Below are 115343 nucleotides of genomic sequence, written 5' to 3' on the forward strand. Positions count from 1 at the left end.
CCCGATCGTGCCCGAGGCGCCGATGACCAGGGCGTGGAATGGGTGGGGCAGGCTGTTCATCATGGTGGATGCTCCGTTGTCGACCGCGCGTTATCGCGCGTTATGGCGCGTTATTGCGCGTTGAAAGGGCGCCATGAACCGCCGCGCCGGGACGACCATTCTGCCGCATCCTGTCTCCACCGAACGACCCGATACGGGCGGGTGCTGTAAGATTTGCGATCGCCTTCCACCCATTTGCAGGAGTACACAAAATCCTACGTCTGTTGATCAGAGCGGTGATCCGCATGCCAAGGTTATCGCTCGCCGCCGCATTGCTCGTGCTGGCAGCGCTGGCCGGCACGATGACTTATACGGGTTTTCTTGTCATCGGCGTCCTGGCTGACTATCTCGGCATTGGCAGGGTCATGACCGGGCTGCTCCTGGGCGTCGTCTTTGCCAGGTTTCCCGCGATTCGCAACGGGAAAATGCGCATGGCCGGCCTGTTGCCGAAACCTGTGCGCCGGCCAGTCATGGTCGGCTTGCTTGCGCTTTGCCTGTCGACCCTCGTGTGGCGGGGCGAATACGTGCCCGCGCTCTTCACCGGTTTTACCACGGCTTTTCTGCTCGCATATCCCTGGATATGGCGGGCCATCTCCGGCCGGGTGTTGTCGTTTCTCCCGAAATTCATGTCTGGCCAACGTCCTTCCGGGGACACCGGTGGCACGGTGGTCGATGTGGAAATGCGGGAAAGGAAAGATTGAGGGTTGTCCATGTGGCTGCGGCAGGGCCATGCAACCCGAAAATCGACCGGGTTTCCCGACCGGGATGCCGGAAACAGGAACGCCACCCGAAGGTGGCGTTTTACTTTACTGCCTGAGCGTGGGGGCCTGCGCTTCGCTTCCCCCTTTCTCCACCATGGCAAGGGTGCGCTGCAAGCTGCTGCGTTGCCGGTCGTCCTTGGCCGATGACAGTAGGTTTCGCAGGATCGCGATATGCGCTGTCTGTTGTGCCTGCGCCGCAGGCACCGCGATGTCCGGCTTCACGCCGACTTTTTGCCAGCTGGTCCTGGTAACCGGATTGATCGTCCGTGCAACGGGGATGCCGACCACGATCCCTCGCCCCACGCTGTAGGGTGTTACGGGATTTGCGCCGCCCCCGGTCGTTTCGCCCACCAGTATTCCGCGTTTTTGCGTCTGAAAATCATAGGCGCATTCCTCCCCGCCGGAAAACGTCCCGGCCGAGGTCAGCACGTACACCGGCTTGTCGTAACGCTGCGTGATCGCCGCCAGCGTCCAGTACTGCCTGGTCGTATCGGATGGGCGATCATAGATGTCGTTGAGGTGGCGCTCGTCCCCGAGCGGGAAGAAATGGCTCATCAGGTAAGCCACGCTGGCAGGACGGCCGGCGCTGTTATGGCGCAGGTCCAGGATCAGCGCATCCGTTCCTGCGACCAGCGACATCGCCGCCGTGTATGCCGGGCCGACGAATTCGGTGGGCCCGAACCCGCGCAGTTCGATATAACCGACATTGCCTGGAAGGCGTTCGATCTTCTTGATACCGTGGCCCTCCCGTATCATGTTATCGCGCTGTTCGCTCATCTCCGCACTGCTCGGCACATCGTTGCTGCCGCCACGCTCGCGGAAACGTTCATCGTGCATCGCCAGGAAATGCTGGTCATCGCTGAGTTCACGTAGATCCTTCGACAGCGCCGCAGTGAACGCCTGTGCGGTCGTGGCGGCGGCATAGCCTCCTTCGGCATTTTTTTCGACAATCGAATTGGCGACGCGCTCGCCCACCTCCGGCAGGATGTAGTTCGACTTTATTTTCGCTGCCAGGGTCTGCACGACCGCACTGCGCTCGGCCTCGTTCAGGGGAGAATGCTCTGCCGCCAGTGCGGGAAGCGAAAACAGGGTACCGAGTACTACGCCCGCGATAACTTTTCTCTTGCTTGCCATGCCAACCTCCAGGTTTGTCTACTAATTGATTAGTAGTTGTGGGAAAAAAAATGCGCAACCATGCGCTTGCCGCCGGCGCAGCCGAAGCTTCATGCAAGTCCGGTTCGGCGCTTTCCTTCGTGTTCAAGCGCCGCGTCCTCTCATCTGCCGGATGCCCGTTCCGGCGTGCCCGTGTGCATGGCGGACATGGCAGCCACCCAGGATCGCACCTGTCCATCGACCGGCCTGGCGACCCCGTCTTCCCGATACAGCTCGAGCCGGTGGCCGTCGCGGTCGATGGCCAGGCGATAGTAGCGCTGCGCGTCGAACAGGTAACTGGCGCTGAATTCACGGTAGTGCCCGGACGCGAGGGGGCCTCGCATGGATTCACGTACCTGCATGTTGATCAGCAGGGCATGCGGCAGGCGAACCGTAGCCGCCAGCATGCAGCACAGGCAGGCGGCAATCAAAAGGAGCCCGGCGGCGCCGCGATGACGCGCACAGGCCCGTTCGTGCCGGGCCTGCACCAGATGGGCTACCCGCAGCCGCAAGGCACCGCCCTGCGCGGCAAGCGCCAGGCCCACCGATGGGAAGCGCGGCCGCTCCCGCTGCAGGCTGGCCAGCGCCTCGGCGAGCACAAGCGGATCGCCGCATACCTGGGCCGCAAGCGCATCGCAGGCCAGCTCGCGTTCCTCGCGCACGCGCCGGCTCAGCCACCACATCGCCGGGTGATAGAACAGCAAGCTTTCCACGCAGTGCTGCACGAGGTTCCAGATCCAGTCGAGACGGCGCACATGGGCCAATTCGTGCGCCAGCAGCGCGGCCAGCTGGTCCGTCGGCAGGCTGGCCAGCAGGCGCGTGGGAAGCCAGATGACGGGGCGCAGCACATATGCGGTAAACGGGGTGGCAATCTGGCTGCCGGCACGGACCGTCACCCTGCGCGCGATGCCGGACGCGGCGCGCAACTGTTCGATGCGCAAAGCCCACTCATCGGGCAAGACAGCGGGGGCGGAACTGTCGATGTTACGCAAGAATAGCCAGCCGCCCCAGCGCAGCGCCAGCATTACCGCAACGCCCGCCAGCCACATGAAAGTCATGGCCGGCAGTATCCAGTCAGTCCAGGACGGCACCGCGCCCATGTCCACAGTGCTTGCCAATCCCGGCACGTCGAAGCCCGGGCTGCCGCCACCCGTTGGCGCGGGCCATTGCCGGAGGTACCCGACAGCGGTCAACAGCGGAGCAGCGCACATCGCCAGCATCCAGGCCAGCCCGACTGAATGGCGCTGCCATGCCGCGCCGTGCCGCAGCAGCATGAAGCTGACCGCTGCGAAGAGGCCGAGTACCGCCACTTCCCACAGCGAGTGCAGCAGCGCGAAGGCGATGGCGGTAATGATCTGGTGGTGGTGGGTAATCATGCCGGGCCCGGGCGGCTCATTTCATGCGCCGCTGTTTTGCGTCGGCGATCAGTTTGCCGATGGCGTCGAGTTCCTCATCGCTCGCCGTGTCCGTATCGATGGCACGCTGCACCAGCTTGTAGGCTGAGCCGGAAAATGCATTGCGCAGGAAGTTTTTCAGCATCGACGTCTCGACCAATGGTTCCGAATACAGCGCGAAATAACGGTGGCTGCGCTCGGATTCATCGCGTCCGACCAATGCCTTCTCGGCCATGATCGTCAGCATCTTCAGCACTGTCGTGTACGCGGTGTCTTTTACCTGCAGGAGTTCGTCGTGCACCTCGCGCACCGTGGCGGGCTCACCCCGCCGCCACAGGATGCGCAGGATCGCCAGTTCGCCTTCGGTGGGTTGTGGTTCGTTCATCTGGTTCCTCTACTAATGTCTTAGTACTATAGGTTTAGGATAATCTCCTGTCAATGGATATGTTTCTTTCATCAATCGCGTTCGAATGGGACCTGCGCAGCGTCGCGCTGCGGCAAGCAGTAGCCGCCAGTATCCTTGGCAGGCTGCGATCCTCGGCTACGCCGATCACTGCGCGGTTGGCGTAAGCCCATGGGGAGAGGGGCAGCTGATCAGTTCCTGGCAGCGGCGGCGCATGGAGATCCCGAGCGCCGGGCCAACCCGACAGCTGCCAGGGAGAATGTAGAGGTAGACCGGAATCGGCCGGAAAGCAGGCTATCGATCCGGAAACAAAAAACGCCACCCGAAGGTGGCGTTTTGCGTTACTGCTGAATTCTTGGTCGCCCGGGGCGGAATCGAATCACCGACACAAGGATTTTCAATCCTCTGCCTGGCCTTCAATGATAGAAATACGGGGCCAGCACCGCGACTTCAGTAATATTATCGACCGGTAATCCGTTGCGCTCGGCGACCTGCCGGATTGCCTCAGGCGTTGGCGCATCGTAGATGCAGAACGTGTGGGTTTTATCGGTACTCACGTAGGAATGGACCCAGGTAACGCCTTGCTCGCTGTTGGTCTGGACCACTTTGCTCAAGGCGTCTGCGCCAGCGGCGTTGACGGGTATGTTGAGACCATCGGGGAAACTGCGTTCAACCATATAGCGCGGCATATCTGTCTCCTTGCTGTTATGAAGGACTGGCGATGACACCTTTGAGACTGCCCGGATAAAGTAGCGTAAAACCAAACGCAGGGCAATCGCTTTGCGGTGCAATGCCGTATAAGATGGTCGAACGTTCAGTAACGCAAAACGCCACCCGAAGGTGGCGTTTTGCGTTACTGCTGAATTCTTGGTGGCCCGGGGCGGAATCGAACCACCGACACAAGGATTTTCAATCCTCTGCTCTACCAACTGAGCTACCAGGCCAAGAGGCCGCATTATAGCAGCTCAATGCAGAGTTGCAATAGTCTTTTCTAAGTCGCGTCCCAAACAGATGGAACCGGTGCGCTGGAAGCGAATGCGCGGATCGCCAATCCGCAAGGAACCGCGCCAGTGTGGAATTGAAGCGCCAGCCCGCGCGCCCCGTCGGCGGGCGAAAGTTATAATGGCACAATGAACACGCCATCCTCTTCCAAGCACCATGTGCAGACGGCGGTCTGCATCGTCGGCAACGGCGCGATCGCCAAGGCGGCCGCGCTGGCCTTCGCCCAGGCCGGGCAGAGCGTCACCCTGCTCGGCCCACCCGCCGCGGCGAAGCCGGATGGGCTCGAGCCCAGCTGGGACGTGCGGGTGTATGCGCTGAACCACACGGCGCACGAGCTGCTGTCGAACCTGAAGGTCTGGGGCGCGATGGACCAGGTGCGCATCGCCCCGGTGGACGGCATGATCATCAAGGGCGACGGCGAACAGCCCGGCCACCTCAATTTCGACGCGTATGGCGCTCATGCGGACACGCTGGCCTGGATCGTCGAAGACCGCAACCTGAACGAGGCGCTCGATGCGGCGCTGCGCTTCGCCCGCGACGTGCATGTCGTGAGCGGCCGGGCGGTGGCGCTGAAGTGCGACGAGGACCACGCCACCGTGCAACTGGCCGATGGCAGCGCCGTCAAGTCGTCGCTGGTGGTGGGCGCGGATGGCGCCCAGTCGTGGGTGCGCGGCCAGTGCGACATCGGCCTCGATTACAAGCCGTATGGCCAGCAGGGCGTGGTCGCCAACTTCGAGACGGAGCTGCCGCACCACGGTGCCGCGTTCCAGTGGTTTACGTGCGACCGCGGCATCGTGGCCCTGCTGCCGCTGCCGGGCAACCGCGTGTCGCTGGTCTGGTCCGCGCCGGACAACCTGGCCGACCAGCTGTGCGCCGAAGGGGCGCAGGCGCTGGCCGACCGGCTGGCCGAATTCGCCGCCGACAAGCTGGGCAAGCTGACACCCGTGCTGCCGGAATCGGTGCGCGCCTTCCCCCTGTCGCTGGTGCGGCCGCATTCGCTCGTTTCGCAACGCGTGGCATTGATCGGCGACGCTGCCCACGTGGTGCATCCGCTGGCCGGCCATGGCATGAACCTGGGTTTCGGCGATGTACGCGACCTGGTGGACGCTGTCACGGAGCGCGAAGAGCACCGCTCGATCGGCGACGAGCGCGTGCTCGCCCGCTATGCCCGCGCGCGCAAGGAAGACGTGCTGCTGATGCAGGCCGCCACCGACGGCTTGCAGCGCTTGTTCGGCGCCAACCTCGAACCCGTGCGCGCGGTGCGCAATTTCGGGCTAAACTTGCTGGACAAATTGCCTTTCGTCAAGCGTTCGCTCATGTCGCACGCGCTGGGCCGGCACTGATCTTACCCGGACGGCGCGGCGATCCCACGCCGTCTCCCTGTTCCACCCGGAGAGTTTATGAAGTTCATGAAAACCGGCCTCGTGCTGGCATCGGCGCTGCTGATGTCGTGCGCGGGCGCCGACAACGGTGTCGAAGCCACCATCCGCAAGAACGTCGAGCCGAAGCTTGGCCCCAACATCAAGATCGATTCCATCCAGGCCACGCCGTATTCCGGCCTCTACGAGATCCGCATCGGCAACGAGATCCGCTACACGGACAAGACCGGTACCTACCTGTTCGCCGGCCATATCTTCAACCTGAAGACCAGGGAAGACGTGACCCAGGCGCGCATCGACGAAGTCAACCGCATCAAATTCTCCGACCTGCCGCTGGAACTGGCGCTGAAGACGGTGAAAGGCAACGGCAAGCGCGTGGTCGCCCTCTTCGAAGACCCGAACTGCGGCTACTGCAAGAAATTCCGCCGCGAGACGCTGTCCAGGGTCGACAACATCACCGTCTACACGTTCATGTACAACATCCTGTCGGCCGATTCCACGGCGAAGTCGCGCAACATCTGGTGCGCGGCGGACCGCAACCGCGCCTGGGACGACTGGATGCTGAACAACAAGCAGGCACCCGAAGCGCCGGCCGGCTGCACCGCGCCGAACGACAAGGTGCTGGCGCTGGGGAACAAGCTGGGCCTGGAAGGCACGCCGGCGATCTTCTTCACCGATGGCAGCCGCGTGCCGGGCGCCATCGACGCCGCGGCGCTGGAAGCGAAGTTCGCCTCGCTCAAGTAACACAGTTGCCTTGCACGATCTTCACCGGACCGGCGCGCCCTCGAAGCGCGCCGCTTTCATTATAAAAAGCCGCAAAACTAGGAGTACTCCATGGTCACCCTGAACATCAACGGGCGCGACACGCAGGTCGACGCCGATCCGTCGACGCCGATCCTGTGGGCGCTGCGCGACAACCTGAACATGACCGGCACGAAATTCGGCTGTGGCGCGGCGCTGTGCGGCGCCTGCACCGTGCACCTGGGCGGCCAGCCGATCCGCTCGTGCGTGACGCCGATTTCCGCCGCGGTGGGCCAGAAGGTCACCACGATCGAAGCCATGGAACACGACAAGGTGGGCAAGGCCGTGCAGGACGCCTGGGTGAAGCACGACGTGCCGCAATGCGGTTACTGCCAGAGCGGGCAGGTGATGAGCGCCGCCGCGCTGCTGAAGACGAACAAGGCGCCGACCGACGCCGACATCGATGGCGCCATGGCCGGCAATATCTGCCGCTGCGGCACTTACCAGCGCATCCGCCTCGCCATCAAGGATGCGGCGAAAACCCTCGCCTAAGGAGATCACATGCGTAAACAATGGCTTATTGGGAATGGTGACGGGCAAGACCTGGCAGCGCTGGTTGCCGGCAAGGCCGAGGGTATTTCCCCGACCTCGCGCCGCGGCTTCATGAAGGCGGCCGGCGCCGGCCTGGTGCTCGGCTTCACGTTCACGGGCGGCGGGCGGATGGCCCGCGCGGCGGAACCGAAGCCGTCGCAGCAGCCCAACGCGTTCCTGCGCATCGCGCCGGACAACACGATCACCGTGCAGGTAAACCGCCTGGAATTCGGCCAGGGCGTGCAGACCGCGCTGCCGATGCTGATCGCCGAGGAACTCGATGCCGACTGGTCGCAGATCCGCGGCGTGCTGGCGCCTGCCGGCGAAGCCTACAAGGATCCGGTAATGGGCATCCAGATCACCGGCGGATCCGGTTCCGTGGCCCACTCGTGGGTGCAGTACCGCGAGATCGGCGCGAAGGCGCGCGCGATGCTGGTGGCGGCGGCGGCCGAACAGTGGAAGGTGCCGGTCAACCAGGTGAAGGCGGCGAAGGGCCAGCTCACCGGTCCGGGCGGCAAGAAGGCGACTTATGGCCAGATGGCCGAGGCGGCGATGAAGCAGCCGGTGCCGGAACACGTGGTGCTGAAGAACGTCGAGAAATTCCGCTTCATCGGCAAGCCGATGCCGCGGCTGGACGCGCGGGCGAAATCGAACGGCAGCCAGCAGTTCGGCATGGACTTCAAGCCGGCCGGCACCAAAGTGGCGGTGGTGGCGCGGCCGCCGGTATTCGGCGCGAAGGTGAAGAAATTCGATGCCGCGGCGGCGAAGAAAATCAAGGGCGTGATCGCCGTGCTGCCGGTCGACGTGGACCGTGGCGGCAGCGGCGCGGCCGTCATCGCGGAAGGTTACTGGCAGGCGAAGCTGGGCCGCGACGCGCTGGCGATCGAATGGGACACGGCCGGCGTGGAGAAGGTCAGTACCGACGAACAGTTCACGGCTTTCCGCGCATTGGCGGCGAAACCCGGCACGGTGGCGAAGCAGGGCGATACGTCCAAACTGGCTGCCGCGCCGAAGAAGATCTCGGCCGTCTATGAATTCCCGTACCTGGCGCATGCGCCGATGGAACCGCTGAACTGCGTGGTCGACCTGAAGCGCGACAGTTGCACGATCTGGGCCGGCAGCCAGTTCCAGATGATGGACCAGGCCGCGGCCGCGAAAACGGCGGGCCTGAAAACGGAGCAGGTGACCCTGCACACGATGATGGCGGGCGGCGGTTTCGGCCGGCGCGCCACGCCCGGTTCCGACTATATCGTGGAAGCCGTGAATGTCGCGAAGGCTTACGCGAAAGCCGGCAAGGGCGGCCCCGTGAAAGTGATCTGGAGCCGGGAGGATGACATCAAGGGCGGCTATTACCGCCCGTCGCACGTGCATCGCGCCGAGCTGGGGCTCGATGCCGGCGGCAATATCGTGGGCTGGAATCATGTGATCGTCGGCCAGTCGATCATCAGCGGCACGGCGTTCGAGCCCTTCATGGTGAAGAACGGCGTGGATGCCACGATGGTCGAAGGCATGGGCGAGCCCTACAAGGTGCCGATGCAGCTGTCCGTCCACAACGCGCAGGCCAACGTGCCCGTGCTGTGGTGGCGCTCGGTGGGCGCGACGCATACCGCGTTCGTGATGGAAACGCTGATCGACGAGGCGGCCGTGGCGGCCGGCATGGATCCGGTGGCGTACCGCAGGAAGCTGATTCCGGAAGAGCACAAGCGCCATCACCTGGCGCTCGAACTCGCCGTCGGCAAATCCGGCTACGGCACGGTGAAGCTGCCGGAAGGGCAGGCTTACGGCGTGGCCGTGCATGAATCGTTCGGCACCGTGGTGGCCTACGTGGTCACGGCGTCGGTGGAGAACGGCACGCCGAAGCTGCACAAGGTGACGGCGGCGGTACACTGCAACCAGCCGGTCAATCCGCTCACCATCGAGGCGCAGGTGCAGGGCGCCGTGCTGATGGCCGTGGGCACCACCTTGCCGGGCGCCGCCATCACGCTCAAGGATGGTATCGTGGAACAGGGCCAGCTCAGCGACTACACGGTGGCGCGCATGACGGACATGCCCCAGGTCGAAGTGCACATCGTGCCGTCGACCGAACCGCCGAGCGGCATGGGCGAACCGGGCTTGCCGCCGCTGGCGCCGGCGTTCGCGAACGCCGTGTTCCGTGTCACGGGCAAGCGGCTGCGCAAGCTGCCGTTCGACCTGGCCTCGGCGGCCGCGCCGCAAGTGGCGTAAGCGCATGGCCGACGCCGCCGCGCGGTTGCCGCTCGCCGGCATCCTGCTTGCCGCCGGCCGCGGCCGGCGCTTCGACCCGCTGGGGCAGCGCAACAAGCTGCTGCAGCCGATCGGCGGCGTGCCGGTCGTGGTGCACAGTGCGCGGCACCTGCTGGCCGTGCTGCCGCGCGTGGTGGCCGTGGTGCGCGAGGGCGACGAAGCCACGGCCGCGCAACTGGCGGCACTCGGCTGTGAAGTGACCGCTTGCGCCGAGGCGGACAGCGGCATGGCCGCGTCGCTCGTCCACGGGCTTCGGCACGCGCTGGATGCATCCGGCTGGGTGGTGGCGCTGGGCGACATGCCCCGCGTGCGGCCGGCCACCATCGCCGCCCTGGCAGGCGCGGTGGCACAGGGTGCCGATATCGCGGTGCCGGTGTACCGGACCGCGTCAGGCACGGAGCGCGGCAACCCGGTGGCCTTCAGCCGCCGGCACTTGCCGCAACTGCTCGCGCTGTCCGGAGACCGGGGTGCGCGCGGGATCGTAAGGGATAATATCGTCAACGAAGTGGCGGTGGATGACCCGGGCATCCTGCTCGACATCGATACTCCGCCCGACCTCATGCAATGAAAAACAAAACGTCGATCAAAGAAAAAACGCCGGTCAGGAAAGCCAAGGCGCCGCGTGCCGCGGCGCCCGCCGTGGCCTATGCCATCGTCCCAAAGGATCTCTCCGCTCACCTGTTCCAGGTAACGCTGACCGTGCAGGAGCCTTCTCCCGAGGGCCAGTTGCTGGCATTGCCGGCCTGGATTCCGGGCAGCTACATGATCCGCGAGTTCGCCCGCAACATCGTGCAGATCCGCGCCGAGGCCGATGGCCAGCCCGTCGCCCTGGCGAAACTGGACAAGCATTCGTGGCAGGCGCCGCCTGTCGAGGGAGCGCTGACCGTGCAGTACGACGTGTATGCATGGGACCTTTCCGTGCGTGCCGCGCACCTGGACCAGACCCACGGCTTCTTCAACGGCACCAGCGTGTTCCTGCGCGTGGCCGGGCAGGAGCATGTTCCCCACGTGGTCGACATCGTGCGTCCGGCGGAAGACGCCGCCCGTACCTGGCGCGTGGCCACCGCACTGCCGGAGCTGAAGGCCAGGCGCTACGGCTTCGGCACCTATGTGGCGGCCGATTACGATGAGCTGATCGACAGCCCCGTCGAGATGGGCGATTTCGCGCTGGCCACGTTCACGGCGCACGGCGTGCCGCACGACGTGGTCATCACCGGCCGCGTGCCGAACCTGGACATGGCGCGGCTGTGCGCCGACCTGAAGGCGATCTGCGAAACCCAGATCGCCTTCTTCGAGCCCAGGACCAGGAAAGCGCCAATGGACCGCTACGTATTCATGACGCTGGCCGTCGGCGACGGCTACGGCGGCCTGGAACACCGCGCTTCGACGGCGCTGATCTGCGCGCGCGCCGACCTGCCGACCACGGCTGCCCTGGGCCGGGAGAGAAGCGAGGGCTACATCAAGTTCCTCGGCCTGTGCAGCCACGAATACTTCCACACCTGGAACGTGAAGCGCATCAAGCCGGCCGTGTTCGCGCCCTACGACCTGCAGGTGGAAAACTACACGCCGCTCCTGTGGCTGTTCGAAGGCTTCACCAGCTACTACGACGACCTGTTCCTGGTGCGCTCCGGCATGATCAGCGAGGCCACGTATTTCAAGATGCTGGGCAAGACCGTGGGCAGCGTGCTGCGCAGCGCCGGCCGTACGAAGCAGAGCGTGGCCGAATCCAGCTTCGATGCCTGGAGCAAGTACTACCGGCAAGACGAGAACGCACCGAATGCCATCGTCAGCTATTACGCCAAGGGTTCGCTGGTGGGGCTGGGCCTGGACCTGACGATCCGCCAGAAGTCGGGCGGCAAGCGTTCGCTGGACGACATCATGCTGGCGCTGTGGCAGCGCTACGGCCGCGACTTCTACCCCGACGGCCGCCGCGGCGTGACGCCGGCCGAGGTGGAAGCGCTGTTCGACGAGATCAGCGGCATGCGGCTGAAGAGCTATTTCGAGAAATATATCCGCGGCACCGAGGACGTGCCGCTGGCGAAGCTGCTGGCGCCGTTCGGCGTGAAGTACACGGACGAGCGCAAGCCGGCCAAGCCCAGCCTGGATGCCAACATCGGCCGCGAGGGCGCCGATGCGAAACTGTCCGCCGTCCACGAGGGCGGTGCCGCGCACCGTGCCGGCCTGTCGGCGGGCGACCTGCTGGTGGCCATCGACGGCCTGCGCGTCACGGGCAATCCGTCCAACCTGGAGTCGCTGCTGTCCCGTTACCGTGTCGGCGACACGGTGCAGGTGCATGCGTTCCGCCGCGATGAACTGATGACGTTCGCGGTGCAGCTCCAGGGCGACCGCGTGCCGGGTATCGGGCTGGCGATCGATACGGCGCGCAAGAGCGCGGTATCGCGCCCGACATCGCCGCGCTGACGTGAAGTTGCTGGATCCCTTCAGCGTCGTGCTGATGGCGGCGCTGATGTGCGCCGTGATGAGCGCGGTGCTGTTCGGCGCCCGCCGCGGTTTTCCCGCCGAGGTGCGCGGCCTTACCCACTGGGGCGCCGCGCTGGCGGTGCAGGTGTTCTCCGCCTTCTGCTTTGCCTTGCGCGGCACGCTGCCCGATGTGCTCGTGCTGCCGGTGGCGAACGTGCTGTTCGTGTTCGGTAACGGCTTGTGCGTGATCGGCCTGCGGCGCTTCTACGGCCTCGCACCGGGTTGGCCGATGCTGGGCGGAGCGTGCGGCTTCGCGCTGGTGGGCATGCTGTACTACCTGCTGGCCGAGCCGGACTACGCGGCGCGGGTGGCCTGGATGAGCGTGCCCATCACGCTGATCAGCGGAGCGCAGCTCGTGCTCGTGCTGGGCCACGGCCGGCGCAAGCTTGCCACGCTGTTCTTCGGGTCACTGATCGCGGTGAATACCGTGCTGGTCACCGTGCGCGGCGTGGTCGCGCTGACGCACGGCACGGCGCTGGTGGACGTCACCCGGCCCGGCATCTTCCAGGGCTTCTACCTTGCCGTGACCGCATTGCAGCCGGCATTGCTGGCGGTCGGCTTCCTGATGGTGGCCTACGAGCGGCTGCGCCTCATCCTCGAACGCCGTTCGGCGAGCGATCCGCTGACGGGAGTGCTGAACCGGCGCGGTTTCGGCGATGCTTATGCGCGCGAGGTTGCCCGCATGGCGCGCATGCGGCAGCATGCCCGCACCCTGGCCCTGCTGTCGGTTGACCTGGATCATTTCAAGAGGATCAACGACCGCTTCGGCCACGCCGAAGGCGACCGGGTGCTCGTTAGCGTGGCGCAGATGGTCGGCTCGGCATTGCGCGAATCCGACGTGCTGGCCCGCTTCGGCGGCGAGGAATTCATCGTGCTGCTGCCCGATACGGATGGCAAGCGCGCGATCGGCGCGGCCCAGCGCGTGCAGCGGCAGCTGCGCGAAGCACATGCCGGCGAGCTGCCTTCCTGCACCGCCAGCATCGGCGTAGCGGTGCAGACTGATCCGGAAGAACCGCTGGATGCGCTGCTGTGCCGGGCCGACGAGGCGCTGTATCGCGCCAAGGAAAACGGGCGGAACCGGATCGAGACGTGGCAAGCGGCCGCTTGAGTGAGTCGCAGAAGGCCCGGCGCGTATCGAGCGTGACGGTTCGGGCCGGTAGCCGCTGGCAGCCGAACACCGGTGTCTGACACCATTTTCCTTGGAAATGGTGTCAGACACCGGTTCTCATCAGCCGGTGGCTCCGGCATGCACCGCCACGGAGGAGGGAGCTCAGGCGAACAGCCGGCTCAGCTCCGTGCCCGGATCTTCGGCACGCATGAAGGCTTCGCCCACGAGGAAGGCATGCACGTTGGCCTCGCGCATGCGCCGTACGTCGGCCCCGTTCAGGATGCCGGATTCGGTGACCACCATCCGCTCGGCTGGAATCCGGTCGAGCAGGTCGATGGTGTTATCCAGCGACACTTCGAACGTGCGCAGGTTGCGGTTGTTGATGCCGATGAGGTTGGTCTTCAGTTTCAGCGCGGCGGCCAGTTCGTCGCCGTCGTGCGATTCCACCAGCACGTCCATGCCCAGTTCGTGGGCGCACGCTTCCATCTCCGCCATCAGGCCGTGATCGAGGCCGGCCACGATCAGCAGGATGCAGTCGGCGCCCATCGCGCGCGCTTCATAGACCTGGTAGAGGTCGACCAGGAAATCCTTGCGGATCACCGGCAGCGCGCAGGCGGCGCGGGCCTGCTTCAGGTAGTCGACGGAGCCCTGGAAGAACTGCTCGTCCGTCAGCACCGACAGGCAGGCGGCGCCACCAGCGGCATAGCTTTGCGCGATCGCCGCGGGCTGGAAATCGGCGCGCAGCACGCCTTTCGATGGCGATGCCTTCTTCACTTCGGCGATCACGCCAGCCTGGCCGGCGGCGATCTTCCTGCGCAGGCTCGCCTCGAACCCGCGGATCGCGGCGCGCGACTCGCGGTCGGCTTCCACTTCCTCGCGCAGGCTGGCGAGGCTGCGGTACTTCTTGGCCGCGGCCACTTCGTCGGCCTTGACGGCCAGGATCTTGTTCAGGATATCGGACATGTTTGTATTCTTAGTGACGGTCGGCGAGGGCGAGGCGGGCGCCCAGTGCAAGGAACAGGCCGCCGGTAATACGGTTCAGCCACAGCGCCACGCGCGGCTTGACCTTCAGCTTCGAACTCGCGAAGGCGGTAAACAGCGCCAGGCCGTTACACCACAGCATGCCGTTGAAATTGAAGATGCAGCCCAGGATGATGAAGGCCAGCGGCTTGTTCGGTGCATCGGCATCGATGAACTGGGGCACGAAGGCCAGGAAGAACAGCGCCACCTTCGGGTTCAGCACGTTGGTGAGGAAGCCCTGGGCGAAAATACGCCAGTTGCTTGCGTGCTTCCCACCCAACGACGTAACCCTGGGGTCAGACCCGTCGGGTCTGACCCCGGCTTCTGCCGTTGGGGTTAGTTTGGCCCGCAGCATGCCGATGCCGCACCATACGATGTATGCCGCGCCGATCCACTTCACCACCGTGAACGCCGTGGCGGAAGTGGCCAGCAATGCCGACAGGCCGAGTGCCGCGGCCAGCACGTGCACCATCGTGCCGGCGCCGATGCCGAGCGAGGCGGCGACGCCGGCGCGCCATCCCTGCGTGGCACTGCGCGCCATGATCAGCAGGGAATCGGGGCCGGGCATGATGTTCAGCAGCAGCCCGGAAACGATGAACAGCGTCAAGTCGTGGATGCCGAACATGGTGCGCCTCAGTGGTCGGCGCCGAGCGCCTGGGTGACTTCGACGAACTGGTGCAGCTTGGCCAGCGCGGCGCCCGAGTCGATCGCCTGGCGCGCCTTGATCAGGCCCACCTCGATCGATGGCGCAATCCCGGCCGCATACAGCGCGGTGCCGGCATTGAGCGCGACGATGTCGGTGGCGGCGCCGGTTTCCCCGGACAGCACGCCCAGTACCTTGGCCTTCGATTCGGCGGCGTTGGCCACCTTCAGGTTGCGGCTGGCGACCATCTGCAGGCCGAAATCTTCCGGATGGATTTCATATTCGCGGATTTCGCCGTCGACCAGTTCGCCGACCAGCGTGCCGGCGCCCAGCGAGACTTCATCCATGTTGTCGCGGCCATAGACCACGATCGCGTGTTCGGCGCCGAGGCGCTGCAGCACGCGCACCTGGATGCCGACGAGGTCGGGGTGGAACACGCCCATCAGGATATTGGGCGCACCGGCCGGATTGGTGAGCGGGCCCAGGATGTTGAAGATCGAGCGCACGCCCAGTTCGCGGCGCACCGGGGCGACGTGCTTCATCGCCGCGTGGTGGTTCGGCGCGAACATGAAGCCGATGCCGGTCTGCGCGATCGATTGCGCGATCTGTTCCGGCTTCAGGTTGATGTTGGCGCCCAGCGATTCGATCAGGTCCGCGCTGCCGGACGAGGAGGACACGCTGCGCCCACCATGCTTGGCGATGCGCGCGCCGGCCGCGGCGGCCACGAACATGGCGGCGCTGCTGATGTTGAACGTGTGCGCGCCATCGCCGCCGGTGCCCACGATGTCGAGCAGGTTGGTGGTGTCCGCCATCGGCACCTTGGTGGAAAACTCGCGCATCACCTGCGCCGCGGCGGTGATCTCGCCGATGGTTTCCTTCTTCACGCGCAGGCCCATGGTCAGCGCGGCCACCATCACGGGCGACATTTCGCCGCTCATGATCTGGCGGAACAGGTGCAGCATTTCGTCGTGGAAGATCTCGCGGTGTTCGATGCAGCGGATCAGGGCTTCCTGGTGGGTGATCGGCATGGTCATTCCTTTGCGCTCGACGAGGTGCGATCGAGGAAGTTCTTCAGCATGGCGTGGCCATGTTCGGAGAGGATCGATTCGGGATGGAACTGCACGCCTTCGATGTCGAATTCCTTGTGGCGCACGCCCATGATTTCGCCATCGTCCGTCCATGCCGTCACTTCCAGGCAGGCCGGCAGCGAGGCGCGTTCGATCGCCAGCGAGTGATAGCGGATCACCGTGAAGGGGCTCGGCAGGTCCTTGAACACGCCGACGGCCGTGTGGGCGATCGGCGAAGTCTTGCCGTGCATGACTTCCTTGGCGCGGATGATCTTGCCGCCGAACGCTTCGCCGATGGCCTGGTGGCCGAGGCACACGCCGAGGATCGGTTTTTTGCCGGCAAAGTGCTTCAGCACCTCGACCGAGATACCGGCCTGCGCCGGATCCTTCGGGCCAGGCGAGATGCAGATGCGGTCCGGGTTCATGGCTTCGATCTCTTCGATCGTGATTTCGTCGTTGCGGTGGACGCGCACGTCTTCACCGAGTTCGCCGAAGTACTGCACGATGTTGTAGGTGAAGGAATCGTAATTGTCGATCATCAGCAGCATGTCAGAACTCCCCATCCAGGCCATCTTGCACTTGTTCGGCGGCGCGCAGCACGGCGCGCGCCTTGTTCTCTGTTTCCAGCCATTCCATCTCGGGCACCGAGTCGGCGACGATGCCCGCGGCGGCCTGCACGTACAGCATGCCATCCTTGATCACGCCGGTGCGGATCGCGATCGCCACGTCCATTTCGCCGCCGAACGACAGGTAGCCGCAGGCGCCGCCGTAGATGCCGCGCTTGGAGATTTCCAGTTCGTCGATCACTTCCATCGCGCGCACCTTCGGCGCGCCGGTCAGCGTGCCGGCCGGGAAGGTGGCGCGCAGCACGTCCAGGTTCGACATGCCGGACTTCAGCCTGCCCTCCACGTTCGAGACGATGTGCTGCACATGCGAATACTTTTCGATCACCATCTTGTCCGTGACCTTCACGCTGCCGATCTCGGAAATGCGGCCCAGGTCGTTGCGGGCCAGGTCGATCAGCATCACGTGCTCGGCGATTTCCTTCGGATCGGCCAGCAGTTCCTCGGCCAGCTGCGCATCCTTTTCCGGCGTGGCGCCGCGCGGGCGGGTACCGGCGATCGGGCGCAGCGTGACTTTTTTCTCGCCATCCGGGAGCGTTTCGTTCCGCACCAGGATTTCCGGCGACGCGCCGACGATCTGCATGTCGCCGAAGTTATAGAAGTACATGTACGGCGACGGGTTCAGCGAACGCAGCGCGCGGTACAGCGTGAGCGGCGAATCCACGTAGGGCTTGCGGATGCGCTGGCCGATCTGCACCTGCATCAGGTCGCCGGCCATCACGTATTCCTTCGCCTTGGCCACGGCGGCCAGGTACGATTCCTTGTCGAAGTCGCGGATCGCCTCGGTGCGCACCGACGACGACGTGACAGGCGCATCGACACCGCGGCGCAGCAGCGCCTTCAGTTCCTTCAGCCGCACGCGCGCCTTCGAGAACGATTCCGGCTGCGTGGTATCGGCATACACGATCAGGTACAGCTTGCCGGAGAGATTGTCGATGACGGCCAGTTCCTCGGTCACCATCAGCTGGATGTCGGGCAGGCCCAGGTCGTCCTTCTGCGCGTTGTTGGCCAGCTTCTTCTCGATGAAGCGTACGGTGTCGTAGCCGAAGTAGCCGGCCAGGCCGCCGACGAAGCGGGGCATGCCGGGGCGCAGCGCGACCTTGAAGCGGGCCTGGTACTGCTCGATGAATTCGAGAGGATTGCCATCGAAGGTTTCGACGACTTCGCCGCCCTTGACGATCTCGGTACGGCTGCCGGTGGTGCGCAGCAGCGTCTTCGCCGGCAGGCCGATGAACGAGTAGCGGCCGAAGCGCTCGCCACCGACCACGGACTCCAGCAGGAAGGTGTTCTTGCCGTTGTTCTGGCTCTGCGCCAGCTTCAGGTACAGCGACAGCGGCGTTTCCAGGTCGGCGAATGCTTCCGCGATCAGGGGGATACGGTTGTAGCCTTGCGTGGCCAGCGATTTGAATTCGAGTTCGGTCATGGTTCTCTCCAACCCGCCACGCGAACCCATTTTGGGTGTGGTGGTGGCGGTGAGGTTCAAAAAACCTGCCGGGAGAGAGCGAAAAGGTGGGTAGTCGCGCGAAGTCTCCGACGGCAGCAATCAACGTGGCTTAGTTTGCCCAGGATTGCCAGCGTCGCCACAGCCAGGCCTCGATCGATCCCTGGTGAGTAACGTTGTGTCTTTTGTTGAGAAACATCGTTTGACGAGCGTTCGGTTTTAAGTTGCAGCCGATTGATCTGGCTGATCAATTCGGCTGTTATTGAGTTGGCTGGTTGTGCGCGTTGATTAACTGTGCAGCATGCAGCAGCGTTTCCACTATACCATCCGAATCCGTCTCGTGTATAGACTCCCCGTGGTTATAACCATAAGGCACGGTCAGCACCGGGCAACCGGCCGCGCGGGCCGCCTGCGCATCGTTCGACGAGTCGCCGATCGCCACCACCTGGTGCGGTGGCAGGCCGAAGTATTCGCAGGCTTTCACCAGCGGCAGCGGATCGGGCTTTTTCTTCTCGAACGAGTCGCCGCCGTAGATCACCTCGAAATAGCCGTCGAGTTCCTTCAGCTTCAGCAGCGGCAAGGCGAACGCGAGCGGCTTGTTGGTCACGCAGGCGAGGCGGATGCCGGCATCCTTCAGCTCCGTCAGGCCGGCGGCCACGTCCGGGTACAGCGTGCTGTGGTGGCCGTTGATGGCCAGGTAGTGCCGCTGGTACGCATCCATCGCCGCGGCGAAGTGCTGTTCGACGGCGGCGTCGTCATGATCGAGCGACAGCACGCTGCGGATCAGGTTTTCCGAGCCCTTGCCGACCATGTTCTTGATCTGCTCGGCCGTGATGGCTTCCAGGCCCAGCTCCTCGCGCATGCGGTTGATGGCCACGTGGAAGTCCGGCACGGTGTCGAGCATCGTGCCGTCCAGGTCGATGATGGCGGCGCGCACGCCGGCCAGGGGGTGGACTGCCGCCGTCATGCTCATACCGTCGCCAGCTGGGTGCGCATTGCGTCGATGACCGCCTTGTAGTCCGGCTGGCCGAAGATCGCCGAGCCGGCCACGAACGTGTCCGCACCGGCTTTCGCCGCGGCGGCGATATTGTCGATCTTGATGCCGCCATCGACTTCGAGCAGGATGTCGCGGCCCGATTCGTCGATCAGGCGGCGCGCCTCTTCGATCTTCTTCAGTGCCTGCGGAATGAAGGACTGGCCGCCGAAGCCCGGGTTCACGGACATGATCAGGATCATGTCCACCTTGTCCATCACGTGTTCCAGGTAGGACAGCGGCGTGGCCGGGTTGAACACCAGGCCGGCCTTGCAGCCGTGGTCGCGGATCAGCTGCAGCGAACGGTCGATGTGCTCGGAAGCTTCCGGGTGGAAGGTAATGATGTTCGCGCCGGCCTTGGCGAAGTCCGGGATGATGCGATCGACCGGCTTGACCATCAGGTGTACGTCGATCGGTACCTGTACATGCGGGCGGATCGCCTGGCAGACCAGCGGGCCGATCGTGAGGTTCGGCACATAGTGATTGTCCATCACGTCGAAGTGGATGATGTCGGCGCCGGCGGCAACGACGTTCTTCACTTCCTCGCCCAGGCGGGCGAAGTCGGCGGACAGGATGCTGGGGGCGATGCGGAAAGTTGTCATGACAGGGGCTGGCAAAAGGGAATAGGCAAAAAATCAGCCGCTATTTTACGCTGCCGCCCCGTATTCTGCGGAGTGCACCTTGCATGTGTGCGGGATTTGCGGTGCAATGTGAAACTATATTAGTGAAACGCTACATTTGAATTTTCGGCATGTTTGCCGAGCAACAAAGGAATCCCCGATGGCCCAATATGAATTCGCCGTGTCGGTCAGGACGCAGTTCCTGCCCGAGCAGTCCGACCCCGAACGCACCAACTTCGTGTTTACCTACTCGATCACGATCAAGAACACCGGGACGGTCGCGGCGCAGCTGATCTCGCGCCACTGGATCATCACCGACGCCAATAACCACAAGCAGGAAGTGCGCGGCCTTGGCGTGGTGGGTCACCAGCCGCTGCTGCAGCCGGGCGAACAGTTCGAATACACGAGCGGCACGGCGCTGCAGACGCCGCAGGGCTCGATGGTCGGCGAGTATTTCTGCGTGGCCGAGGATGGCCACCAGTTCGAAGTGAAGATTCCGGAGTTCGTGCTGTCGCTTCCGCATACGCTGCATTGAACCGGGTGCATTGAACCGGCGGCACTGATCTACAATCGCATCATTCAGGCTGGTCCGGCCGCCTGGCCGGCGGCGTCTTTTTCTTGCCGGGCATCGTCCACCAGACGATGAACACCAGCAGGAACAGCGCGACCAATGCCTCGACCATCAGAATCCACATATCGCCTCCATGTTTTTCGTACCCCGTAGTCTACCCCGTAACATCCAGGCGCTGAGCTGCATCGCCGTATCGGCAGTCGTGCTCGCCGGTTGCGCAGTGCAGCCCCCGCAGCAGCAGGCTCCGGTGCCCCAGCCGGCACCTCAGCCGGTACCGCAGCCGGTACCTCAGCCGGTACCTCAGCCGGAGCCGGCCCAGCCGCCAGCACAGCCTGCCAAGACCGCCTTCGTGCCCGGCACGTTCGCCGACCTGCCGGGCTGGTCGCGCGACGACCTCCGCGCGGCCTGGCCCGCCTTCCAGTCGTCGTGCTCCGTGATCGGCAAGCGCGCGGACTGGAAGGAAGCGTGCTCGATCGCGCGTACCGTCAACGCCGGCGATGGGCGCGCCGTGCGGCTGTTCTTTGAAACCTTCCTGGTGCCGCACCGCGTGATCGCACCGGATGGATCGGACAGCGGCCTGGTCACCGGCTACTACGAGCCCTTGTTGCGTGGTGCCCGCAAGCAGGGCGGTCCGTACCAGACGCCTTTATATAAGGTGCCGGACGATATGCTGACGATCGACCTTGCCGGCGTTTACCCGGAACTGAAGGGCAAGCGGCTGCGCGGCCGGTTGCAGGGCAGGAAAGTGGTGCCCTATGCGAGCCGCGAGGAAATCGCCCGTGCCGATTTCAGCGGCAAGGAATTGCTGTGGGTCGAAGATCCGGTGGAAGCGTTCTTCCTCGAGGTGCAAGGCTCCGGGCGGGTGCAGCTCGACAGCGGGGAAACGGTGCGCGTGGCTTATGCGGACCAGAATGGCCACCCGTATAAATCGATCGGCAAGTGGCTGATCGAGCAGGGCGAACTGACGTCCGAGCAGGCGTCCGCGCAAGGCATCAAGGCGTGGATCGCCGGCCATCCCACGCGCAGGCAGGAACTGTTGAATGTGAATCCCAGCTACGTGTTCTTCAAGGAAGAGAAGCTGCCGGACCCGAACGTGGGGCCGAAGGGATCGCTGGGCGTGCCGCTCACGCCGCAGCGTTCGGTGGCGGTGGATACCACGCAGATTCCTTCCGGTGTGCCGCTGTACCTGTCAACCACGCACGCCGCCAGCGAGATTCCGCTGCAGCGGCTGGTGATGGCGCAGGATACCGGCGGCGCCATCCGCGGCGCGATCCGGGTCGACTTCTTCTTTGGTTTCGGCACCGAGGCGGCCGAGAATGCGGGGCGGATGAAGCAGCGCGGCCAGGTGTGGGTGTTGCTGCCGCGTCCGACCCGCTGAGAGGATCAGCGCAGGACCAGTACCGGCAGCGTGGTGTGCGCCAGCACCTTTTGCGTTTCGCTGCCGAGGAACAGCTTGCTCAAGCCCGAGCGGCCGTGCGAGGCCATCAGGATGATGTCACAGTTGTACTTCTCGGCGGCGGCCACGATTTCCTTGTAGGGCGTGTGGGAGCTGACCACGATGCCCTCGAACGGCACGCCGGCGGTGGCGCATGCGATCTCGATCTTGTTGATATGGGCCTTGGCGGTCGCGGCGATCTGGGTTTCAAACACGTCGGCGTCCGGCACGACCGCATTGTCAGTTGCCGGCACGAACGGGAATGGCTGGGCGACGCAAACCGAGACGATGCGCGCGCCATGCACCTGGGCGAAGCGGATCGCGGCTTCGGTGGCTTTCACGGCCAGTTCCGATCCATCGGTCGGTAACAGGATGGTCTTGAACATAACGGTCCCCTTGCAAAGTTGGCAATGCCTCAGTGTAGGGGCGCGGCGGCATCAGGGGCGCACGCTTCGGATCGGATTCGAGGTTGCCGCACCCACCGCGAGCAGCACGCCGCCCACGGCGATACAGTAGAGTGCCGGGCGCACGCCGAGGTGGTCGCCCGCATAGCCGGCCACCAGCGCGCCCAGTGGCGCTACCGCCACCGTCAGGAAGCGCATCGTGGAGATCATCCGCCCCAGCATCTCGTCCGGCGTGACTTTCTGGCGCAACGCCTGGTAGGGGATGAAGAACAGCATGGCCCCCAGGTCGAAGAACAGCATGAGCAGCGCATAGGCCGCCGCGCTGTAGTTCGCGCTGCCGAACAGGTCGCGGGGAATCAGCGGCATCAGCACGAAGCCGAGCGCCATGGATGCCGTGCCGATCACGATCGTGATGCCAGCGCCGAAGCGGCGGTTCAGGGGCCGCAGCAGCAGCGAACTGGCGAACACGCCGATTCCGCCGAACATCTGCGCCGTACCCAGCATGCCGGCGCTCATGCCCAGTTCGCGCGTGGCGAACAGCACGAGCAGCGCCGAATACCCATAGAACAGGACGTGCCAGGCGCCGGCCACCCAGGCCAGCGCGCGCAGCAGCGGCTGGTGCCAGATGAACGAGAAGCCGGCGCGCACGTCGTGCAGCGGGTGGCGCTCGCTGGGCGGCGGCACCGCTTCGCGCATCTTCACGCGCCCGATATTCCATACCGAGATGAAGAACGTGGCCGCGTTGGCGATGATCGCCACCGGTGCCGTCAGCCACTGGATCAGGATGCCGGCGAGGCCGGGTGCCAGCAGTCGCGAAATGCTGTCCGTGCTGGCGAAGCGGGACTGCGCCTCGACCATCCGGTCGCGGCCGACGAGCAGCGTGAGGAAGATCTGTTCCGCGCCCCCGCCGATCACATTGCAGGCGCCCTGGACCGCCGCCACCGCATACAGCCACGGCATGCCCAGCAGGTCGAACCACCATGCCACGGGGATCGACGCCAGCGAGATTCCCTGTGCCGCCTTGCTGCCCAGCAGGATCGGCAGTTTGCGGCTGCGGTCCAGCAGCACGCCGGCAGGCAATGCGAAGATCGCGAACGGTATCGCCTGGCATGCGGTCAGCACGCCCATCTGCGCCGGCGTCGCATGGAGCAGCAAAACGGCGCACAGTGGCAGCGCAAGGGTGCCGACCTGCGAGCCAAAGCTCGTCAGTACCATGCTGGCCCAGTAGCGGCGGAAGTCGGTACTGGACAGGAGCGCATCGCTGCGCCAGCGTTCGGCGATGGAAGAAAAGAAGGGGAGCGGCATCGGTCGGCGGATCATACAACGATTAACAGTGACGGGCCGATGACGCTACAATCGGCCGATCCAACCGTCCCGGAGACAAGCATGCAATATGAAGACCTGATCGTCGAAGTCCATGGCAAGGTGGCCCTGATCCGCCTGAATCGGCCCAAGGCACTGAACGCGCTGAACGACCGCATGATGAACGAGCTGGGCGAGGCGTTCGCCGGCTTCGACAAGGATCCGCAGATCGGCTGCATCGTGCTGACCGGCAGCGAGAAGGCCTTCGCAGCAGGCGCCGACATTCCGGCGATGATCGACTACACCTACCAGGATACCTACCGAGACAACTACATTACCCGCAACTGGGAGCACATCCTCAAGGTTCGCACGCCGGTCATCGGCGCAGTGGCCGGCTATGCCCTGGGTGGCGGCTGCGAACTGGCGATGATGTGCGATTTCGTGATCGCGGCGGATACCGCGAAGTTCGGCCAGCCGGAAATCAAGATCGGCGTCACGCCCGGCGCCGGCGCCACCCAGCGCCTGCCGCGGGCAATTGGCAAGGCAAAGGCGATGGACATGCTGCTGACGGCGCGCACCATCGATGCGGCGGAAGCCGAGCGCACCGGATTGGTGTCGCGCGTGGTCCCGGCGGACAAGCTGATCGAGGAGGCGCTGGCCGCAGCGGGGACGATCGCCGCGATGCCGCTGTCGGTCGCCATGCAGATCAAGGAAGCCGTCAACGTCGCCTATGAAGTACCGCTGACGGAAGGGGTGCGCTATGAACGCCGGATGTTCCACGCCGCGTTCGGTACGCCGGCCCAGCGCGAAGGCATGCATGCCTTCCTCGAAAAGCGCTTGCCAAACTTCGACGGGCTTTGATATAGTTCTGTCCCTCGCAGCAACGCAGCTGTCACGAAAGTGAAACAAGCAAGTTGATGTGAGTGGATGAGAAGCTTGACGAATCGCACGAAACACCCGATAATCTCGCTTCTCTGCTGCTGACAAACACAACGATTTGTCAAGGGTTGATCCCGATAAGCGGCACCGCTGAAAAGCGAAGAATTCTTTAACAATCAACAGTCGATAAGTGTGGGCGTTTGATGTGATGTGCCCAGGACTTCGGTCCTGAAGCTCAAAATATAGCAACAAACGTCTGCACAAGAAATAAACGTAATCATCTTCGGATGATTCGTCAGTATTCTTGAGTAGATGACCTCCGATAGCAGTATCGGAAAAACAGAGATTAAACTGAAGAGTTTGATCCTGGCTCAGATTGAACGCTGGCGGCATGCTTTACACATGCAAGTCGAACGGCAGCGCGGGCTTCGGCCTGGCGGCGAGTGGCGAACGGGTGAGTAATATATCGGAACGTGCCCAAGAGTGGGGGATAACGTAGCGAAAGTTACGCTAATACCGCATACGATCCAAGGATGAAAGCAGGGGACCGCAAGGCCTTGTGCTCCTGGAGCGGCCGATATCTGATTAGCTAGTTGGTGAGGTAAAGGCTCACCAAGGCGACGATCAGTAGCTGGTCTGAGAGGACGACCAGCCACACTGGAACTGAGACACGGTCCAGACTCCTACGGGAGGCAGCAGTGGGGAATTTTGGACAATGGGGGCAACCCTGATCCAGCAATGCCGCGTGAGTGAAGAAGGCCTTCGGGTTGTAAAGCTCTTTTGTCAGGGAAGAAAAGGGTACGGCTAATATCCGTGCCTCATGACGGTACCTGAAGAATAAGCACCGGCTAACTACGTGCCAGCAGCCGCGGTAATACGTAGGGTGCAAGCGTTAATCGGAATTACTGGGCGTAAAGCGTGCGCAGGCGGTTTTGTAAGTCTGTCGTGAAATCCCCGGGCTTAACCTGGGAATGGCGATGGAGACTGCAAGGCTAGAGTTTGGGCAGAGGGGGGTAGAATTCCACGTGTAGCAGTGAAATGCGTAGAGATGTGGAGGAACACCGATGGCGAAGGCAGCCCCCTGGGTCAAGACTGACGCTCATGCACGAAAGCGTGGGGAGCAAACAGGATTAGATACCCTGGTAGTCCACGCCCTAAACGATGTCTACTAGTTGTTGGGTCTTAATTGACTTAGTAACGCAGCTAACGCGTGAAGTAGACCGCCTGGGGAGTACGGTCGCAAGATTAAAACTCAAAGGAATTGACGGGGACCCGCACAAGCGGTGGATGATGTGGATTAATTCGATGCAACGCGAAAAACCTTACCTACCCTTGACATGTCAGGAATCCTGGAGAGATCCGGGAGTGCCCGAAAGGGAACCTGAACACAGGTGCTGCATGGCTGTCGTCAGCTCGTGTCGTGAGATGTTGGGTTAAGTCCCGCAACGAGCGCAACCCTTGTCATTAGTTGCTACGAAAGGGCACTCTAATGAGACTGCCGGTGACAAACCGGAGGAAGGTGGGGATGACGTCAAGTCCTCATGGCCCTTATGGGTAGGGCTTCACACGTCATACAATGGTACATACAGAGGGCCGCCAACCCGCGAGGGGAGCTAATCCCAGAAAGTGTATCGTAGTCCGGATTGTAGTCTGCAACTCGACTGCATGAAGTTGGAATCGCTAGTAATCGCGGATCAGCATGTCGCGGTGAATACGTTCCCGGGTCTTGTACACACCGCCCGTCACACCATGGGAGCGGGTTTTACCAGAAGTAGGTAGCTTAACCGCAAGGAGGGCGCTTACCACGGTAGGATTCGTGACTGGGGTGAAGTCGTAACAAGGTAGCCGTATCGGAAGGTGCGGCTGGATCACCTCCTTTCTAGAGTCGGCACTGACCGCAAGGTCGTGCATCAAACGCTCACACTTATCGACTGTCGAATGAAGAAGAAACAGTAGCACCGCTAGTATGAATGCGGGTCTGTAGCTCAGCTGGTTAGAGCACCGTGTTGATAACGCGGGGGTCGTTGGTTCGAGCCCAACCAGACCCACCACGTATCAAGCGCATGTAATTCCCTGGGGGATTAGCTCAGCTGGGAGAGCACCTGCTTTGCAAGCAGGGGGTCGTCGGTTCGATCCCGTCATCCTCCACCAAAAGTCCAAACGTAAGTCGTCAGATTTAGGTTTGATCTTTTAGAGATCACTGCTGTTTCGTTCTTTAACAATCTGGAAGAAGTAAAGTTTTATTAAGCGTATTCAGCAATGAATACACTTAGGGTAGTGTTCCGAAAGGAACGCATACAAAAACTCATCAAACACAGTAGTAAATGCTTGAAGCTATAGCCGTCAAGGTTATAGGGACAAGTGAATAAGTGCACATGGTGGATGCCTTGGCGATTACAGGCGATGAAGGACGTAGAAGTCTGCGATAAGCTTCGGGGAGCTGACAAACGAGCATTGATCCGAAGATTTCCGAATGGGGAAACCCGGCCTTATAGGTCATCACTCACTGAATACATAGGTGTGTGAAGCGAACGCGGCGAACTGAAACATCTAAGTAGCTGCAGGAAAAGAAATCAACCGAGATTCCCAAAGTAGTGGCGAGCGAAATGGGAAGAGCCTGCATATGATAGTCGGACTGGTAGTGGAAGCCTCTGGAAATAGGCGCCATAGTGGGTGATAGCCCCGTACGCGAAACCAGACCGGTGGTACTAAGTATGCGACAAGTAGGGCGGGACACGAGAAATCCTGTCTGAATATGGGGGGACCATCCTCCAAGGCTAAATACTCGTAATCGACCGATAGTGAACCAGTACCGTGAGGGAAAGGCGAAAAGAACCCCGGGAGGGGAGTGAAATAGATCCTGAAACCGTGTGCATACAAACAGTCGGAGCGGACTTGTTCCGTGACGGCGTACCTTTTGTATAATGGGTCAGCGACTTACATTCAGTAGCGAGGTTAACCGAATAGGGGAGCCGCAGAGAAATCGAGTCCGAACAGGGCGCTAGTTGCTGGGTGTAGACCCGAAACCAAGTGATCTATCCATGGCCAGGTTGAAGGTGCGGTAACACGCACTGGAGGACCGAACCCACTAATGTTGAAAAATTAGGGGATGAGCTGTGGATAGGGGTGAAAGGCTAAACAAACTTGGAAATAGCTGGTTCTCTCCGAAAACTATTTAGGTAGTGCCTCAAGTATCACCATCGGGGGTAGAGCACTGTTATGGCTAGGGGGTCATCGCGACTTACCAAACCATTGCAAACTCCGAATACCGATGAGTGCGAGCTTGGGAGACAGACATCGGGTGCTAACGTCCGGTGTCAAGAGGGAAACAACCCAGACCGCCAGCTAAGGTCCCAAAGATTGGCTAAGTGGAAAACGAAGTGGGAAGGCTAAAACAGTCAGGATGTTGGCTTAGAAGCAGCCATCATTTAAAGAAAGCGTAATAGCTCACTGATCGAGTCGTCCTGCGCGGAAGATGTAACGGGGCTAAGCCAGTCACCGAAGCTGCGGATATGCATTTATGCATATGGTAGGAGAGCGTTCTGTAAGCCTGCGAAGGTGTCTTGTAAAGGATGCTGGAGGTATCAGAAGTGCGAATGCTGACATGAGTAGCGATAATGCGGGTGAAAAGCCCGCACGCCGTAAGCCCAAGGTTTCCTGTTCAACGTTCATCGGAGCAGGGTGAGTCGGCCCCTAAGGCGAGGCAGAGATGCGTAGCTGATGGGAAGCAGGTTAATATTCCTGCACCGTCGTATGATGCGATGGGGGGACGGATCGCGGAAGGTTGTCTGACTGTTGGAATAGTCAGTTTCTGGTTCATAGAAGGTGCTTAGGCAAATCCGGGCACATAATTCAAGGGACTGGGACGAGCGCCCATGTGGTGCGAAGCAATCGGAAGTGGTTCCAAGAAAAGCCTCTAAGCTTCAGTCATACGAGACCGTACCGCAAACCGACACAGGTGGGCGAGATGAGTATTCTAAGGCGCTTGAGAGAACTCGGGAGAAGGAACTCGGCAAATTGGTACCGTAACTTCGGGAAAAGGTACGCCCCAGTAGCTTGACTGCTTTACTGCAGAAGGGTGACAGGGTTGCAATAAAATGGTGGCTGCGACTGTTTAATAAAAACACAGCACTCTGCAAACACGAAAGTGGACGTATAGGGTGTGACGCCTGCCCGGTGCTGGAGGATTAAATGATGGGGTGCAAGCTCTTGATTGAAGTCCCAGTAAAACGGCGGCCGTAACTATAACGGTCCTAAGGTAGCGAAATTCCTTGTCGGGTAAGTTCCGACCTGCACGAATGGCGTAACGATGGCCACACTGTCTCCTCCCGAGACTCAGCGAAGTTGAAGTGTTTGTGATGATGCAATCTACCCGCGGCTAGACGGAAAGACCCCATGAACCTTTACTGTAGCTTTGCATTGGACTTTGAACCAATCTGTGTAGGATAGGTGGGAGGCTTTGAAGCGGGGACGCCAGTTCTCGTGGAGCCAACCTTGAAATACCACCCTGGTTTGTTTGAGGTTCTAACCTTGGTCCGTTATCCGGATCGGGGACAGTGCATGGTAGGCAGTTTGACTGGGGCGGTCTCCTCCTAAAGTGTAACGGAGGAGTTCGAAGGTACGCTAGGTACGGTCGGACATCGTGCTAATAGTGCAATGGCATAAGCGTGCTTAACTGCGAGACCGACAAGTCGAGCAGGTACGAAAGTAGGACATAGTGATCCGGTGGTTCTGTATGGAAGGGCCATCGCTCAACGGATAAAAGGTACTCTGGGGATAACAGGCTGATTCCTCCCAAGAGTTCATATCGACGGGGGAGTTTGGCACCTCGATGTCGGCTCATCACATCCTGGGGCTGTAGCCGGTCCCAAGGGTATGGCTGTTCGCCATTTAAAGTGGTACGTGAGCTGGGTTTAAAACGTCGTGAGACAGTTTGGTCCCTATCTGCCGTGGGCGTTGGAAATTTGAAGGGGGCTGCTCCTAGTACGAGAGGACCGGAGTGGACGAACCTCTGGTGTACCGGTTGTCACGCCAGTGGCATTGCCGGGTAGCTAAGTTCGGAAGAGATAACCGCTGAAAGCATCTAAGCGGGAAACTTGCCTTGAGATGAGATTTCCCGGAGCCTTGAGCTCCTTGAAGGGTCGTTCGAGACCAGGACGTTGATAGGTCAGGTGTGGAAGTGCAGTAATGCATTAAGCTAACTGATACTAATTGCCCGTACGGCTTGTCCCTATAACCTTGACGGTTATGAATCAATGATGATTCCTCGCATTTACTCTGTGATGAGAGTTACCCTCGCTTTACTTCTTCCGGATTGAGCAGTGACGTTGCCCTATAGGGGATGGCGCTGCATACAAGTCATGCCTGATGACCATAGCAAGTCGGTCCCACCCCTTCCCATCCCGAACAGGACCGTGAAACGACTTTGCGCCGATGATAGTGCTGCAACCAGTGTGAAAGTAGGTTATCGTCAGGCTGTTACATAGAAAAACCCCGCTAGCGTGTGCTGGCGGGGTTTTTTGCTTTTGGAATGCATGCTTTGTATTACATTGCAGACTTGGATAGGGGGCGCGAGTCTTTTTGCTCCGCCGGGCACTGCCGACGTCGCTCGTCAGGCTGTTATATAGAAAAACCCCGCTAGCGTGCGCTGGCGGGGTTTTTTACTTTTGTGCTTCATATTTTGTAATGCGCTGCGGGACTTTGCGCCAGGTCCCGAATCTGCGCTTCGCCGGGCTCGGCCCGACCTCGCCGCCGCAATCAGCGCAATAGCCCATCAGCGCGTGCCGCCCGGCTTTTTCCGTTCCGGGCGATCGGATCCAGCGCATGTTGTAGCTGGAATCGGCAGCGCGCAAGGCGTTGCCACGGACTGCAAGCTCAACGAACGACAGCTGGCATTGGATCACGTCCGATCTAAAGGGCGCGGGGAAAAAGACCCTTTCCGGCCACGCGACAGGGACGTTTTGTCCCATATTGCCGCATATTCGAGAGCATCCACGCAACTATAATTTCCTATATTATTGAATAATTCCCGAATAGAAACTAGTCCCAGTTTCTTATGTGAAACGAGTCATCGGATATTCAAATTCGCAGGCGGATCGACAATTAGATCATACAAAAACGTGCCGGCTTGATGTTGCGCGAAAAATATTTATTTGCAAGCCGCCTCATGTGGTCTGCCTAACACGCTGATATCCTCCCAATACAAATTTCTAATAACGATATCCGGAGGTTCCATGAAGCTCACTGCTCTTTCGCTGCTGACTGCCCTGGTCGTTTCCGACTATGCCTCGGCCGCAATCCGTACCGAAGTCACACGGACAACGCGAGGCGTCGTCCACGTCAAGGCAACCGACTACCGCAGCCTGGGATATGGCGCCGCCTATGCCTATGCCGAGGATAATGTCTGCATGCTGGCGGATACGGTGCTGACCGTGCGCGGCGAGCGCTCGCGTTACTTTGGCGGTACCGCGCATGCCACCAGCCCGCAGAATGGCGAATATGGTGCAGGGCTCGATTTATTCTTCAAACTGCCGAATGAACAAAGTGATTTTTTCTTCAAGGGGTATCTCGACCTTGACCAGCTGCGCGCCGGTTATGCGGCCGGCTCAGCGGACGTGCGTGAATTGCTGGCTGGTTTTACCGACGGATATAACCGTTATCTCAAGGATAAGCGGAGCAGCCTGCCAAAGGCCTGCAAGAATGCCGCCTGGGTAAAACCGATCACGGTCGACGATGTTTATCTGATGATTGCCGAGAAGGCATTGCATGCGAGTGGCGAAGCGTTTGCGGCGGCGATCGTGGGCGCCTCGCGTGATCCCGAAGAGCCGGTAACCCTGGCGAAGACCATGCCGAAAGCCGTGACGTCGATGCCGACCGGTATCCCGGCTGGTGTCGGCAGCAATGCGCTGGCCATCGGTAGTGAAGCGAGCGCAAACGGCAAGGGTATCCTGCTTGGCAATCCGCACTATCCTTGGTCCAGCACGGACCGCTTCTACCAGATCCACCTGACCGTTCCGGGCCGCTACGATGCGATGGGCGTGAGCCTGGGTGGATTGCCAATCGTTGCCATCGGTTTCAACCGCAATGTTGCCTGGTCGCATACCGTTACGGCTGCGAAGCATTTCACGACCTTCCGCCTGGCCCTCGATCCGTCCGACCCGACCGGGACGACTTATTATTATGACGGCGCACCGCGCAAGATGACGGAGCGGACGGTGAGCGTCGACGTGCTCCAGCCGGACGGTTCCGTCGTGGCCAAGCAGCGCACGTTCTATTTCAGCCACCAGGGCGCGGTGATCGTCCTGCCCCAGGCCGGGATCGGCTGGACGGCCGACAGCGCCTTTGTGCTGGGCGACGCCAACCGCCTCAACACCCGCCTCACGGAACAGTGGCTCAAGATGGGCCAGGCCGATGACGTCCATCAGCTCCAGGGCGCGATCCACGCGGTCAAAGGTCTGCCGTGGGTGAATACCGTCGCGGCCGACCGACGCGGCAATACGCTGTACAGCGACGGCAGCGTCGTGCCGCACATGACGACCGATAAATTCCTTTCACCCTGCCTGCTGGTGCCCGATCTGCTGGCATTCGACGGCACGCGCAGCGAGTGCGGCTGGGGGCAGGATGCCGGCGCGCCCGAAGGCGTATTCGGCGAGGCCAACGCGCCGGCCACCGTGCGCCAGGACTACGTGGGTAACTCGAACGATTCGTACTGGCTTTCCCATGCCCGCGAGCCGTTGACCGGGCCGGCGCCGTTCGGCTATTCGCCACTGTATGGCCAGGCCGGCGCGCCGGTGTCGTTGCGCACCCGGATCGCCTTCAAGCAGATCGAGAACATGCTCGAAGAGGAGCAGTTCGTGCGCATGGACGATGTGCAGGACCTGATGTTCAAGAACCGTGTCTATGCGGGAGAACTGGTGGTGCCGGCGCTGTTGAGAGCTTGCGCGAAAGCGCTCGACCTGCGCTTGCTGGCCCCCTGCGCCGCGCTGACCGGGTGGGACCGGAAGGCGGACGTCGACAGCCGTGGCGCGGTACTGTTCCGGGAATTCTGGAACATCGCCCGTACCAACCCCAACCTCTGGTCGATTCCGTTCGACCCGGCCGATCCAGTCAACACCCCGCGCAGCGTCGCTCCGGCCGCGGAACCGGCGCTCCTGGCGGCGCTGCGGACTGCCAGCGCGAAGCTGCAGGCCGCTGGCGTGCCGCTGTATGGGCGGCTGGGCGACTACCAGACCGAGACGCGCAACAACCGGCGCCATGCGCTGCACGGCGGCCAGGGTGATGAGGATGGAACGTACAGCACGCTGCAAATGCGCGGTGCGCTGACTCCGAAGGGGTACCAGGACGTGGCATGGGGCACCAGCTATATCCACCTGGTGGGCTTCGACAACGGTGGTCCGGTGGCGAAAGGATTGCTCGCCTACGGCCAGTCCGTCAATCCCCAGTCGGCGCACTATGCGGACCAGCTGCCGCTGTTCACCCAGAAGCGTTTGCCGACCCTGCCGTTTACCGAAGGGCAAATCAAGGCCGAGCGCATCCGCTCGCAAGTGCTGACGGAGCGCTGATACTCCGGCACAAGCCCAAAGCCAGGTGACAGTCAAGCGGGAAGTCACCTGCGCGCATTTGATGGCTATCAAAATCGCTGTCGGCTATACCCCCATGATGGACTGCATCTCAAGGGGGCTATCATGCGGATATCGACAATGCAGCAGCCGACAATGCAGCAGCCGACAATGCTGCAGCCGACGATGCTGCAGCCGGCCATACGGCAGCCGACCCTGCAGCAGCCGACGATACGGCGGCTCGGTTTGTCCTGGCTGCTGTTTGTCATGCTGTTTGTCATCACGGCTTGCAACGGTGGCGGCAACGACAGCGCGCAGGTACCGCCTGCCGGCCCGTCCGCGGAACTGACGCGTACCTCGTACGGGGTCGTGCATATCAGGGCGGCCGACTTCGCGGGGATCGGCTTCGGGCTGGCTTACGCCTATGCGCAAGACAATATTTGCATGCTGGCAGACAGCCTCCTGACCGTGCGCGGCGAACGATCCCGCTATTTCGGGGGAGACGCAATGCCCACCGATTCGGTCCACGGCGAATACAGCGTGGTCGTCGACTACCTCAACCTGCACAACTTCAACCTGCGCAACGAAGACAGCGACTTCTTCTTCAAGGCCTACCTCGATCCGTCGCGCCTGCGCGCAAGCTACGCGGGAGGGGGCGCCGAGACCAGGGCGCTCCTGTCCGGTTACGTCGCAGGCTATAACAGCTACGTGCGCGAACACGCGGGCAAGCTGCCCGCCGCCTGCCGCGGCGCGGCGTGGGTCAAGCCGATCACGGTGGACGATGTCTACCTGATGATCGCGGAAAAGGCGCTGCACGCCAGCGGGCAGTTGTTCGCCACCGAAATCCTTGCCGCGGCCCGTGACGAACCGCGGGGCACCATGGGCGGCGATGTGCGCGCGCCGACCTGGACGGCCCATGGCCTTGGCAGTAACGCCATTGCCCTCGGCGCGGAGACCAGCGTGGATGGGCGAGGAATGTTGCTGGCCAATCCGCACTATCCATGGTTCAACACGGACCGTTTTTACCAGGTACACCTAACCGTGCCCGGCGTCTATGACGTGATGGGCGTGAGCCTGGGCGGCATTCCGATCGTCGTCATCGGCTTCAACAAGGATGTGGCATGGACCCATACGGTAACGAAAGCCGCGCATTTCACCACGTTCCGCCTCCAGCTGGACAGCAGCGATCCCACCGGCATGACCTACCTCGTGGATGGTATTCCACAGTCAATCTCGGAACGGGTCGTGGAGGTACAGTCCCTGCAGGCGGACGGCACGCTGCGCACGAAACGCAAGATATTCCGCGAAACGCCGTTCGGCATGGAGATGGCGGCAGGGGGACTGCCCTTGGGCGGTAATGCGATAGTCGTGCTCGCGGACCCCAACCGCCATAACACTCGCCTTGTCGATCAATGGATCGCAATGGGCAAGGCGCGGAACACCGCCGCCTTGCGGGCCGCACTAGGCCGCATGGGGCTGCCCTGGGTGAATACCGTTGCCGCCGACCGGCACGGCGACACGCTGTACGCGGACTATAGTGTCGTCCCCCACGTCGTGCCGGAAAAGTTCGCGCCGGATTGCCTGCTGTTCGCTCCATTGCTGATGTTCGACGGTTCCCGCAGCCATTGCCACTGGGGGCAGGATTCGGGTGCGCCGCCGGGCATTTTCGGCAGCGCCAGTGCGCCGGTGCTGATGCGCCGCGATTATGTATCGAATTCGAACGACAGCTATTGGCTCACCAACAGCCGCCAGTTGCTGACCGGGCCAGGCAGCGGTTACTCGCCGCTGTACGGGCCGGTCGGCGTACCGCAGCACCTGCGTACCCGGCTGGCATTCGTCGAGCTGGACCAGCGGCTGGAGGAAAGCGGCCGGTTGAGCATGGACGACCTGCAGGCGCTGCTCTTTTCCAACCGCGTCCATGCCGCGGAGCTCGTCCTGCCCGACCTGCTTGCCGCATGCGGCGGCACGGCGGATCAAATGCTTGCCGGCGCTTGCGCGGCGCTGGCTGCCTGGGATCGGAAAGTCGACGCTGAAAGCAGGGGCGCGATCCTGTTCCGCGAATTCTGGCTGCAGGCGTCGGAGTCGCCTGCGTTCCTGTCTGCTTCATGGGCCGTGCCATTCGACCCGGCAGATCCGGTGAACACGCCCAGGGGCATTGCGCCGACAGCATTCCCGCCGCTGCTTGCCATGTTGCGCGCAACCGCGGCGCGGCTGGGCGAAATGGGCATACCGCTCGACGCGCCACTCGGGGAATACCAGACGGACGTCCGCAACGGGGGGCGGTATCCGATCCACGGCGGCATCGGCGACGTGGACGGTGTCCTCAATGCCCTGCATACAAAATCTTCGTTGACCGAAGAGGGGTATCGCGGCGTGGCATGGGGTACCAGCTACGTTCAACTGGTCGGCTTCGATGACCACGGCCCTGTCGCGCGGGGAATGCTGGCTTACGGACAGTCGACCGATCCCGCGTCGCCGTACTACGCGGACCAGCTGCCCCTGTATGGTTCAAAGCGGCTGGTGCCGCTGCCGTTCACGCAGGAGCAGATCCTCGCGGATGGGAACGTGCAACGATCGACGGTGTCAGACAAATAGGCCTTGCAGAGCCAGGCGGCGCTTGCTATAGTTCTGTCCCTGCCGCAACGCTGTAACGCAAGTGAAAGCGAAGCGAAAGAAAAAGAAGCTTGACGAATCGCACGAAACACCCGATAATCTTGCCTCTCTGCTGCTGACAAACACAACGATTTGTCGCCGGATGGAACGAAAGTTCACGAATCCGCAGCAAGCCCGAAGTTGAAATGCTTGGGCAGAATTCTTTAACAATCAACAGTCGATAAGTGTGGGCGTTTGATGTGATGTGCCTCCCGGACTTCGGTCTGGAATGCTCAAAATATAGCAACAAACGTCTGCACAAGAAATAAACGTAATCATCTTCGGATGATTCGTCAGTATTCTTGAGTAGATGACCTCCGATAGCAATATCGGAAAAACAGAGATTAAACTGAAGAGTTTGATCCTGGCTCAGATTGAACGCTGGCGGCATGCTTTACACATGCAAGTCGAACGGCAGCACGGGCTTCGGCCTGGTGGCGAGTGGCGAACGGGTGAGTAATATATCGGAACGTGCCCAAGAGTGGGGGATAACGTAGCGAAAGTTACGCTAATACCGCATACGATCCAAGGATGAAAGCAGGGGACCGCAAGGCCTTGTGCTCCTGGAGCGGCCGATATCTGATTAGCTAGTTGGTGAGGTAAAGGCTCACCAAGGCGACGATCAGTAGCTGGTCTGAGAGGACGACCAGCCACACTGGAACTGAGACACGGTCCAGACTCCTACGGGAGGCAGCAGTGGGGAATTTTGGACAATGGGGGCAACCCTGATCCAGCAATGCCGCGTGAGTGAAGAAGGCCTTCGGGTTGTAAAGCTCTTTTGTCAGGGAAGAAAAGGGTACGGCTAATATCCGTGCCTCATGACGGTACCTGAAGAATAAGCACCGGCTAACTACGTGCCAGCAGCCGCGGTAATACGTAGGGTGCAAGCGTTAATCGGAATTACTGGGCGTAAAGCGTGCGCAGGCGGTTTTGTAAGTCTGTCGTGAAATCCCCGGGCTTAACCTGGGAATGGCGATGGAGACTGCAAGGCTAGAGTTTGGCAGAGGGGGGTAGAATTCCACGTGTAGCAGTGAAATGCGTAGAGATGTGGAGGAACACCGATGGCGAAGGCAGCCCCCTGGGTCAAGACTGACGCTCATGCACGAAAGCGTGGGGAGCAAACAGGATTAGATACCCTGGTAGTCCACGCCCTAAACGATGTCTACTAGTTGTTGGGTCTTAATTGACTTAGTAACGCAGCTAACGCGTGAAGTAGACCGCCTGGGGAGTACGGTCGCAAGATTAAAACTCAAAGGAATTGACGGGGACCCGCACAAGCGGTGGATGATGTGGATTAATTCGATGCAACGCGAAAAACCTTACCTACCCTTGACATGTCAGGAACCTTGGAGAGATCTGAGGGTGCCCGAAAGGGAACCTGAACACAGGTGCTGCATGGCTGTCGTCAGCTCGTGTCGTGAGATGTTGGGTTAAGTCCCGCAACGAGCGCAACCCTTGTCATTAGTTGCTACGAAAGGGCACTCTAATGAGACTGCCGGTGACAAACCGGAGGAAGGTGGGGATGACGTCAAGTCCTCATGGCCCTTATGGGTAGGGCTTCACACGTCATACAATGGTACATACAGAGGGCCGCCAACCCGCGAGGGGGAGCTAATCCCAGAAAGTGTATCGTAGTCCGGATTGTAGTCTGCAACTCGACTGCATGAAGTTGGAATCGCTAGTAATCGCGGATCAGCATGTCGCGGTGAATACGTTCCCGGGTCTTGTACACACCGCCCGTCACACCATGGGAGCGGGTTTTACCAGAAGTAGGTAGCTTAACCGCAAGGAGGGCGCTTACCACGGTAGGATTCGTGACTGGGGTGAAGTCGTAACAAGGTAGCCGTATCGGAAGGTGCGGCTGGATCACCTCCTTTCTAGAGTCGGCACTGACCGCAAGGTCGTGCATCAAACGCTCACACTTATCGACTGTCGAATGAAGAAGAAACAGTAGCACCGCTAGGTACGCAAGTATCAACGACGCGGGTCTGTAGCTCAGCTGGTTAGAGCACCGTGTTGATAACGCGGGGGTCGTTGGTTCGAGCCCAACCAGACCCACCAAGTATCAAGCGCATGTAATTCCCTGGGGGATTAGCTCAGCTGGGAGAGCACCTGCTTTGCAAGCAGGGGGTCGTCGGTTCGATCCCGTCATCCTCCACCAAAAAGTCCAAACGTAAGTCGTCAGATTTAGGTTTGATCTTTTAGAGATCACTGCTGTTTCGTTCTTTAACAATCTGGAAGAAGTAAAGTTTTATTAAGCGTATTCAGCAATGAATACACTTAGGGTAGTGTTCCGAAAGGAACGCATACAAAAACTCATCAAACACAGTAGTAAATGCTTGAAGCTATAGCCGTCAAGGTTATAGGGACAAGTGAATAAGTGCACATGGTGGATGCCTTGGCGATTACAGGCGATGAAGGACGTAGAAGTCTGCGATAAGCTTCGGGGAGCTGACAAACGAGCATTGATCCGAAGATTTCCGAATGGGGAAACCCGGCCTTATAGGTCATCACTCACTGAATACATAGGTGTGTGAAGCGAACGCGGCGAACTGAAACATCTAAGTAGCTGCAGGAAAAGAAATCAACCGAGATTCCCAAAGTAGTGGCGAGCGAAATGGGAAGAGCCTGCATATGATAGTCGGACTGATAGTGGAAGCCTCTGGAAATAGGCGCCATAGTGGGTGATAGCCCCGTACGCGAAATCAGACCGGTGGTACTAAGTATGCGACAAGTAGGGCGGGACACGAGAAATCCTGTCTGAATATGGGGGGACCATCCTCCAAGGCTAAATACTCGTAATCGACCGATAGTGAACCAGTACCGTGAGGGAAAGGCGAAAAGAACCCCGGGAGGGGAGTGAAATAGATCCTGAAACCGTGTGCATACAAACAGTCGGAGCGGACTTGTTCCGTGACGGCGTACCTTTTGTATAATGGGTCAGCGACTTACATTCAGTAGCGAGGTTAACCGAATAGGGGAGCCGCAGAGAAATCGAGTCCGAACAGGGCGTTAGTTGCTGGGTGTAGACCCGAAACCAAGTGATCTATCCATGGCCAGGTTGAAGGTGCGGTAACACGCACTGGAGGACCGAACCCACTAATGTTGAAAAATTAGGGGATGAGCTGTGGATAGGGGTGAAAGGCTAAACAAACTTGGAAATAGCTGGTTCTCTCCGAAAACTATTTAGGTAGTGCCTCAAGTATCACCATCGGGGGTAGAGCACTGTTATGGCTAGGGGGTCATCGCGACTTACCAAACCATTGCAAACTCCGAATACCGATGAGTGCGAGCTTGGGAGACAGACATCGGGTGCTAACGTCCGGTGTCAAGAGGGAAACAACCCAGACCGCCAGCTAAGGTCCCAAAGATTGGCTAAGTGGAAAACGAAGTGGGAAGGCTAAAACAGTCAGGATGTTGGCTTAGAAGCAGCCATCATTTAAAGAAAGCGTAATAGCTCACTGATCGAGTCGTCCTGCGCGGAAGATGTAACGGGGCTAAGCCAGTCACCGAAGCTGCGGATATATTTCTCGTAATTTATTACTTGATCTATATGGTAGGAGAGCGTTCTGTAAGCCTGCGAAGGTGTCTTGTAAAGGATGCTGGAGGTATCAGAAGTGCGAATGCTGACATGAGTAGCGATAATGCGGGTGAAAAGCCCGCACGCCGTAAGCCCAAGGTTTCCTGTTCAACGTTCATCGGAGCAGGGTGAGTCGGCCCCTAAGGCGAGGCAGAGATGCGTAGCTGATGGGAAGCAGGTTAATATTCCTGCACCGTCGTATGATGCGATGGGGGGACGGATCGCGGAAGGTTGTCTGACTGTTGGAATAGTCAGTTTCTGGTTCATAGAAGGTGCTTAGGCAAATCCGGGCACATAATTCAAGGGACTGGGACGAGCGCCCATGTGGTGCGAAGCAATCGGAAGTGGTTCCAAGAAAAGCCTCTAAGCTTCAGTCATACGAGACCGTACCGCAAACCGACACAGGTGGGCGAGATGAGTATTCTAAGGCGCTTGAGAGAACTCGGGAGAAGGAACTCGGCAAATTGGTACCGTAACTTCGGGAAAAGGTACGCCCCAGTAGCTTGACTGCTTTACTGCAGAAGGGTGACAGGGTTGCAATAAAATGGTGGCTGCGACTGTTTAATAAAAACACAGCACTCTGCAAACACGAAAGTGGACGTATAGGGTGTGACGCCTGCCCGGTGCTGGAAGATTAAATGATGGGGTGCAAGCTCTTGATTGAAGTCCCAGTAAACGGCGGCCGTAACTATAACGGTCCTAAGGTAGCGAAATTCCTTGTCGGGTAAGTTCCGACCTGCACGAATGGCGTAACGATGGCCACACTGTCTCCTCCCGAGACTCAGCGAAGTTGAAGTGTTTGTGATGATGCAATCTACCCGCGGCTAGACGGAAAGACCCCATGAACCTTTACTGTAGCTTTGCATTGGACTTTGAACCAATCTGTGTAGGATAGGTGGGAGGCTTTGAAGCGGGGACGCCAGTTCTCGTGGAGCCAACCTTGAAATACCACCCTGGTTTGTTTGAGGTTCTAACCTTGGTCCGTTATCCGGATCGGGGACAGTGCATGGTAGGCAGTTTGACTGGGGCGGTCTCCTCCTAAAGTGTAACGGAGGAGTTCGAAGGTACGCTAGGTACGGTCGGACATCGTGCTAATAGTGCAATGGCATAAGCGTGCTTAACTGCGAGACCGACAAGTCGAGCAGGTACGAAAGTAGGACATAGTGATCCGGTGGTTCTGTATGGAAGGGCCATCGCTCAACGGATAAAAGGTACTCTGGGGATAACAGGCTGATTCCTCCCAAGAGTTCATATCGACGGGGGAGTTTGGCACCTCGATGTCGGCTCATCACATCCTGGGGCTGTAGCCGGTCCCAAGGGTATGGCTGTTCGCCATTTAAAGTGGTACGTGAGCTGGGTTTAAAACGTCGTGAGACAGTTTGGTCCCTATCTGCCGTGGGCGTTGGAAATTTGAAGGGGGCTGCTCCTAGTACGAGAGGACCGGAGTGGACGAACCTCTGGTGTACCGGTTGTCACGCCAGTGGCATTGCCGGGTAGCTAAGTTCGGAAGAGATAACCGCTGAAAGCATCTAAGCGGGAAACTTGCCTTGAGATGAGATTTCCCGGAGCCTTGAGCTCCTTGAAGGGTCGTTCGAGACCAGGACGTTGATAGGTCAGGTGTGGAAGTGCAGTAATGCATTAAGCTAACTGATACTAATTGCCCGTACGGCTTGTCCCTATAACCTTGACGGTTATGAATCAATGATGATTCCTCGCATTTACTCTGTGATGAGAGTTACCCTCGCTTTACTTCTTCTGGATTGAGCAGTGACGTTGCCCCATAGGGAACGGCGCTGCGTACAAGTCATGCCTGATGACCATAGCAAGTCGGTCCCACCCCTTCCCATCCCGAACAGGACCGTGAAACGACTTTGCGCCGATGATAGTGCTGCAACCAGTGTGAAAGTAGGTTATCGTCAGGCTGTTATACCGAGGAAGGCCCGAAATGCACTGAGCGCGATCTTGAGCGCGCTCAGGCTTTTCGAGGCTTTTTTCATTTCTAAGGTAAGTCAGGTAATAAAGGATTCTGGCACCGCGCCTAATGCGCGAGCCGAACCGGTCAAGTCTGATGACCATAGCATGTCGGTACCACCCCTTCCCATCCCGAACAGGACCGTGAAACGACTTTGCGCCGATGATAGTGCTGCAACCAGTGTGAAAGTAGGTTATCGTCAGACTAGTTATACCGAGAAAAGCCCACCAGTGATCTGGTGGGCTTTTTTCATTTCTACTCATGGATTGTCGTGCAGTTGAGCTTCGTTTCAAGCTGTCGAATGCGCCGATTGCTCCGCCGGGCACTGCCCGACGTCGCTGCTGCAACCAGTGTGAAAGTAGGTTATCGTCAGACTAGTTATACCGAGAAAAGCCCACCAGTGATCTGGTGGGCTTTTTTCATTTCTACTCATGGATTGTCGTGCAGTTGAGCTTCGTTTCAAGCTGTCGAATGCGCCGATTGCTCCGCCGGGCACTGCCCGACGTCGCTGCTGCAACCAGTGTGAAAGTAGGTTATCGTCAGACTAGTTATACCGAGAAAAGCCCACCAGTGATCTGGTGAGCTTTTTTCATTTCTACTCATGGATTGTCGTGCAGTTGAGCTTCGTTTCAAGCTGTCGAATGCGCCGATTGCTCCGCCGGGCACTGCCCGACGTCGCTGCTGCAACCAGTGTGAAAGTAGGTTATCGTCAAACTAGTTATACAAAGATACCCCGCCAGTGATCTGGCGGTTTTTTTTTACTTTAATGTGCCAGTAAAAAGCCGACCAGTGATCTCGTCGGCTTTTTTCATTACTGCGCCGTAATGGTGACTACCACCGCGGTGCCATCTGCTCGCCCGGCATGGCGTCGTAAGGAGAAGCCCAGCCGGGAATCGCTTTCAGCCTTTCGACCCAGGCGCCGATGTGGGGCCAGCGGCCGGCGATGTCGATGCCGCTCTCGTCTTGCGGGAAGAACTGATAGCCGCTCAGGGAAAAGTCCGCGATGGTCGGGCTGTCGCCTACAATGAATTCGCTGGTGGACAAGTGCCTGTCGACGATATTGAATGCGCCTTCGATCCGGCCCAGCAGGAACTTCATCACGACAGGATCGGGTTCAACCTTGCCAAATGCCTTCATGAACCGGTAGGTCGCGAAATAGCTGGTGAATTTGTGGTTATCGAACAGCAGCCAGCGCAGCACTTCGAACTGCTCGCTTTCCGTGGCGCCGCCAAAACGGCCGTGTTTTTTCGCCAGGTGCGTGAGGATCGCGCCGGATTGCGTCAGCCGCAGGGGGCCGTCTTCCAGGATAGGCACTTCGCCCATCTCGTTGTGTTCATCGCGCCAGGCCGGGTCGGTGCTGATGCCCTTGAAAAAGTCCACGTAAACGGTATCGAAGGGCACGTCCAGCGCGCGCAGCATGAAGGCAACCTTGAAGGCGTTTCCTGACTGGCCGAAGCAGTGAAGACGGTACATGGAATCCCCCATTTAATTATCGTTCCGTCATCATAATTCACATCGCGCCCGTTGGGGGCGGCAAGCTCACTGCGATGCCGATTGCTCCGTCGCCGCGACCACGGTGACCGGCTCGGCGGCCTTGGTACCGCGGCTGATGCTCTCGCCATCGTTCTTGCGCAGCGTCCAGAACATGCCGGCGGAAAGGATCGTCAATCCGGCCAGCGTCAGGAAGGCATGGTGCAGCGCGCTCGTCAGCACGACCCGGTCGGTCTGCGGCATGTCGCCCAGGTACCACCCCGTGATCAGCGAGCCGCAGGCCAGGCCGAAGCTCATCGACAATTGCTGCATCGAGCTGGCCATCGTGCTGGCCATGCCGGAATCCTTCTGGTCGACATCCGCATAGGCGATCGTGTTCATGCTGGAGAACTGCAGCGAATTGAAGAAGCCCTGGCAGAGCGACAGCGTGACGATCATCCAGATCGGCGTGCCCAGCTGCACGAACGAGAACATCGCGATCGTTACGCCGATCAGCGCGGTATTCACGATCAGCACCTGCCGATAGCCGAACCTGGCCAGCAGCCGCGCGGAAAAGAACTTCATGAACATGGCCGCCGCGGCCGACGGCATCATCAGCAGGCCCGATTGCCATGCCGGCAAGCCGAGGCCCAGCTGGTACAGCAGCGGAAGAAGGAAGGGCAGGCCGCCGACACCGAGCCGCGTGAAGAACCCGCCCAGCACCGATACGCGGAACGTGCGGATCTTGAACAGCTGGAGGCGCAGCAGTGGAAATTCCTCGCGCATGGCGTGCCATGCATATGCCGCCAGCAGGCAGACCGAGATCACGAACAGCACGCCCCACGACGTGATGTCGAGCCGGTGCTCGCCGAAGATCTCCAGCAGCCATGACAGCAGCGCGACACCGGTGCCGAACAGGATCAGCCCCATCACGTCGAGCGGGCGCTGTTCTTCGCTGCGGTAGTCGGGCATGTATTTGTGGGCCAGCCAGATCGCCGCCACGCCGACCGGCACATTGATGAAGAAGATCTCGCGCCAGGACATCCAGTGCACGATCAGGCCGCCGACCGTGGGCCCCAGCAAGGGCCCGATCAGCGCGGGGATGATCACGAAGTTCATCGCTGTCAGCAATTCCGCCTTGGGAAAGGTGCGCACGATGGTCAGCCGGCCCACCGGCATCATCATCGCCGCGCCGAAACCTTGCAGCAGCCGCGCCGCCACCAGCATCGGCGAGTTCACGGAGAGGCCGCACAGCACCGACGCGATCGTGAAGATGGCAATCGCCGTCATGAACACGCGCCGCGTACCGTAGCGGTCCGCCATCCAGCCGCTGACGGGAATCGCCACGGCGAGGCTGAGGATATAACTGGTGACGACGGCCTTGAGGCTCAGCGGCGTCACCATCAGGCTGGCCGCCATGCTGGGAATCGCGGTATTGACGATCGTGGAGTCGAGTTGCTCCATGAAGAGGGCCGAGGCGACGACCCATGGCAGGTAACGCTTGGTGATGGTTTCTGTGCTGGACATTGAACGGCTGCAGGATGCTGCAGGGTTGGCTGCAGGGTTAACTGAGTAAGAGTCGTCCAGCGATTGTTGCATAAAGCGGCAAAGCGCGAAGCGCGTTGCCGCCGTGGCCCTACTTCAGGGGTAGCAGCGCCTCCAGCAAGGGAGCAGTGGCGTCGGCCAGCCGTTCCAGGCTTGCTTCGCGCAGTGCGCCCAGGTCGACACCCCGGTCGCCGCGCAGTCCCGCCCAGTGCAGCAGTGCGGCGCAGGCACCCGGCGCATCGAACACCCCGTGCAGGTAAGTGCCCAGCACTTGCCCGTCGGGCGACACGGCGCCCTCGGGACGGCCATCGATCTCGAATGCCGGGTGGGCAAGCGCGCCGCCGGTCGAGACGCCCATGTGGATTTCATAGCCGGTCACCGGGGCGTCGGCGAACAGGCAATGGCCGCCCACCTGCTGCAAACGCTTCTCCTGCGACATCGCGGTCGTCATGTCGAGCAGGCCGAGGCCGGCCGAGTCGCCAGGCGCGCCTTCCACGCCATGGGGGTCCAGTACCGACCGCCCCAGCATCTGGAAGCCGCCACAAATGCCGATGACCTTCCCGCCGTAGCGAAGGTGGCGGGCGATCCGTTCCGGCCACCCCTGCGCGCGCAGCCAGGCCAGGTCGCCACGCGTGTTCTTGCTGCCAGGGAGGACGATCAGGTCCGCCGGTGGGATCGCATGGCCCTCGCGGATGAATTGCAGGTCCACGTCCGGATGGGCGCGCAACGCGTCGAAATCCGTGTGATTGCTCATGCGGGGCAGGCTGGGCACCACCACCCGGAACGCCCCCTGGTGTTCCTGTACCGGCTGCACCGCGTCCTCCGCATCGAGGAACAGGCCATGCAGGTAAGGCAGCACGGCCAGCACCGGCTTGCCGGTCTGCGCTTCGAGCCAGTCGAGGCCCGGTTCCAGCAGCTTGATGTCGCCGCGGAAGCGGTTGATGACGAAGCCGATCACGCGTGCCCGTTCACTCTCCGACAGGCAGGAGAGCGTGCCCACGAGGTGCGCGAACACGCCGCCGCGGTCGATGTCGGCCACGATCACCACCGGGCAGTCGACGGCCTCCGCGAACCCCATGTTGGCGATGTCCCGGTCGCGCAGGTTGATTTCCGCCGGGCTGCCGGCACCCTCGACGATGACGGCGTCGTATTGCGCAGCCAGCCGCGCATGCGATTCCAGCACGGCGGCCATGGCCACGGTCTTGTACTGGTGGTAGTCGCGCGCATTCATCTCGGCGCGCACCTTGCCATGGATGATCACCTGGGCACCGATGTCGGACGAGGGTTTCAGTAGCACCGGATTCATGTCGGTGTGCGGAGCGATGCCCGCCGCCTGCGCCTGCAGGGCCTGCGCGCGGCCGATCTCACCGCCATCGCTGGTGACCGCGCTGTTCAGTGCCATGTTCTGCGGCTTGAACGGCGCCACCGACACGCCATGGCGCTTGAGCAGCCGGCACAGTGCCGCCACCACCGTACTCTTGCCGGCGTCGGACGTGGTGCCCTGCACCATCAGCGTTTTGTAGGGGAAGCGCATGTCAGCGTTTCCGGTGCTGGCGCGCGACATCGAGCTTTTCGCACAGCATCTCGGCACCCTGGACCATGCGTGGTCCGGCGCGATTCACCAGGTGGCCATCGATGGTGAACAGGTTGTCATTCTTCGTGGCGAGCAGGTTCGGATATTGCCGCCACATGGCCGCGCCGCCCTGTTCCTTCTCGGCCGTGCTGAAGACGGCTTCCGGATCTTCCTTCAGCACCGCTTCGATGCTGACCACGGGTGCCGTCACCTTTTGCGAGGCGAAGATGTTTTCGCCGCCGCACAGGCGCAACGCATCGCTGACGATGTGCGCGCCATTGAGCGTGTACAGCGGCTTGTCCCATACCTGGTAGAACACCCGCACCGGCGGGCGGCCCGCATACTTCGTGCGCACGGCGGCCAGGCGCTTGCGCAAGTCCGCAGCCGCCGCTTCCGCCGCCTGTTCGGTGCCGGCCAGCTTGCCCATCGCAACGACATTGTCGGGAATCCTGTCCAGCCTTGCCGGTTCGCTGTGGAAGAGCGGGATGCCGAGCTTGCGCAGCAGTTCGACCTGGCGCTCCGAGCTGCCATGGCGCCAGACCACGATCAGGTCCGGCTTCAGGGCCAGCACCCGCTCCAGGTCCACCTCGCGGTTGCTGCCGACGCGGGGAATCGCCTTGGCCGCGTCCGGGTAGTCGCTGTAGTCGACCGCCCCCACGATCTTGCTGCCGGCACCTGCCGCGAACAGCAATTCGGTGACATGGGGCGCCATCGAGATCACGCGCTCGGCGGGCTTCGCCAGCGTGACCATCTTGCCGTCGTCGTCCCGCACGGAGACCGCGGCGTGCGCGGACAGGACCGCCAGCAGGGCGGGCAGCAGTACCAGGTGCTTCATTGAATTTCCTTCCATTGTTTCAGCGCGTCGGCAAGGCGCGTCCATGCCGTTTCGTCGGGCGGCAGGCCGAGGCGGATTCCGCGCGGTCCATCGCGGAACAGCCGCACCCAGATGCCGCGCCGCGCCATGTGTTCATGAAATGCTTCCGGCATGGCTTCCGGCCACCAGCGGAACAGGCTCGAACCGGATGAAGCAATGCCGTGCGCCGCCAGCAGCGCGTCGAGGCGGCGGCCCGCCTCGTCCAGCGCCCTGCGCGTGTGCCGGTGCCAGGCGTCATCCAGCAGCGCGGCCTTGCCGATCAGCTGCGCGGGGCCACTGACTTGCCATGGTCCCAGTTCCTCGTCGAGCGCGGCCAGCAGTCCGGCATGCGCGGCGACGAAGCCGAGCCGCACGCCGGCCAGGCCGAAGAACTTGCCGAGCGAGCGCAGCACGATCAGCCCGTGGCGCTCCGCCTGGTCGGCCACGCTGTGCGTATTGTCCGTATCGGCGAAGGCTTCGTCCACGACGAGCCAGCCGCTGCGCGCCGCGAGCGTATCCGCCCAGCGCAGCAAGTCTTCCCTCGGCACTGTCGCGCCGGTGGGATTGTTGGGATTGCAGACGACGACTACATCGCTGTGCTCGACCGCGTCGCCGAGTTCGGGGTAGGGGACCAGCCGGGCGGTATGGCCATGGCGCGACCAGTGATGCGCGTGCTCCGCATACGACGGCGCCGAGACGGCGATGCGTGAGGGTGCACGCAGCCGCGGCAACGCCTGGATGGCCGCCTGGGTGCCGGCCACCGCCAGCATGCGTGGCGCGCCGTAATATCGGCAGGCGGCCGCCACCAGCGCTTCGTCCCGCTCGGGCAGGCGATGCCACGCGTTGCCCGGCAAGTCCGGCACCGGATACCAGTGCGGGTTCAGGCCGGCCGACAGGTCCAGCCAGTCGGCATGGCCGTACAGCCGGCTTGCATCGCGCAGGTTGCCACCATGTTCAGGCATGCCGCACCCCCAGTGCCATCACGGTCGCTGCACCAAGCCACGAGACTGCGAGCCACAGCAGCGTGGTGCGCCAGACGAGGCGCCACGCACGCTCGATGTCGGCCGCGGTCGCCGGCACGCCCCGGCCCAGCGGCGGCCGCTGTTCGATCTCGCCGTCATAGCGCGCCGCGCCACCCAGTGCCAGGCCGAGGGCCCCGGCGCCGCTGGACATCACGGGGCCGGCGTTCGGGCTGCTCCCCGCCGGCGCCTGCTCGCGCCAGCAACGCCATGCCGTGCGCCTGCCCGCCGCACCCGGCGCAAGCAGCACATACGAGAGGGCGGTCAGCCGTGCCGGGATGTAGTTCAGCGCATCGTCGATCCGCGCCGCGACACGGCCGAAATACAGGAAGCGCGCATTCCGGTAACCCCACATCGCATCGAGCGTGTTCGCCAGGCGGAACAGCAGCGCGCCCGGACCGCCGGCCACGGCAAACCAGAACAGGGTGCCGAACACGGCATCGTTGCCGTTCTCCAGCAGCGACTCGGCGCTGGCCTTGGCCAGGTCCGCTTCGTTCGCGTCGAACGTGTCGCGGCTGACGATGCGGCCCGTCAGTTCGCGTGCCGCCGGCAAGTCGCCGCGGCAGAGGGCATTGGCGATCGGCAGGTTATGGTCGCGCAGGCTGCGCAAGCCGATGCAGAAGTACAGCATGGCCGCGTGGGCCAGCACTCCCGCCACGCCACACAGCCACATGGCCAGTGCCGTCAGCGGCAGCACGGCCAGTATCCAGCCAGCCGCGCCGCGCAGCAAACGTCCGCCACCGTTGTTCAGGCGGCGCTCGAGCGCGCTGGCGACATTGCCGAAACCGACCAGTGGATGAAAGCGCCTCGCCTCGCCCAGCAGCAGGTCGAGCACCACGCCGGCCGCCAGCAGCAAGGCAACCGCCGGCCACGACAGCCCGCTCAGCATGCGGCACCCTTCAGCACCAGCGGCAGGCCGGCGGCGACGAAGACGACGTTGTCGCAAGCCGCCGCGATCGCCTGGTTCAGCCGGCCCGCTTCGTCGACGAAGGCGCGCGTGACGGCACCGAACGGCACGATGCCCATGCCCACTTCGTTCGACACGAAGACCACATCGCCAGCGCCGCTGTCCAGCTGCGCCAGCAGGGCGGCGCGTTCGTCGTGGAAGCGCCGCGGCAAGGCGATCGCGCCCACCTCGGGATAGTCGGTAGCGTCGGCGAACAGCAGGTTGGTGAGCCACAGCGTCAGGCAGTCGACCAGCACCAGCCGGTGCGGCGCACGCCACTGTTCCAGTACCGCCGCCAGCGCGAGCGGCTCCTCGACCGTGGTCCAGTGGGCCGGCCGGTCCGCGCGGTGCGCCGCGATCCGCCGCGCCATCTCGGCATCGCCGGCGCAGGCCGTGGCCACGTAGACGATTTCTTTGCCCGACCGCGCGGCAAGCCGCTCGGCATGCGCGCTCTTCCCGGAGCGTGCGCCACCCAGAACCAATGTGCGGCTCACGGTGCGGCCCTCGACAGCAGGGCCGCCGCCGCTTCCGGATTCGACGGGAAATAGCCGTGGAAGTACGACGCCGTCAGCGAACCGATCCGGTAGACCGCTTCGCCCCGCACGCCGGACGGGTTCTTGCTCGTGTATTCCATCACGGGAGCCGCCGACTCCAGCCGCGAATAATGGAACGTATGGCCGCGCAGCGTGCCTTGCGGTGTCGGCATGGCTTGCGGCCCGAGGCCGGCCAGCCGCTTTTGCACGACCACGTGGCCCGGCAGCAGCCCGGCCATCGGCCACGCGCCGGCGCCGTCGTCCAGCGTGTCGGCCAGCGCCATCATGCCGCCGCATTCCGCCAGGATCGGTATGCCATCCGCGTGGGCGGCCCGGATCGAGGCGCGCCAGATGCCCGCTTCGGCCAGGCGCGGCGCATGCAGCTCCGGATAGCCGCCCGGCAGGTACACGGCATCGGCCCCCTGCGGCACCGGTTCGTCGGCCAGCGGCGAGAAATACACGATGTCGGCGCCGAGCCGGCGCATCACTTCCAGGTTGGCCGCGTACACGAACACGAACGCCGCATCGCGCGCGATGGCCACGGTCTTGCCGGCCAGCGTGGCCGGTACCGGCGCCTCGGGCGCGGGTGCGTCGAAGTGCACGGGAGGCAGTGCGTTCCATGCGGCCTCGTCGAACACCAGCTGGTCGGCCAGTTCGTCGAGGATCGCGTCCACTTCATCCACTTCGTCCGGCAGCACCAGGCCCAGGTGCCGCTCCGGCAGCGAGCGGCCCTGCTTGGGCAGGGTGGCGAACAGCGGAATGTCGCGCAGGGAGGTTTTTACCATCGCGGCGTGGCCCGCGCTGCCGACGCGGTTGGCGATCACGCCGGCCATCGCCACCGGCCCGTAGTCGCGCAAGCCGTGCACCAGCGCACCGGCCGTTTGCGCCATCGCGCCCGCATCGATCACGGCCAGCACGGGCACGCCGAACTCGCGCGCCAGGTCGGCCGCCGACGGCGTGCCGTCATACAGGCCCATTACGCCTTCGATCAGGATATCGTCCACTTCCGTTGCCGCCTGCGCCAGCAGCCGATGGCAGCGTTCACGGCCGACCATCCACAGGTCCAGCGATTCGACCGGCCCGCCGCTGGCGCGGCCCAGCACCATCGGGTCGATGAAATCCGGGCCGCACTTGAAGACGCGCACGCGGCTGCCGGCCCGCACCAGCTTGCGGGCCAGTGCCGCGGTCACCGTCGTCTTGCCCTGGCCGGATGCCACGGCGGCGATCAGTACCGCGCGGGCGCCCATCACCACTCCGTTCCGGCCTGGGCCGCGATGCCGGCCTTGAACGCGTGCTTGACCACGTTCATTTCCGTGACGGTGTCGGCGATCTCGATCAGCTCGGGCGGCGCGCCGCGGCCGGTGATGACCACGTGCTGCATCGACGGGCGCTCCAGCAGGTCGGCGATCACGTTTTCCACATCCAGGTAGCGGTACTTCAGCGCGATGTTCAATTCGTCGAGCACCACCATGCCGATCGCGGGATCGGCGAGGAAGCGCTTCGCCTGTTCCCACGCCTCGGCGGCCTTGGCGATGTCGCGTTCGCGGTTCTGGGTTTCCCACGTATAGCCTTCGCCCATCGCATGGAAGCTCACTTCCTCGGGGAAGCGGCGCAGGAACTGTTCTTCGCCCGTGGCCATCGCGCCCTTGATGAATTGCACGATGCCCACCTTCATGCCGTGGCCGAGCGCGCGGATGGCCATGCCGAAGCCGCTCGAACTCTTGCCCTTGCCATTGCCGGTATTGACGATGATGATGCCGATCTGCTTGTCGGCGGCGGCGATCTTCGCATCGATGATCGCTTTCTTGCGTTCCATCCGCGCGCGGTGACGCTCGTTCAATGCCGCGGTATCGTCGGGAGTGGTCATGCGGTAGCCTCTCTGGGAATGAAGATCGTGCGGGCGCCGTGGCGCACCGTCTCGATCGGATGGTGCAGGTAGTCGGAAAGGATGTCGGCCTGCATCACGTCGCCGCGCGGGCCGGCCAGCCAGCGGCCGTCGCCCATCAGCAGGAGCGCATGCGTCGAGATGCCGTATGCCAGGTTCAGGTCGTGGCCGATCATCACGATGGTCTTGCCCTGTTCGCGGCACAGTTTCGCCAGAAGGCCCATCACGCTGACCTGGTGCGCCAGGTCGAGCGCGTTGGCAGGCTCGTCGAGCAGCAGCAGCGGGGTATCCTGGGCCAGCAGCGCGGCGATCGCCACGCGCTGGCGCTCGCCGCCGGAGAGCGTGCGCACGTCGCGCGAAGCGAGGTCCGCCACTTCCATCGCGGCCAGCATGCGCAGGGCGATCGCGTGGTCGTCGCTGTCCTCCCAATACCGCTTGCCGTGATAAGGGTGGCGGGCCGACAGCACCGTTTCCAGCACGGAGTAGGCAAAGGCGTCGCTGCGCGACTGGGCCAGGAAGGCACGCTCGCGCGCCAGCGCTTCCAGCGGCCAGTCGCCGAGCGCGCGGCCGTGCAGCAGCACGCGGCCGCCATCCGGCTCGCGCAGCCCGGCCAGTGTGCGCAACAGCGTGCTCTTGCCGGCGCCATTGCGGCCGATCACGCTCCAGCATTCGCCGGCCCCGACATGCAAATCCAGTTTGTCGGCCAGCAGGCGGGCGCCGATCGCCAGGCGCAGATCCTCGGTGGAGATCATGGTTGCGGCGGCGTTCGTCATTTGCGCAACCGGTGCAGTTGATACAGGAACACGGGCGTGCCGATCAGCGCGGTCACCACGCCCACCGGCAACTGCTGCGGCGCGATCACGGTGCGCGCCAGCGTATCGGCCAGCACCAGGTAGGCGCCGCCGGCCAGCGTGGCGGCCGGGATCAGCACGCGGTGGTCCGGCCCGAAGGCGAAGCGGCAGGCGTGAGGCACGATCAGACCCACGAAACCGATGCTGCCGGCGGTGGTGACCGCGCTGGCCGTCAGCAGTCCGGAACAGAAGAACAGGCCCTTGCGCAGCGGGCCGACGCGGATGCCGAGCGTGCTGGCCGCTTCGGCATGCAGGGCCAATACATTCATCGAGCGGGCGGTACGCAGCGCGAAGGCCAGGCCGGCGACCAGCACGAGCCACGGCAGCCAGCGCACCGGCGCGCCGGACAGGTCGCCGATCATCCAGAACACCATGCTGCGCAGCCGGCTGTCGGGGGCGATCGACAGCATCAGCATGATCAGCGCCGCGCAGCCGGCCGAGAGGATCGTGCCGGTCAACAGCAGCAGGGCGGTACCGCCCTCGGCGGCGCTGCCGCCGCGCATGTCGCGCCGCGCCAGCAGGTACAGCAGCATGGAGATGGCTACCGCGCCGATGAAGGCGGCCGCATCGACCATCCATGCGGCGCACATCAGCATCAGCGCCAGCAGGGCGCCGACCGCGGAGCCGGCCGAGATGCCCAGCACGTAGGGGTCGGCAAGGGGATTGCGCAGCAGGGTCTGCATCATGACCCCGGCCAGGGCCAGCGTGGCGCCGGTAACGAAGGCGGTCAGTGCGCGGCTGGCGCGCAGGTCGAGCAGGGTGGCGGCCAGCGTATCGGCGCGGCCGTGAATGAGTTCTTGCAGCGCGCCGGGCAGGTCGGCGAGCGGGATGGCGACGGAGCCCGTGACGCCCGCGAACAGCAGGCTGGCGATCGACGCCAGCAGCAATCCGGCGGTGACGATGCCGGTGCGGTAACGCAGGTGGGCGGAGAGTGGATGCATGTTCTGCCTGGAGAAAAGCGCCGGGCGCATTGGCGCGCCCGGCAGCTTAGCATTACTGGGACTTTACTACTCGGGCTTCACTACCCGGGCTTCGATTACTTGAAGCCGTAGCGGAGGGCTGCGAACACGTTCGAGCCGCCGGTCTGGTAGTAGCGGGCCAGCTCGTACTTCCTGTCGCCCACGTTGTTCCAGCGGACCAGCGCCGACCAGTCCTGGTTGAAGCGGTACGTGGCGTACAGGTTCACCACGCCGTAGCCGGGCAGGCGGTTGCGGTTGACCGCGTCGTCGAAACGGTCCGACGACGCTTGCAGTTCCACGCCGCCGCGCACGGCGCCCATGTCGTACTCGGCCACGAAGCTGGCGTGGCGCTTGGCACGGCGCTGCAGGCGCTTGCCGGTGGTTTCGTCCTGCGGATCCTGGATATCGGCATTGGCGACCAGCAGCAGCTTGCCCATCTGGCGCTCGGCCGACAGCGACAGGCCTTCCAGCAGCGCCTTGTTGATGTTGTAGGCGCAGCCGTACTGGTAGCCGGGATACGGGCACGGCGAAGTGTTCAGCAGCAGGTTGTCCAGCTTGTTGCGGTAGTACACCGCGGCCAGTTTCTGGGTGCCGTCGTCGTAGCGCAGGCCCGCTTCCGTATTGCGGCCTTCCTCGGGGCGATTTTCCTTGTTGCCATAGCCCGGGTAATACAGCTCGTTATAGGACGGAGCACGGAAGCTGGTGGCGAAGCTGGCCTCGGCGCGCAGGGCGCTGGTGATGCGGTAGCCGTAGCCGACCGAGCCGGTGGTCTTCGAACCGTATTCCGAGTTGTCGTCGTGGCGCACGCCCACGCTGGCCAGGTGCGCACCGCGCTTCAGGCTGTAGTTGGCCGCGAACGCATTGTTGTGGCGCGTGCGGTTCAGCGCCGCGGTGGAACCGTCGACTTCTTCCTTGCGGTGTTCATACAGCACCTGCAGGTTGTCGCTGCCGATGCGGAAATCGTTCTGGAAGGTGAAGGTGCTGGTCGTGGTATCGATCTGGCTGGAACCGAACGGGCCGACGTCGTAGAACGAGCCGGACTTGTCGCGCGATTGCGAAGCCTGCACCAGCATGGTCCAGAAGGGCAGGAACTGGTTGCGCGAGTAGACCCCCACGTTGCTGACCGTTTGCGTGCTGTAGGCATCGAAGGTGGCGCTGTCGTAGTCGGACTCGGTATCGGTATACAGGAACATCGCGCCCAGCTCATGGCCGGGCGCCAGCTTGTAGGCCACCTGGCCGGCCGCGCCCTTGCGATCGTAGCCGTCGTCGTCCGGGTCGAAGTTGGCGCTGGGCCGGCGCGTGGCCGAGAAGCCGTCGGACCGTTCCTTCGAGACGGAGAACGCGTAGCTCAGCTGGTCCGTGCCGCCGGAAATGGCCGCATCGGCCGCGAAGGTCCTGTCGCTGCCGCCACCGACCGACGCCGAGATCGCCGGAGCGCCTTCGCCTTTTTTCGTGAACAGCTGGATCACGCCGCCGATGGCGTCGGCTCCGTACAGCGTGGACAGCGGGCCGTAGACGATCTCGATGCGCTCGATGGCCGACAGGGGAATGCCGTTCCAGCTGGCCGAGCCGGTCGATGCCGAAGCGATGCGGATGCCGTCTACCAGCACCACGCTCTGGTTGCCGTTGGCACCGCGGATGAACACGTTCGACGCCGCGCCGGGGCCGCCGTTACGGGTGACTTCGATGCCGCGCTGGCGCTGCAGCAGTTCGGTAATGGAGCCGGCCCCGGAGTTGGCGATCTGTTCGGCATTGATCGTGACGGTGTCGCTGATTACTTCGCTGGCCAGTTGCGGCGTGCGGGTGGCGGTGACGATGATGGAATCGATGGCAGTGGCCTGGGCGTGTACGGCCGGCGCGGCAATGGCGAGCGCCAGCGACGCGAGCGCCGCCTGGGATGCAACAGGAGAGGTCATGGCAAATCTTTGTAAAGTGGAGCAACCGGCCAACGTCCCCGCAGGCCGGATTGAACAGAGCCGCTCCGCAACGGGGCGGCTCCACCTGGTTTGGCCGGTATCCGGGCTGGCAGGCATCACGGTCCGGCCTTCCCATGCAATTGCACAGTGGCTGTCGCGGACCGCTGCCGCGCTGCGATTGCTCGCGCGCGGCAGCCTGCTTACCGTTGCGGGGGCAGCATACGTTGGCCGATCAGGAGACCTGGCTGCGTATTTCCCGTTTAACTGCGCTCGAGGACTCGAGCGCGGGCACCAAAACCGCGCAATTATAAGGTATGGAGCAAATATCAAGCACGTACGAAGTATGTACAAAGCACGTACCAGGCACGTACCAGGCACGTACCAGGCAGGGATCGAGCGCTTGCAGGCATCACGAAAACACCAGCCGGACAACTTCGCCGTAGCCGATGCGGTGCGGCCGGGACGCCGCGGCAAGCGCCGCCTGCTCCAGCGGCGCGCCATCGGCCAGCGTGGCGGCCAGGCGCATGGTGCCGGCATGGCAGACCACGATGGCGCGCGCGCTGCCATGCCGGCGGATCCTGGCCAGTGCGGCGGCCACGCGGCGCGCCACGTCGAGCACGGATTCGCCGCCGCCGGGGCGGTCATGCAGCAGGTCGGCCGCCCAGGCATCGACCTGCGCGCGGGGGATATCGTTCCAGTTGCGGCCTTCCCAGTCGCCAAAATCCATTTCAGCCAGGTCGGCGTCGTACAGCACGGCGGGCGACAGCAGGCTGGCGAGGGCGGCGCAACGGCGCAGCGGGCTGGAAAACACCGGGGCGTCTCCCGGCAGCCCCAGGTCGCGCAGCGCCGCATGCACGCGCGCCAGCTCATCGGGATCCACCGGCAGGTCGCTGCGGCCATAGCAGATGCCTTCGGCCGCGGCCGGACGAGGGTGGCGCACGAGAGTTAATTTCATCTGCGTGAGTTCCATTTGTGTCAGCCCCACCGCGCCAGCACGCACACATAGAAGGCGATTTCCGCCAGCTGCTGGACGGCCCCCAGGCCATCGCCGGTGTAGCCGCCGAGGCGTTGCCGCAGCTTGCGGGCGAACCACAGCGTGACGAGCACCATCGCGCCGGTGCCGATGGCGATGGCGCGCCAGTCCAGCCAGCCCAGCGCCGTTGCCGCCAGCACGGCGGGAACGCAGCAGGCGGCGGCGATGGCGAATTCGGGGCCCGTCATCTGCTGGGCCATCGGCTTGGCCTTGCCTTCGGCACGCGCGTATGCCATGCGCCAGATCAGGCTTGCCGCCATCAGGCGGGACAGCGGATGGGCGATGCACAGGGCGGCCACCGTGGCCAGCGGGGGCAGGTGGGACAACGCGGCGCATTTCACCGCCAGCATCAGGAGGATGCCGATCGCGCCATAGGCACCGATCCGTGAATCCTTCATGATCTCCAGCGCACGCTCGCGCGTCATGCCGCCGCCCAGGCCGTCGCAGGTGTCGGCAAAGCCGTCTTCGTGGAATGCTCCCGTGAGATAGATGCCAGCCGCGGTGGACAGCAGCACGGCAACGGCCGGCGGCAGTACCATCGCGGCGGCCCAGTAGATGGCCGCGGCGATGGCGCCGACCACCAGGCCGACGAGCGGGAAGTAGCGCGACGCATGGTGCAGCCAGTGCGGCTCGAAGCCGACCCACGCCGGGATCGGCAGCCGTGTGAAGAATTGCAGCGCGATGAAGAACAGCCGCAGCTGCAGCATGGTCAGTGCTTCCCGCTGACCTGGGCCGATGCGAACGTGGCCATGCGGTTCAGGAAGTTGACGGCGGCATGGACCAGCGGCAGCGCCAGTGCGCTGCCGGTGCCTTCGCCCAGGCGCAGGTCCAGTTGCAGCAGCGGCTTGCCGCCCAGCGTTTCAAGGAGCTGGCGGTGGCCGTTTTCGTTCGAGCAATGGGAGAACACGCAATAGTCGAGGATCGCCGGCTGCAGCCGCGCCGCCACGAGCAGGGCGCTGGTGACGATGAACCCGTCGATCAGCAGCACCATGCGGCGCTCGGCCGCGCGCAGCATGGCGCCGGCCATCATGGCGATCTCGAAACCGCCGAAGGTGGCCAGCACGTCCAGCGGCGCCGTGGCCGTGGCGTGGCGCGCGGCGGCGGCTTCGATCACGCGGCCCTTGTGCTGCACGCCTTCCGGGCCGAGGCCTGTGCCGGCGCCCACGCAGGCAGCGGCTGGAATGCCCGTCAGCTTGTGCATCAGCGCGGCGGCGGCGGTGGTGTTCCCGATGCCCATTTCGCCGAAGCCGATCACGTTGCCGGGCAGTGCGTCGACCAGCGCGGCGCCGTGCGCAAGCGCCTGGCCGCATTGTTCGGCCGTCATGGCCGGCTCCACCGCGAAGTTGCGCGTGCCGCCGGCGATCTTGCGATCCGTGAGGCCGGCGCGCGTGCCGAAGTCGTGCGCCACGCCGGCGTCGATGACCTGCAGCGCGCAGCCGTTCTGCGCGGCGAACACATTGATGGCGGCGCCGCCGGCCAGGAAGTTCTCGACCATCTGCCACGTCACATCCTGCGGGAAGGCGGAGATGCCTTCGGTCACCACGCCATGGTCGGCGGCGAAGACGAGGATGGCCGGTGCGTCGATCGCCGGCGACGTGGTGCGCTGGATCATGCCCACCTGGTGCGCCAAGGTTTCCAGCACGCCCAGGCTGCCGGGCGGCTTGGTCTTGTGGTCGATCGCATGCGCGAGGCGGCAGGCCAGCGCCGCATCGGCCGTGGAGGCGACACCGGGCACACTGAAGGGGACGCGCGCTGGCGCGCCGATTGGCACGCTCGGGGACGCGGAGGCGGGCAGGGTCATGTCTGGCGATCGATGGGGAAAGCGCGAATTATAATGGTGCGATGCGCATCCTCATCATCGAAGACAACCCCGACATCGTCGCCAACCTGTATGGCTTTCTGGAGCCGAAAGGCTATGTGCTGGATTCGGCCTCGAACGGCTATGGCGGGCTGGCGCTGGCGACCGAGCACGAATATGACGCCGTGGTGCTGGACGTGATGCTGCCTGGCCTGAATGGCCTGGACCTGTGCCAGAAGCTGCGCGGCGAGCTGCGCAAGGACATGCCGGTGCTGATGCTGACCGCGCGCGACACGCTGGAAGACAAGGTGGCCGGTTTCGACAGCGGCGCCGACGATTACCTCGTCAAGCCGTTTTCCCTGGTCGAGCTGGAAGTGCGCCTGAAGGCCCTGGTGCGGCGGGCCAAAGGCGGCCATGCGGCCAACGCCGTGCTGGCGTTCGGCGACCTGACCTTCAATACCGAAACGTTCGAGGCCAAGCGTGCCGGCCGCCCGCTGGCGCTGACGAAAACCGGGTATACGATCCTGCGGCTGCTGATGCGCGAGGCGCCGAAGGTGGTGTCTCGCGAGCAGGTGCTGCACGAGGTGTGGGGCGACAATCCGCCGGATACCGACGCGCTGCGCGTGCACATCCACGCCCTGCGGCAGGCGCTCGACAAGCCGTTCCCGCATCCGATGCTGCACACGATCTCGAAGATCGGCTACAAGCTGGTCGAATCCGATGCGTGAAACGGAACCGCTGCGCAAGGGGAATTCACTGCACAAGGTGGACTCGCTGCATAAAGGGGACACACTGCACAGCGGGCACTCGCTCCGCAAGGAGGATTCGCTGCGCAAGCGGATCACCGCGGCATACCTGACGTTTGCCACGGTATCGTCGGTATTCTTTGCCGTGATCGCCGCGCTGGCCGTCGAAGGTATCGAAGTGCGCCTGGTCGACGAGCGCCTGGAGGAAGTGGCGGCGTGGGCCGGCCCTCGCCATGCGGGCGGCTTGCCGGTGGAGATGCCGGCTGGCCTCAGCTATCACCTGGGCAACGGTATTCCACGCTCATTGCGCCCGCTGGAGGAAGGCGTGCATGAAGTCACCGTCGACGGTGTCGACCTGCACGTGCTGAAGGGCCGGAATGCCGAAGGCGAGTTCGCCGTGGTCGACCATGACAGCGCCTATGAAAAGATCGAGCTGGTGGTCTATTCGATGTTCGCGGTGGCGTTCCTGGGATTCATGGGCTTTGCCGTTCTGCTGGGGCGCTTCCTGGGCAACCGCATCGTCAATCCGATCGTCGAGCTGGCGGGTGCGGTGGACGCGGGGGTGGCGGAGTTGCCGCTGCAGGAACGCGGCGACGAGCTGGGCCTGCTGTCGCGGATGATCGCCAGCCATACGGCCGAGCTGCAGGAGTTTCTCGATCGCGAACGCTTCTTCACCGGTGACGTCAGCCATGAATTGCGTACACCATTGACCGTAATCGCGGGGGCGGCCGAGGTGCTGCTGGCGCGAACGGAGCACGATCCGGTACTGCACGCGCCGGCCGAGCGCATCTACCGCGCTGCGCGCGATGCCAGCGATATCACGTCGATGCTCCTGCGGCTGGCGCGTTCGCCGGAACGGCTCGAGTGGACGCGGATGTCGGCGCAGGCGCTGGCGCTGGAAGAAGTGGCGCGCTGCCAGGGACTGGTTGCCAGCCGGCCGCTCCAGCTGCGGTTTGGCGGCGGCGCCGATTTCAGCGTGCACGGCGTGCGCGAACTGGTGCAGGCTGCGATCGGCAACCTGGTGCGCAACGCCTGCCAGTACACGGAGCACGGCCATGTGGCAGTGCGGCTGAAAGGGCGCAGCGTGATCGTCGAAGATACCGGACCCGGCTTGCCGCCAGCCGCGCGGGCGCGCTTGCGTGGCGAACCGATTCCGGCGGATGCGCGGGGCTCGTCCGGCACCGGGCTTGGACTGGGGCTGGTGCAGCGGGTCTGCGCTCACCTCGGCGCCACGCTGGTGCTCAGGGAGAGCGCCGCGGGCAGCAGTATCGAGATCCGCTTTCCCGCTCTGCCGGGTCGAACCGTCGACGAGGCACGTTAACTCATCTTTAACAGGTGTTTGACGCGACGTTTACTTGCATGGCGGTATCGTTGACGCTTCGATTCCGGAGTTTCAACGGTGAAGATTTCAACCCTGCCGCGCATCGGCGCCTCCATGTTGACGCTGGGCGCTTCCACGTTCCTGGTGCTGGCCTATAACGCCAGTTTCTGGAGGACGTTCTTTTCGGCGACTGGCGGCATACGGCTCGGCAACCTGCCGGTGTACCTGGGGGCGTTTGCCGCCCTGGTGCTGCTGTTCAATGCGGTACTCACGCTCGTCAATTTCCGCTTCGTCATCAAGCCGGTGCTGACTGCGCTGTTCCTGGGAGCGTCGCTTGCCTCGTATTTCATGAACCGCTACGGCGTGGCGATCGATGCGTCGATGGTGCAGAACGTGGTCGAGACGGATGCCCGGGAAGCGCACGAGTTGCTGAGCTGGCAGATGCTGCAGACCGTCACGCTGCTGGGCATCGTGCCGTCGCTGCTCGTGTGGCGGCTGCCGCTGCGCTTTCCACCCATGCGGCGCGGCCTGTTGCTGAAGCTGGGTACGGTCGTATTGTCGGTGGTGGCGGTGGCCGCGCTGCTGATGCTGCTCTTCAAGACCCTGGGACCCGCAGTACGCGAGCACCGCGAATTGCGTTTCCTGCTGACGCCCACCAATATGTTCCAGGCTACGCATGGCTACCTGAAACGCAAATGGGCTACACCGGCCGTGATCGCCCCGCTGGGCACGGATGCGGGCCGGGGCGTCAAGTGGGCCGCAGCGCGGCGGCGGCGCACCGTCACGGTCATCGTGGCAGGGGAAACCGCGCGAGCCGCCAATTTCTCGCTTAACGGTTATGGCCGCCAGACCAATCCCTTGCTGTCGGCGCAGCCGGGCCTGATCAATTTCCGTCACGTGAGTTCCTGCGGCACAGCGACGGCGGTGTCCATACCGTGCGCATTTTCCAACCTGGGCCGCGATGACTACACCGCCGACAAGGCAGCCAGCCGGGAGGGTTTGCTGGACGTGCTGAGCCATGCTGGCTTCGATGTGCTCTGGCGCGACAATAATTCCGGCTGCAAGGGCGTGTGCGACCGTGTCCGCTATGAGGATGTGTCGCGCCCGCGGCCGGGCATGCCGCCCTGCGGCGCCGAAGAGTGCCATGACGAACAGCTGCTGGCCGGGCTGCGGCAAACGATCCACGATTCCACCAGGGACCTGGTGATCGTGCTGCACCAGAAGGGCAGCCATGGGCCGGAGTACTGGAAGCGGTATCCCGCGGCGTTCGGCAAGTTCGAGCCGGTCTGCCGGACCAATGAACTGGAAGAGTGTTCGCGCGAGTCCATCGTGGCGGCCTACGACAACACGATCCTTTATACCGACCTGGTGCTGAGCAAGACGATCGACCTGCTGCGCGCCGCTGCGGCGGAAGACGATGTCGATACCTCCATGCTGTATTTCTCGGACCACGGTGAATCGCTGGGCGAACACAATATGTACCTGCATGGTGCGCCTTATTTCATCTCGCCGGCCGAGCAACGCCAGGTGCCGATGATGCTATGGATGTCCAATGGCTTCCGCGAACGGTTCCGGATCGATTATGCATGCCTGGCCGCGCGTACCGCCCAGCCGTTTTCGCACGATAACGTGTTCCATACAGTGCTGGGCATGCTGAACGTGAGCACGGCGGTCTATAACCCGAAGCTGGATGTGATCCACCCATGTTCGCGTGATAACTGAGCTATTCAAATCGGCTCCGCTGATGGGCAGGGCTCGGTGGCGCAATGCTTGTGATTATTTATTCAAGCAATTTCCGGGGCTTGCCAAGCGGAACGAGGCTGGCTATAATTCTGTCCCTGTCGCGACGAACTAGTGAAAACGAAACGTTGCGACAGCCAAGTTTGTTTCTGCTGACACAACATTGCAGAAACAAGCTGAGAAACCGAGGGGTTGACGAGCTGCACGAAACACCGCATAATCTCATCTCTCTGCTGCTGACAAACACAACGATTTGTCGCCGGATGGAACGAAAGTTCACCCGATCCGCAGCAAGCCTTCATGGGCAGAATTCTTTAACAATCAACAGTCGATAAGTGTGGGCGTTTGATGTGATGTGCCCAGGACTTCGGTCCTGAAGCTCAAAATATAGCAACAAACGTCTGCACAAGAAATAAACGTAATCATCTTCGGATGATTCGTCAGTATTCTTGAGTAGATGACCCCGACAGAAATGTCGGACAACAGAGATTAAACTGAAGAGTTTGATCCTGGCTCAGATTGAACGCTGGCGGCATGCTTTACACATGCAAGTCGAACGGCAGCGCGGGCTTCGGCCTGGCGGCGAGTGGCGAACGGGTGAGTAATATATCGGAACGTGCCCAAGAGTGGGGGATAACGTAGCGAAAGTTACGCTAATACCGCATACGATCCAAGGATGAAAGCAGGGGACCGCAAGGCCTTGTGCTCCTGGAGCGGCCGATATCTGATTAGCTAGTTGGTGAGGTAAAGGCTCACCAAGGCGACGATCAGTAGCTGGTCTGAGAGGACGACCAGCCACACTGGAACTGAGACACGGTCCAGACTCCTACGGGAGGCAGCAGTGGGGAATTTTGGACAATGGGGGCAACCCTGATCCAGCAATGCCGCGTGAGTGAAGAAGGCCTTCGGGTTGTAAAGCTCTTTTGTCAGGGAAGAAAAGGGTACGGCTAATATCCGTGCCTCATGACGGTACCTGAAGAATAAGCACCGGCTAACTACGTGCCAGCAGCCGCGGTAATACGTAGGGTGCAAGCGTTAATCGGAATTACTGGGCGTAAAGCGTGCGCAGGCGGTTTTGTAAGTCTGTCGTGAAATCCCCGGGCTTAACCTGGGAATGGCGATGGAGACTGCAAGGCTAGAGTTTGGCAGAGGGGGGTAGAATTCCACGTGTAGCAGTGAAATGCGTAGAGATGTGGAGGAACACCGATGGCGAAGGCAGCCCCCTGGGTCAAGACTGACGCTCATGCACGAAAGCGTGGGGAGCAAACAGGATTAGATACCCTGGTAGTCCACGCCCTAAACGATGTCTACTAGTTGTTGGGTCTTAATTGACTTAGTAACGCAGCTAACGCGTGAAGTAGACCGCCTGGGGAGTACGGTCGCAAGATTAAAACTCAAAGGAATTGACGGGGACCCGCACAAGCGGTGGATGATGTGGATTAATTCGATGCAACGCGAAAAACCTTACCTACCCTTGACATGTCAGGAACCTTGGAGAGATCTGAGGGTGCCCGAAAGGGAACCTGAACACAGGTGCTGCATGGCTGTCGTCAGCTCGTGTCGTGAGATGTTGGGTTAAGTCCCGCAACGAGCGCAACCCTTGTCATTAGTTGCTACGAAAGGGCACTCTAATGAGACTGCCGGTGACAAACCGGAGGAAGGTGGGGATGACGTCAAGTCCTCATGGCCCTTATGGGTAGGGCTTCACACGTCATACAATGGTACATACAGAGGGCCGCCAACCCGCGAGGGGGAGCTAATCCCAGAAAGTGTATCGTAGTCCGGATTGTAGTCTGCAACTCGACTGCATGAAGTTGGAATCGCTAGTAATCGCGGATCAGCATGTCGCGGTGAATACGTTCCCGGGTCTTGTACACACCGCCCGTCACACCATGGGAGCGGGTTTTACCAGAAGTAGGTAGCTTAACCGCAAGGAGGGCGCTTACCACGGTAGGATTCGTGACTGGGGTGAAGTCGTAACAAGGTAGCCGTATCGGAAGGTGCGGCTGGATCACCTCCTTTCTAGAGTCGGCACTGATCGCAAGATCGTGCATCAAACGCTCACACTTATCGGCTGTTGTTAGAGAAACAGTAGAAGCGCGCGGGTCTGTAGCTCAGCTGGTTAGAGCACCGTGTTGATAACGCGGGGGTCGTTGGTTCGAGCCCAACCAGACCCACCACGAACACGGGGGATTAGCTCAGCTGGGAGAGCACCTGCTTTGCAAGCAGGGGGTCGTCGGTTCGATCCCGTCATCCTCCACCATCGCTTCTGTTAAGAAATCAAATCTAAGCCCTGTGGTTTAAATTTGATCTTTTAGAGATCACTGCTGTTTCGTTCTTTAACAATCTGGAAGAAGTAAAGTTTTATTAAGCGTATTCAGCAATGAATACACTTAGGGTAGTGTTCCGAAAGGAACGCATACAAAAAACTCATCAAACACAGTAGTAAATGCTTGCGCTATAGCCGTCAAGGTTATAGGGACAAGTGAATAAGTGCACATGGTGGATGCCTTGGCGATTACAGGCGATGAAGGACGTAGAAGTCTGCGATAAGCTTCGGGGAGCTGACAAACGAGCATTGATCCGAAGATTTCCGAATGGGGAAACCCGGCCTTATAGGTCATCACTCACTGAATACATAGGTGTGTGAAGCGAACGCGGCGAACTGAAACATCTAAGTAGCTGCAGGAAAAGAAATCAACCGAGATTCCCAAAGTAGTGGCGAGCGAAATGGGAAGAGCCTGCATATGATAGTCGGACTGGTAGTGGAAGCCTCTGGAAATAGGCGCCATAGTGGGTGATAGCCCCGTACGCGAAATCAGACCGGTGGTACTAAGTATGCGACAAGTAGGGCGGGACACGAGAAATCCTGTCTGAATATGGGGGGACCATCCTCCAAGGCTAAATACTCGTAATCGACCGATAGTGAACCAGTACCGTGAGGGAAAGGCGAAAAGAACCCCGGGAGGGGAGTGAAATAGATCCTGAAACCGTGTGCATACAAACAGTCGGAGCGGACTTGTTCCGTGACGGCGTACCTTTTGTATAATGGGTCAGCGACTTACATTCAGTAGCGAGGTTAACCGAATAGGGGAGCCGCAGAGAAATCGAGTCCGAACAGGGCGCTAGTTGCTGGGTGTAGACCCGAAACCAAGTGATCTATCCATGGCCAGGTTGAAGGTGCGGTAACACGCACTGGAGGACCGAACCCACTAATGTTGAAAAATTAGGGGATGAGCTGTGGATAGGGGTGAAAGGCTAAACAAACTTGGAAATAGCTGGTTCTCTCCGAAAACTATTTAGGTAGTGCCTCAAGTATCACCATCGGGGGTAGAGCACTGTTATGGCTAGGGGGTCATCGCGACTTACCAAACCATTGCAAACTCCGAATACCGATGAGTGCGAGCTTGGGAGACAGACATCGGGTGCTAACGTCCGGTGTCAAGAGGGAAACAACCCAGACCGCCAGCTAAGGTCCCAAAGATTGGCTAAGTGGAAAACGAAGTGGGAAGGCTAAAACAGTCAGGATGTTGGCTTAGAAGCAGCCATCATTTAAAGAAAGCGTAATAGCTCACTGATCGAGTCGTCCTGCGCGGAAGATGTAACGGGGCTAAGCCAGTCACCGAAGCTGCGGATATATTTCTCGTAATTTATTACTTGATCTATATGGTAGGAGAGCGTTCTGTAAGCCTGCGAAGGTGTCTTGTAAAGGATGCTGGAGGTATCAGAAGTGCGAATGCTGACATGAGTAGCGATAATGCGGGTGAAAAGCCCGCACGCCGTAAGCCCAAGGTTTCCTGTTCAACGTTCATCGGAGCAGGGTGAGTCGGCCCCTAAGGCGAGGCAGAGATGCGTAGCTGATGGGAAGCAGGTTAATATTCCTGCACCGTCGTATGATGCGATGGGGGGACGGATCGCGGAAGGTTGTCTGACTGTTGGAATAGTCAGTTTCTGGTTCATAGAAGGTGCTTAGGCAAATCCGGGCACGTAATTCAAGGGACTGGGACGAGCGCCCACGTGGTGCGAAGCAATCGGAAGTGGTTCCAAGAAAAGCCTCTAAGCTTCAGTCATACGAGACCGTACCGCAAACCGACACAGGTGGGCGAGATGAGTATTCTAAGGCGCTTGAGAGAACTCGGGAGAAGGAACTCGGCAAATTGGTACCGTAACTTCGGGAAAAGGTACGCCCCAGTAGCTTGACCACTTTACTGTGGAAGGGTGACAGGGTTGCAATAAAATGGTGGCTGCGACTGTTTAATAAAAACACAGCACTCTGCAAACACGAAAGTGGACGTATAGGGTGTGACGCCTGCCCGGTGCTGGAAGATTAAATGATGGGGTGCAAGCTCTTGATTGAAGTCCCAGTAAACGGCGGCCGTAACTATAACGGTCCTAAGGTAGCGAAATTCCTTGTCGGGTAAGTTCCGACCTGCACGAATGGCGTAACGATGGCCACACTGTCTCCTCCCGAGACTCAGCGAAGTTGAAGTGTTTGTGATGATGCAATCTACCCGCGGCTAGACGGAAAGACCCCATGAACCTTTACTGTAGCTTTGCATTGGACTTTGAACCAATCTGTGTAGGATAGGTGGGAGGCTTTGAAGCGGGGACGCCAGTTCTCGTGGAGCCAACCTTGAAATACCACCCTGGTTTGTTTGAGGTTCTAACCTTGGTCCGTTATCCGGATCGGGGACAGTGCATGGTAGGCAGTTTGACTGGGGCGGTCTCCTCCTAAAGTGTAACGGAGGAGTTCGAAGGTACGCTAGGTACGGTCGGACATCGTGCTAATAGTGCAATGGCATAAGCGTGCTTAACTGCGAGACCGACAAGTCGAGCAGGTACGAAAGTAGGACATAGTGATCCGGTGGTTCTGTATGGAAGGGCCATCGCTCAACGGATAAAAGGTACTCTGGGGATAACAGGCTGATTCCTCCCAAGAGTTCATATCGACGGGGGAGTTTGGCACCTCGATGTCGGCTCATCACATCCTGGGGCTGTAGCCGGTCCCAAGGGTATGGCTGTTCGCCATTTAAAGTGGTACGTGAGCTGGGTTTAAAACGTCGTGAGACAGTTTGGTCCCTATCTGCCGTGGGCGTTGGAAATTTGAAGGGGGCTGCTCCTAGTACGAGAGGACCGGAGTGGACGAACCTCTGGTGTACCGGTTGTCACGCCAGTGGCATTGCCGGGTAGCTAAGTTCGGAAGAGATAACCGCTGAAAGCATCTAAGCGGGAAACTTGCCTTGAGATGAGATTTCCCGGAGCCTTGAGCTCCTTGAAGGGTCGTTCGAGACCAGGACGTTGATAGGTCAGGTGTGGAAGTGCAGTAATGCATTAAGCTAACTGATACTAATTGCCCGTACGGCTTGTCCCTATAACCTTGACGGTTATGAATCAATGATGATTCCTCGCATTTACTCTTTGATGAGAGTTACCCTCGCTTTACTTCTTCTGGATTGAGCAGTGACGTTGCCCTACAGGGGACGGCACTGCGTACAAGTCATGCCTGATGACCATAGCAAGTCGGTCCCACCCCTTCCCATCCCGAACAGGACCGTGAAACGACTTTGCGCCGATGATAGTGCTGCAACCAGTGTGAAAGTAGGTTATCGTCAGGCTGTTATATAGAGAAACCCCCGTCCAGTGATCTGGCGGGGGTTTTTTGCTTTTGGCCACCCAAATTGTTACCGAAAAAACCGGGGACAGGCTCCGATTTCGCCACGAAACCGCCGCGAAACCTGTAGCGAAACCGGGGACAGGCTCCGATTTCGTCACGAAACTGGCAACGAAACCAGTGACAGGCTCCGATTTCACGAACCTTTCGAACATAATCGGTGCCTGTCACCGGTTTCTAGGAACCTTTCGAACATAATCGGAGCCTGTCACTGGTTTTTTGAACCTTCAAGAACAATCGGAGCTGCCACCGATTACGAGAAGAGCGCGTCGATGTAAGCCGGCGGTTCTTCGAGCGTCAAGCCAGCGGCGCGCAGCACCCCAACGGCAAAAAGCCCCTGTCCAGTTACATGGCAGGGGCTTTTCGATGACAGTAATTATGGAATTCGCGGCTTAGATTCCCCAGACGACGTTGTCGCCGCCATCCCTCGCCGCACGCAGCATCTCCAGCAGCGGGTAGGCGCGTTGCGCGAAGCCGATATGGTTTTTCTCGGCCATTTCCGCCGACTCGTCCTCGACGGGCAGGTGATGGGAATGCGAGTGGTTGGCATGCTCGGCATCCACTTCCGGGTGCAGCTTGCTGAGCGCGACTTCCTGCTCGAGCAGCTTGATCGCGTGGGCCGCCTCGGCAGCGGTGATCACGCCGCGCGTGTGACTCTTGCTCAAGACATCCAGGATGCGATGGGCATGTTCCTGGTACATCGTGACATCGGGCGATGTCTGGGATTTGAATGTGATTAACATGGCGCTTCCTGACATATTGTTTTAATGCTTCAACGATATCACGGCTTGCCGGCAAACCCCGGCGCGCATGCCGGCGCTTCAGTTCAGCTTGAACGAGCGGAGGAACATGTCGATGTTTTCCGCATCGACCGCCTTCTCGGGGCCGATGACGATCACCTGGTAGGCGCGTTTGTCGCGGGCCACGAACCTGCCATGCAGCTCCATCGGCCTGCCATTGCTCGCGCCATGGGCCTCGATGTCGATACCGCTGTCCCGCACGGCTTCCTTCGAGACATTGCCACTGATATTGCGCACCATGGCCGTGCGCATCGAGCGGACCGCCTGTTCGGCCTGGGTTGCGTCCGCGAGCGTGGCACTGCCGACGGCGAACATGGTGCCGTCGACTTCGGCCGCCGTCATCGTCATCGACGCTTCACGGCCATCGAGCGAGACCGTGCGGGTGTGCGTGGCCGGTTTGGCCGGGAAAAGCACGGAATACGGCGCGTCCGCCGCGCGGTAATCGCGCCAGTCGAACTTCGGGCTGCAGGCACTGACGACCGTGGCGAGCGCCACCGCCACCGGAATCGAAAAGGAAAGTCTCATGCACCGATGGTAGCAGCCTCCGAACCCCCGCGCCATCGGCATGCTGGTCCAGCGGGACGTCACGACGAGCGCAGCACCCGGCGGAACTGAATGGCTTCGGCCACATGCTTGAACTGCACGGTATCCGAACCGGCCAGGTCGGCAATCGTCCGCGCTACCCGCAGTACACGGTGATAGGCCCGGGCCGACCAGTGAAATTGCAGCATGGCCTTGTGGAGCATGTCCTGGCCGGCCCGCTCGGGCTTGCAGTACCTGTCGATCTCGCGCGAGGTGAGGTAGCGGTTGCTTTTGTCTTGCCGCGCCAGTTGCCGCTGGAACGCCGCTTCCACGCGGGCCGAGATGACTTGCGAAGACTCGCCATCCTCGGGGGCGTGCAGCATTTCCGTCGACACCGGGCCCACCTCGATCTGCATGTCGATGCGGTCGAGCAGCGGACCGGAGATCCTGTCCTGATAGCGGTTAATCGTGTCTTGCGAGCACTTGCACTGGCCGGAAAGCTGCCCGTGGTAGCCGCACGGGCAAGGGTTCATGGCCGCCACGAGCTGGAAGCGCGCCGGGAATTCGGCCTGGCGGGCGGCACGCGAGATCGTCACGCGCCCGGACTCGAGCGGCTCGCGCAGCACTTCGAGCACGCGGCGGTCGAATTCCGGCAATTCGTCGAGGAACAATACGCCGCAATGTGCCAGCGAGATCTCGCCGGGGCGCGGGACGCTGCCGCCGCCCACCAGCGCCACGCCCGACGAAGTGTGATGCGGTGCGCGGAACGGGCGCATCTTCCAGGCCGCCGCGGTGAACGAGCCCGTCAGCGACTGCACCGCGGCCGCTTCCAGCGCTTCATCGTTCGTCATCGAGGGCAGCAGGCCGGCGAAACGCGAGGCCAGCATGGTCTTGCCCGCGCCGGGCGGGCCCACCATGATGATGCTGTGCCCACCCGCGGCAGCCACCTCCAGCGCCCGCTTGGCATGCCACTGCCCTTTGACTTCGGCGAAATCGGGGTGCTCGGCGCGCGCGGGTTGCAGTGCCGGGCGGTGCCGCGCCAGCCGGACGGTATCGTCGGCCGCACAGAAGTGGTTGCACACTTCCAGCAGCGTGGCCGCCGGGAAGATCGCCGCGCCATCGACCAGCGCCGCTTCATCCGCGTTTGCCAGCGGCAGGATGAAGGCACTGTGCGCGCGTGCCCGCTGCATCGCGAACGTCATGGCCAGCGCGCCGCGGATCGGCCGCAGCTCGCCGGTCAGCGACAGTTCGCCGGCGAATTCATAACGCGCCAGGGGAGGGGAGGGGATCTGGCCGGAGGCGGCCAGGATGCCGATCGCGATCGGCAGGTCGAAGCGGCCGGATTCCTTGGGCAGGTCGGCCGGCGCCAGGCTGACGGTGATGCGGTGGTTGGGCATTTCGAAGCCGGCGTTGACGATGGCGGCGCGCACGCGGTCGCGTGCTTCCTTGACTTCCGTTTCCGCCAGCCCGACGACGTGGAAAGCCGGCAAGCCGTTGGCGAGATGGACTTCGACGCTGACTTCCGGCGCTTCGATGCCGTTCAGCGCACGGCTTTTCAGGACGGCCAGGCTCATGGTACCCCGCTGCAAGCTGTGGATGAAGAAGACGATCCTGCATCCTAGGCGCTTGCGGCGGGCGCGGCCTTGCGCCGCGATAAAGGAGAAAAATCCGCGAAAAAGCCGTTACAGCGGCGCCTTCTCGGCGGCGATCTTCGCCTCCAGTTCGGCCAGGCGGGTTTCCAGCAACTCCAGGCGGTTGCGGGTCTTGGCCAGCACCTGCGCCTGGATGTCGAATTCCTCCCGCGTCACCAGGTCCAGCTTGGAAAAGCCCTGGGTCATCATCGCCTTGACGTTGCGCTCGATATCCTTGGCAGGCGAATTTTCGATGACGTTGTTGATCTTGGATTGCAGGTCGGTAAAGAAGGCGTTCATGTCCACGATGGGCTCCAGGTGAGGTTTTTCGCACGAATGCACCACAATGGTGCCAGTACGAAGATTATTTGGTGCGAAACAGGCGTCGCGCAGCGCGGCTCGGCTATCAGCTCAGCAACTATTTGCTGGCACGCATTCTGCTTTAGCTAAAGGGACAACGAGTCAGACGAATTTTAAACCGCAATAAAAGTTCACTCAAAAGGAAATCGCCATGTCATACCCGAGCAAGCGCTCCGCCCTGTCCGTCGCCGTACTGTTCGCATGTATTGCAGCAGGCCAGGCCCAGGCACAGGAAGCCGCCGCGACACCCGAGGCGAAACCGGACAACGAGATCAGCTTTAACGCGGCCGTTACCAGCGATTACCGTTACCGCGGCATTTCGCAAACCCGCCTGAAACCGGCGCTGCAAGGCGGCGCCGACTGGGTCAACAACCCGACAGGCTTCTATGCCGGCACCTGGCTGTCCACCATCAAGTGGGTCAAGGACGGCGGCGGCGACGGCAGCGTCGAATGGGACGTGTACGCCGGCAAGCGCGGCGACATCGGTTCCGGCTTCACGTACGACGTGGGCGGCCTGGGCTACATCTACCCCTCGAACTCCCTGTCGACCAGCGCAAACACGTTTGAATTGTACGGCCAGGTCGGCTTTGGCCCCGCCACCCTGAAATATTCCCACTCGCTGACCAACCTGTTCGGCTTCGCCGACAGCAAGAACAGCCAGTACCTGGATGCTTCCGTCAACCAGGAGGTGGGCGGCGGCTTCATCCTGAACCTCCACGTGGGCCACCAGAAAGTCAAGAATAACGATTTTTCCAGCTACACCGACTGGAAAGTGGGCGTCACCAAGGACTTCGGCGTTGCCACGGTATCGCTGGCCTATGTCGATACCGATGCCAAAGCGTATTTCGCGCCAAACGGCAAGGACCTGGGCAAATCAGGCGCCGTGCTGACCCTGTCCAAAACTTTCTGAAACACCAAACGAGGCCTGCCATGAAAATGATTACTGCCATCATCAAGCCGTTCAAGCTGGACGAGGTGCGTGAAGCCCTGTCCGCGATTAACGTGCAAGGGATAACCGTGACCGAAGTCAAAGGCTTCGGTCGCCAGAAAGGCCACACGGAGCTGTACCGCGGTGCCGAATACGTGGTCGACTTCCTGCCCAAGACCAAGATCGAAGCGGCGGTCGACGACGCCATCGTCGAGCAGGCCATCGAAGCCATCGAGACGGCCGCCCGCACCGGCAAGATCGGCGATGGCAAGATTTTCGTGTACAACCTGGAACAGGTCATCCGTATCCGGACCGGCGAAACCGGCAACGATGCGCTTTAACTTAACGATGCGTCAAAGGGGAAATCGATGAAAAAAACGATAACGAAATGGCTGGCCGGGGCAGCCATGCTGATGGCGTTCAGCGCGGCGCCGGCCTGGTCTCAGGAAGCGGCGCCGGCCGACGCGCCTGCCGCCACCGCCACGGCGCCTGCCGCCGTTGACGCAGCACCCGCGGCGGCACCTGCGGCCGCGGCACCGGCCGCAGCCGAAGCAGCGCCAGCCGCCGCGCCCACGCCGCACAAGGGCGACACCAGCTGGATGTTCGTCTCCACGCTGCTGGTCATCATGATGTCGATCCCCGGCCTGGCGCTGTTCTACGGCGGCCTGGTGCGTTCGAAGAACATGCTGTCCATCCTGATGCAGATCTTCACGATCTTCTCGCTGATCATCGTGCTGTGGTGCGTGTACGGCTACTCGATCGCGTTCACCGAAGGCAATGCGTTCTTCGGCGGATTCGACCGTGCGCTGCTGAACGGCATCTATGATCCCGTCGCCGGCACGTTCGCCTATGCGGCCACGTTCAGCAAGGGCGTCGTCATTCCCGAATTTATCTTCGTCGCCTTCCAGGGCACGTTTGCCGCCATCACCTGCGGCCTGATCGTCGGTGCCTTCGCCGAGCGCGCGAAATTCGCCGCCGTGCTGGCGTTCATCGTGATCTGGTTCACCTTCGCCTACCTGCCGATGGCGCACATGGTCTGGTTCTGGAGCGGCCCGGATGCGATCACGGATGCCGCATCGCTGGCCACCGTCACCGCCAAGGGTGGTTACCTGTGGAGCCACGGCGCGCTGGACTTCGCCGGCGGCACCGTGGTGCACATCAACGCCGCGGTTGCCGGCCTGGTGGGTGCCTACATGATGGGCAAGCGCGTCGGCTACGGCCGCGAATCGATGGCCCCGCACTCGCTGGTGATGACGATGATCGGCGCTTCGCTGCTGTGGGTGGGCTGGTTTGGTTTCAACGCCGGTTCCGCGCTGGAAGCGGGCGACATCGCCGCGCTGGCCTTCGTGAACACGCTGCTGGCCACCGCCGCCGCCACCGTGTCCTGGCTGTTCGCCGAATGGATCTTCAAGGGCAAGCCCTCGATGCTGGGTGCCGTGTCCGGCGCCGTTGCCGGCCTCGTGGCGATCACCCCGGCCGCCGGCTTCGTCGGCCCGATGGGCGGCCTGGTCATCGGCCTGCTGGCCGGCGTGGTCTGCCTGTGGGGCGTGAATGGCCTGAAGCGCATGCTGGGCGCCGACGACTCGCTGGACGTGTTCGGCGTGCACGGCGTGGGCGGTATCCTGGGCGCCGTGCTGACCGGCGTGTTCGCGGCACCTTCGCTGGGTGGCCAGGGCATCTGGGACTACGTGGCCAACAAGGCTTCGGCGGACTACTCGATCGGCGGCCAGGTGGTCACCCAGCTGATCGGCGTGGGCGTCACGATCCTGTGGTCGGGCATCGTTGCCTTCATCGCCTACAAGCTGGTGGACGTGGTGATCGGCCTGCGCGTGCCGGAAGAACAGGAACGCGAAGGCCTGGACATCAACAGCCACGGCGAATCGGCCTACCACATCTAAAAGGGACGGTTTTGCCGCCAAAAGCGCCCTGCGGGGCGCTTTTTTGCTTTCCACACCTTTAAAATGGCATTTTTGCCCTGATTTGGTGAGTCCGCCTTCAGCATTGCAAGGCGGGCACGCAGTTCGCCCATCACTACAAGGAAGTAAGCATGGTTCCCCACCTCGTCACGGCCCTGACCGGACCGCTGCTCGATCTCGAAGAAAAAATCCTGGCCGCCACCCCCGCCATCGAGCGCTGGTTCCGGCTGGAATGGCAGGAACACACGCCGCCATTCTATTGCTCGGTCGATCTGCGCAATGCCGGCTACAAGCTGGCCCCGGTGGACACCAACCTGTTTCCCGGCGGCTTCCATTACCTCGCCAGTGAAATGCTGCCGCTGTCGGTGCAGGCCGCGATGGCCGCAATCGACAAGTATTGCCCGGATGCGCGCAACCTGCTGGTGATCCCGGAAAGCTACGACCGCCATCCCACCTACCTGGAAAACATCGCGCGCCTGGCGCAGATCTTCCGCCAGACAGGCCTGCACGTGCGGCTGGGCACCCTGGATCCGTCCATCACGCAACCGACGCCGCTGGCCCTGCCGGATGGCAACATGCTGGTGGTCGAACCGCTCGAGCGTTCGGCGAACGGCCGCCGCGTGGGGCTGAAGGACTTCGACCCATGCACGATCCTGCTGAACAACGACCTGTCGGCGGGCCTGCCGGACATCCTGCAGGATATCCATGAGCAAAGCCTGCTGCCGCCGCTGCATGCGGGCTGGGCCCTGCGCCGCAAGCACAACCATTTCACCGCCTACGATGAAGTGGCCAAGAAGTTCGGCAAGCTGATCGGCGTGGACCCGTGGATGGTGAACCCGTTCCATGCCCGCTGCGGCGAGGTCGACCTGCAGACCGGCGAAGGGCAGGATTGCCTGGCGGGTAACGTCGACGCCGTCCTGGCCAAGATCCGCAAGAAGTACAAGGAATACGGCATCAAGGAAAAGCCGTTCGTCATCATCAAGCCCGACGCGGGCACCTACGGCAAGGGCATCATCAGCATCCGCGACGCGGCCGAACTGAAGGACCTGTCGCCGGCCCAGCGCGAGAAGATGTCGGTGGTCAAGGATGGCAAGGTCGTCAGCGAACTGAACATCCAGGAAGGCGTGCCCACCTTTGAAAGCATCAAGGATGCGGTGGCCGAGCCGGTCGTCTACATGATCGACCGCTACGTGGTCGGCGGCTTCTACCGCGTGCACGCGGAACGGGGCGTGGACCAGAACCTGAACGCGCCCGGCTCGCAGTTCGTGCCGCTGGCCTTCGCGCAGCAGCATGCGGTGCCCGACCTGAAAGCCAAGCCGGGCACCGCCGCGCCCAACCGGTTCTATGTGTACGGCGTGGTGGCCCGCCTGGCATTGCTGGCGGCATCGCTGGAAATGGAACGCACCGATCCGAACCCGGAAGTGTATTGAGGCAACTGTTTCAGCCTGCCCGCAGGCCGGGTTCCCCTCGGCCGGGCTGAGCCGATGCCGCTTTGCAAACTCGGCTAAAATCGGCCATTACCTCGAATGGATGTGCCCATGAAAATCGCTTTTCTTGCCGACCCGTTGGCGAACTTCAAGATCTACAAGGACTCCACCTACGCCATGATGGCCGAGGCCGCGAAGCGCGGCCACGAAGTGTATGCGTTCCAGCAGCGCCACATGGCGCTGGAGAACGGCATTGTCCGCGCCTGGGTCTCGCGCATCACGATGACGGGCGGCGGGCAGGAAGACTGGTATGAAGCCGCGCCATCGGAAGACGTGGCGCTGTCCGAGTTCGACATCATCCTGGAGCGCAAGGATCCGCCGTTCGACATGGAATACGTCTACGGCACCTACCTGCTGCAACTGGCCGAAAAGCAGGGCGTGAAAGTGTTCAACAGTCCGCAGGCGATCCGCGACCACAATGAAAAGCTGTCGATCGCGCAGTTCTCGCAGTTCACGTCGCCGACCATCGTCACGTCGGATGAAACGCGCCTGCGCGCCTTCCATGCCGAGCATGGCGATGTGATCTTCAAGCCGCTGGACGGCATGGGCGGCACCGGCATCTTCCGGGTCAAGGCCGATGCCATGAACCTGGGTGCCATCATCGAAACGCTGTCGCAGAATGGCCGGCAGACCATCATGGCGCAGCGCTACATTCCCGAGATCGTCAAGGGCGACAAGCGCATCCTCGTCATCGGCGGCAAGCCGGTGCCGTTCTCCCTGGCGCGCATCCCGCAGGGTAGCGAAGTGCGCGGCAACCTGGCGGCCGGTGGCGTCGGCGTGGCCCAGCCGCTCACCGATCGCGACCGGGAAATTGCCGAGGCGATCGGTCCGGTATTGGCCGAGCGCGGCTTATTGCTGGTAGGATTGGACGTGATCGGCGATTACCTGACCGAGGTAAACGTCACGAGCCCGACCTGCTTCCAGGAGATCACGCAGCAGACGGGCTTCCAGGTAGCCGCCATGTTCATCGACGCACTCGAACAGGCGGCCTGACAAGGACCGATATGGTTGGTATTTTGCTTATGACGCACGCGCCGCTGGGGGAAGCATTCCTGGCGGCGGTAGCCCACGTATTCCGCAACAAGGTCGAGCACCTCGAAGCGATCGACGTGGTGGCGGACCAGGACCTGAGCGACGTGCAGGCACTGGCCGCGGCGGCCATCAGGCGGCTGGACGATGGTTCCGGCGTGCTGGTGATCACCGATGTAAAGGGAGGTACGCCCGCCAATTGCTGCAACAAGCTGGCTGACGCGGGCCACGTCGAAGTCATCGCCGGCATCAGCCTGCCCATGCTGCTGCGGGCGATCACGTATCGCATGGATACGCTGGACGTGGTGGTGGAAATGGCGCTGGCCGGTGCGCAAAGCGGGGCGGTACGGGTGGACAACCGCATTCGGGTCAATTAAACGATCCGGGTCAATTCAACAATTCGGGTCAATTAGATAAAAAAGAAACATGATTCAGCAAGAACTCGAAATCATCAACAAGCTCGGACTGCATGCGCGAGCTTCAGCCAAGTTCACCCAGCTGGCGGCGAAATTCAAGAGCGATGTCTGGCTGTCCCGCAACGGCCGGCGCATCAATGCGAAATCGATCATGGGCGTCATGATGCTGGCCGCCGGCAAGGGGGCCAAGGTCACGCTGGAAGCCGATGGCGCCGACGAACAGGAGTGCATCACCGCGCTTGCCGGGCTGGTCAACGACAAGTTCGGCGAAGGCGAGTAAATGCCGTTTGACCGGGGAGCACCGATGGCATCGTTCACACTGCACGGCATTCCGGTCTCGCGCGGCATTGCCATCGGCCGGGCGCAGATGCTGGCGCCGGCCGCGCTGGACGTCAAGCATTACCTGATCGCCGAGGAACACGTGGAAGCGGAAGTAGTGCGCCTGCAAACGGCGCTGGCCACCGTGCACCGCGAACTGCAAACGCTGTGGAACGAACTGCCGAAGGATGCGCCGACCGAACTGGGCGCGTTCATCGACGTCCATGCGCTGATCCTGTCCGATCCGATGATCTCCGAAGCGCCGCTGGACATCATCCGCAGCCGCCACTACAACGCCGAATGGGCCCTCGTCACGCAGATCGAGGAACTGTCGGCGCAGTTCGACGAGATCGAGGATCCCTATCTCCGCGAACGCAAGGTCGACATCCAGCAGGTGGCCGAGCGGGTGCTGAAGGTGTTGCTGGGCAGCGAGCCGCTGCCCATGCCGGTGGAGCCGGACGACGACGAATTCCAGGCGCAGATGGTGGTGGTGGCGCACGACATCTCGCCGGCGGACATGCTGAAGTTCCGCGACCGCTCGTTCATCGGCTTCGTCACCGACGTGGGCGGCCAGAACTCGCACACCGCGATCGTGGCGCGCAGCCTCGATATCCCGGCTGCCGTCGGCGTGGCGCAGGCTTCGAACCTGATCGAGCAGGATGACTGGGTGATCATCGACGGCGATGCCGGCGTGGTCATCGTCAGCCCCAGCGCACTGGTGCTGGAACAGTACCGCGAGCGGCAACTGGCCGCGCAGCGCGCCAGGAAGAAGCTCTCGAAGCTGAAGAAGACGCCCGCCGTCACCAAGGATGGCACGTCGATCACGCTGCTGGCCAATATCGAGCTGCCGGACGATTGCGGCCCGGCGCTGGAAGCGGGTGCCAACGGCGTGGGCCTGTTCCGCTCCGAGTTCCTGTTCATGGGGCGTGCCAGCGACATGCCGTCCGAGGATGAACAGTTCGAGCAGTACCGCCGCGCCGTCGTGGCGATGAAGGGCCGGCCGGTCACCATCCGCACCCTCGACATCGGCGCCGACAAGCCGCTCGACACCACGGAGCACACGGCGCTGAACCCGGCGCTGGGCTTGCGCGCGATCCGCTATTGCCTGTCCGAGCCACAGATATTCCTCACGCAGCTGCGCGCCATCCTGCGCGCTTCGGCGTTCGGCAAGCTGCGCATCCTGATTCCGATGCTGGCCCATGCGCACGAGATCGACCAGTCGCTGGCGATGATCGAGCAGGCCAAGGCCGAACTGCGCGCAGCGAACATCAAGTACGACCCGAACGTGGACGTGGGCGCGATGATCGAAATCCCCGCCGCAGCGCTGGCGCTGCCGATGTTCGTGCGGAAGATGAAGTTCCTGTCGATCGGCACCAACGACCTGATTCAGTACACGCTGGCCATCGACCGGGTTGATTATGAGGTTGCGCACCTTTACAATCCCCTCCATCCCGCCGTACTGCAACTGATTTCGATGACCATAGCCGCCGGCCACAAGGCCGGTATCGACGTTGCGGTGTGCGGCGAGATGGCGGGCGACGTGAAGCTGACGCGCCTGCTGCTCGGCATGGGCTTGCGCGATTTCTCGATGCACCCGGCGCAGCTGCTGTCGGTCAAGCAGGAAATCCTCAATGCCGACATGGCCCGCATCCTGCCGCAAACGCGCAAGATACTTCGCTCCATGGACCCGGACGTCATCGCGGATGCCGTCCTGTCGCTGCAGACGATGTAGAAATTCCAGCGGGTGCCCCCATTCGGGCCCCGCCACCATCACAGGCCCGCGGGGCCACGCAGTACACAATAACTCGAAAACATGTCCTCGATAGGAATCGTTTCTCCGCAAACCATGGCGTTCGCGGATCCCTTGCCCCTGCAAAGCGGCGCGTCGTTGCGCGACTACACGCTGATGTATGAAACCTACGGCACGCTCAATGCCGACAGATCGAACGCGGTGCTGATCTGCCATGCGCTGAACGCATCGCACCACGTGGCCGGCTGGTATGCCGACGATCCGAAGAACGTGGGCTGGTGGGACAACATGGTCGGTCCCGGCAAGCCGGTCGACACCAACAAGTTCTTCGTCATCGGCGTCAACAACCTGGGGTCGTGCTTCGGCTCCACCGGCCCGATGCACGCCAACCCGGCCACCGGCAAGCCTTATGGCGCCGCGTTCCCGGTGGTGACGGTGGAAGACTGGGTGGCCGCCCAGGCCCGCCTGGCCGACCGCCTGGGCATCGCGCAGTTCGCCGCCGTAATGGGTGGCTCGCTGGGCGGCATGCAGGCGCTGGCCTGGAGCATCATGTATCCGGACCGGCTGCGCCATTGCGTGGTCATCGCTTCCACGCCGAAGCTGTCGGCGCAGAACATCGCCTTCAACGACGTGGCGCGGCAGGCGATCCTGTCCGACCCGGACTACCATGGCGGCGACTTCTACGAACACGGCGTGGTGCCGAAGAATGGCCTGAAGGTGGCGCGCATGGTCGGCCACATCACCTACCTGTCCGACGACGACATGGCCGAGAAGTTCGGCCGCAAGCTGCGGTCGATGGCCGAGAAGGGCGGCGCCGGAGCGAGCGGAACTGCAGCCGCGGGCTACAAGTTCGGCTTCGGCATCGACTTCGAGATCGAATCGTACCTGCGCTACCAGGGCGACAAGTTCGCCACCTACTTCGACGCCAACACCTACCTGCTGATCACCAAGGCGCTGGACTACTTCGATCCGGCGCGCGTGCATGACGGCGACCTGACGCGCACCCTGGCGAAGACCAAGGCGAAATTCTTCCTCGCCTCGTTCACCACCGACTGGCGCTTCTCGCCGGAGCGCTCGCGCGAGATCGTGCAGGCGCTGCTGGCCAACCGCCGTGAAGTGACCTATGCGGAAATCGATGCCCCGCACGGCCACGATGCCTTCCTGCTGGAGGACCCGCGCTACATGGGCATGGTAAGGGCCTATTTCGGGCAAATCCATGGCCAGATTGCCGCCGAATCGAAAGGAGGTGCGGCATGACGTTCGACGACCTGAAACGGGCACGCCCCGACCTGGCCTTCATCGCCCACTGGATACAGCCCGGCGCGCACGTGCTGGACGTGGGCTGCGGCGACGGCTTCATGATGGAGTACCTGCAGACCGACAAGCGCTGCACCGGCTACGGCCTGGAACTGGCCGACGACAAGGTACTGGAAAGTACCCAGCGCGGCGTGCGCGTGATCCAGCAGGATTTCGAGAAGGGCGGCCTGGCGCTGTTCGGCGACAATTCCTTCGACACGGTGCTGTGCCTGTCCGCGCTGCAGATGATGCAGCACGTCGAGGCGCTGCTGCGCGACATCGTCCGCGTCGGCAACGAAGCCATCGTGTCGTTCCCGAACTTCGCCTACTGGCCGCACCGCGTGGCGCTGCTGAAGGGCCGCATGCCGGTGTCGAAGACGCTGCCGTACCAGTGGTACGACACGCCCAACGTGCGCTGCGCCACGATCGAGGATTTCCGCGCGCTGGCCGCCGAGGTGGGCGTCGAGGTGATGGAATACGTGGCGCTGGCCGAAGGGCGGATCGTCGACGTGCTGCCGAACCTGCGCGGCGAACTGGCGGTGTTCCGGCTGCGCAAGCGCAACGGTGCCGGCAGCCGTTGACAAGGCCGGGTGAACCGGGCCCCGGGCCGGCATATGGTATCGTGTGGCCAACGACCGTGGAATGTACATAATGTCATGGACGTATGGAACTAAATCATGAAATCACTCAAACATAGCTTGGCCCTCATCACCCTTGCCACCAGCATGCAGCTGGCGGCAGCCCACCAATCCGCGCCGGCGCAGAGCGCGCCTGCCGCCCAGGCGTCGGACGGCATTCCCGTCACGCGCCTGTCGCGCCTGCGCGTGTTTTCCGATGAGCAAACCGTCAACGAGCAATCGAAGCTGCAGTACGACGCGCTGCTGAAGGAAGCCGACCAGAAGGACGCGCTGGTCGACGACAATCATCCGCAGGTGCAGCGGCTGCGTGCCATCGCGAAACGCATCATCCCGCACGTGGGCCGCTGGAATCCCGAGGCGGCGGACTGGAACTGGGAAGTCAACCTGCTCAATTCGGACCAGGTCAACGCCTTCTGCATGCCCGGCGGCCGCATCGCCTTCTTCACCGGCATCTTGACCAAGCTGAACATGACGGACGATGAAGTGGCCATGGTGATGGGCCACGAAATCGCCCACGCGCTGCGCGAACATGCGCGCAAGCGGCAGGGCGAATCGCAGGTGGCCGCGATCGCCGGCAAGCTGGGCGGCATCGCCGCCTCGGCGCTGTTCGGCATCGACCCGAACTTGACGGACTTCGGCGGCCGCATGGCGGCCCAGGCGGCCGTGCTGAAATTCTCGCGCGGCGAGGAAACCGAGGCCGACCTGGTCGGCATCGACCTGGCGGCGCGCGCCGGCTTCGATCCGCGCGCCGGCATCGCGTTGTGGCAGAAAATGGGCGCCGTCAACGCGCGCGCGCCGATCGAGTTCCTGTCCACCCACCCGAGCGGCGAAACCCGCATCGCCGAGATGAACAAGAGCATGCCGCTGGTGCTGCCGGTGTATGCGCGCACGCGCGGCACCACGGTGGCCAAGCTGCCAGCCTACCGCACCACGCCGCTGCCGAAGACGTAACACCCGCTTTTCCCGCATGTCATCCACCGTCAAGTTCCACGGCAAGGCGCCGTTGCCCATGCGCGACGGCGTCACGCCCAGCTACCTGTGGCTGCCCGAGGGCGACTGGCCCGACCTGATCACCTTCATGGTGGCGAACTATCCCGCCGTGACCGAGGCGCAGTGGCGCGAGCGGATGGCGCGCGGCGACGTGGTCGACGCGCAGGGCAGGGCGCTGCAGCCGTCGTCGCCGTATCGCCGCAACCTGCGCATCTTCTATTACCGCGAGCTGGAGTACGAGGCGCCGATTCCGTTCGAGGAAGAGGTGCTGTATCAGGACGAGCACATCGTGGTCGCCGACAAGCCGCATTTCCTGCCCACGATTCCCACCGGCCGCTTCCTCAAGGAGACGCTGCTGGTGCGCCTGCGCGCCAGGCTCGGCATCGAGGAACTGGTGCCGATCCACCGGCTCGACCGCGAAACCGCCGGCATCGTCGTCTTTTCCCGCAACCTCGACAGCCGCGGCGCGTACCAGTCGCTGTTCCAGCAGCGCGTGGTGCAAAAGGAGTACGAGGCGCTGGCCGGCCCGCTGCCGGGGCGCACCTTCCCGTTCAGCTACCGCAGCCGCATGGTGCAGGGCGACAAGTTCTTCACGATGAAGGAAGCGCCGGGCGAGCCGAATTCGGAAACCATGATCGACATCGCCGGGCAGCGCGGCGAACACGTGCTGTATCGCCTGTGGCCGCACACGGGGCGGCAGCACCAGTTGCGCGTGCACCTGGCCGCGCTGGGCATCCCGATCGTCAACGATGCGTTCTACCCGGTGGCTCTGCCGTGCAAGGGGGAGGATGTGTCCGCGCCATTGAAACTGCTGGCGCGGGCGATCGGCTTCCCCGATCCGCTGACCGGGGAGTGGCGCTACTTCGAGAGCCGCCGCAGCCTGTAGCCGCCGTCAGACCAGCACGAAGTTGCCGACCAGGTCGATATCGTTGTCGACCGTGATCGCCACGCTGCCGTTGTACCAGGTGGTGAACTCCCCGTCGTTGTTCTCCCATAGCCACTGGCTGTCACCGAGGGTGACCCTGTCGTCCGCGCCGCCGGCGATGCGCAGCGGGCCGCCACCGGTCATGGCGAGCGCCGATTCGGTGTTGAACGCCAGTTCGAACGCGGTGCCGCTGCCGTCGCCCAGGTCGATGGCCTCGATATTGGCCAGGTGGCCGGCGATATCGGCCAGGTCGAGCATGGCGATGGCGGTGTCGCCGGTGCGCACCGATTGCGAAACGTCCAGCGTATCCTCGCCCGAGCCGCCGTCGAGGAAGGCGAAGGCCGTGCTGGCGGCGCTGATGCGGTCGTCGCCGGCCTGCGCGAACAGCGCCTCGCCTTCGCCGATGTCGAACGCGCCGCCATAGCCGTCGGCCACGTAGACCGTGCTGGCATTGAAGAACGGGCCGCCCAGGTTGCCCGCTTCGTCGGCAACGCGCAGGCCGATCGTGCCGCCATATCCCAGCTCGACGTCGTGCAGGTAGAGGTAGCCGTCCAGCGCGGCGCGCTGCCAGGTCACGCCGCGGTCCACCGTGAACTCGACCAGGTCGCCCTCGTCGAACTCGCCCATCACCTGTCCCGTGATCGTGCTGCTGCCGGCGATGAAGTCGAACGACGCGTAATCGATCGTCACGCCCGGCGCGGTGAGGTCGATCGCGATCGGCCCCAGCATGCCCGTTTCGCTGACCTGGCTTTCCGGGCCTGCTTCGTACTGGCGCACGCGCACCTGGCCTTCGCCATAGGTCGCGGACACGGGGTCGAGCTTGAAGTAATCGGCGAAGCCGGCCTGCCAGCTTTCGCCGCCATTCACGCTGTATTCCCACGAACCGCCGGGCTGCAGGCCGGCGACGTCGACGCGCACGTCGTTCGTCACGCCATCCTGTGCCTCGCCGCCGGGATCGGAAGCGCTGGCGCTGTCCACGTGCAGCGAAAGCTCCGGCGTGACGGGAACGACGATCACCTCGCCATCGCCCCCTTGCGCCGTGTCGAAGCGCAGCAGCACCGAGTCGGCCACCCAGCCCACGTTGCCCGCCGCATCCTGCAGGGGGCCCTGCGTCGCCAGCCGGTAGTGCGTGCCAGCGTCGAGCGCGTGCTTCAGCGTCAGCGTCAATTCCCGGGTGTCGCCGTTCCAGCGCAGGTCGCCCGCTTTGCCACTGAACTCCTGCACGTCACCGGAAGCGCTGGCCAGCACCAGCATGGTCGCGGCGTCCAGCATCACGTCTTCGTCGAACGTCAGCGTGATGGTGGGCAGCGTGCCCTCCACGACATCGCCTTCATCCGGCGCCGTGTCGGCCAGGGTGGGCGCCGTGGTGTCGATCGCCAGCTGCAGCATCTGCGCGCTGTAGTCGCCGGGCACGCCATTGCCGGCGACATCGGCGATGCGCGCGAAGAAGGTATGGATGCCCTCGGCGCCATGCAGCATGCCGCCGGTGAGCTGCACCCGCACCGACTGCGACACCAGGTTGCCGCCGGCATCGAAGTCGCCGGCTTGCAGCACGGTGCGCCCGGCGGGCGGGCCTTCATAGCCATCTTCCTGCACTTCGATCACGTCGCCGGGGCGGTAGCCCGCCTTGCCGGCCAGCGTCACCACCACCCACGGCTGCCCGGCGCTGGTGATGCCGTCGCCTGCAGTGCCGGAATCGCTGTCCGGCGCCAGCGCGGTCGTCGCGGCCCGTGCCGAGGCTTCGGGGGCGGCTGCGTCCACCACGTACTGCTGCGCCACGCTGGTCCGCACCGTGCCGGCCGCGTCCACCACGCGTACCGTAAGCGTGCCTTCGGCGGCGGCCAGTTGCAGTCCGCTGGCGAACCAGTAGCCATAGCCTTCGCCCTGTTGCGCATCGATGAATTCGGCGCCGTCGATCGATACCTGCACCCGGTCTCCCTCGCCGAGCGGCAGCGCGCAGTGGATCTCCAGGCCCTGGTCGCTGCCGGCATTGGTGATGAAGTCGGTGTCGTCGATGCCGCTGTCGTTCCACAGCCGGAGCGACAGGCTGGCCGGCGTAGCGTAGGCGAAGGATGCCGTGGCCGCCGCGCCAATGCCGTGGTTGCCGGCCAGGTCCACCGCGGCCGATGGTGCGAATGCCACCGAGCCGTTGCCTTCGCGGCCGGCATCCGGCACCAGCCGCGCGGTCCACGTGATGCCGTCCAGCGTCGCCAGATCTTCGAGGAGGCCGCCCTCGACCGCGAAGTCCGCCAGCGTGATGCCGCTGACGGCTTCGCTCAGCGTCAGCGTCAGCACGGCGTGCTCGCCCGTTTCCAGGTGGTCGTCGGACAGCGCCAGCGACAATACGGATGGCGGCGTGATGTCGCCCGGCTGCGCGGTCGTGAAATCGAGCCGGTTGCCGTCCACCAGGCCGGCATAGGCGTTGCCGGCCTGGTCCACCAGCACGCCGGCTTCCATCACCACGCTGTAGGCCATGTTGCCCAGCAGGTCGGCGGCAGGATCGATGGTCACCTTGTTTCCGGCAATCGTGACCTGGCTGGTGTCGCCGATATCGATGGCGCGCGTATCGGTGGCGCCGACGATGCGCGTGTGCAGCAGGCCATCGCGGCCCAGGTAGGTCTGGGTCGCCCCGTTCGTCACGTAGACCTTGCCGCTGCCGGCCTTCACCGCTGTCGAGAATGTCAGCTCGATATGGGCGCCGGTGGCGACCGCTCCGCTATCGTCGGCAGGTGTGGCGGCGCTGAGGAAGGGGCGGTCGGTGGCAAGCATGCGATGTTCCAGGGAAAAGTTTTGGCGTCATCATAGCAAAGATGCACCTTACTTTTCTTTATGGAAATGCCGAGCGACTGAAAAACAACGGTTGATACTGTTGAAAAAGCAACGGCCGGGGATGCCCATGAGGGCCGGCCGTTGTCCACGCATTGGATGATGTCAACGCAGGTAATCGATGATCAGCGGCGCGTGATCGGAGAATTTCACGTCCTTGTAGACGGAGACAGCTTGCGCGCATTGCGCGATGCCCGGGGTGGCGACGTGGTAATCGATGCGCCAGCCGACGTTCTTCGCATACGCCTGGCCGCGGTTGCTCCACCATGTGTACTGTTCCGCGCGCGGATCGAGGCCGCGGTGCACGTCCACGTAGCCGCACTCGTCGAACACGCGCGTCAGCCACGCCCGTTCCTCGGGCAGGAAACCGGAATTCTTCAGGTTGCCCTTCCAGTTCTTCAGGTCGATTTCCTTGTGGGCGATGTTCCAGTCGCCGCAGATGACGACTTCGCGGCCTTCGGCGCGCAATGCCATCAGGTGCGGCAGGAACAGGTTCATGAAGCGGAACTTGGCTTCCTGCCGCTCGGGCGATGAGGATCCGGAAGGGCAGTAGACGGAAATGATGGTCAGGTCGCCGAAGTCGCAGCGCACGTAGCGGCCCTCGGCATCGAATTCAGGGCTGCCGAAACCGATCTTCACGGCATCCGGTTCGATCTTGCTGTAGACGCCCGTACCCGAATAACCCTTTTTCTCGGCGTAGTGGAAATGGCCGTGGTAGCCGTGCGGATTGCTGAACTCGGCCGTCATGTCGCTGGCCTGGCACTTCAGTTCCTGCACGCAGATGAAATCGGCGGACTGGGTGCCCATCCAGTCGAAAAAGCCCTTCTTGGCGGCGGAGCGGATGCCATTCAGGTTGGCGGAGATGATCTTTGGCATGGATTAAAATACGGGCACTTTTTGAACAGGACCAGCATATGAGTAATATTTTAAGGCAACAGTTTATCGCGTTTTCCGTCTCGGCGGGAGTGCTGAAATTTGGCGAATTCACCACCAAGGCGGGGCGCCAGTCGCCGTATTTCTTCAATGCGGGCCTGTTCCACGACGGCGCCACGCTGGCGAAAGTGGCCGACTTCTACGCGCAGACCCTGCTCGACGCCGGCGTGGAATTCGACATGCTGTTCGGCCCTGCCTACAAGGGCATCACGCTGGCGTCGGCCACCGCGGTGGCGCTGGCCAACAAGGGCCGCAACACGTCGTTCGCCTATAACCGCAAGGAAGCCAAGGACCATGGCGAAGGCGGCACGCTGGTCGGCGCAAAGCTGTCCGGCAAGGTGGTCATCATCGACGACGTGATCTCGGCCGGCACCTCGGTGCGCGAATCGGTGGAGATGATCCGCAACGCCGGCGCCGAGCCGTGCGCCGTGCTGATCGCGCTGGACCGGATGGAGCGGGGCGGCAAGGATGGCGTGGTGTCGGACCTGTCCGCGGTGCAGGAAGTGAGCAGGAACTACAACATTCCCGTCATCTCGATCGGCAACCTGGCCGACCTGCTGGGTTACCTGTCCGCCGATCCGGCGCTGGCACAGCACAAGGATGCGGTAGCGGCCTACCGCGACCGCTACGGGATCGCCTGAGCGGGTTGCTGGGCATCAACTTAATTGTTGCGGCCGCCGTTGGTTGTGCTTAAATATGGGTAACAACGGAGGAGCCGCAATGAACAAAGCATCCCTGAAAGTGTATGGCGACGAGGCCGCGGTTGCCGACGCGCGCGACGGCTTGCCCAGCGAGCCGGAAGTCAGCTGGAAGAAGGGCAACGTGCGGCCCGATGGCCGCGTGCGCATCGATGACGGCTTCTATGTGAGCCTGGGCGAGGATGCCAACCCGGCCGCGCTGGTCCGCCACCTGCGCGCCTGGCTGCATGAATGCGAGGCGCGCGGCATCACCTTCGACGTGCCGCCGCTGGCCGCCGAACTGCGGATCGCCATGATCGACGTGGGGCCGGACGACGCGCTCGATTTCTCGATCGCCGACCTGACCCTGTTCGTCAACATGGGCATCACGCTCAGTATCACAGGCTGATGGTCACTGGCTGATGGTTACTGGGTGATGGTTACTGGCTGATGGTGAGGGGCTGATGCGCTTCGCAGAAGACCGGCTCGATTCCTTCGGCGGCCGGGCCGGCGCGCCGCGCACCGTGCATGTCTGGGAGCCGCCGGAATCGCCACGCTGCGTGCTGCTGGCTCTGCACGGCGGCATGGCCCATGCGGGGGACTGGGTCACGCCGGCGCGCTATTTCCGCGCACGCGGCATCGCCACCGCGGCTTTCGACCTGTGCGGCCATGGCGCCGGCAGGCGTGCCGACATCCCCGATTTCGGCATCCTCGTCGAGGAGACCGGCCTGTTCCTCGACTGGATACGCGCGCGCTGGCCCGGCATCCCCGTGTTCGTCATCGCTCACTCGATGGGGGCCCTGGTCGCGACGAAGTTCGGACTGGCGGGTGGCGGCGATGTCGCCGGCTATATCCTGTCGTCGCCGTATTACGTGAACGCGGTGGCCGTGCCCGCCGTCCTGCAAAAGCTGTCCACCGTGCTGGCGCGGCTCCTGCCGGCGATGAAGGTACCGCTGGCATCCCTGACCGATGTGCTCACGCACGATGCCGCCATCACCGCTCGCCATCGCCTCGACGAAGCCGATGGCATCCGCGCCTCCGAGATCACGATGCGCTTCGGGCACGCGCTGCAACAGGCGCAGCGTGGCCTGTCGCTGGCGGGCTGGCGCCATCCGCTGTACGTGGTGCTGGCCGGCCAGGATGAACTGGCCGATACCCAGGCTGCGCTGCGCCTGCTGAGCGCCGTGCCGTCCCACCTGCTGGCCTGCCGCGTCGAGGCGGCCAACCGCCACGAGAATTTCAACGAACTGAACCGCGACGACATCTTTGCCGGCATCGCCGCATGGATCGAGCGCACCCTCCTGCAACGGGACGGTTAAAAAGACCACATACTATTGGTCGGAATACCATTAGCATCGAAGGCTCCCATACGACAGGAGGATGCCATGGACTCGATCAATCGCAACCAGCCGGAACACAACCACAAGGACTTGACCGGGCATGATGCGGTCAAGCGGATCAGGCACATCGTCGACGATGCGGAGAGCTGCTTCTTCGTCAGCAGCGGCACCGATGCGCGGCCGATGTCGGTGCTCGATGTCGACGAGGCGGGCAGCCTGTGGTTCATGAGCGCGGCCGACAGCCACAAGAACGCGGAAGTCGCCGCAGACCCGAAAGTGCGCGTGTACTTCCAGGCATCGAAGCATGCCGGTTTCCTGTACCTGGACGGCATCGCCACGATCTCGCGCGATCCCGCCCGCATCCGTGAACTGTGGAGCCCGGAACTGGCCACCTGGTTCACGGAAGGGCTGGGCGACCCCCGCATTACGCTGATCCGCGTGGTGCCCACGGATGGCTACTACTGGGACAACAAGCACGGCAACCTGGTGCAGGGCCTGAAGATCATGGTGGGTGCCGCGATCGGCAAGACGCTGGACGATTCGATCGAAGGCCGCGTGGCGCCGTGACGGCCGGCGTCAGCGCGGGCCGCGCGTGACCTTCGCCACGTAGGTCGGTAGCCTCCATGCGCCGCCGGGTGCCACCAGGCGGCACATGCCGGAAGTGGCCGACTCGGCCAGCACGAAGCGGTGGCCGTCCCAGACCCATTCCCTGGTAGCCCAGCAGTCGCCCAGGCCGCGGCCCTTCTGCGCCGACGTAATGATGCCGGCCGCGTAGTCGGTGGCGTCGGCGGTAACCAGTTCCAGGTTGAACGGCGCGGCCTTGTTGGCCACGAGATAGGCGCTGCCGGTGTTGTAGGCGCCTGTCCAGCAGGGCATCTGCACCAGCAGTTTTTCCGGGGTCAGTTTCATCACGGTCAACTGGTCCGGCGCGAAGGCCTCGCAGCCGCTGGTACCGGCATCGAGCGCCTTGCGCAGTTCGCGGAGCAGGGCGGTGCGGGCCGCCGGCGGCAGGTTCACCTCGGTCGAACCGGCCGATGCGGGTGAGACCTCGGGCGCCGGCAGTGGTCCAGGCACGGTATCCTCGGGCCGGCTGCCCTTGCGCAGCAGCGCCCCCATGGTGCCGAGGCGGCCCTGGACTTCATCCATCTTCAGCAGCACGGCGGAAGCGCCCTTGCCGGACAGCGCCCAAGTGTGCGTGCCGTCGGTCCATTCCACCCGGCCGGTGCCCGAAACGGCCGAGACCAGCGCCTGCACCTGAGCGGGCGTCAGCGTGCCATGCTGGGCCTCGATCGTCACCGGCCCCAGCGCCTTGCCATCGATCTTCATCGCCACCGTTGCCGATTTCGGCTCCGGCGCATCGTCGCCATAGCTGCCCAGCTGCAGCGTGGCCGCGAGGGCGCGCCCGGGACCCGCCACGCGCTCGATCAGCACGGAAACGGCCGGCTCCACACCGTCGGGCTGGTACCCGGCCGCGCGGCACGTGCGCGTGTTGTCGCACGCCAGTTCCCAGTCGTGGTGGCTGAATTCCGTGCCGGCGGGCGTGGCGGCAAGCACGGGAATGGCCAGGGTGGCCAGCAAGGGAGCGATCAGTTTTTTCATGTCGACAAGATAACAAAAAAAGGCGCCGCGGCGCCTTTTTTTAAAAACGGTGACAGGCACCATTTAAGTTGAAATGTTTCTCAAAAAATGGTGACTGTCACCGATTTTGACCGATTTTAACCATCGGAGCCTGTCACCGTTTTCTTCCTCAGCGCGCCAGCCTCTGCTTGAGCAGTTCCGCGAAAAATAGTGACTGTCACCGTTTTTCCGGCAATGTTTCCCGGAAAATGGAGCCTGTCACCGGTTTTTTGGAAATGTTTCTCAAAAATGGTGACTGTCACCGTTTTTGAGAATCGGAGCCTGTCACCGGTTTTTTGGTCAGCCCGCCAGCTTCTGCTTGAGCAGCTCGGTCAGCTGTGCCGGGTTGGCCTTGCCTTTCGATGCCTTCATGGCCTGGCCGATCAGCGCGTTGATCGCCGCTTCCTTGCCGGCGCGGTATTGCTCGACCGACTTGGCGTTGTTGGCGATGACTTCGTCGACGATGGCGACCAGGGCGCCCGCGTCGGACACCTGGCCCAGGTCTTTTTCCTTGATGATGGCGTCGACCAGCGCGGCGTCATCCGAATTGGCTTCCCACAGCGCCTGGAAGACTTCCTTGGCCGCCTTGTTCGAGATGGTGCCGTCGGCGATGCGCTTGAGCATGAGCGCCAGCTGCGCCGGCTTCACGGGCGCGTCGGCGATGTCGACGTCGTTGCGGTTCAGCGTCGAGGACACGTCGCCCATCAGCCAGTTCGCCGCTGCCTTGGCGTTTTCCTGGCCGGCGGCGGCCACCACGGCTTCGAAGTAGGTGGCCATCGCCTTCGACGAGGTCAGCACCAGCGAATCGTATTCCGGCAGCTTGTACTGGCCGACGAAGCGCTCGCGCATCACGGCCGGCAGTTCCGGCATCGCCGCTTTCACGCGCTCGATCCAGTCCTCGGAAATCGCCAGCGGCGGCAGGTCGGGGTCGGGGAAATAGCGGTAATCCTGCGCATCTTCCTTGCTGCGCATTTCGCGGGTTTCCTTGCGGTCCGGGTCGTACAGGCGGGTGGCCTGCACCACCTTGCCCCCATCCTCGATCAGCTCGATCTGGCGGCGCACTTCCACGTTGACCGCTTCCTCGATGAAGCGGAACGAGTTCAGGTTCTTGATCTCGCAGCGGGTGCCGAATTCGGTCTGGCCTTTCGGGCGCACGGACACGTTCACGTCGCAGCGGAACGAGCCTTCCTGCATGTTGCCGTCGCAAACGCCCAGCCACATCACCAGGCCATGCAGCGCCTTGGCGTAGGCCACCGCTTCCTGCGCCGAGCGGATTTCCGGTTCGGAGACGATTTCCAGCAGCGGCGTGCCGGCCCGGTTCAGGTCGATGCCGGACATGCCGTGGTAATCCTCGTGCAGCGATTTGCCGGCGTCTTCTTCCAGGTGCGCGCGCGTCAGGTTCACGGTCTTGGTGACGAACTTGCCATCCTTCTCGAAACCGAACGTCAGCGAGCCGCCCTGCACGACCGGGTCATCCATCTGGCTGATCTGGTAACCCTTCGGCAAGTCGGGGTAGAAATAATTCTTGCGGGCGAAGATCGATTGCGGCGCGATCTTCGCGCCCACGGCCAGGCCGAAGCGGATCGCGCGGTCGACCGCCTGCTTGTTCATCACCGGCAGCACGCCCGGCAACGCCAGGTCGACGGGGCTGGCCTGCGTGTTCGGCTCGGCGCCGAACGCGGTCGGCGAGCCACTGAAGATTTTCGAATCGGTCGTGAGCTGCACGTGGTTCTCGAGACCGATGACGACTTCCCATTCCATATTGTTCTTCCTTGTGATCTCTTGGATGCGATCAGGCAGCGGCCGGAGCGCGTGCGTGCCAGTCGGTCGCCTGCTGGAACTGGTGGGCGATGTTCAGCAGCTTCGCCTCGGCAAAGTAATTGCCGATGAGTTGCAGGCCCACCGGGCGGTTCGCGTTCTTGTCGCCCTGGCCGAAACCGCAGGGGATCGACATGCCGGGCAAGCCGGCCAGGCTGGTCGACAGCGTGAAGATGTCGGCCAGGTAGTTCGCCACCGGATCGTCCGCCTTCGAACCCAGGTCCCAGGCCACGGTCGGGGCCACCGGGCCCATGATCACGTCGCACACGGCATCGGGGCCGGAGAGCACCTTGGCGAAATCGTCGGCGATCAGGCGGCGGATCTTCTGGGCCTTCACGTAGTAAGCATCGTAGTAGCCATGGCACAGCACGTACGTGCCCACCATGATGCGGCGCTGCACCTCGGGGCCGAAGCCCTGGGCGCGCGTCTTGCGGTACATGTCCTGCAGGTCCTTGTAGCCCTCGGCGCGGAAGCCGTAGCGCACGCCGTCGAAGCGCGACAGGTTCGACGACGCCTCGGCCGGCGCGATCATGTAATAGGCCGGGATCGACAGCGCCGTGTTCGGCAGCGAGATGTCGACGAGCGTGGCGCCCAGTTTCACGAACTGCTCGAGCGCCGCGCGCACGGCCGCTTCCACGTCGGCAGCCAGGCCTTCGCCGAAGTATTCCTTCGGCACGCCGATGCGCAGGCCGGCCAGCGGTTCGTTCAGGTTGCGCGTGAAATCCTCATGCACGCCACCCTGTTCCGGCGCCAGGCTGGTCGAATCGCGCTCGTCGTAGCCGGCCATCGCCGACAGCAGCAGGGCGCAATCCTCGGCGGTCTGCGCCATCGGGCCGCCCTGGTCCAGCGACGAAGCAAACGCGATCATGCCGAAGCGCGACACGCGGCCATAGGTCGGCTTGATGCCGGTGATGCCGCAGAACGCGGCGGGCTGGCGGATCGAGCCGCCCGTGTCGGTGCCGGTCACGGCCGGCGCCAGGCGTGCCGCCACGGCCGCCGCCGAACCGCCGGACGAACCGCCCGGCACGGCATGCGTGTCCCACGGGTTCTTCACGGCGCCGAAGGCCGAATTCTCGTTCGACGACCCCATCGCGAATTCGTCGCAATTAAGCTTGCCCAGGTGGACCATGCCCACGCCATGCAGTTTTTCGACCACGGTGGCGTCGAACGGGCTCACATAATCGGCCAGCATCTTCGAGCCGGCCGTGGAGCGCCAGCCGCGCGTCCCGAAAATAGCCCTGTGGGCGATCGGCACGCCCGCCAGCGCGTGCGCGGCGCCTGCGGCAAGGCGGGCATCGGCATCGGCGGCCTGGGCCAGCGTCAGCGCGCGATCCACGTGCAGGAAGGCGTTCAGGTCGCTCGCTTCGATACGGTCGAGGTAGTGCGTCGCCAGCTCGGTGGCGGAAATCTCCTTCGACTGCAGCAGCGTGGACAGTTCTTTGAGGGTCTTGGTATGGATCATGGTGTTGTTCTGCTGTCCCGCCGCCGGGCGGCGGGAGGATGGATTAGTCGATCACCTTCGGCACCAGGTACAGGCCGTCCTCGGTCTTCGGTGCCACTTTCTGGTAATCGTCGCGGCGGTTCGGCTCGGTGGGCACGTCGTCGCGCAGGCGCAGCGCCACCTGCATGTGCGCGGCCAGCGGGTGCGCCAGCGGCGGTACGCCTTCGGTATCCACGGCGCGCATCTGCTCGGCCAGCGCGAAGATGCCGTTCAGCTTGTCCAGCATCGCCGCGGAATGCTGTTCGTCCAGTTCCAGTTGCGCCAGCTTGGCGATGCGGTTTACGTCGGTGGGTGTCAGGGCCATTTTCGGGGCGCGCAAAGCGCTAGTCATAAAACTGAGGGTTTCGATAAGACTTTTGTAACATCGGCCATTTTCACCCTAAAACCCCGGCAAACCTGCATAAACGCAGGCTTCGGGGTCCGCACATTTGAGTGGATTCAGGGCAAATAGCCCGTGAATTATAAGGTAGAATGCCGGGTTGATGCGTTGCCGGCATCCCGGTGGCCGCCAGTCTGGCAGAGCCCCGCTTCCCAGGCCGACGCATCACAGGACAATCTTCTAACTGCCCACGCGCGGGCAAGAGCGCTACAGGATACTCATGTTTGGTTTTTTACGCAGGTACATCTCGTCCGATCTGGCCATTGACCTCGGCACGGCAAATACTCTTATTTACGTGCGCGGTTCGGGCATCGTGCTCGATGAGCCCTCGGTGGTGGCGATCCGCCAGGAAGGCGGCCCGAATGGCAAGAAGACTATCCAGGCGGTCGGCAAGGAAGCCAAGCAGATGCTGGGCAAGGTACCCGGCAACATCGAAGCGATCCGCCCGATGAAGGATGGCGTGATCGCCGACTTCACCGTGACCGAGCAGATGCTCAAGCAGTTCATCCGCATGGTGCATGACTCGAAGTTCTTTCGCCCGTCGCCGCGCATCATCATCTGCGTGCCGTGCGGCTCGACCCAGGTGGAACGCCGCGCGATCCGCGAATCGGCCCTCGGCGCCGGCGCTTCGCAGGTCTACCTGATCGAGGAGCCGATGGCGGCCGCGATCGGCGCCGGCCTGCCGGTATCCGATGCGACGGGTTCGATGGTGGTCGACATCGGCGGCGGCACCACCGAAGTGGGCATCATCTCGCTGGGCGGCATGGTCTACAAGGGTTCCGTGCGCGTGGGCGGCGACAAGTTCGACGAAGCGATCGTCAACTACATCCGCCGCAACTACGGCATGCTGATCGGCGAACAGACGGCCGAAGCGATCAAGAAGGCGATCGGCTCCGCGTTCCCGGGTTCGGAAGTGAAGGAAATGGAAGTCAAGGGCCGCAACCTGTCCGAAGGCATCCCGCGTTCGTTCACGATCTCGTCGAACGAGATCCTGGAAGCGCTGACCGACCCGCTGAACAATATCGTGTCGGCCGTGAAGAACGCGCTGGAACAGACGCCGCCGGAACTGGGCGCGGACATCGCCGAAAAAGGCATGATGCTGACCGGCGGCGGCGCGCTGCTGCGCGACCTGGATCGGCTGCTGATGGAAGAAACCGGCCTGCCGGTGCTGGTGGCCGAAGACCCGCTGACTTGCGTGGTGCGCGGTTCGGGCATGGCGCTGGAACGCATGGACCAGCTGGGATCGATCTTCTCGTACGAGTGATCCCCGCCACGATCGCGGCTGCGGTCTTCATCTGCAATGGATTGCGGATGGGTGCAGCCAGGCGTTAGCAATACCGGGCGGTTCGTGCCATGTGCGCGGCCGCCCATGTCCTTTCAGGATCTATGGAATACAGTCCGCCGCCACTCTTCAAGCAAGGGGCGTCCGCGCGCGCCAAGATGGTGATCTGCGCGTGCATCTCGATCGCATTGCTGTTGTTCGATTCGCGCGTGGGCGCGCTGACCGTGGTGCGCCAGGTGGTCGGTACCGTGCTGTATCCGCTGCAGGTGGCGGCGATGCTGCCGCGCGATGCCCTGGCGGGCGTAGGCACGTATTTCTCCACCTTGTCCGGCCTGGAAAAACAGGTGCGCGAACTGCGCACGCAGCAGATCGCCATGGCGCACACGCTGCAGCAGGCGCAGCTCACGCAGGCCGAGAACGCCCAGTTGCGCAGGCTGCTCGAAGCCCGTGAAAAAGTGCCGGGCAAGACGATGCTGGCGGAAATCCTCTACGACGCGCGCGACGTGTTCACCCGCAAGGTGATCCTGAACCGCGGCATGCAGCAGGGCGTGCGGGCCGGCCTGCCGGTGATCGACAACCAGGGCGTGGTGGGGCAGGTCACGCGGGTGTTTCCCTTCACGTCCGAAGTCACGCTGCTGACCGACAAGGAGCAGGCGATTCCCGTGCAGGTGCTGCGCAACGGCCTGCGCAGCGTTGCCTATGGGCGCGGCCAATCCGGCAACCTGGACCTGCGCTTCATGGCGCCGAACGCCGACGTGATGGTGGGCGATATCCTGATCACGTCCGGCATCGACGGCGTGTATCCGGCCGGCCTGGCGGTGGCCCGCGTCACGCAGGTGGAGAACAGCGCGAACGGCATGTTCGGCCGCGTGGTGTGCCAGCCGCTGGCCGGCATCGAACGCAATACACAGCTGCTGATCCTGATGTCGCTGCCGGAGATGCCACCGCGTCCGCCGGAAGAAGATACCAGCAAGCCGGTCAAGAAAAAGAAAGCGGCCGATCCGGCCACCGCGCCATCCGCTGCCACGCCGGCCGCCGAGGGCGCCGCGGGTGTTCCTGCAGCGGCCCAAGCCAATGTACCCGCAGGCCCGGCGGCGCCGGGCCTGCGCCCGGGAGCGCCGCCGCAACCGCTGGCCACCGCGCCGGCCGGTGTCCAGGCCACCGCGCCGGCGGCGTCGCCCGTCGCGCCGCGCGCCAATGCGCCAGCGCCCGCACCCGCAGCCGTGGCACCGAGGGAGAACCGATGAACCGTCCGCAGTACATCCTGCTGCCCGTCAGCCCCATCTTCATCGCGATCAGCCTGCTGGCCGCGTTCCTGCTCAACCTGATGCCCTGGGGCCAGTTCATCGCCGCGCCGGACTTCGTGGCGCTGGTGCTGGTATTCTGGGGCGTGCACCAGCCGCGCCGGGTCGGCATCGGCACCGCATTCTGCCTGGGCCTGCTGATGGACGTGCACGATGCCACGCTGCTGGGCGAGAATGCGCTGGCGTACACGCTGCTGTCGTATTGCGCGATCATGATGCATCGCCGCGTGCTGTGGTTCCGCATCAGCACCCAGGCCATGCATGTGCTGCCGCTGCTGCTGCTGGCGCAGGCGGTGCAGTTGCTGGTGCGCTTCCTGGTCTCCGGCAAATTCCCAGGCTGGTTCTACTTTGTCGAAAGCTTCGTGTCGGCGCTGCTGTGGCCCCTGATCACGATGCTGCTGCTGGCGCCGCAGCGCCGCGCGGTCGACAAGGACCACACCCGCCCGATCTGATGCGCCCGGAAGCAATCACGCCACATCGCCACCCATGACCGAGCTGAAGAACAACGAGCGCGAACTGCACCTGTTCCGGGTGCGGCTGACGCTGCTCGGCACCCTCGTCTTCATCTGCTTCGCGCTGCTGCTCGCGCGCCTGGTCTGGCTGCAGGTGATCCGCCACACCGACTACATGGCGCAGGCCGAGGACAACCGGATCGCCGTGGTGCCGATCCAGCCGAACCGGGGCCTGATCCTGGACCGCAACGGCGTGGTCCTGGCGCGCAACTACTCGGCCTACACGCTCGAGATCACGCCGTCCAAGCTGCGCGTGCCGCTGGAGGAGATGATCGATGCGCTGGCCCTGATCGTCGAGGTGACGCCGAAGGACCGCCGCCGCTTCAAGAAGCTGATGGACGAGTCGAAGAACTTCGCCAGCGTGCCGCTGCGCACCCGGCTGTCCGACGAGGAGGTGGCGCGCTTTACCGCGAACCGGTTCCGCTACCCCGGCGTGGAAGTGCAGGCGCGCCTGTTCCGCAACTATCCGCTGGGCGAGACGGCGTCGCACGTGATCGGCTACATCGGCCGCATCAACCAGAAGGAAGCCAAGGCGATCGAGGAGCGCGAGGATGCCGCGAACTACAACGGCACCGACTACATCGGCAAGGAAGGCCTGGAAAAGAGCTATGAAAAGCACTTGCACGGCATTACCGGCTACGAGGAAGTCGAAGTGTCGGCGGGCGGGCGCGCGATCCGCACGCTGTCGCGCACGCCGCCCACCTCCGGCAGCAACCTGATCCTGTCGATCGACATCGAACTGCAGAAGATCGCCGAGGAAGCGTTCGGCGAATGGCGCGGCGCGCTGGTGGCGATCGAACCGTCGACCGGCGACGTGCTGGCGTATGTGTCCCGGCCGGGCTACGACCCGAACCTGTTCGTGGACGGTATCGATTCGCAGAGCTGGAACGAACTGAATACGTCGCTCGACCGGCCGATGGTGAACCGGCCGCTGTCCGGCACCTATGCGCCCGGCTCGACGTTCAAGCCGTTCATGGCGCTGGCCGCGCTGGAGACGGGCAAGCGCACGCCGTCGCAGGCCATCTTCGATCCGGGCTTCATGTACCTCGGCACCCACAAGTTCCGCGACGACGTGGTGAACGGCCACGGCACGGTGGACTTGCGCAAGTCGATCGTGGTGTCGTGCAACACGTACTACTACCACCTGGGCCGCGACATGGGGATCGACATGATCCACGACTTCATGAAGCCGTTCGGCTTCGGCCAGAAGACCGGTATCGACCTGGACAACGAGAAGACCGGCGTGCTGCCATCCAAGGAATGGAAGCAGTCGCGCTACAAGAAGAACCCGCGCGGCGGCAAGTGGGTGGGCGGCGACACGATCTCGGTGTCGAACGGTTCCGGCTACAACTCCTATACGCCGCTGCAGATCGCCCACGCGGTGGCGAACCTGGCCAACAACGGCATCGTGATGAAGCCGCACCTGGTGAAGATCATCGAGGATGGCGGCACGCGCGCCCGCACGCTGACCGTGCCGAAGGAAAGCTACCGCATTCCGCTGAAGCAGCAGAACATCGACCTGATCAAGGACGCCATGGTCGGCGTGGTCAGCGAGCAGGGCGGCACGGCGACGCGCGCCTTCGCCGGGGTGCAATACACGGTGGGTGGCAAGACGGGTACCGCGCAGGTCGTCGGCATCCGCAAGAACGAGAAATACAACGCCAAGACGCTGGCCGAGCGCCTGCGCGACAATGCGCTGTTCACCGCCTTCGCTCCGGCCGACAAGCCGCGCATCGTGATCGCCATGGTGGTCGAGAATGCCGGCTTCGGCGGCGCCGTGGCCGCGCCGATCGCCCGCAAGGTGCTCGACTACTACATGCTCGGCAAGCGGCCGACCGAGAAGAACACCGACAAGGTGCCGAAGGAAGACGCCGAAGTGTTCGAGCCCATCGAAGGCCCGCTCGCCGAGGAAGAAGCGGCGCTGGCCCGCGAACAGCTGGCGGCGCAGCAGGCGCAGGCCGGGCAGGGCGCACAGCCGGGGGCGCCGGCGGCAGCGGGGCAGGGCGCGGTGAAGCCGGCGCCGCGGGCTCCTGCGGGGGCGGCACAGAATCCGCCGCCCGGACCGGGACTGATGCCGGTGCGTCCGCCGACCACCACGGCGCCGGCATCCGCTGCGCCACCCGCACCGGCGGGACGGCCAGCGGCCCAGGCGCCCGCGCAAGGGACGGCGCCGCCGCGCCCGGCGGAGGGGCGGGCGCAGCAGCCCGCCGCCATCCCGCCAAGGAACAGGGAATAACATGCGCATCAACGAACGACGCTCGCTGTGGCGGCGGCTGAAACCCTATGTGGCGGTATTCGACCCGCCGCTGCTGCTGTTGCTGGCACTGCTGCTGGGCACCAGCCTGGTCACGCTGTACTCGGCCAGCCTGGGTATCGAAGGCAAGATCGAGGACCAGCTGCGCAATATCGCCATGTGCGTGCTGGTCATGTGGATCACGTCGAACATCTCGCCGCAGAACCTGATGCGGATCGCCGTCCCCGCCTATACGGTGACGGTATTGCTGCTGGTGGCGGTGGCGCTGGTCGGCACCATCAAGCTGGGCGCGCGGCGCTGGCTGCATATCGGCATCATCGATATCCAGCCTTCCGAGCTGGCCAAGATCGCCGTGCCGCTGATGCTGGCCTGGTACTTCCAGCACCAGCAGGGCCACCTGCGCTGGCATTCCTATGTGGTGGGCGCGCTGCTGCTGCTGGTGCCGGTGGGGCTGGTGATGCGCCAGCCCGACCTGGGCACCTCGCTGCTGGTGGTGGCCGCCGGCTTCGCCGTGATCTATCTCGCCGGGCTGCCGTGGCGCGCCATGCTGGCACTCGTGGTGGCCGGCGCATGCTTCATGCCGGTGGCATGGTCGATGATGCACGACTACCAGCGCCAGCGCGTGATGACGCTGATCGATCCCACCGCCGACCCGCTGGGCAAGGGCTTCCACATCATCCAGTCCACCATCGCGATCGGCTCGGGGGGCATCACCGGCAAGGGCTGGACCAAGGGCACCCAGACACACCTGGAATTCATTCCGGAACGCACCACGGACTTCATCTTCTCGGTCTATTCCGAGGAATTCGGCCTGGCGGGTAACCTGTTCCTGATGTTGCTGTACCTGTTGCTGATCGGCCGCGGCATGATGATCGCCGCCAATGCCCCCGATTTCTTTACTCGCCTGCTGGCAGGAGCGATGACGATGATCTTCTTTACTTACGCATTCGTGAACATGGGCATGGTGAGCGGCATCCTGCCCGTGGTGGGCGTGCCGCTGCCGTTCATGAGTTATGGCGGTACCGCGCTGCTGACACTGGGCATCGTGTCGGGCATCCTGATGAGCGTGCAGCGCCACCGCAAGCTGGTGCAGACCTGATGGCGCGCCGGTACACTTTTTCCTGGCCGGGTTTTTCGTCCAGTTTCCCGCCCGTTTTTTCCTCCATTTCCACGCGCGCCGGAACATGCGCGCTGCTGGCGGCCATGCTGGCGCTGGCCGGCTGCGGCGGCCCGGAAGTCGTCGGCAAGCTGCCTGGCGCGCCGAAGGTGAAGCCGAAGCACCGTGAACCCGGCGTGCCCGACCTGCCGCCGGCCGGCTCGGGGCGCGGCGCCTACTACAAGGACGACGGCCCAGGCGACGAGCCGCCGCCGAACCTGCTGCAGACGCCCGATGCCGAGGTGCGCAACGATCCGCCGCTGCCGCGCGCCAACCGTCCCTACACGGTATTCGGCACCACGTACGAACCGATCCCGCACGACAAGCCCTATACGGCGCGCGGCCTGGGCACCTGGTACGGCAAGAAATTCCACGGGCAGCGCACGTCGTCCGGCGAACTGTACGACATGTACAAGATGTCGGCGGCGCATCCGACCCTGCCGATTCCTTCGTATGCGCGGGTGACCAACCTGTCCAACGGCAAATCCGTCGTGGTGCGCATCAACGACCGCGGACCGTTCAAGTCGTCGCGCGTGATCGACGTGTCCTACACGGCGGCGCTGAAACTGGGCCTCCTGCTCAATGGCAGCAGCGAACTGGAAGTGACGCGCCTGATGCCGGACGAGATCGACAAGATGGTCGCGGCCCGCAAGGCGGGCGTCGTCATCGCCGCGGTGGAAGGCGTACCTGTGAGCGCGTTGCGCCCGGGCGCGCCGCTGCTGGCCAGCGCCGGCCCGGACGAGCTGGAAGACTTCATCCTGTCGCGTGGCACGGCGGCCGATACGGCGGCGCCATCCTCCAACGGCTTTTACCTGCAGCTGGGCGCCTACGCCAAGGAAACCAGCGCCGCCATGATGCGTGAACGCGTCGCCAGCGCCACCCGCGGCAGTGAATTCTCCGTGGTGCAGGTGGGCCCGCTGTACCGGCTGTACGGCGGCCCGTTCGGCTCCCGCGAAGAAGCCGCCGCCGCCGCCGCCCGCCTGCCCACCGGCCTGCGGCTCAAGCCCCTGATCGTGCAGCGCGAAATCAATTAACAAAATTTCCTGAAACCGGGGACAGTCCCCAAGGCAGGGACAGTCCCCACGGCGGGGACAGTCCCCCTGACTTTTACAACAGCTTTTGTGGGGTTCTAACCACAGTTGAGCGCTTGGGCCGTGCTTGCTATTTCACTGGCACCTGCGGAGTTGCTGTGCCTTGAATCCGGCGGCGATCTTTTCGAGCCGGGCGCGGGTGGTGGTGCCGATGTCGCGGAACTGGAACACGAGCTGCTTCGATGGCGCGTAGCGCGGAGTGATGCGCACGCCCGTGACACCCTGCTTGACCAGGGCGGCAAGCTGCGTCTGCGCGGCGGCTTCCTGCTTGAACACGCCCAGCGAGATCGCCAGCCGCATCGGCTGGTTGTCGGGGATGATGTAGAAGTTGTCGACGCCTTTCGCGCGCAGGTCGGCGGCCTTGCGGTTGGCCGCTTCGCGATTGGCGAACGGCGGGATGTTCACCACGTAGCTGGACACTTCCTGGCCCGGCACGTTGCGGCGCGACTGGCGGTCGCCCAGCTGCAGAGGCGCCAGTTCGGCCTCGAAGCGGCGCGCCTCGGCAAGCATGAAATTGCCGATCTCGATGCAGGCCACGGCCACCGCTTCATCCTTCGGCGGCGGGCCGGGCGGTTCGGGCGGTGCGGCGGCGGCCGCCGCGGCAGTGGCCTGCGCCGGCGGGATTATTTTCAGCGCCTTCGTGTTCAGCTGCCTGGCCAGCCGCCCGGGTTCCCGTTCGCCATCGGCGACATTGCCCGCATAGCCCTGGCCCACGGCGAACAGCGCCACGTTCGCGGCCAGCAGCGCGAAAAAGCAGAACTTCAGCATGGCGAACTCAGCATGTTTCATCCATTTCGCCGGCCAGCAGTGCCGCGTGCAGGCCGAGCATCACGATATTGTCCACGTGGCGCGCCGGCGTATTGAGTACCGGGGCGATCAGCGGAGCGGCTCCGCCGGAGATGATACAGTGCGCGCCGCCATGCGCGGCAATCGCGCGCTCGATTGCGCCGGCTTGCGCCGCCAGGCAGCCCGACAGGATGGCGTCATGGGTGTTGCCGGCGAACGTGGGCGGCAATGCGGTGCCGGCATCGATCTGTGGCAATTGCGCCGTGTTGCGCGCCAGCGCGCCCGACATCAGCCGCAATCCCGGCAGGATCATGCCGCCGATGAAGGTACCGTCCGCCGTGACCGCATCGACGGTGGTCGCCGTGCCGCAGTTGGCGATGACCAGGTCCTGCCCCGGCGCGAACGCCCGCGCGCCGATCGCGGCGGCGAAGCGGTCGCAGCCCAGTTGCGCGGGATTGGCATAGCCGTTCAGGATGCCGGCGCGCCACGGCACGGAGGCAAACCATTCGACGGCGGCCTGCGGCGCACAGATGCGCAGGGCGCCTTCGATCGCCGCACGCACGCCGCCGCCGGCTACGTTGGCCACCAGCACGCGCTGCGGCACGATCTGCGCCGCCTGCCATTCGCCGGCCAGCGTATCGAGCAGCCCGTGCGCCATCGCGCCGTGCAGGCGCCATTGTCCGGCTGGCGCACCGGCATCGGCCAGCGCCCACTTGACGCGGGTATTGCCGGCATCGACCACCAGCCAGGTGGCGGCGCCGGCCGTCATGCGAGCCTCAGCGAAACGTCGCCGGACAGCACGGCCACGCGTCCGGCCGAGGTGTCGAGCAGCAACCGGCCGGCATCATCGACGCCGGCGGCAAGACCCTGGTGCACCACATTGCCCTGGTCGAGGATATTCACCGGCTGGCCGCGCCAGGCCTGCAGCGCGTTCCACCGGTCGCGGAACGGCGCGAAGCCGGTGTCGTCGAATTCGGCCAGTACGGCGGCGAGGCGCGACAGCAGCAGGGCCACCAGTTCGTTGCGGTCCATTCGCGCCAGCCAGGGTGCCGACGACACGGCGCGGCCGATCGCCGCCTCCATGTCGTCCGGCATGGCCAGGTTGATGCCGCAGCCGATCACGGCCCACGGCACGCCGTCGGGTGCGGCGCCGGTTTCCACCAGGATGCCGGCCAGCTTGGCGCCATCCTTCATCAGGTCGTTCGGCCATTTCAGCTGCACCGGCACGTCCAGCGAGGCCACCGTTTCCGCCAGCGCCACGCCGACCGCCAGCGGCAGGCCGGCCAGCCGCTGCAGCGGCCCCTTGAACGGCCATGCCAGCGAAAACGTCAGCGATGCGCCAGGTGCCGACAGCCAGGGCCGGCCGGCGCGGCCGCGGCCGGCGGTCTGCACGTCGGCGATCCGCAGCACGGGGCGGGACAGCGTACCCGCGGGCAGGCGGGCCAGCAGGTCGGCATTGGTGGAACCGGTTTCGGATACCGCCTCGATGGCGACATGGGATGCGCTGGCGGCGCAGCGTGCGAGGATCTTCGCTGCGTCCAGCAGGGGAATGGCGGCTGTCATGGTGCGCTCTTGCGCGCCTTGCGGGGCGCGCGGGCAAAGGCCAGATCATACAGCGGGTCCGGCAGCCAGCGCAGCAGCTTCGCCACGACGCCCATCTGCCACGGGATCACGCGGTAGCGCACACCGCCGCCGATGGCCCGCACCGCCCGGTCGGCGAAGCGCTCCGGCGCCATCAGGAACGGCATGTGGTACTTGTTCTGCCGCGTCATCGGCGTGTCGATGTAGCCGGGCGCGATCGTCACCACGCGGATGCCGTGGCGGCGCATTTCCAGCCGCAGCGCTTCGCAATAGGTGACCACCGCCGCCTTCGACGCGCTGTAGCCGCCGCCGCCCGGCAGGCCGCGCACCCCGGCCACGCTGGCCATGCCGACCAGCGTGCCATGGCGCTGTTCGCGCATCGCCTCGATGAACGGGCCGAAGGTGGCCACCGTGGCGGTAACGTTGGTGGCGATGATCGCTTCGAACACCGGCAAGTCTTCCGGCACTTCGGTCAGCGTGCCGTGCGAGATGCCGGCGTTGGCGATCACGATGTCGATGCCGCCGGCATGGGCGATGAAGTCGCTTGCCGCGGCGGCGAGCGCCGCATGGTCGCAGACATCGCCGGGATAGACGCGGTGCCGGGAAAGGCCGGAACCAGAGGGGTGAAGGGATGCGGCCAGTTCGCGCAGCGCGCTTTCGCGGCGGGCGAACAGGCCGAGGGTGGCGCCATCGCGCGCATAGCGGGCGGCCAGGGCGGCGCCGATGCCGCTGGACGCGCCCGTGATGAACACGCGCGGCCCCGCGGCGGCCAGCGCCGTGGCCAGTGCGTCGGCCATTACTTCTTCTCGGCCTTTGCCTTCGCGACCAGGAAGTCGAGCACCTGCGTGGTGGCCTGCTGCTGCGCGGCCTCGGTGGCGAGGTTGTCGTTGGCCTTGCCCGTCAGGCTCGGCGAAGCCTGCCAGCGGCCGTCGACGACCAGCAGCGGCCAGTACTCGACCTTGTAGCTTTCCATCAGCGCGGACGAGCGGCGCACCTTGCCGGCCACCCCGAACGAGCGGTAGGTGTCGATGAATTTCTGCTTGTCGACACCGTTCTGCGCGACCCAGTCGAATACTTCCTCGTCGCGGGTGAAGCTGTGGCTGCCGCCACGCAGCGCGGCCAATACCTTCGACTGCAGCGCGTCGGCCAGGCCGAGCGATTCGAGCGCGTAGTACAGCTTCTGCTGCGGCGCCAGCCGGTCGTTGTAGGGCACGTGCACGCGCTTGAAGACGATGTTGTCGCCCTGTTTCTTCACCCAGGCCGACAGGATCGGATCGAAGGTCTGGCAGTGCGGGCACCAGTAGGCGAAGAATTCGATCACTTCCACCTTCTTGCCGGTGTCGGTCGGCTGCGGCGTCGGCAAGGCCGTGTACTCGGCGCCTTCCTTCGGCGCGGCGGGCGATGCGGCCACGCCGGCGGCAAACGTGACGCCGACCGCGGCCAGCACGATGGCGGAGCGAATCTGCTTCATCAAGCGCATGGGGAATTCCTTATCTCTGGTTGCGGACCACGGCGACATCGACGCCGTTCTCGGACAGCTTGCTGCGCACCTTGTTCATCGCCTCGACCTGCGAGAACGGGCCCACGCGCACACGGTGCAGCACGCCGGAATCGGTGGTGCGGTCCGTGACGGACGCCTCGAAGCCCAGCAGCGCCAGCTTGGCGCGCACCGCCTCGGCATCGGCCGTTTCGCGGTAGGCGCCTGCCTGCAGGTAGTACACCCACTTGTCCTCGCCCGCCGGGGAAGGGGCCGGGGCGGCCGACTGGGTCGGCGGCGCGGCCGTGTTCGGCGGCACCGGTGCCGCCGGGTTGGCGGCCTTCGGTTCCGCGCCGTTCTGGATCCGGTCCACCACGGCCTGCAGCGGATCGGCCGCGGGTGCCGGCTGCTGCGCTTCCTGCGCCGGCGGCTTCTGCTCGCGCTCGAAGTCGCGGTTGGCGCTGCGCGCCGCTTCGCGGTTGCCGTACATCGGCTTGTTCGGATCGGCGATCTGGCCGGACGATTCGGCCGGCTTGCTGGCGCGCGCCGTGCGCTCGGTGAACGGGGACTGCCCCTTGGTGATCATCAGCGCCACGATCACCGCGATGACCAGGCCGATGACCAGGCCGATGATGATGCCGACCAGCGTGCTGCCCTGCTGGCGCACGGGCAGCCGGGGGGAAGAGCGGAAACTCATTGTACGGAAGGTCCTTTCAGGTCCGGTTACATTTTCTCCGGCGCGGAAACGCCGATCAGGGCCAGGCCGTTGCGCAGCACCTGGCGGGTGGCGACCGCCAGTGCCAGGCGGGCCAGCTTCAGTGCCTCGTCGTCGTCGAGCAGCCATTTGTGGGCGAAGTAATAGCTGTGCAGCTCGCCGGCCAGCTCGCGCAGGTAGAACGCGACCTGGTGCGGGCCCAGCTCGGCCTGGGCGCGCTGCAGCATTTCCGGATATTCCGCCAGCTTGGCCAGCAGGCTGGCTTCGTGCGGCGCGGTCAGCAGCGACAGGTCGACGCCGGCCAGCTGCGCTTCGTCGCCGCCCCAGTTGGCCAGCGCGGAGCAGATGCGCGCATGCGCGTACTGCACGTAGTAGACCGGGTTCTCGTCGGAAGTCTTCAGCGCCACGTCGACATCGAAGACGAATTCCGTGTCAGCCTTGCGCGAGATGAGGAAGAAGCGCACGGCGTCGCGGCCGCGCGCGATGTCGCCGCCGCCGGACCATTCGATCAGGTCGCGCACGGTCACGTAGGAGCCGGCGCGCTTGGAGATCTTCACCTCGGCGCCATCCTTCATCACGGTGACCATCTTGTGCAGCACGTAGTCGGGGTAGCCTTGCGGGATGTCCATGCCGACCGCCTGCAGGCCGGCGCGCACGCGGGCGATCGTGCCGTGGTGGTCGGAACCCTGCACGTTGATCGCCTGCGTGAAGCCGCGCTGGAACTTGACGATGTGGTAGGCCACGTCCGGCACGAAATACGTGAAGGTGCCGTCGGTCTTGCGCATCACGCGGTCCTTGTCGTCGCCGTAGTCGGTGGTGCGCAGCCACAGCGCGCCGCCATCCTCGTACGTGTGGCCATTGGCCACCAGCGCGCCCACGGCCGCTTCCACCTTGCCGTCCTTGTACAGCGACGATTCCAGGTAATAGTTGTCGAACTTGACGCCGAATGCCTGCAGGTCGATGTCCTGCTCGTTGCGCAGGTACGTGACGGCAAATGCGCGGATCGATTCCAGGTCTTCCACGTCGCCGGAGCCGGTGACGGGGGCGCCATCGCTGGCCGACACCGTTTTCTTCAGCAGGAAGTCGGCGGCGATGTCGGCGATGTAGTCGCCGTTATAGGCCGATTCGGGCCACTCGGCGTCGCCCGGCTTGAAGCCGCGGGCGCGCGCCTGCACCGAGGTGGCCAGCGTGTGGATCTGCACGCCGGCATCGTTGTAGTAGAACTCGCGGGTCACGCCGAAGCCCTGCGCCTCGAACAGCGACGACAGCGCGTCGCCCAGCGCCGCCTGGCGGCCATGGCCCACGTGCAGCGGGCCGGTCGGGTTGGCCGACACGAACTCGATGATCACGCTCTTGCCGGTGCCGGCTTCGCCGCGGCCGTAGCCGTTGCCCTGCGCCAGCACGGTCTTGACGACGGCCTGCTTGGCGGCGTCCGCCACGCGCAGGTTGATGAAGCCGGGGCCGGCGATGTCGGCCGAGGCGACCAGCCCCTTGCCGTCGGGGTTTTCCAGCAGCGCGCCGACGATCTTCGTGGCCAGTTCGCGCGGGTTCATTTTCAGCTGCTTCGCCAGCTGCATGGCGATATTGCAGGCAACGTCGCCATGCGCCGGGTCGCGCGGGCGCTCGAGCACCACGTTGGCGGTCACGGAAGTGCCTTCCAGGAGCGGGGCGAGGGCGGCCTGGAACAGGGCGGCGATCTGTTGTTTTTGTTGGGCGAGCATGGGCGGATTCGGTCGGATCTGGACGGAAGTAAAACGGTGTAAAAAACGCGCAGAACGCGTCTCGGAGATCGGACATTATACCGGTTTGCGTTCCCGTTTGATAATTGGGCAAGAGCGGGGCAAGAGCGGGGCAAGCGGCGGGCAAGAGCTGGGCAAGAGGCGGGCAAGAGGCGGGCAAGAGGCGGGCAAGTGGCGCGCCGGCCCAGTGCCGCACTGCTACAATCCTGCCCTTGACAGAGCACCACGAAAGAACACGATGAACAAGCGCCCGACGCTGTCGCTGAAGAGCAAGCCAGCCCCGGCCACGAAAAAGCCCGCTGCCCGCAAGCCGGCTGCCGCCAACACCACCGGGGCGGCCCGGCCGGCCGGCAAACCCGCCGGGAAGCCTGCCGGGAAGCCTGCCGCCGGGAATCCGGTCGCCCGCCAGGCCGGCAAGCCGGATGCCGTGAAGCGGACCGGGCCTGCTGCCGCGCCCACCGCGCCGGCGGCACCGGCGGCTCCGCAGCGGCCCGCGGCCAGCCCGTGGGAGGCCACGCGGCCCAAGGGCGGCGCGCGCCAGGCGGCAGCCCGTGCGGACGAGCAGGGCAGGGATGAGCAACGCGGCCATGCACCGGCCCGCGCCCGCGCCGAGGCGCCGCCGGGCCCGCGCGCCAGCCACCATCGCGACCTGAAGCCTCGGCTGCAGACTGAATTCCAGGCCGAGCTGAAGTCCGATTCGCTGGCCTTCGCCCTGCTGGGCGCGGCCACCGCCGTGGTCCAGGTGCGCGGCGGCATGGCGCTGCCGCAGGCGCTGGCCGGCGCGTTCGCCAATCCCGCCACCACGCCCCAGGCGCGCGGCGCGATCCAGGACGTGGCTTACCGCGCGATGCGCCAGCTGGGCCGCAGCGAAGCGCTGGTGGCCGCGATGGCGCCGAAGGCCCCCGATCCGCTGGTCGGCGCGCTGCTGGCCGCCGCGCTGCCGCTGATGGGAGCGGGCGAGGATGGCCCTGCACCGTACGAAGCCTTCACCGTTGTCGACCAGGCCGTCACCGCGGCCGGCGCCCACCCGGACACGGTGCGGGCGAAAGGCATGGTCAACGCGCTGCTGCGCCGCTTCCTGCGCGAACGCGACACGCTGCTGGCCGAGGTGCTGCAACAGCCGCTGGCGCGCTGGAACTACCCGCAATGGTGGATCGACGCGGCCATCACCGCCTATCCGCAGGAATGGGAGCAGGTGCTCACGGCGGGCAACATGGCGCCGCCGCTGACGCTGCGCGTGAATACCCGCAAGGGTAGCGTCGAGGCTTACCTGGAGTTGCTCGCGCAGGCCGGCATCGGCGCGCGCCGCATCGGCCCTTCCGCGGTGCGGCTGGACAAGCCGGTGGGCGTGCACCTGGTGCCCGGCTTCGACAGCGGCCTCGTGTCGGTGCAGGATGCGGCCGCCCAGCTTGCCGCGAACCTGCTCGATGTCCAGGACGGCATGCGCGTGCTGGACGCCTGCGCCGCCCCGGGCGGCAAGACGGGGCATATCCTCGAACTGGCCGAAGCCGATGTCACCGCGCTGGACGTCGATACGCAGCGCCTGGCCCGCGTGCGGGAAAACCTCGACCGCCTCGAACTGTCGGCCACGCTGCTGGCGGCCGGGGCGCAGGGCAGCGACTGGTGGGACGGCGAACCGTTCGACCGCATCCTGGCCGACGTGCCGTGCACGGCGTCCGGCATCGTGCGCCGCCACCCGGATATCCGCTGGCTGCGCCGCAAGGGCGATACGCTCCAACTTGCAACACTTTCCGCGCAAATTCTCGACAATCTTTGGCAGATGCTGCGGCCCAATGGTAAATTGCTGTTCGTGACATGTTCGTTGTGGCCGCAGGAATCCGAGGCGCAGGCGGCCGCTTTCGCGGTGCGCAATCGCGCCACGCGACTCGATGCGCCCGGTCAGCTACTGCCCGCGGGCGGGGCCGAACAGGATCACGATGGACTGTTTTACGCGTTGTTCCAGAAGGATGCGAAGGATGCGAAGGATGCATGACGTTGCGGAGACATGAATCCGCACTAATGAATCCTCACTAATGAATCCGCACAAGCATGACTTCAGGGAATGCGTAGCAATTCCGGCCAGCCAGCGGGGTGCATTTGCTGCATCACCGCTGCGTCAAGTTCCTGGCTCCTGTTTTCGGCCCTAACCACATACAAGCGCAAGTGATCCCCCGATTCGTTCGATTCCTCTGCTGGCAAATGCTGCTGATGCTGGCCTGCGCCCTGCCGCAGGCCGCCCGTGCCGCCGAAGGAAGCGTCGAAATCACCCGGGCCTATATCGAAGCGGCGGAAGAGGGCTACCGCCTGTCCGCCGCGTATTCGTTCGACCTGAACCACGGCCTCGAAGACGCGCTGCAATACGGCGTGGCGCTGAACTTCGCCACGCAGATCACGTTCACGCGGCCGCGCTGGTACTGGTTCGACGAGAAGGCCGTCACCGCCAGGCGCACCCACAAGCTGTGGTACGACGTGCTGACGCGCCAGTACCACGTGCGCATCGAGGGCAGCGTGCGGCAGAATTTCGATTCGCTGGAAGATGCGCTGTTCTTCATCCGCCGGCCCACGCGCTGGGTGGTGGCGCCGCGCGGCGCGCTGAAGGTGGGCGAAATCTACAACGTCACCCTCAGCATGGGCATGGACCGCGACTACCTGCCCAAGCCGATCCAGGTCAACGCCTTCAACAACCGCGACTGGAACCTGGCTTCGCAAAAAAGAACCTTCCAGTACAGGGCGGAGTAAGTGACCAAGGCCTTGCGGTATCTGTTTGTCGTGGCAGGCGCCGTGTGCAGCATCCTGCTGTTCCTGCTGGCATCCGCTTCCGACAGTTCCGGTTTCTTCGAACGCCATTACTCCTGGCTGCTCGGCCTGAATGCGGCGGTGGCCGTCGCGCTGCTGCTGCTGGTCGGCGTCTCCCTGTTCAGGCTCTACTCGCGCTACAAGAGCGGCAAGTTCGGCTCGCGGCTGATGACGCGGCTGGTGATGCTGTTCGCCGCCATCGGCGTGCTGCCGGGGCTCGTGATCTTCCTGGTATCCGTGCAGTTCGTGTCGCATTCGATCGATTCGTGGTTCAACGTGCGCGTCGAGGAAGCGCTGGAGGCGGGCCTGGACCTTGGCCGCTCGGCGCTGGACGCATCGCTGGTGGAACTGAAGGGCGAGGCGGACAAGGCGGCCCAGGAGCTGGCTTCGCTGCCGTTCTACGCGGCGCCCTCGGCGCTGGCACGCTTTGTCAAGGAACATCCGCGCACGCAGAGCGCGATCATCGTCGATGCCGAGGGCGGCCTGATCGTCTCCGCCGTCGGCGAACGCCGCATCAACCTGGCCGGCGACCTGCCCACCGCCGCCATGATGGCCAAGGCGCAGGAGGAGCCGCCGTACGCGGTGCCCGAAGGCGGCAGCGAAGCGCGCGACGAACGCGCGGTCGCCACGCCGGCCGATCCCAACAACGTGCTGCGCCTGCGCGTGCTGATGCCGGTGCCCGACCCGGTGCAGCCTTCCGGCGGGCGCCTCGCGCCGCGCTACCTGCAGATCATCCAGGCCGTCGCGCCGCAGCTGGCCAGCGACGGCGAAATGCTGCGCACCGCGTACAGCGAATACAAGGAGCGCTACGTGGCCCGCCGCGGCCTGCGCAACATGTACATCTACACGCTGACGCTGACGCTGCTGCTGGCCGTGTTCGGCGCGATCGCCGCCGCCTTCCTCATCGCCAACGACCTGGCGCAGCCGCTGCTGCTGCTGGCCGAAGGTACCCGCGCGGTGGCGGAGGGCGACCTCTCGCCGCGCCCGATCGTGGCCAGTTCCGACGAACTGGGCACGCTGACCCAGAGCTTCAACACGATGACGCGCCAGCTCTCCGAGGCGCGCAGCGCCGTGGAACGCAACCGCATCGCGCTGCAGAACGCCAAGGCCCACCTGGAATCGGTGCTGGCCAACATGTCGGCCGGGGTGATGGTGCTGGATTCGGAATTCCGGCTGGTGACCTGCAACGACTCGGTCGAGCGGATCCTGCAGAAGGCCGGCGTGACGCTGATCGGCAAGCCGCTGGCCGACGTGGATGGCATGCATGAATTCGCCGGCGCCGTGATTGCCGCGTTCTCCGCCCAGAGCGCGCAGTCGGCCGCCGGGCGCAATGTGCAGCGCCTGCACTGGCAGCGCCAGATCGAGATCCCGCGCCTGGCCAGCAATCCGGACGACAGCGACCTGATCCTGCTGACACGGGGCTCGCGCCTGCCGCTGGAAGGCGGCGGCGGCTACATCGTGGTGTTCGACGACATCACCGACGTGATCTCGGCGCAGCGCTCGATCGCCTGGGGCGAGGTGGCGCGCCGGCTGGCGCACGAGATCAAGAACCCGCTGACGCCGATCCAGCTGTCGGCCGAACGGCTGCAGATGAAGCTGGAAAGCAAGCTGGGGCCGGCCGACGTGGAATTGCTCAACAAGAGCGCCGGCACGATCGTCAACCAGGTGGCGGCGATGAAGCGCATGGTCGACGACTTCCGCGACTATGCGCGCACGCCGCCGGCCCAGCTCGAGCCGCTCGACCTGAACGACCTGGTCGAGGAAATCCTGCACCTGTACGTGGCCGGCGACGGCAACGACATCATCCGGCCGCACCTGGCGCCGTACCTGCCGATGGTGATGGGCGACGAGACGCAGTTGCGGCAGGTGATCCATAACCTGCTGCAGAACGCCCAGGACGCGCTGGCCGACCTGCCCGAGGTGGCCGACGGCAGCCGCGCGCCGCGCGTGGACGTGGTCACCGAGGCGATCCATTACCAGAGCGCCGACGGCGGCACCCGCATCGCGGTGCGCCTGTCGATCTCGGACAATGGACCCGGCTTCGCGCCGAAAATCCTGGCCCGGGCATTCGAGCCGTACGTGACGTCGAAAGCGCGCGGCACCGGACTGGGGCTGGCCATGGTCAAGAAAATCATCGACGAGCATGGCGGGCGGATCGACATCCAGAACCATCCGGACGGTTGTGGCGCTTCGGTACTGATTTTGCTGTTAAAGTTGGCACCGGTGCAGTTGGCATAATAGTGAAGGACACATAAAATCGTTGTCACGACCAGCACAATGCCGGGCAACCGGTGCAAAAGAACAGAAGGGCAGGGATAGATGGCAAACATTCTCGTAGTTGATGATGAAATGGGTATCCGGGAGCTGCTCTCGGAAATCCTCGGTGACGAAGGGCATGCGGTAACGCTGGCGGAGAACGCCCAGCAAGCCCGCCAGGCCCGCGCAGCCGGGGCCCCGGACCTGGTCCTGCTCGACATCTGGATGCCGGATACGGACGGCGTCACGCTGCTGAAGGAATGGCAGCGCGACGGCCTGCTGACGATGCCCGTCATCATGATGTCCGGCCACGCGACGATCGATACCGCGGTCGAGGCCACCCGCATCGGCGCCCTGAATTTCCTGGAAAAGCCGATTGCAATGCAAAAGCTGCTGAAGGCGGTGCAGGCCGGCCTGGCGCGCGGCCAGGAAGTGGTGCGCGCGCCCGTGATGGCGCAGCGCCCGGCCGCCTTGCCGCCCGTCGAGGAAGCGGCGCCACCCAGCTTCGGCGTGCCGCCCCTGCCGCCGCAGGGCGCGCACGGCATTGCCGTGGCGCGCGGCAGCGGTGGCGAAGGCCACATGTTCAGCCTGTCGTTCGACTTGCCGCTGCGCGAGGCGCGCGATGCGTTCGAGCGCATGTACTTCGAGCACCACCTGGGCCGCGAAGGCGGCAGCATGACGCGCGTGGCCGAGAAGACCGGCCTGGAACGCACCCACCTGTACCGCAAGCTGAAGCAGCTGGGTGTCGAGCCGGGCAAGCTCGCCAAGAAAAACCAGCAAGTCTGATTTGCCGTCTCCCGTCATCGCCACGCTGGTGACCGGCAGGCGCGCCCTCGATCGTGAAAGCGCGATCGCGGCGCGCCTGCCCGTAACCGGAACAGGCGCGCCATCCCCGGCCGGCGCTCAGTCCGACGCGCCGGTGGCCGTCATCATCGAGGGCCTGGCGGATCCGCTTTCCCCGCTTGCCGATGCGCCCGGCGTGCAAGTGCACCGCATTGCCCCCGGCTGCCTATGCTGCGCCGGTAACGTGGTATTGCGTGTTACATTGAATCGTCTCTTGCGGCGCCCGCCGGCGCAGCTTTATATCAGCCTGGCTGATGCCACCCATGTCGGACAGTTGCGCGCGATGTTGTCGGCGCCGCCCTACGATACGCTGCTGTCCCTCTGCGACGATGTCGCGGCACCTGCCGTTGCTTCCTGACTTCGCCGGCTCGCCTCTTGAAATGGGCTGCCACAGCCCCACCTCGAAAGTGAAATGGAAAGCCCAACAATACGGAACCCGCCGGTTTCGTCCTTGAGAGAAGGAAGCGATATGAACCTCATCTACAACAGCGAGCAGTACAGCGTCGTCGAGTTCGGACCGGATCGCGATCTCGAATCCTTGCGCTTCGGCGGCTATGAAATCGTCGACAAGGGCGGCAAGCGCGAAATCTTCATTGCCGGCGTACTGGCGCAAAACTTCCGGCGCGACGTGAACCAGTTGATCGCCAACGAACCCACGATGGAGGAAATCGACGAATTCCTCGGCAACTATGACTCGCTGATGAGTCAGCCTGTCTTACTGCATTAAGTTCTGCTGCATTGAACATCGGCACCCATTCGCAACACACATCCGGCGCCCGGATCTCCAGTGGCGCACCTGTGGTAAGGTGACGGTCGGCAATACCTTACCACGTCATACCATGTGCCAACTCCTGGGAATGAACTGCAATGTGCCGACCGACATTGTGTTCAGCTTTACCGGCTTCGCGCTGCGCGGCGGCCGTACCGATGTCCACCACGATGGCTGGGGCATCGCCTTCTTCGAGGGCGCCGGCGTGCGCCACTTCGTCGATCACCAGAGGGCCGTCGATTCGCCGGTGGCCACGCTGATCAAGACTTACCCGATCAAGTCCCGCAACGTCATCGCCCATATCCGCAAGGCCACGCAAGGCGAGGTGGCGCTGGAGAATTGCCATCCGTTCATGCGCGAACTGTGGGGCCGCTACTGGGTGTTCGCCCATAACGGCGACCTGAAGGCGTTCAATCCCGTGCTGGACGGCCCCTACCGCCCGGTCGGCACCACCGACAGCGAACGAGCTTTCTGCTGGCTGTTGCAGGAGTTGCGCAGCCGCTTCGGCGACACCCGCCCGGCACTTGCCGAACTCGGCGCGGCGCTGGGCGAGCTGGTACCGCGCATCGCCGCCCACGGCACCTTCAACATGATGCTGTCCGATGGCTCGGCGCTGTTTTCCCATTGCTCGACCAACCTGTTCTGGCTGGTGCGCCAGCACCCGTTCGACACGGCCATCCTGTCCGACGACGACGTGCGGGTGGACTTTTCGCAGGTGACCACGCCGCACGATCGCGTCGCCATCATCGTCACGCAGCCGCTGACGACGAACGAGCGCTGGACGGCATGCGCCCCTGGGGAAATGCAGTGTTTTGTGGACGGATTACCTCAGAAAAACATATTTCCGCCCCCAGCGGCGCCGGGAATGTCAGAATAATAAAAAATAGAGAGAACGTTTTCCCATGATCGACCTGTCCGGCACAAGCTCATCTGCCCTGTCCTCACTGCGCGTGCGCGAGTTCTACCTCGGCCGCCAGCCCATCCTCGACCGCAACGGCGCGCTGTTCGGCTATGAACTGCTGTTCCGTAACGGCCCGGTCGGGCCGGCGCAGATCGATACCAGCGAACTGTCCGCCACCGCCGCCGTGATCGCCCATGCATCGCAGCTGGGCGTGGAAAAGGTCATCGGCGATGGACTCGGCTTCGTCAACGTCGACGAGCAGGCGCTGAACAGCGATATCTTCGGCTTCCTGCCCCGTGAAAAAATCGTGCTGGAAATCGTCGAGACGCTGCAGCCCACGCCCGCCGTGCTGGCGCGCATGGCCGACCTGGCCAGCCATGGCTTCCAGTTCGCGCTCGACGACGTGCGCGGCGACAGCCCGCAATTGCAGGCGATGCTGCCGATGACGCAGTTCGTCAAGCTGAGCATGCGCGGCTGGCAAAGCGGCACGGGCGCCGATGCGCTGGCCGCGCTGGCGGCCCGCCTGAAGGGCGACGGCAAGCAACTGGTCGCGGAAAAGGTGGAAACCCGCGAGGAATACGCCACCTGCCTGGACCTGGGCGTGGATTATTTCCAGGGTTATTACTTCGCCCGGCCCGCCATCATGAGCGGCAAGAAGCTGTCGCCCTCGCAGCTGGCCGTGATGGAGCTGATGACGCTGGTGGTGTCGGATGCCGACAATATCGAGATCGAACGGGCGATCAAGCGCGACGCATCGCTGGCGATGAACCTGCTGCGCCTGGTGAACACGCCGGCGGTGGGCGCGCGCCAGC

At 63.3% G+C, this 115343-nt stretch carries 93 protein-coding genes, 7 tRNA genes, 10 rRNA genes and 1 riboswitch (2 of these 111 only partly in view); of the genes, 62 read left to right on the forward strand and 48 right to left on the reverse strand.

Features of this window, described 5'->3' with window-relative positions; genetic code table 11:
* Positions 1 to 60, reverse strand: partial view of an SDR family NAD(P)-dependent oxidoreductase gene (locus OU994_RS05290; RefSeq protein WP_281611584.1) — the start only. It extends 636 nt beyond the left edge of the window; 60 of the gene's 696 nt are visible here — the first part of the coding sequence; it begins with the start codon at positions 58 to 60; the stop codon falls past the left edge of the window.
* 224 nt (positions 61 to 284) lie between these two features.
* Between OU994_RS05290 and OU994_RS05295 the strand changes: the two genes are divergently transcribed.
* Positions 285 to 740, forward strand: a complete 456-nt coding sequence (locus OU994_RS05295; protein ID WP_281609919.1) for a hypothetical protein — start codon at positions 285 to 287, stop codon at positions 738 to 740.
* 105 nt (positions 741 to 845) lie between these two features.
* Here OU994_RS05295 and OU994_RS05300 read toward each other — a convergent pair whose 3' ends face one another.
* The 5 genes from OU994_RS05300 to OU994_RS05320 form a co-directional block, all read right to left on the reverse strand.
* Entirely contained in the window at positions 846 to 1934 is a 1089-nt protein-coding gene (locus tag OU994_RS05300; RefSeq protein ID WP_281609920.1) for a S41 family peptidase, read from the reverse strand.
* A gap of 140 nt (positions 1935 to 2074) precedes the next feature.
* A complete protein-coding gene (locus OU994_RS05305) occupies positions 2075 to 3328 on the reverse strand; it encodes a M56 family metallopeptidase (protein ID WP_281609921.1) in 1254 nt (417 codons plus the stop codon).
* A gap of 16 nt (positions 3329 to 3344) precedes the next feature.
* The gene (locus OU994_RS05310; RefSeq protein ID WP_281609922.1) at positions 3345 to 3731 is read right to left on the reverse strand and encodes a BlaI/MecI/CopY family transcriptional regulator; all 387 of its coding nucleotides are present in this window, start codon (positions 3729 to 3731) and stop codon (positions 3345 to 3347) included.
* Between the two features lie 434 nt (positions 3732 to 4165).
* Entirely contained in the window at positions 4166 to 4438 is a 273-nt protein-coding gene (locus OU994_RS05315) for a DUF4242 domain-containing protein (RefSeq protein ID WP_281609923.1), read from the reverse strand.
* 179 nt (positions 4439 to 4617) lie between these two features.
* A tRNA-Phe gene (locus OU994_RS05320) sits at positions 4618 to 4693 on the reverse strand.
* A 186-nt stretch (positions 4694 to 4879) separates the two neighbouring features.
* Here OU994_RS05320 and OU994_RS05325 point away from each other — a divergent pair.
* The 7 genes from OU994_RS05325 to OU994_RS05355 all read left to right on the forward strand — a co-directional run bounded on the left by OU994_RS05325 (position 4880) and on the right by OU994_RS05355 (position 13313).
* A complete protein-coding gene (locus OU994_RS05325) occupies positions 4880 to 6094 on the forward strand; it encodes an FAD-dependent monooxygenase (RefSeq protein ID WP_281609924.1) in 1215 nt (404 codons plus the stop codon).
* Positions 6095 to 6151: 57 nt separating this feature from the next.
* Positions 6152 to 6874, forward strand: coding sequence for a DsbC family protein (locus tag OU994_RS05330; RefSeq protein ID WP_281609925.1), 723 nt, complete (start codon positions 6152 to 6154; stop codon positions 6872 to 6874).
* 90 nt (positions 6875 to 6964) lie between these two features.
* On the forward strand, positions 6965 to 7423 hold the full coding sequence (locus tag OU994_RS05335; protein WP_281609926.1) for a (2Fe-2S)-binding protein: 459 nt from the start codon (positions 6965 to 6967) through the stop codon (positions 7421 to 7423).
* Positions 7424 to 7432: 9 nt separating this feature from the next.
* Positions 7433 to 9685: a molybdopterin cofactor-binding domain-containing protein gene (locus OU994_RS05340; RefSeq protein ID WP_373922552.1), complete on the forward strand. Its 2253-nt coding sequence runs from the start codon at positions 7433 to 7435 to the stop codon at positions 9683 to 9685.
* 4 nt (positions 9686 to 9689) lie between these two features.
* Positions 9690 to 10292 carry a nucleotidyltransferase family protein gene (locus OU994_RS05345; protein WP_281609927.1) on the forward strand — a complete coding sequence of 201 codons (603 nt, stop codon included), beginning with the start codon at positions 9690 to 9692 and terminating at the stop codon, positions 10290 to 10292.
* Positions 10289 to 12145, forward strand: coding sequence for a M61 family metallopeptidase (locus tag OU994_RS05350; RefSeq protein ID WP_281609928.1), 1857 nt, complete (start codon positions 10289 to 10291; stop codon positions 12143 to 12145). Before OU994_RS05345 ends, OU994_RS05350 begins: the two co-directional genes overlap by 4 nt.
* A 1-nt stretch (position 12146) precedes the next feature.
* Complete coding sequence (locus OU994_RS05355) at positions 12147 to 13313, forward strand: GGDEF domain-containing protein (protein ID WP_281609929.1); 1167 nt, start codon at positions 12147 to 12149, stop codon at positions 13311 to 13313.
* Between the two features lie 162 nt (positions 13314 to 13475).
* Here the strand turns inward: OU994_RS05355 and trpC are convergent, their stop codons facing one another.
* The 7 genes from trpC to rpe all read right to left on the reverse strand — a co-directional run bounded on the left by trpC (position 13476) and on the right by rpe (position 19742).
* Entirely contained in the window at positions 13476 to 14276 is an 801-nt protein-coding gene (gene trpC / locus OU994_RS05360) for an indole-3-glycerol phosphate synthase TrpC (protein WP_281609930.1), read from the reverse strand.
* 10 nt (positions 14277 to 14286) lie between these two features.
* Positions 14287 to 14958: a LysE family translocator gene (locus tag OU994_RS05365; protein WP_281609931.1), complete on the reverse strand. Its 672-nt coding sequence runs from the start codon at positions 14956 to 14958 to the stop codon at positions 14287 to 14289.
* Positions 14959 to 14966: 8 nt separating this feature from the next.
* Entirely contained in the window at positions 14967 to 16004 is a 1038-nt protein-coding gene (gene trpD, locus OU994_RS05370) for an anthranilate phosphoribosyltransferase (RefSeq protein ID WP_131147817.1), read from the reverse strand.
* Between the two features lie 2 nt (positions 16005 to 16006).
* Positions 16007 to 16591, reverse strand: coding sequence for an aminodeoxychorismate/anthranilate synthase component II (locus tag OU994_RS05375; RefSeq protein WP_131147816.1), 585 nt, complete (start codon positions 16589 to 16591; stop codon positions 16007 to 16009).
* A 1-nt stretch (position 16592) separates the two neighbouring features.
* On the reverse strand, positions 16593 to 18089 hold the full coding sequence (gene trpE, locus OU994_RS05380; protein ID WP_281609932.1) for an anthranilate synthase component I: 1497 nt from the start codon (positions 18087 to 18089) through the stop codon (positions 16593 to 16595).
* 277 nt (positions 18090 to 18366) lie between these two features.
* Positions 18367 to 19074 (reverse strand): phosphoglycolate phosphatase, encoded by a 708-nt coding sequence (locus OU994_RS05385; RefSeq protein WP_281609933.1) that lies wholly within the window; start codon positions 19072 to 19074, stop codon positions 18367 to 18369.
* A gap of 2 nt (positions 19075 to 19076) precedes the next feature.
* On the reverse strand, positions 19077 to 19742 hold the full coding sequence (gene rpe, locus OU994_RS05390; protein WP_131147813.1) for a ribulose-phosphate 3-epimerase: 666 nt from the start codon (positions 19740 to 19742) through the stop codon (positions 19077 to 19079).
* Positions 19743 to 19920: 178 nt separating this feature from the next.
* On the opposite strand from rpe, the gene apaG reads away from it, so the two are divergent.
* Positions 19921 to 20295 (forward strand): Co2+/Mg2+ efflux protein ApaG, encoded by a 375-nt coding sequence (gene apaG / locus OU994_RS05395; RefSeq protein WP_131147812.1) that lies wholly within the window; start codon positions 19921 to 19923, stop codon positions 20293 to 20295.
* Positions 20296 to 20464: 169 nt separating this feature from the next.
* On the forward strand, positions 20465 to 21709 hold the full coding sequence (locus OU994_RS05400) for a murein transglycosylase A (protein WP_281609934.1): 1245 nt from the start codon (positions 20465 to 20467) through the stop codon (positions 21707 to 21709).
* A gap of 5 nt (positions 21710 to 21714) precedes the next feature.
* On the opposite strand, the gene OU994_RS05405 is transcribed toward OU994_RS05400, so the two are convergent.
* Both OU994_RS05405 and OU994_RS05410 read right to left on the reverse strand, forming a co-directional pair.
* A complete protein-coding gene (locus OU994_RS05405) occupies positions 21715 to 22152 on the reverse strand; it encodes a universal stress protein (protein ID WP_131147810.1) in 438 nt (145 codons plus the stop codon).
* 51 nt (positions 22153 to 22203) lie between these two features.
* Positions 22204 to 23475, reverse strand: coding sequence for an MFS transporter (locus tag OU994_RS05410; protein WP_281609935.1), 1272 nt, complete (start codon positions 23473 to 23475; stop codon positions 22204 to 22206).
* Positions 23476 to 23556: 81 nt separating this feature from the next.
* On the opposite strand from OU994_RS05410, the gene OU994_RS05415 reads away from it, so the two are divergent.
* From OU994_RS05415 to rrf (OU994_RS05440), 6 genes are all read left to right on the forward strand, one after another.
* Positions 23557 to 24333, forward strand: a complete 777-nt coding sequence (locus tag OU994_RS05415; protein WP_281609936.1) for an enoyl-CoA hydratase — start codon at positions 23557 to 23559, stop codon at positions 24331 to 24333.
* A gap of 366 nt (positions 24334 to 24699) precedes the next feature.
* Positions 24700 to 26230: ribosomal RNA gene (locus OU994_RS05420) — 16S ribosomal RNA — on the forward strand.
* A 95-nt stretch (positions 26231 to 26325) separates the two neighbouring features.
* Positions 26326 to 26402: transfer RNA gene (locus OU994_RS05425), tRNA-Ile, on the forward strand.
* Between the two features lie 24 nt (positions 26403 to 26426).
* Positions 26427 to 26502, forward strand: a tRNA-Ala gene (locus OU994_RS05430).
* Positions 26503 to 26706: 204 nt separating this feature from the next.
* A 23S ribosomal RNA gene (locus OU994_RS05435) occupies positions 26707 to 29583 on the forward strand.
* Positions 29584 to 29714: 131 nt separating this feature from the next.
* Positions 29715 to 29827, forward strand: a 5S ribosomal RNA gene (gene rrf, locus OU994_RS05440).
* Together the 16S, 23S and 5S rRNA genes with 2 tRNA genes alongside form the textbook arrangement of a ribosomal RNA operon.
* A gap of 184 nt (positions 29828 to 30011) precedes the next feature.
* On the opposite strand, the gene OU994_RS05445 is transcribed toward rrf (OU994_RS05440), so the two are convergent.
* The gene (locus OU994_RS05445) at positions 30012 to 30320 is read right to left on the reverse strand and encodes a hypothetical protein (protein ID WP_281609937.1); all 309 of its coding nucleotides are present in this window, start codon (positions 30318 to 30320) and stop codon (positions 30012 to 30014) included.
* Between the two features lie 264 nt (positions 30321 to 30584).
* Here OU994_RS05445 and OU994_RS05450 point away from each other — a divergent pair, with 264 nt between their 5' ends.
* From OU994_RS05450 to rrf (OU994_RS05485), 8 genes are all read left to right on the forward strand, one after another.
* The gene (locus OU994_RS05450) at positions 30585 to 32912 is read left to right on the forward strand and encodes a penicillin acylase family protein (protein WP_281609938.1); all 2328 of its coding nucleotides are present in this window, start codon (positions 30585 to 30587) and stop codon (positions 32910 to 32912) included.
* Positions 32913 to 33080: 168 nt separating this feature from the next.
* The gene (locus tag OU994_RS05455; RefSeq protein ID WP_281609939.1) at positions 33081 to 35504 is read left to right on the forward strand and encodes a penicillin acylase family protein; all 2424 of its coding nucleotides are present in this window, start codon (positions 33081 to 33083) and stop codon (positions 35502 to 35504) included.
* Positions 35505 to 35907: 403 nt separating this feature from the next.
* A 16S ribosomal RNA gene (locus OU994_RS05460) occupies positions 35908 to 37438 on the forward strand.
* 107 nt (positions 37439 to 37545) lie between these two features.
* A tRNA-Ile gene (locus OU994_RS05465) sits at positions 37546 to 37622 on the forward strand.
* A gap of 24 nt (positions 37623 to 37646) precedes the next feature.
* Positions 37647 to 37722, forward strand: a tRNA-Ala gene (locus tag OU994_RS05470).
* 205 nt (positions 37723 to 37927) lie between these two features.
* Positions 37928 to 40819 (forward strand): 23S ribosomal RNA (locus OU994_RS05475).
* 131 nt (positions 40820 to 40950) lie between these two features.
* Positions 40951 to 41063, forward strand: a 5S ribosomal RNA gene (gene rrf / locus OU994_RS05480).
* Between the two features lie 142 nt (positions 41064 to 41205).
* Positions 41206 to 41318: ribosomal RNA gene (gene rrf, locus OU994_RS05485) — 5S ribosomal RNA — on the forward strand.
* Between the two features lie 626 nt (positions 41319 to 41944).
* Here rrf (OU994_RS05485) and OU994_RS05490 read toward each other — a convergent pair.
* The 15 genes from OU994_RS05490 to cobT form a co-directional block, all read right to left on the reverse strand.
* Positions 41945 to 42598 (reverse strand): glutathione S-transferase family protein, encoded by a 654-nt coding sequence (locus OU994_RS05490; protein WP_281609940.1) that lies wholly within the window; start codon positions 42596 to 42598, stop codon positions 41945 to 41947.
* Between the two features lie 54 nt (positions 42599 to 42652).
* Positions 42653 to 44110 carry a DHA2 family efflux MFS transporter permease subunit gene (locus OU994_RS05495; protein WP_131147805.1) on the reverse strand — a complete coding sequence of 486 codons (1458 nt, stop codon included), beginning with the start codon at positions 44108 to 44110 and terminating at the stop codon, positions 42653 to 42655.
* Between the two features lie 109 nt (positions 44111 to 44219).
* Complete coding sequence (locus tag OU994_RS05500; RefSeq protein ID WP_281609941.1) at positions 44220 to 45662, reverse strand: cobyric acid synthase; 1443 nt, start codon at positions 45660 to 45662, stop codon at positions 44220 to 44222.
* A gap of 1 nt (position 45663) precedes the next feature.
* Positions 45664 to 46536, reverse strand: coding sequence for a cobalamin-binding protein (locus OU994_RS05505; RefSeq protein WP_281609942.1), 873 nt, complete (start codon positions 46534 to 46536; stop codon positions 45664 to 45666).
* Entirely contained in the window at positions 46533 to 47516 is a 984-nt protein-coding gene (cobD, locus tag OU994_RS05510) for a threonine-phosphate decarboxylase CobD (protein WP_281609943.1), read from the reverse strand. The genes OU994_RS05505 and cobD overlap by 4 nt, the downstream gene beginning before the upstream one ends.
* Positions 47509 to 48462 carry a CobD/CbiB family cobalamin biosynthesis protein gene (locus tag OU994_RS05515; RefSeq protein ID WP_281609944.1) on the reverse strand — a complete coding sequence of 318 codons (954 nt, stop codon included), beginning with the start codon at positions 48460 to 48462 and terminating at the stop codon, positions 47509 to 47511. Before OU994_RS05515 ends, cobD begins: the two co-directional genes overlap by 8 nt.
* The gene (gene cobU / locus OU994_RS05520; protein ID WP_281609945.1) at positions 48456 to 49013 is read right to left on the reverse strand and encodes a bifunctional adenosylcobinamide kinase/adenosylcobinamide-phosphate guanylyltransferase; all 558 of its coding nucleotides are present in this window, start codon (positions 49011 to 49013) and stop codon (positions 48456 to 48458) included. Before cobU ends, OU994_RS05515 begins: the two co-directional genes overlap by 7 nt.
* Positions 49010 to 50299 carry a cobyrinate a,c-diamide synthase gene (locus OU994_RS05525; protein ID WP_281609946.1) on the reverse strand — a complete coding sequence of 430 codons (1290 nt, stop codon included), beginning with the start codon at positions 50297 to 50299 and terminating at the stop codon, positions 49010 to 49012. Before OU994_RS05525 ends, cobU begins: the two co-directional genes overlap by 4 nt.
* On the reverse strand, positions 50299 to 50919 hold the full coding sequence (gene cobO, locus OU994_RS05530; RefSeq protein WP_281609947.1) for a cob(I)yrinic acid a,c-diamide adenosyltransferase: 621 nt from the start codon (positions 50917 to 50919) through the stop codon (positions 50299 to 50301). Before cobO ends, OU994_RS05525 begins: the two co-directional genes overlap by 1 nt.
* Positions 50916 to 51689: an ABC transporter ATP-binding protein gene (locus tag OU994_RS05535; protein ID WP_281611586.1), complete on the reverse strand. Its 774-nt coding sequence runs from the start codon at positions 51687 to 51689 to the stop codon at positions 50916 to 50918. Before OU994_RS05535 ends, cobO begins: the two co-directional genes overlap by 4 nt.
* A 17-nt stretch (positions 51690 to 51706) precedes the next feature.
* Positions 51707 to 52729 carry an iron ABC transporter permease gene (locus OU994_RS05540; RefSeq protein WP_281609948.1) on the reverse strand — a complete coding sequence of 341 codons (1023 nt, stop codon included), beginning with the start codon at positions 52727 to 52729 and terminating at the stop codon, positions 51707 to 51709.
* A gap of 95 nt (positions 52730 to 52824) precedes the next feature.
* Positions 52825 to 54663 carry a TonB-dependent receptor domain-containing protein gene (locus tag OU994_RS05545; RefSeq protein ID WP_281609949.1) on the reverse strand — a complete coding sequence of 613 codons (1839 nt, stop codon included), beginning with the start codon at positions 54661 to 54663 and terminating at the stop codon, positions 52825 to 52827.
* A gap of 74 nt (positions 54664 to 54737) precedes the next feature.
* Positions 54738 to 54974, reverse strand: a riboswitch (cobalamin riboswitch).
* Between the two features lie 98 nt (positions 54975 to 55072).
* Complete coding sequence (locus OU994_RS05550; RefSeq protein WP_281609950.1) at positions 55073 to 55618, reverse strand: histidine phosphatase family protein; 546 nt, start codon at positions 55616 to 55618, stop codon at positions 55073 to 55075.
* A 20-nt stretch (positions 55619 to 55638) separates the two neighbouring features.
* Positions 55639 to 56403, reverse strand: coding sequence for an adenosylcobinamide-GDP ribazoletransferase (locus tag OU994_RS05555; protein ID WP_281609951.1), 765 nt, complete (start codon positions 56401 to 56403; stop codon positions 55639 to 55641).
* 2 nt (positions 56404 to 56405) lie between these two features.
* Complete coding sequence (gene cobT / locus OU994_RS05560) at positions 56406 to 57497, reverse strand: nicotinate-nucleotide--dimethylbenzimidazole phosphoribosyltransferase (protein WP_281609952.1); 1092 nt, start codon at positions 57495 to 57497, stop codon at positions 56406 to 56408.
* Between the two features lie 41 nt (positions 57498 to 57538).
* Between cobT and OU994_RS05565 the strand changes: the two genes are divergently transcribed.
* The 8 genes from OU994_RS05565 to rrf (OU994_RS05600) all read left to right on the forward strand — a co-directional run bounded on the left by OU994_RS05565 (position 57539) and on the right by rrf (OU994_RS05600) (position 66916).
* Entirely contained in the window at positions 57539 to 58222 is a 684-nt protein-coding gene (locus tag OU994_RS05565) for a response regulator transcription factor (protein WP_131147792.1), read from the forward strand.
* Positions 58215 to 59561, forward strand: a complete 1347-nt coding sequence (locus tag OU994_RS05570; RefSeq protein WP_281609953.1) for a sensor histidine kinase — start codon at positions 58215 to 58217, stop codon at positions 59559 to 59561. Before OU994_RS05565 ends, OU994_RS05570 begins: the two co-directional genes overlap by 8 nt.
* Positions 59562 to 59639: 78 nt before the next feature.
* Positions 59640 to 61283, forward strand: a complete 1644-nt coding sequence (locus OU994_RS05575; protein WP_281609954.1) for a phosphoethanolamine transferase — start codon at positions 59640 to 59642, stop codon at positions 61281 to 61283.
* A gap of 509 nt (positions 61284 to 61792) precedes the next feature.
* Positions 61793 to 63323 (forward strand): 16S ribosomal RNA (locus OU994_RS05580).
* Between the two features lie 81 nt (positions 63324 to 63404).
* Positions 63405 to 63481 (forward strand) — tRNA-Ile (locus OU994_RS05585).
* Between the two features lie 7 nt (positions 63482 to 63488).
* Positions 63489 to 63564, forward strand: a tRNA-Ala gene (locus OU994_RS05590).
* A gap of 216 nt (positions 63565 to 63780) precedes the next feature.
* Positions 63781 to 66672 (forward strand): 23S ribosomal RNA (locus OU994_RS05595).
* A 131-nt stretch (positions 66673 to 66803) separates the two neighbouring features.
* Positions 66804 to 66916 (forward strand): 5S ribosomal RNA (gene rrf / locus OU994_RS05600).
* A 448-nt stretch (positions 66917 to 67364) separates the two neighbouring features.
* On the opposite strand, the gene OU994_RS05605 is transcribed toward rrf (OU994_RS05600), so the two are convergent.
* The 4 genes from OU994_RS05605 to OU994_RS05620 all read right to left on the reverse strand — a co-directional run bounded on the left by OU994_RS05605 (position 67365) and on the right by OU994_RS05620 (position 70231).
* Entirely contained in the window at positions 67365 to 67715 is a 351-nt protein-coding gene (locus OU994_RS05605) for a DUF1840 domain-containing protein (RefSeq protein WP_281609955.1), read from the reverse strand.
* Between the two features lie 78 nt (positions 67716 to 67793).
* A complete protein-coding gene (locus OU994_RS05610) occupies positions 67794 to 68297 on the reverse strand; it encodes a hypothetical protein (protein WP_281609956.1) in 504 nt (167 codons plus the stop codon).
* A 59-nt stretch (positions 68298 to 68356) separates the two neighbouring features.
* Complete coding sequence (locus OU994_RS05615) at positions 68357 to 69868, reverse strand: YifB family Mg chelatase-like AAA ATPase (protein ID WP_281609957.1); 1512 nt, start codon at positions 69866 to 69868, stop codon at positions 68357 to 68359.
* A gap of 108 nt (positions 69869 to 69976) precedes the next feature.
* A complete protein-coding gene (locus OU994_RS05620) occupies positions 69977 to 70231 on the reverse strand; it encodes an accessory factor UbiK family protein (protein WP_131147787.1) in 255 nt (84 codons plus the stop codon).
* 205 nt (positions 70232 to 70436) lie between these two features.
* Between OU994_RS05620 and OU994_RS05625 the strand changes: the two genes are divergently transcribed.
* From OU994_RS05625 to OU994_RS05680, 12 genes are all read left to right on the forward strand, one after another.
* Complete coding sequence (locus tag OU994_RS05625) at positions 70437 to 71195, forward strand: TorF family putative porin (RefSeq protein WP_281609958.1); 759 nt, start codon at positions 70437 to 70439, stop codon at positions 71193 to 71195.
* A 20-nt stretch (positions 71196 to 71215) separates the two neighbouring features.
* Positions 71216 to 71554, forward strand: a complete 339-nt coding sequence (locus OU994_RS05630) for a P-II family nitrogen regulator (RefSeq protein WP_130186246.1) — start codon at positions 71216 to 71218, stop codon at positions 71552 to 71554.
* A 27-nt stretch (positions 71555 to 71581) separates the two neighbouring features.
* The gene (gene amt, locus OU994_RS05635) at positions 71582 to 73111 is read left to right on the forward strand and encodes an ammonium transporter (RefSeq protein WP_281609959.1); all 1530 of its coding nucleotides are present in this window, start codon (positions 71582 to 71584) and stop codon (positions 73109 to 73111) included.
* Positions 73112 to 73260: 149 nt separating this feature from the next.
* Positions 73261 to 74559, forward strand: coding sequence for a glutamate--cysteine ligase (gene gshA, locus OU994_RS05640; protein WP_281609960.1), 1299 nt, complete (start codon positions 73261 to 73263; stop codon positions 74557 to 74559).
* 108 nt (positions 74560 to 74667) lie between these two features.
* On the forward strand, positions 74668 to 75609 hold the full coding sequence (gene gshB, locus OU994_RS05645; RefSeq protein WP_281609961.1) for a glutathione synthase: 942 nt from the start codon (positions 74668 to 74670) through the stop codon (positions 75607 to 75609).
* A gap of 11 nt (positions 75610 to 75620) precedes the next feature.
* Positions 75621 to 76022, forward strand: a complete 402-nt coding sequence (locus OU994_RS05650) for a PTS sugar transporter subunit IIA (RefSeq protein WP_131147782.1) — start codon at positions 75621 to 75623, stop codon at positions 76020 to 76022.
* Positions 76023 to 76071: 49 nt separating this feature from the next.
* A complete protein-coding gene (locus tag OU994_RS05655) occupies positions 76072 to 76341 on the forward strand; it encodes an HPr family phosphocarrier protein (RefSeq protein WP_131147781.1) in 270 nt (89 codons plus the stop codon).
* Between the two features lie 24 nt (positions 76342 to 76365).
* Complete coding sequence (ptsP, locus tag OU994_RS05660; RefSeq protein ID WP_281609962.1) at positions 76366 to 78111, forward strand: phosphoenolpyruvate--protein phosphotransferase; 1746 nt, start codon at positions 76366 to 76368, stop codon at positions 78109 to 78111.
* An 81-nt stretch (positions 78112 to 78192) separates the two neighbouring features.
* Positions 78193 to 79386 carry a homoserine O-acetyltransferase gene (locus OU994_RS05665; protein WP_281609963.1) on the forward strand — a complete coding sequence of 398 codons (1194 nt, stop codon included), beginning with the start codon at positions 78193 to 78195 and terminating at the stop codon, positions 79384 to 79386.
* Positions 79383 to 80006, forward strand: coding sequence for a methionine biosynthesis protein MetW (gene metW / locus OU994_RS05670; RefSeq protein ID WP_131147778.1), 624 nt, complete (start codon positions 79383 to 79385; stop codon positions 80004 to 80006). Before OU994_RS05665 ends, metW begins: the two co-directional genes overlap by 4 nt.
* Before the next feature lie 96 nt (positions 80007 to 80102).
* A complete protein-coding gene (locus OU994_RS05675; RefSeq protein WP_281609964.1) occupies positions 80103 to 81014 on the forward strand; it encodes a M48 family metallopeptidase in 912 nt (303 codons plus the stop codon).
* A 16-nt stretch (positions 81015 to 81030) separates the two neighbouring features.
* Positions 81031 to 81939, forward strand: coding sequence for a pseudouridine synthase (locus tag OU994_RS05680; RefSeq protein WP_229420544.1), 909 nt, complete (start codon positions 81031 to 81033; stop codon positions 81937 to 81939).
* Positions 81940 to 81945: 6 nt separating this feature from the next.
* Here the strand turns inward: OU994_RS05680 and OU994_RS05685 are convergent, their stop codons facing one another.
* Both OU994_RS05685 and OU994_RS05690 read right to left on the reverse strand, forming a co-directional pair.
* A complete protein-coding gene (locus OU994_RS05685) occupies positions 81946 to 84747 on the reverse strand; it encodes an Ig-like domain-containing protein (protein WP_281609965.1) in 2802 nt (933 codons plus the stop codon).
* A 162-nt stretch (positions 84748 to 84909) separates the two neighbouring features.
* Positions 84910 to 85680, reverse strand: a complete 771-nt coding sequence (locus OU994_RS05690; RefSeq protein ID WP_281609966.1) for an exodeoxyribonuclease III — start codon at positions 85678 to 85680, stop codon at positions 84910 to 84912.
* Between the two features lie 38 nt (positions 85681 to 85718).
* Between OU994_RS05690 and pyrE the strand changes: the two genes are divergently transcribed.
* From pyrE to OU994_RS05710, 4 genes are all read left to right on the forward strand, one after another.
* Positions 85719 to 86378 (forward strand): orotate phosphoribosyltransferase, encoded by a 660-nt coding sequence (gene pyrE / locus OU994_RS05695; RefSeq protein ID WP_281609967.1) that lies wholly within the window; start codon positions 85719 to 85721, stop codon positions 86376 to 86378.
* A gap of 79 nt (positions 86379 to 86457) precedes the next feature.
* Positions 86458 to 86823, forward strand: coding sequence for a hypothetical protein (locus OU994_RS05700; RefSeq protein ID WP_281609968.1), 366 nt, complete (start codon positions 86458 to 86460; stop codon positions 86821 to 86823).
* Between the two features lie 55 nt (positions 86824 to 86878).
* Entirely contained in the window at positions 86879 to 87733 is an 855-nt protein-coding gene (locus OU994_RS05705; protein ID WP_281609969.1) for an alpha/beta fold hydrolase, read from the forward strand.
* Positions 87734 to 87799: 66 nt separating this feature from the next.
* Complete coding sequence (locus tag OU994_RS05710; protein ID WP_131147771.1) at positions 87800 to 88321, forward strand: pyridoxamine 5'-phosphate oxidase family protein; 522 nt, start codon at positions 87800 to 87802, stop codon at positions 88319 to 88321.
* A gap of 9 nt (positions 88322 to 88330) precedes the next feature.
* On the opposite strand, the gene OU994_RS05715 is transcribed toward OU994_RS05710, so the two are convergent.
* The 4 genes from OU994_RS05715 to gatC form a co-directional block, all read right to left on the reverse strand.
* Positions 88331 to 89353, reverse strand: a complete 1023-nt coding sequence (locus tag OU994_RS05715) for a DUF1176 domain-containing protein (protein ID WP_281609970.1) — start codon at positions 89351 to 89353, stop codon at positions 88331 to 88333.
* A gap of 318 nt (positions 89354 to 89671) precedes the next feature.
* Positions 89672 to 91150: an Asp-tRNA(Asn)/Glu-tRNA(Gln) amidotransferase subunit GatB gene (gene gatB / locus OU994_RS05720; RefSeq protein WP_260117428.1), complete on the reverse strand. Its 1479-nt coding sequence runs from the start codon at positions 91148 to 91150 to the stop codon at positions 89672 to 89674.
* Positions 91151 to 91163: 13 nt separating this feature from the next.
* Positions 91164 to 92648: an Asp-tRNA(Asn)/Glu-tRNA(Gln) amidotransferase subunit GatA gene (gatA, locus tag OU994_RS05725; protein ID WP_281611587.1), complete on the reverse strand. Its 1485-nt coding sequence runs from the start codon at positions 92646 to 92648 to the stop codon at positions 91164 to 91166.
* A gap of 46 nt (positions 92649 to 92694) precedes the next feature.
* The gene (gene gatC, locus OU994_RS05730) at positions 92695 to 92994 is read right to left on the reverse strand and encodes an Asp-tRNA(Asn)/Glu-tRNA(Gln) amidotransferase subunit GatC (RefSeq protein ID WP_131147768.1); all 300 of its coding nucleotides are present in this window, start codon (positions 92992 to 92994) and stop codon (positions 92695 to 92697) included.
* A 295-nt stretch (positions 92995 to 93289) separates the two neighbouring features.
* Between gatC and OU994_RS05735 the strand changes: the two genes are divergently transcribed.
* The 6 genes from OU994_RS05735 to OU994_RS05760 all read left to right on the forward strand — a co-directional run bounded on the left by OU994_RS05735 (position 93290) and on the right by OU994_RS05760 (position 100611).
* On the forward strand, positions 93290 to 94333 hold the full coding sequence (locus OU994_RS05735) for a rod shape-determining protein (protein ID WP_050409489.1): 1044 nt from the start codon (positions 93290 to 93292) through the stop codon (positions 94331 to 94333).
* Positions 94334 to 94455: 122 nt separating this feature from the next.
* Positions 94456 to 95598 (forward strand): rod shape-determining protein MreC, encoded by a 1143-nt coding sequence (gene mreC / locus OU994_RS05740; protein WP_281609971.1) that lies wholly within the window; start codon positions 94456 to 94458, stop codon positions 95596 to 95598.
* Positions 95595 to 96107 carry a rod shape-determining protein MreD gene (gene mreD / locus OU994_RS05745; RefSeq protein WP_131147766.1) on the forward strand — a complete coding sequence of 171 codons (513 nt, stop codon included), beginning with the start codon at positions 95595 to 95597 and terminating at the stop codon, positions 96105 to 96107. Before mreC ends, mreD begins: the two co-directional genes overlap by 4 nt.
* Positions 96108 to 96141: 34 nt before the next feature.
* A complete protein-coding gene (mrdA, locus tag OU994_RS05750; RefSeq protein ID WP_281609972.1) occupies positions 96142 to 98403 on the forward strand; it encodes a penicillin-binding protein 2 in 2262 nt (753 codons plus the stop codon).
* Between the two features lies 1 nt (position 98404).
* Positions 98405 to 99520, forward strand: a complete 1116-nt coding sequence (gene rodA, locus OU994_RS05755) for a rod shape-determining protein RodA (protein WP_281609973.1) — start codon at positions 98405 to 98407, stop codon at positions 99518 to 99520.
* The gene (locus OU994_RS05760; RefSeq protein WP_281609974.1) at positions 99520 to 100611 is read left to right on the forward strand and encodes a septal ring lytic transglycosylase RlpA family protein; all 1092 of its coding nucleotides are present in this window, start codon (positions 99520 to 99522) and stop codon (positions 100609 to 100611) included. The genes rodA and OU994_RS05760 overlap by 1 nt, the downstream gene beginning before the upstream one ends.
* Positions 100612 to 100743: 132 nt before the next feature.
* Here OU994_RS05760 and OU994_RS05765 read toward each other — a convergent pair whose 3' ends face one another.
* Genes OU994_RS05765 through argS form a run of 7 tightly spaced genes read right to left on the reverse strand, consistent with a single transcriptional unit; the run spans position 100744 to position 106948 of the window.
* Entirely contained in the window at positions 100744 to 101457 is a 714-nt protein-coding gene (locus OU994_RS05765) for an SPOR domain-containing protein (protein ID WP_281609975.1), read from the reverse strand.
* On the reverse strand, positions 101444 to 102223 hold the full coding sequence (locus OU994_RS05770) for a type III pantothenate kinase (RefSeq protein WP_281609976.1): 780 nt from the start codon (positions 102221 to 102223) through the stop codon (positions 101444 to 101446). The genes OU994_RS05765 and OU994_RS05770 overlap by 14 nt, the downstream gene beginning before the upstream one ends.
* Positions 102220 to 103017: a biotin--[acetyl-CoA-carboxylase] ligase gene (locus OU994_RS05775; protein ID WP_281609977.1), complete on the reverse strand. Its 798-nt coding sequence runs from the start codon at positions 103015 to 103017 to the stop codon at positions 102220 to 102222. Before OU994_RS05775 ends, OU994_RS05770 begins: the two co-directional genes overlap by 4 nt.
* The gene (locus OU994_RS05780; RefSeq protein WP_281609978.1) at positions 103014 to 103832 is read right to left on the reverse strand and encodes an SDR family oxidoreductase; all 819 of its coding nucleotides are present in this window, start codon (positions 103830 to 103832) and stop codon (positions 103014 to 103016) included. The genes OU994_RS05775 and OU994_RS05780 overlap by 4 nt, the downstream gene beginning before the upstream one ends.
* Positions 103832 to 104515, reverse strand: coding sequence for a thiol:disulfide interchange protein DsbA/DsbL (locus OU994_RS05785; protein ID WP_131147759.1), 684 nt, complete (start codon positions 104513 to 104515; stop codon positions 103832 to 103834). Before OU994_RS05785 ends, OU994_RS05780 begins: the two co-directional genes overlap by 1 nt.
* 10 nt (positions 104516 to 104525) lie before the next feature.
* Positions 104526 to 105209, reverse strand: coding sequence for an SPOR domain-containing protein (locus OU994_RS05790; protein ID WP_281609979.1), 684 nt, complete (start codon positions 105207 to 105209; stop codon positions 104526 to 104528).
* Between the two features lie 26 nt (positions 105210 to 105235).
* Positions 105236 to 106948 (reverse strand): arginine--tRNA ligase, encoded by a 1713-nt coding sequence (argS, locus tag OU994_RS05795; protein WP_281609980.1) that lies wholly within the window; start codon positions 106946 to 106948, stop codon positions 105236 to 105238.
* A 667-nt stretch (positions 106949 to 107615) separates the two neighbouring features.
* On the opposite strand from argS, the gene rsmB reads away from it, so the two are divergent.
* The 8 genes from rsmB to OU994_RS05835 form a co-directional block, all read left to right on the forward strand.
* Positions 107616 to 108959: a 16S rRNA (cytosine(967)-C(5))-methyltransferase RsmB gene (gene rsmB / locus OU994_RS05800; RefSeq protein ID WP_281611588.1), complete on the forward strand. Its 1344-nt coding sequence runs from the start codon at positions 107616 to 107618 to the stop codon at positions 108957 to 108959.
* Between the two features lie 206 nt (positions 108960 to 109165).
* Positions 109166 to 109705: a DUF4390 domain-containing protein gene (locus OU994_RS05805; protein ID WP_307722075.1), complete on the forward strand. Its 540-nt coding sequence runs from the start codon at positions 109166 to 109168 to the stop codon at positions 109703 to 109705.
* Positions 109706 to 112000, forward strand: coding sequence for a PAS domain-containing sensor histidine kinase (locus tag OU994_RS05810; protein ID WP_131147756.1), 2295 nt, complete (start codon positions 109706 to 109708; stop codon positions 111998 to 112000).
* Positions 112001 to 112081: 81 nt separating this feature from the next.
* Positions 112082 to 112804 (forward strand): response regulator, encoded by a 723-nt coding sequence (locus tag OU994_RS05815; protein WP_131147755.1) that lies wholly within the window; start codon positions 112082 to 112084, stop codon positions 112802 to 112804.
* A 1-nt stretch (position 112805) separates the two neighbouring features.
* Positions 112806 to 113219: a GTPase gene (locus OU994_RS05820; RefSeq protein ID WP_281609981.1), complete on the forward strand. Its 414-nt coding sequence runs from the start codon at positions 112806 to 112808 to the stop codon at positions 113217 to 113219.
* A 111-nt stretch (positions 113220 to 113330) separates the two neighbouring features.
* The gene (locus OU994_RS05825) at positions 113331 to 113588 is read left to right on the forward strand and encodes a DUF3567 domain-containing protein (protein ID WP_130186215.1); all 258 of its coding nucleotides are present in this window, start codon (positions 113331 to 113333) and stop codon (positions 113586 to 113588) included.
* Positions 113589 to 113700: 112 nt separating this feature from the next.
* Complete coding sequence (locus OU994_RS05830; RefSeq protein WP_281609982.1) at positions 113701 to 114507, forward strand: class II glutamine amidotransferase; 807 nt, start codon at positions 113701 to 113703, stop codon at positions 114505 to 114507.
* Positions 114508 to 114532: 25 nt separating this feature from the next.
* On the forward strand, positions 114533 to 115343 hold the 5' portion of the coding sequence (locus OU994_RS05835) for an EAL and HDOD domain-containing protein (protein WP_281609983.1). Its footprint extends 488 nt past the window's final position; the window shows 811 of its 1299 coding nt (coding positions 1-811); the start codon lies at positions 114533 to 114535; its stop codon lies off the right edge, out of view.

The sequence above is a fragment of the Pseudoduganella sp. SL102 genome (assembly GCF_027856995.1).
GTDB lineage: Bacteria > Pseudomonadota > Gammaproteobacteria > Burkholderiales > Burkholderiaceae_D > Rugamonas > Rugamonas albidiflava.

Coding starts and splice junctions, on each gene's coding strand:
- OU994_RS05680 (WP_229420544.1), top strand. CDS start 81,031: ATGTCATCCACCGTCAAGTTCCACGGCAAGGCGCCGTTGCCCATGCGC.
- OU994_RS05295 (WP_281609919.1), top strand. CDS start 285: ATGCCAAGGTTATCGCTCGCCGCCGCATTGCTCGTGCTGGCAGCGCTG.
- apaG (WP_131147812.1), top strand. CDS start 19,921: ATGGCCCAATATGAATTCGCCGTGTCGGTCAGGACGCAGTTCCTGCCC.
- OU994_RS05350 (WP_281609928.1), top strand. CDS start 10,289: ATGAAAAACAAAACGTCGATCAAAGAAAAAACGCCGGTCAGGAAAGCC.
- OU994_RS05505 (WP_281609942.1), bottom strand. CDS start 46,536: ATGAAGCACCTGGTACTGCTGCCCGCCCTGCTGGCGGTCCTGTCCGCG.
- OU994_RS05385 (WP_281609933.1), bottom strand. CDS start 19,074: ATGACGGCGGCAGTCCACCCCCTGGCCGGCGTGCGCGCCGCCATCATC.
- OU994_RS05310 (WP_281609922.1), bottom strand. CDS start 3,731: ATGAACGAACCACAACCCACCGAAGGCGAACTGGCGATCCTGCGCATC.
- OU994_RS05450 (WP_281609938.1), top strand. CDS start 30,585: ATGAAGCTCACTGCTCTTTCGCTGCTGACTGCCCTGGTCGTTTCCGAC.
- rodA (WP_281609973.1), top strand. CDS start 98,405: ATGCGCATCAACGAACGACGCTCGCTGTGGCGGCGGCTGAAACCCTAT.
- OU994_RS05495 (WP_131147805.1), bottom strand. CDS start 44,110: ATGTCCAGCACAGAAACCATCACCAAGCGTTACCTGCCATGGGTCGTC.
- OU994_RS05690 (WP_281609966.1), bottom strand. CDS start 85,680: ATGCCAAAGATCATCTCCGCCAACCTGAATGGCATCCGCTCCGCCGCC.
- OU994_RS05515 (WP_281609944.1), bottom strand. CDS start 48,462: ATGCTGAGCGGGCTGTCGTGGCCGGCGGTTGCCTTGCTGCTGGCGGCC.
- OU994_RS05535 (WP_281611586.1), bottom strand. CDS start 51,689: ATGATCTCCACCGAGGATCTGCGCCTGGCGATCGGCGCCCGCCTGCTG.
- OU994_RS05830 (WP_281609982.1), top strand. CDS start 113,701: ATGTGCCAACTCCTGGGAATGAACTGCAATGTGCCGACCGACATTGTG.
- OU994_RS05415 (WP_281609936.1), top strand. CDS start 23,557: ATGCAATATGAAGACCTGATCGTCGAAGTCCATGGCAAGGTGGCCCTG.
- OU994_RS05570 (WP_281609953.1), top strand. CDS start 58,215: ATGCGTGAAACGGAACCGCTGCGCAAGGGGAATTCACTGCACAAGGTG.
- OU994_RS05540 (WP_281609948.1), bottom strand. CDS start 52,729: ATGCATCCACTCTCCGCCCACCTGCGTTACCGCACCGGCATCGTCACC.
- OU994_RS05365 (WP_281609931.1), bottom strand. CDS start 14,958: ATGTTCGGCATCCACGACTTGACGCTGTTCATCGTTTCCGGGCTGCTG.
- OU994_RS05490 (WP_281609940.1), bottom strand. CDS start 42,598: ATGGGGGATTCCATGTACCGTCTTCACTGCTTCGGCCAGTCAGGAAAC.
- OU994_RS05525 (WP_281609946.1), bottom strand. CDS start 50,299: ATGGGCGCCCGCGCGGTACTGATCGCCGCCGTGGCATCCGGCCAGGGC.
- OU994_RS05305 (WP_281609921.1), bottom strand. CDS start 3,328: ATGATTACCCACCACCACCAGATCATTACCGCCATCGCCTTCGCGCTG.
- cobD (WP_281609943.1), bottom strand. CDS start 47,516: ATGCCTGAACATGGTGGCAACCTGCGCGATGCAAGCCGGCTGTACGGC.
- OU994_RS05770 (WP_281609976.1), bottom strand. CDS start 102,223: ATGACGGCCGGCGCCGCCACCTGGCTGGTGGTCGATGCCGGCAATACC.
- mreC (WP_281609971.1), top strand. CDS start 94,456: ATGGAATACAGTCCGCCGCCACTCTTCAAGCAAGGGGCGTCCGCGCGC.
- OU994_RS05625 (WP_281609958.1), top strand. CDS start 70,437: ATGTCATACCCGAGCAAGCGCTCCGCCCTGTCCGTCGCCGTACTGTTC.
- OU994_RS05790 (WP_281609979.1), bottom strand. CDS start 105,209: ATGAGTTTCCGCTCTTCCCCCCGGCTGCCCGTGCGCCAGCAGGGCAGC.
- OU994_RS05685 (WP_281609965.1), bottom strand. CDS start 84,747: ATGCTTGCCACCGACCGCCCCTTCCTCAGCGCCGCCACACCTGCCGAC.
- OU994_RS05375 (WP_131147816.1), bottom strand. CDS start 16,591: ATGCTGCTGATGATCGACAATTACGATTCCTTCACCTACAACATCGTG.
- gatC (WP_131147768.1), bottom strand. CDS start 92,994: ATGGCCCTGACACCCACCGACGTAAACCGCATCGCCAAGCTGGCGCAA.
- OU994_RS05610 (WP_281609956.1), bottom strand. CDS start 68,297: ATGAGACTTTCCTTTTCGATTCCGGTGGCGGTGGCGCTCGCCACGGTC.
- metW (WP_131147778.1), top strand. CDS start 79,383: ATGACGTTCGACGACCTGAAACGGGCACGCCCCGACCTGGCCTTCATC.
- rpe (WP_131147813.1), bottom strand. CDS start 19,742: ATGACAACTTTCCGCATCGCCCCCAGCATCCTGTCCGCCGACTTCGCC.
- OU994_RS05500 (WP_281609941.1), bottom strand. CDS start 45,662: ATGCGCTTCCCCTACAAAACGCTGATGGTGCAGGGCACCACGTCCGAC.
- trpE (WP_281609932.1), bottom strand. CDS start 18,089: ATGACCGAACTCGAATTCAAATCGCTGGCCACGCAAGGCTACAACCGT.
- OU994_RS05785 (WP_131147759.1), bottom strand. CDS start 104,515: ATGCGCTTGATGAAGCAGATTCGCTCCGCCATCGTGCTGGCCGCGGTC.
- OU994_RS05650 (WP_131147782.1), top strand. CDS start 75,621: ATGGTTGGTATTTTGCTTATGACGCACGCGCCGCTGGGGGAAGCATTC.
- OU994_RS05330 (WP_281609925.1), top strand. CDS start 6,152: ATGAAGTTCATGAAAACCGGCCTCGTGCTGGCATCGGCGCTGCTGATG.
- pyrE (WP_281609967.1), top strand. CDS start 85,719: ATGAGTAATATTTTAAGGCAACAGTTTATCGCGTTTTCCGTCTCGGCG.
- OU994_RS05710 (WP_131147771.1), top strand. CDS start 87,800: ATGGACTCGATCAATCGCAACCAGCCGGAACACAACCACAAGGACTTG.
- argS (WP_281609980.1), bottom strand. CDS start 106,948: ATGCTCGCCCAACAAAAACAACAGATCGCCGCCCTGTTCCAGGCCGCC.
- OU994_RS05675 (WP_281609964.1), top strand. CDS start 80,103: ATGAAATCACTCAAACATAGCTTGGCCCTCATCACCCTTGCCACCAGC.
- OU994_RS05565 (WP_131147792.1), top strand. CDS start 57,539: ATGCGCATCCTCATCATCGAAGACAACCCCGACATCGTCGCCAACCTG.
- OU994_RS05445 (WP_281609937.1), bottom strand. CDS start 30,320: ATGGGACAAAACGTCCCTGTCGCGTGGCCGGAAAGGGTCTTTTTCCCC.
- OU994_RS05315 (WP_281609923.1), bottom strand. CDS start 4,438: ATGCCGCGCTATATGGTTGAACGCAGTTTCCCCGATGGTCTCAACATA.
- OU994_RS05325 (WP_281609924.1), top strand. CDS start 4,880: ATGAACACGCCATCCTCTTCCAAGCACCATGTGCAGACGGCGGTCTGC.
- OU994_RS05815 (WP_131147755.1), top strand. CDS start 112,082: ATGGCAAACATTCTCGTAGTTGATGATGAAATGGGTATCCGGGAGCTG.
- gshA (WP_281609960.1), top strand. CDS start 73,261: ATGGTTCCCCACCTCGTCACGGCCCTGACCGGACCGCTGCTCGATCTC.
- gshB (WP_281609961.1), top strand. CDS start 74,668: ATGAAAATCGCTTTTCTTGCCGACCCGTTGGCGAACTTCAAGATCTAC.
- OU994_RS05825 (WP_130186215.1), top strand. CDS start 113,331: ATGAACCTCATCTACAACAGCGAGCAGTACAGCGTCGTCGAGTTCGGA.
- OU994_RS05300 (WP_281609920.1), bottom strand. CDS start 1,934: ATGGCAAGCAAGAGAAAAGTTATCGCGGGCGTAGTACTCGGTACCCTG.
- amt (WP_281609959.1), top strand. CDS start 71,582: ATGAAAAAAACGATAACGAAATGGCTGGCCGGGGCAGCCATGCTGATG.
- cobT (WP_281609952.1), bottom strand. CDS start 57,497: ATGACCCTGCCCGCCTCCGCGTCCCCGAGCGTGCCAATCGGCGCGCCA.
- OU994_RS05805 (WP_307722075.1), top strand. CDS start 109,166: ATGCTGCTGATGCTGGCCTGCGCCCTGCCGCAGGCCGCCCGTGCCGCC.
- OU994_RS05615 (WP_281609957.1), bottom strand. CDS start 69,868: ATGAGCCTGGCCGTCCTGAAAAGCCGTGCGCTGAACGGCATCGAAGCG.
- OU994_RS05335 (WP_281609926.1), top strand. CDS start 6,965: ATGGTCACCCTGAACATCAACGGGCGCGACACGCAGGTCGACGCCGAT.
- trpD (WP_131147817.1), bottom strand. CDS start 16,004: ATGCCGATCACCCACCAGGAAGCCCTGATCCGCTGCATCGAACACCGC.
- OU994_RS05545 (WP_281609949.1), bottom strand. CDS start 54,663: ATGACCTCTCCTGTTGCATCCCAGGCGGCGCTCGCGTCGCTGGCGCTC.
- OU994_RS05665 (WP_281609963.1), top strand. CDS start 78,193: ATGTCCTCGATAGGAATCGTTTCTCCGCAAACCATGGCGTTCGCGGAT.
- mreD (WP_131147766.1), top strand. CDS start 95,595: ATGAACCGTCCGCAGTACATCCTGCTGCCCGTCAGCCCCATCTTCATC.
- OU994_RS05705 (WP_281609969.1), top strand. CDS start 86,879: ATGCGCTTCGCAGAAGACCGGCTCGATTCCTTCGGCGGCCGGGCCGGC.
- OU994_RS05780 (WP_281609978.1), bottom strand. CDS start 103,832: ATGGCCGACGCACTGGCCACGGCGCTGGCCGCCGCGGGGCCGCGCGTG.
- OU994_RS05605 (WP_281609955.1), bottom strand. CDS start 67,715: ATGTTAATCACATTCAAATCCCAGACATCGCCCGATGTCACGATGTAC.
- OU994_RS05700 (WP_281609968.1), top strand. CDS start 86,458: ATGAACAAAGCATCCCTGAAAGTGTATGGCGACGAGGCCGCGGTTGCC.
- OU994_RS05655 (WP_131147781.1), top strand. CDS start 76,072: ATGATTCAGCAAGAACTCGAAATCATCAACAAGCTCGGACTGCATGCG.
- OU994_RS05630 (WP_130186246.1), top strand. CDS start 71,216: ATGAAAATGATTACTGCCATCATCAAGCCGTTCAAGCTGGACGAGGTG.
- OU994_RS05765 (WP_281609975.1), bottom strand. CDS start 101,457: ATGAAACATGCTGAGTTCGCCATGCTGAAGTTCTGCTTTTTCGCGCTG.
- OU994_RS05405 (WP_131147810.1), bottom strand. CDS start 22,152: ATGTTCAAGACCATCCTGTTACCGACCGATGGATCGGAACTGGCCGTG.
- OU994_RS05555 (WP_281609951.1), bottom strand. CDS start 56,403: ATGCTGCAGCTGCGGCTGTTCTTCATCGCGCTGCAATTCTTCACACGG.
- OU994_RS05735 (WP_050409489.1), top strand. CDS start 93,290: ATGTTTGGTTTTTTACGCAGGTACATCTCGTCCGATCTGGCCATTGAC.
- ptsP (WP_281609962.1), top strand. CDS start 76,366: ATGGCATCGTTCACACTGCACGGCATTCCGGTCTCGCGCGGCATTGCC.
- OU994_RS05410 (WP_281609935.1), bottom strand. CDS start 23,475: ATGCCGCTCCCCTTCTTTTCTTCCATCGCCGAACGCTGGCGCAGCGAT.
- mrdA (WP_281609972.1), top strand. CDS start 96,142: ATGACCGAGCTGAAGAACAACGAGCGCGAACTGCACCTGTTCCGGGTG.
- OU994_RS05455 (WP_281609939.1), top strand. CDS start 33,081: ATGCTGCAGCCGACGATGCTGCAGCCGGCCATACGGCAGCCGACCCTG.
- OU994_RS05760 (WP_281609974.1), top strand. CDS start 99,520: ATGGCGCGCCGGTACACTTTTTCCTGGCCGGGTTTTTCGTCCAGTTTC.
- OU994_RS05715 (WP_281609970.1), bottom strand. CDS start 89,353: ATGAAAAAACTGATCGCTCCCTTGCTGGCCACCCTGGCCATTCCCGTG.
- trpC (WP_281609930.1), bottom strand. CDS start 14,276: ATGTCCGATATCCTGAACAAGATCCTGGCCGTCAAGGCCGACGAAGTG.
- OU994_RS05775 (WP_281609977.1), bottom strand. CDS start 103,017: ATGACAGCCGCCATTCCCCTGCTGGACGCAGCGAAGATCCTCGCACGC.
- OU994_RS05550 (WP_281609950.1), bottom strand. CDS start 55,618: ATGAAATTAACTCTCGTGCGCCACCCTCGTCCGGCCGCGGCCGAAGGC.
- OU994_RS05400 (WP_281609934.1), top strand. CDS start 20,465: ATGTTTTTCGTACCCCGTAGTCTACCCCGTAACATCCAGGCGCTGAGC.
- OU994_RS05345 (WP_281609927.1), top strand. CDS start 9,690: ATGGCCGACGCCGCCGCGCGGTTGCCGCTCGCCGGCATCCTGCTTGCC.
- cobO (WP_281609947.1), bottom strand. CDS start 50,919: ATGACCACTCCCGACGATACCGCGGCATTGAACGAGCGTCACCGCGCG.
- OU994_RS05340 (WP_373922552.1), top strand. CDS start 7,433: ATGCGTAAACAATGGCTTATTGGGAATGGTGACGGGCAAGACCTGGCA.